We start from the raw sequence: 111,949 nt of genomic DNA on the forward strand, positions 1-111,949 counted from the left end.
GAGCGGTGGTCTGGTAATGCGCCTGGCTGTTGAGCGGGTTGAAGCACTGATCGGGGCGGAATGAGCCGGGGATCTGGCGTTGCAGCCTGTTGGCGAGCGTGATCCGTGTCTTGTGGTACGAACCGGAGTCATCGGGCTCGTCGACGAGGATGATTTCCGCCCCGTACGCCTCCAGCAGGCCACGGTTGGTAGGAGTGAGTTTAGGATCGACGATGGCGATCACTCGATAGCCGTGTGAGGCGCCGATCATCGCGAGTGCGATGGAGAAATTTCCTGATGACGACTCGATGATCGTGCCACCGGTGGAGAGCAGTCCCGTCCGCTCGGCTTGTTCGATGATGTACCAGGCCGGCCGATCCTTCAGGCTGCCTGCCGGGTTCGCGCTTTCCAGCTTGACGATGAGCTGGGCCTCATTATGGGTCGTCAGGTTGCGAAGACGTACCACGGGAGTGGACCCGATGACGTCCAGGAGTTCTGGGACACAAGTGCGCCTTGTCTGCATGGGTGATGCTCCTGATCAGTCGTACGGCGTGACCGTTGGCCTTCCGCGCCGGTACGGCGTCCGGCGCACGCCACTGATCAGGATCGAAAAACGCACAGCACGGCCAGGGAGGTCGCCCTTGTAAGGCGTACCTCCGGGTGACTTGCGGGTGATGGCGCGGGTGGTGACCGCTCCCGTCCGCTCTCCTCAGCGCTCACCCACCCGATCATCGGCAGGATGTGCGAAATGGATGGAGCGAGCTGGGACAAAACTGTCGCTATTGTCCGACTGCTAGAGGTCGAGCCCATTGGCAGCTCGTCGTGGCATCTATCCCCGCCGTTGCCGCAGTCGCCGTGTTCGAACTCGGCGGCAATCGAATGAAGGGAAGAGGTGATGACAGAATCAACGTGAGAGTCGCCGTGAAAATGCCCTACAGGGACGCAGGCGCACCCGTACGCCATGAACGCGAATAGTGACAACAAGCCCCGCGCCAGCATGGCGGTGCGGTCTCGACCTAATACGCTGATTCTGGCGAACTCCACCACGTTGACAACCCTAGGTGGGAGCTTGCTATGCCCGCCTAAGGCGAAGGTGGAGACTCATTAATGGTTTGGTGGATCGAAGGATAATTCTGCCGCCGGCGGAGCTGCCGGCCGGTCAGTAGATGTCGCGGACGTAGCGTTTTTCGGTGAAGAGGCGTTTGAGGTAGGCGGCGGTCGCCTGTTGGGTGAGACCGCCATGAGTGGTGATGATGTCACGGAGGGCCCTATCGACGTCCTTGGCCATGCGAGAGGCGTCGCCGCAGACGTAGAGGTGGGCACCGTTCTGCAGCCAGGTCCAGAGGAGGCGGCCGTGTTCGTGCATGCGGTCCTGGACGTAGATCTTGTTGCGTTGGTCGCGAGAGAAGGCGGTGTCGAGGCGGTCGAGGGTTCCGTCCGCGTGGAGGGCGGTGAGCTCGTCCTGGTGGTAGAAGTCGGTGGCCTGACGCTGTTCGCCGAAGAACAGCCAGTTGGGGGCGGGGTGGTCCAGGGCGCGGCGGTCGTGGAGGAAGCCGATGAAGGGGGCGACACCCGTTCCGGGGCCGATCATGATCATGGGGGTGGCGGGGTCGGCGGGCGGTCGGAAGTGGGGGGAGGACCGGACGTGGACGGGCATCTGGGTGCCGGGTTCGGCGTCGGCGAGGAAGGCGGAGCAGACGCCTTTGCGGGCGCGGCCGAGAGGGCTCTCATAGCGGACGACGGAGACGGTGAGGGAGACCTTGGTGGGGTCTGTGCGCGGGCTTGAGGAGACGGAGTAGAGGCGGTTCTGGAGTCGTTTGAGGACGTTGGCCCATTCCTGGGCGGTCGCATGGACGGGGTGTTCGGCGAGGGCGTCTGCGGCTTGGCGTCCCCAGGACCACTGGGCGAGTTCGCATTCGTTGCCTCCGCGGAGCAGTTTGAGCAGGAGGCGGTCCTCGGTGCGTTCGGCGAGGAACTTCAGCAGGTCTGGTGTGATCTTCGTGATGTCGAGGTGCCGGTGGAGCGCCTCGTCGAAGGGGACGGTTCCAAGGTCGTCGAGGTCGACGGGGGCCTGGCCGTCGATACCGGTGAGGCTGAGCCATTCGGCGACGAGGTCGAGGTCGTTGACGGGCCGGACGCTGAGGGCGTCGCCGACCTCGTACGCGAGCGGGTTCCCGCTGAGGTCGAAGGTGAACTGCCGGACCTCCTTGCTCGCTCCGGTACGGCTGAGGAGCCGGTTCTCCACTAGCGGGGCCATCACTGACGCGGATGCGCCGCTACGGGCCGGGGTGAGAGGCGGCGGAGCAACGACCGTGAAGGAGGTAGCGGTGGCTGCGGTGGCGGAGTCGGTGAGCGACGCGAGGACCTGGTCGAGCCAGGCGGTGGCGGCGGCCTCGAAGTCGGGCTCGCAGTCGGTGCGCGGAGACAGGCGAGTGGCGCCGAGTTCTTCGAGACGCTGATCGAGCCGGCGGCCGTGGCCGCAGAAGTCGTCGTAGGAGGAGTCGCCGAAGGCCAGAACGGAGTAACGGAGGTGGTCCAGGCGGGTGGTCGTGGCGGCGAGGGCGTCCCAGAAGCCGCTGCCATTGTCGGGCGCCTCGCCGTCACCGAAGGTGCTGGTGATGAGGAGGGCATCGGAGGCGGGCAGGTCAGCGGGGTCGGCGTCGTCCATGCCGAGGAGGGTGACGTGGTACCCGGCGGCGGTGAGCTGCCCCGCCGTGGCGGCGGCGAACTCCTCGGCGTTGCCGGTCTGTGACGCCCACAAGACGGCGATCGGGCGGCCCAGGTCCGGTGCCTGCTCGCCGTTGGCGGTCTGTTCGGACGGCGTGCCTGAGGAGGGAGGCGGAAGCCGGGAGAACCGGCCGGCCAGGAGGCCGTCCACCCAGAGCGCCTGTTCCGGTCGCAGCGGGGCGGTGGCCGGCAGGACCGGGAGGCCGGGCGTGCCGGATGAGAGTCCGGCGAGGAACCCGGCCAGGTAGTGCCGTTCGCGCTCGTCGAAGGCCGGCGGCAGGAGGTCGTGGACGCCGAGCAGGCTCGCGAGCGTCGCCCGCTCGTCGACCGCAGCTCCGGTGGTGGCGGGTACCGCCTGCGCCGCGGGTGTGGTCTCGGTGAGACCGATCTTGGGTGGGGTGATGACGACGGGTACGGCGGCCTTGGTGAGAGACACCGCGCAGACCTTGAATTCCGGCTGGAAGGACAGGGGGTCGACGGCGTCGTTGGTCACGGCGTTGACGCTCAGGTACTCGCCGAACAGGTCGTTCCAGTGGAACGGGGCGAAGCAGCATCCGGGCCGGACCCGGTCGGTGACGACGGCGGGCAGGACGGCTCTGCCTCGGCGGGAGGCGACTTCGACGGGGTCGCCGTCGTCGATGCCGAGGGCGCGGGCGTCGTCGGGGTGGACCTCGATGAACGGGCCCGGATTGAGCCTGTTGAGCTTGTCGACCTTGCCGGTCTTGGTGAGGGTGTGCCATTGGTGCTGGAGACGTCCGGTGTTGAGGGCGAACGGGTAGTCATCGTCCGGCATCTCCCGGGCGGGCAGGTGCGGTCGTGGAAAGAAGGCCGCGCGTCCGGTCGCGGTCGGGAACTTCGGCCGCCCGTCCTCGTCCAGATAGCGGATCGGGTTGCGGTCGGGTCCGCCGGGCGCGGCCGGCCACTGGACGGGTGTCTCACGGAGGCGTTGGTAGGTGACGCCGCGCAAGTCGTAGCCCGTCTTCGGGTTGTGGGCGCGTTTGATCTCCTCAAAGATCTCCTCGGCTGAGGAGTAGCCGAAGTCGTCGGCGTACCCCATGGCGCACGCGACCCGGGCGATGATCTGCCAGTCGGCGGTCGCCTCGCCAGGCGGGTCGGCGGCAGGCTGGGCGAGGGTGAGGTTCCGCTCGCTGTTGATCAGGATGCCCTCGGCCTCGGTCCACAGGGCGCCTGGCAGCACGATGTCGGCGTAGCCGTTGGTCTCGGTGTCGGCGAAGACGTCCTGGGTGACGACCAGGTCGGCGTTCTCGAGTCCCTCGATCACCGTCTTGCGGTTGGCGACCGAGGCGACCGGGTTCGTGCAGATGATCCAGCAGGCTTTGATGTGGCCCTGGGCCATCCGCTCGAACATCTCGATCGTGCCCTTGCCGACGCCGTCCTCCCGGAGGGTTCCGGGCCGAAGGCCCCAAAGATCCTCGATGAAGGCGCGGTCCTCGGGCACCAGGACGGAGCGCTGGCCGGGCAGCCCGGGGCCCATGTAGCCCATCTCGCGGCCGCCCATCGCGTTCGGCTGCCCGGTCAGGGAGAACGGGCCGCTGCCCGGGCGGCAGATCGCACCGGTGGCCAGGTGCAGGTTGATGAGCGCGTTGGTGTTCCACGTGCCGTGGGTGCTCTGGTTGAGTCCCATCGTCCAGCACGACATCCACTCTCCGGCCTCACCGATCCATCGCGCGGCCGTCCTGATGTCCTCTTCCGCGATGCCGGTGAGCTCGGCGACCGTGGCGGGCGGGTAGCCGGCGAGGAACTCCGGCATCGCCTCCCAGCCCTCGGTGTGAGCATCAATGAAGTCCGGGCCGGTATGACCGTTCTCGACTAGGAGGTGCAGCAGCCCGTTCAGCAGCGCCAGGTCCGTACCCGGCTTGATCGGCAGGAAGAGATCGGCCTTGTCCGCGGTCGCGCTGCACCGGGGGTCGACCACGATCAGCTTCGCCCCCGCCTTGACGCGTTCCATCAGGCGCAGGAACAGGATCGGATGGCAGTCGGCCATGTTCGAGCCGATGACGAAGAACAGATCGGCCTTCTCGAAGTCCTGGTAGGAGCCGGGCGGCCCGTCCACGCCGAGAGACAACTTGTAGCCGGTGCCCGCGCTGGCCATGCACAGCCGCGAGTTCGACTCGATCTGGTTGGTGTGGATGAACCCCTTGGCCAGCTTGTTCGCCAGGTACTGGGCCTCAAGGCTCATCTGGCCCGACACGTACAGGGCGAAGGCGTCCGGGCCGTGCTCGTCGATGACGGCGCGGAACCGGTGGGCGGCCTCGGCGATCGCCTGGTCGAGACCGGTGGGGGCCGGTTCGCCTCCCCGCTCGGCCCGGATCAGCGCCGTCGTCAGGCGGCCTGGGGCCGACAGCATGTCCGCGGTCGTCGCGCCCTTGGTGCACAGCCGCCCGAAGTTCGCCGGATGCTCCTTGTCACCCGACGCCTTACGTACGGTACGCCGACCGTCCGAACCGGCTGCGATGTCGAGGATCATCCCGCAGCCCACGCCACAGTAGGAGCAGACCGTGCGGACCTGGGACCGCTTCGGCTGCGCGTTCCCGGCTGTCACAACGCCCCCCACCAGAGATCGGCGTTGACCGTATGAAACGCCCGTAACGCGGGCGTGACGTCGAGCAGCACCCGATGTTTCACCTCCCGCACAACGCGACCGACGGGAAGTTGCCATCGCAAACGCGGTAGAGAACGGCTGACCAGCCTGGCATCTGAGGGATCCTTTACCGGCTCGGGGTCGTGGTCACGCGCCCCTCTATGGTTGGCGCATGGCTGGGTGTCGGCGGCGAGCGCGTGGTCCTGGGTCGTGAAGGCGGTCAACGCGCTGTGCCGGGGTGGGCCGTTCGACGGCGCACTGGTCCAGGTGGATCAGGAGGTGGGGGTGGTCGACGTGGCGGATCCGGCGGGAGGCGCTGTCCGGGCTCGGTATGTGATCACACGGGGTCGGGTGCGGCATCCGTCCAGCGAGACGCCTTTTGTCGTGCTGACGTGGGTCGAGGGGAGCTGACCGTCGGTGAGGTCGTCACACGATGGCCGTTGACCTCTCGGCCGTCAGGGCCAAGGCGCTGTGGGACGCGGAGTTCCCGGAAGCGATCGTCTCGAGGATTCGGGGGACCAGCGCCGCGGCCTGGGCACGGATCTCGGGAATCGCCGTCGTCTCATACCGTACGCCGCGCAGCGGCGGCCCAAGTGCGAAGATCCGGTCATGTGGCCGTCCTGCGGCGTCCAGGACCGCCCCGGCCTCCGCGGCGTCCAGGCCGAGCCGCAGCGGGTCCGGCCGGGCCAGACCCGAGTCGATGAGGCTGCGCAGGAAGGGGTCCCCGGTGACTTCGGCGGCCGGGCCGGTGCCGTTGATCAGCCAGCCGACACGGAGTTCGCGGCCGACGCCGTCGCTGTCGAAGCGGACCCTCATCTCGTCACGGCCCGCCGTCGCGGTGACGAGGCGCCCGCGCAGCACCGTGAGACGGCCGGTTGCCTGAAGCCGCGCGATCTGGGTGGCCGTGGCCGGCGGAATCCGATGCCGGTGAACCTCCCAGTACCTGGCGACCGAGGTCAGGAAACGTCGCCGGTCATCGATGCCGAGTCGCGCCCACAGGTCAGGGACGTGGGGGCGTAGGCCGTCGATGACCCCTTGCCAGTCACCGCCATTGCTCTTGATCGCGGCGCGGACCATCCCCAGCAGCTCGGCGAGGCGGAGCTCACCGCCGGGCGGGGACATCTCGACCGTAGGCGAGGGAGGACATCGGTGTCGGCGCGGCAGTAGACCGTGCCGGGAGATCGCGTACACGACCGTGTCCTTGTTCGCCCGGGTCGTGGTGGTCGCCAGGTCCACCATCGTCAAACCGGTGCCGACCACCAGGACGGGGCTGCCGTCGCAGATCTCGGTCAGCGCGCCAGGACCCCATGGATCCGCGACATAACGCGGCCCGGCCTCGATTTGAGGCCATCCCGCAGGCGGACGATTACCGGTGGCCAGCACCACGGCGTCCGCGTCGATCCCGTCCCCGTTCGACAGCCCGAGCCGCAGCGGCCGCCCCGACGCCGCCGCGGTGAGGGAGGTCACGGTCCCCGTGAGCTGCGTGATACGCCCGCTGTTCGGCATCTGGCGTGCGCAGCCGTCGAGGAGCTCACGCAGATAACGCCCGTACGTGCGGCGCGGAAGGAAGTCAGAACCGGCGAGACCCAGGCCCTCTCCGCGCGCCCAGCGCAGCAAGTGGTCCGGATCATCGGCCAGGGCGCTCATCTTCGCGGCACAGACATTGAGAAGGTGGTGCGGATCGGTCGTCGCGTACGCCTGCCCCAACCCGTGACGCCCATCCCGATCGACCAGCACGACCTGCAGCGATCTGTCACGCGCCTGCGCGCCGCGAAGCAGATGCACCGCGGTCAACGTGCCGCTCGCACCACCCCCGACGATCACGACCACCGGTGCATCGTCACGTCGAGCCGAAGAGTCACTCACCCTTGCGAGGGTAGCCGGTAATCCCGATGGATTTAATTGGCTATTGCGTGTGGCTCTGGATGCAGTGGGCCTCGGCCGTAGGTTGGCGGCCTGGCGGGAGGAGACTGCGGCCCGCGATGCCGGCGTTCCTCGACGACCCGCTGACCCCGCGCCGCTCGGGAAGCGGCGCGGGGGCACGGTTCACAGCTGGGTGGTGACGGCCTTGACCTCGGTGTAGTTGTTGAGGACCTCGTGGCCCATCTCCCGGCCCCAGCCGGACTGCTTGTAGCCGCCGAACGGCAGTGCGGCGTCGAAGACGTTGTAGCAGTTGATCCAGACGGTGCCCGCCCGGATCTTCTTGGCCAGAGCGTGGGCCTTGGAGATGTCCTTGGTCCAGATGCCGGCGCCGAGCCCGTACTCGGTGTCGTTGGCCTGGGCGGCGATCTCGTCCAGGTCGCTGAACGGTTCGGCGACGACGACCGGTCCGAAGATCTCTTCACGGACGATCTTCATGTCGTTGCGGGCGTTGGTGATGACGGTCGGTTCGACGAAGTAGCCGCGGTCGCCGTGCCGGTTCCCGCCGACGACGGTCGTGGCTCCCTCGGTGCGGCCGGAGTCGAGGTAGCCGGTGACGCGGGTCAGCTGCTCTTCGGAGACCAGCGGACCCATCTGGGTGTCGGCGTCCATGCCCGGCCCGAGCTTGATCGACTTGGCGATCTCGGCGACGCCCTCGACGACCTCGTCGAAGCGGCTGTGGTGGACGAACAGGCGGGAGCCGGCCACGCAGCACTGCCCGTGGTTGAAGAAGATCGCGTTCGCGGCGCCGGCCACGGCCTCGGGTTCGGCGTCCTCGAAGACGATGTTGGGGCTCTTGCCGCCCAGCTCCAGCGACACCTTCTTCAGGTTCCCGGCGGCGGCCTGCACGATCAGCCGGCCGACCTCGGTCGAACCGGTGAAGGCGACCTTGTCCACGCCGGGGTGGGCGGCCAGCCGGGCGCCGGCGGTCTCGCCGTACCCGGGAACGACGTTGACCACGCCGTCGGGGAAGCCCGCCTCGGCGATGAGCTCGGCGAGGCGCAGTGCGCTCAGCGGCGTCTGCTCGGCGGGTTTGAGGATCACGCAGTTGCCCGTGGCCAGAGCGGGACCGAGTTTCCACGCCGCCATCAGCAAGGGGAAGTTCCACGGGATGATCTGTCCGACGACGCCGACGGGCTCGCGCAGGGTGTAGGAGTGGAAGTTCGCGCCGGGCATGTACGGCACGGAGATGTCGATGGTGTTGCCCTCGATCTTCGTGGCCCAGCCCGCCATGTAGTGGAACAGGTCGGCTGCCAGTGGGACGTCGGCCGCCAGCGCGACCGCGTACGGCTTGCCGTTGTCGCGCGTCTCGAGCTGAGCCAACTCCTCGGCGTTCTCCAGGATCAGGTCGCCGATCTTCCAGATCAGCCGGCCGCGGTCCGAGGCGGTCATTCTCGACCATGGGCCCTGTTCGAACGCGGTGCGCGCGGCCTGGACGGCGCGGTCGATGTCGGCCTCGTCGCCTTCGGCGACGTAGGCGAGTGTCTCCCCGGTCGACGGATCGGGGGTGGCGAACGTCTTGCCCGACACCGCCGCGGTCCACTGCCCGCCGATGAACATCCGGCGTGGGTTCGCCACGAAGCTGTTGACCCTGTCATGCGCTGTTGTGATCGACACCTGCGTCCATCTCCAATACGGATTCGCCTGGGGTACAGAGCCCGGCGGCTCTGCCGTGTCGGCCTTCCGGGAGGCATGTAGTCCCCATGAGATGACCGGAAACGACGGGGTGCAAGATCCCGGGCCGGGTTGGTTCAGTGGCGGCGAGGTGATGCGATCATGAGTTCTCCCGCGAGGCGCAGATCCGAGGGCTCATCGCGGATCCATCTCGTAGCTGCTGCATTGATCGTACTTTTCGCCTGGATTGTGCGGGCATAGGGTGACCGCTGTGACGATGTTCCGGATCGGCGAGGTCGCCAGTGTGCTGGGCGTCAGCGCGGACACCGTGCGCCGCCTCGTCGACGCCGGGCGGCTGCCCGCCACGCGTGATGGGGGCGGACGACGCCGCGTGGACGGCGCGGACCTGGCCGAATTCGTCCGTGGCCAGACTCCGAACACCCACGGCAAGCCGACATCCTCGGCGCGCAACCGGTTGTGGGGAATCGTCACCGAAGTGGTCCGCGACACCGTGATGGCCCACGTCGAGATCACGGCGGGCCCGTACCGCGTGGTCTCACTCGTGAGCCGCGAAGCAGCCGACGAACTGGGCCTCCAGGTCGGCGTGCTCGCGGTCGCCGTGATCAAGTCCACCAACGTCGTCGTGGAGATCCCCTAACCCCCGGGGGAAGCTGAAAAGGAGAACCAGGTGATCGAACGTCTGCCTCGGCTCGGCCGCGTACTGCTCGCCACCGCGTTGGGAGCGAGCCTGACCGTGTCGGCCGCGTGCGGCAGCACCGACGACAAGAAAGCCTCCGGATCGGGGAAGAGCGGCGGCAAGACCCTGTTCGTGTTCGCGGCGGCGTCGCTGACCGGAACCTTCACGACGCTCGGGAAGACCTTCGAAGCCTCCCACCCGGGGGTGACGGTGAAGTTCAACTTCGGCGGCAGCTCCACGCTGGCCCAGCAGATCACGCAAGGCTCCCCGGCTGATGTGTTCGCCGCCGCGAGCCCGGCCACGATGAAGACCGTGACCGACGCCAAGGCCGCCGCGGGAGAGCCGAAGGTGTTCGTCCGCAACCGCCTGGAGATCGCCGTGCCGCCGAGCAACCCCGGCAAGGTGAAAACACTCAAGGACCTGACCAACCCCAAGCTCAAGGTCGTCGAGTGCGCGCCGGAGGTGCCGTGCGGCGCGGCCGCGAACAAGGCCCTGGCCGCCGCGAAGCTCAAGGTCAAGCCCGTCTCGCAGGAGCAGGACGTCAAGGCGGCGCTCAGCAAGGTCCAGCTGAACGAGGCCGACGCCGCGCTCGTCTACCGCACCGACGTCAAGGCCGCGGCCGGGAAGGTGACCGGCATCGACTTCCCCGAAGCCGCCCAGGCCATCAACGACTACCCGATCGCCGCCCTCGCCAAGGCACCGCAGCCCGCACTCGCTGGGGAGTTCGTCCAGCTGATCCTGTCCGACCAGGGCAAGAGTGTCTTGACCCAGGCCGGATTCGAATCCCCCTGACCGCTTCTCTCGGGAGGGACGGCACACGTCCCTCCCGAGACCGCTAGCCAGAATCCACCGCGATCTGGTTTGAACCCGGCCACAGACGCGGAATCGTTTGATTCGACGGCCCGGTGCGAGCTTCCACCGACGAGATCACCGCCGGTCCGGGACAGGCGGACGGCTCGATCGAGGGGTAGGTGTTTTGTCGTTCAGGTCTGTCTGGCGGAGGGGCCGTCGTGATGTGCTCGCCCGGTCTGAGCAGGTGAAGCTCAATCCTGAAGGGCTTCCGGCGTCGCGTCGACCGGGCGAGCGGGAAAGGGCGTGGGCTGATCAGCGGCTGCCATGGTGGGCGAGTTCGCGGTGCGGGTCCTCGCCATGGACGGTGTGGTCGGTGTGGACGGTGGCGGCGGTGAGCCGGGGTACGGCGTGGATGAGGGCGTGCTCGGCGGCGACGGCGAGCTCGTGGGCTTCGACGACGGTCAGGTGCGGGTCGACGACGATGTCGGCCTCGGCGCGCAGGGCATGGCCGATCCAGCGCATCCGCACCTGCCCGACGCCGCGCACGCCGTCGATGTCCGTCAACGCGGTCTCGGCGGACTCCACCAGGTCCGGGTCCACCGAGTCCATCAGCCGCCGGTAGACCTCACGGGCGGCGTCCTTGAGCACCAAGAGGATCGCGACCGTAATGAGCAGACCCACGATGGGATCGGCGGCGCGCCAGCCGAGCGCCGCTCCGCCGGCCCCCAGCAATACCGCCAGGGAGGTGAAGCCGTCGGTGCGGGCGTGCAGACCATCGGCGATCAAGGCGGCCGAACCGATGCGGCGTCCGGTGCGGATGCGGTAGCGGGCGACCCATTCGTTGCCGATGAACCCGATCAACGCGGCGATGGCCACCGCCCACAGGTGACCGATGTCGCGCGGGTTCAGTAGGCGGTTGATGGCCTCGTAGGCGGCGAGTGCCGAAGACGCGGCGATCGTCACCACGATCGCGATTCCGGCCAGGTCCTCGGCGCGGCCGTAGCCGTAGGTATAGCGGCGGTTGGCCGCCCTGCGGCCGAGCACGAAGGCGATGCCGAGGGGAACCGCGGTCAGTGCGTCGGCCGCGTTGTGGATGGTGTCGCCGAGCAGGGCCACCGATCCCGAAAGCGCGACGATCGCCGCCTGAATGACCGTGGTGAGCCCGAGGATGCCCAGCGACAGCCACAGCGTGCGCATGCCTTCGCGGGAGGTCTCCATCGCCGCGTCGACCTTGTCCATGGCCTCGTGGCTGTGCGGAGTGACAAAGTGCGCGAGCTGGTGGCGGATCCGCGCCCACCGGCCACCGCCATGATCGTGGTCATGGTCGTGCTCGTGGCCATGACCATGACCGTGGTGGTGCTCGTCATGGGTATGAGTGTGGTGGTCGTGGGGTTCGTGCGTGTCGGTCTGCTGGCTCACGGGCGACTGCACCTTTCGCGGCTCGTGGCGGGGGATGGGATTGGACTTCGGGTCGCGACATCCCCATTATGTGCATATGAACGCACGCATGCATCTATCAGGTGCACACGGCTCGCAGGAACCAGACGATGGCGAGCGGATAACGGTGGCCGTCGAGGTGCTCGGACTACTCGCCGACCGCACCCGACTGACGCTGCTACGGCGACTGGGCGAAGGTGAAGCCGACGTGACGACGCTGGCAGAGTCGTGCGCCGCGACGCGTACCTCGGTCAGCCAGCACCTCGCCCGGCTGCGACTCGCAGGACTGGTGACCACGCGAAAAGAGGGACGCCGCGTGATCTACCGGCTGGAACACGGGCATCTGCGGCGACTGGTCGAAGAGGCGCTGAGCGTGGCCGACCACCAGATCGGTCACCTGCCGGCCCATGACTGAATCACCGGAGGCATGCGATCAGCGCGGGTGGGCCCCGGCGGTGACAGATATGCGGCGGATCGGCCTACCGGCACGGCACGTTGACCGGGTACTCGATGGGACGGTGCCGGTGTGGTCATTGCCGCGGCGCCTACGCCCGCTACCGGGCGATGCGCCGCGCGGCCGGTAGAGACCAGGCGCGTTCTCGGCGCGTGCTGGACACCGATGGGCACATCCAGCGCGATTGGTTTCGCAAGCAGGTATGGGATCCGGCGGTCCAGGCGGCCGGTATCGGTCGGCGGGTGCGGGATCTGCGGCACGCGCACGCGTCGTGGGGTGCTGGCCGGGGGAGCGGACCTGTAGATCGTCCGGCAACGACTCGGCCATGCCAGCCTGCGGGCCACCGAGCGTTACCTGCACGCTCTGCCCGATGCCGACGACACTGCCCTGGCCGCCTTCGCGCGGACCCGGACCGGCGCCCGCCCGGCCGCCGCGTCGTGACGTCGACCACGGTCAAATGACGGTCGAACGATCAAAAGCCCGGCCACCCCTGCGGGTGTCCGGGCCGGTGACCAGGGCAAACCTGGTGGGCGATACTGGGATTGAACCAGTGACCTCTACCGTGTCAAGGTAGCGCTCTCCCACTGAGCTAATCGCCCTCGCGAAGCAGAGTGTGCTTCAGAGGTGGAGACGGGATTTGAACCCGTGTACACGGCTTTGCAGGCCGTTGCCTCGCCTCTCGGCCACTCCACCGAGTGAGGCCTTTGGGAGACCTCTCCGAGCGGACGACGGGATTCGAACCCGCGACCCTCACCTTGGCAAGGTGATGCTCTACCAACTGAGCCACGTCCGCGTGTCGGTGGGGCGTCCCCCCTCCGGCAACGGGCTAAACATTAGCGGATACTCGGCCCAACCCCCAACTCGATTGCCCGGCGGCGTCGGCGCGCCGATCCTTCGACGGTCGTCGAAGCGTGCCGGGCGTACCGTCGAATCATGCGAGCACCGTACGACTCCGACATCGCGCCGGTGGCGGCCCTGCTGGCGGACCGGACCCGCGCCTCGATGCTGACGGCCCTCCTCGACGGGCGTCCGCTGTCCGCGGGGGAGCTGGCGCGGACGGCGGGGGTCAGCGCGGCGACGGCGAGCTCTCACCTGGCCAAACTGCTCGACGGTGAGCTCGTCACCGTCGTACGGCAGGGGCGGCACCGCTACTACCGCCTGAAGGGCGCCGAGGTGGCCGCCGTCATCGAGGCGATCAGCCGGATCAGCCCCGACGTCGAGGTCCGCAGTCTCCGTCAGTCGCGGCAGGCGCGCGCCCTGCAGGAGGCCCGTACGTGTTACGACCACCTGGCCGGTCGGGCCGGTTCCGCGCTGTTCGAGGCGATGCTCAGCAGAGATCTCCTCGAGGTCGTCGATTCGTCGTACGACGATCCGGCGCACTCCGAGTACGAGGTGACCGACAAGGGGGAGCGGCAGCTCGAGTCGATCGGCGTCGACGTGGCCGCGGTCCGCCGGGCGCGCCGGAGGTTCGCGGGGCACTGCCTCGACTGGACCGAGCGCCGCCCGCATCTGAACGGCGCGCTCGGCGCGGCGCTCACCGCCCGGATGATCGAGGACGGCTGGTTCGAGCGCGGGTCGGCGCGGCGGGCCCTGTTCGTGACGGAGAAGGGGCGTGGCCGCCTGGCCGACGTGTTCGGGTGCGTCCTCGGCTGAGCCGGCCGCCGCAGCCGGGTCCGCACCGGCTGGGGTCGCGCCGGCCGCCGACCCGGTTTCTCTCTCGGCCCGCTGAGCGCGGCGTTCGACGGCATGGCGCACGCGGCGTTCAGGGCGAGGCGTACGCGGCGTTCAAGGCATCGCGTACGCGGCGTTCAGGGCATCGCGTACGCGAGTATCCGCGGGAACGGTTGAACCACTGGTCACGTGGCTGCGTCCGATATCTGGCACTCACGATGTTTGAGAGGGCTGGACACATTAAGGTGTCGCATGCGCCCTAGCGACGTATGGGCGCGGAGAGGTGACAAAGCGGTGAGCGGGGAGCGTAGGTTCTTCCGTCGTGATCGGCTGACCGGCCTGATCGCGATCGGTGCGGTCGGGGCGCTGTGCGTTGCCGCCGTCGTGTTCGGTGTAGGGATGGCCAGTGCCAAGTACCACCTCGCCGACGTGGGGGGTTGGCTGACGTCGTCGAAGAAGGGCGAGGTCGTCCACGTCAACGGTCTGTCGGGCAAGGTCGACGGCAAGGTGACGTTGTCGGGTACGGCGGGCCACAAGATGAAGGTGGTCCAGCAGGGCGGCGTCGTCCTGATCATCGACGAGACGACCGGCGTCGTCAGCCGCGTCGACCCGGCGCACCTCAACGTCGTCCAGGGCGTCGCCTACCGGGGCGCGGCCGGCATGCAGGTGGTGTCGGGGTCCGGGTCGGCGTACGCGCTTGATCAGAAGGGCAGCGTTCAGCGCCTGGATCCGATGACGCTGGCCACCCAGGGCGATCCGGTCAGCCTGGCCGGGCCGCTGGGCGCGGCCGCCATCGACGCCAAGGCGACCCTGTGGGTGCCGACGACCGTCAACGGGCAGGCGGCGAACGTCCAGGGTGGCCGTCCAGGGCAGCCCGTTCCCGTCGGCCGGGCCAATGATGACCTGCAGCTCACCGTCGCGGGCGGAACCGCCGTCGTCACCGACTTCACCACGGCCGAGAGCCTCATCCTCGGCGCGAACGGCGTGCAGGTGAAGGTGAAGCTGCCGTCCGTCGTGTCCCAGGTGGGCAAGTACAAGGTGTACGCGCCGACGAGCACGGACGGGCAGCTGGTGCCCCTGCTGGCCGGCAAGTCCCTGATCGTGCTCAACTCGGGCAACGGCTCGCTCAGCAGCGTCGCGCTTCAGCTGCCGAACCACCAGCTGCAGACGCCCCAGGTGCTGGGTCAGAAGGTCTACATCCCGGACGCCAGCGCGGGCAACCTCCTCGTGTACGACGCCGCGACCAACCGGATGGACCCCCAGGTCCCGGTCACCGGCAAGCCCGGCCCGATGGACGCGTTCGTCAAGGACGGCCTGCTGTGGGTGAACAACCCGAACAGCCCGAAGGCGGTCGTCGTCGACGGCTCCGGCGGCCACAAGCCGATCCAGAAGTACACCGGCGACGTGCCCGGCGGCTCCGAGAACCCGATCCCGAAGGCCGGTGGCGGGGACCAGGGCCTGCCGACGCCTAAGCTGCCCGTGCACCCGAGGCTGCCGAAGCTGCCGATCACGCCGCCGAAGCACAAGCCGGACCCGCCGAAGGTGACGCCGCCGAACCCGCCGACCAACCTGCGGGCGGCGGCGCAGCCCGACGGGAGCATCAAGGTCGACTTCCAGCCCGGCGGCGGCGGGGCGGCGACCGGTTACCGGCTCGTCACGCCGGCGGGCCTGAAGGCAACGCCGGCGCGGCTCTCCGCGGACGGGCCGGACTACACGTTCACCGCCAAGGGCGGCACCTGCGGCCAGGAGTACGAGTTCGCGGTGGCGGCGCAGTACAAGAACGGCGACCACCAGTCGGAGATCCAGTCCGAGTACACCGACCCGACCTTGTCCTGCACGCAGCCGGACGCGCCGAGCGGCATCACGGGCACCGGCACCGCGCAGGGCGCGAACGTGAGCTGGCAGGCCCCGCCGAACGCCAAGGGCGTCACCTACAAGGTCCAGGTGACCGGCCCGAAGAGCTTCACCAATAACAACGTCTCCGGCACGTCGCTGACGATCCCGAGCATCTGGACGAACGGCTCGTACACCATCAACGTGACCGCCTCGAACGGCGCCGGCGGCAAGTCCGCCAGCGTGAACCAGACGCTGACGGGCCCGGCACAGCACTACCCCGGCCAGAACGCGGGCAACACGGGGGACAAGAGCTTCCTGCACAAGGGCCCGGCCAATGACAGCGACCAGAGCAACTGGATCACCGGCTTCAACGGTCAGAGCATCACCGTCGACTGCCAGAAGATCGGCGGGCAGTTCACCCACAGCAACGGGAAGGCGTACTTCTCCGGAAAGCTTTGGGACTACATCCACTACGGCGGTCACCAGGGCTACATCATCGGCTACCTGGTCACGACGCCGCGGCAGCCCGACTGGCAGAACTACAACGGGCTTCCGCTCTGGGAGTGTGCCGGCTGATGTCGGTAGAGGCGTACGGGGCGCCTGACGCGGAGGCACTGGCAGGGCGGTTCGCGCAGCTGTTCGGCGCGCTCGCGGGCAACATCGAGCGCGTCATCCGCGGCAAGCGGGAGAACGTCGAGCTCGCCCTGCTGTGCCTGCTCAGCGAGGGTCACCTGCTGCTGGAGGACGTGCCGGGGGTCGGTAAGACGACCCTCGCACGCACTCTGGCGGCCAGTGTGGACGCGCGCTGGACGCGGATCCAGTTCACGCCCGACCTGCTGCCGTCGGACGTGACCGGTGTCTCGATCTTCAATCAGTCCAACAGCCAGTTCGAGTTCCACCCCGGCCCGATCTTCGCGAACCTCGTCGTCGCCGACGAGATCAACCGTGGCTCGCCGAAGACCCAGTCGGCGCTGCTGGAGGTCATGGAGGAGCGGCGGGTGACCGTGGACGGGCGGCCGCATCCGGTGCCGCGGCCGTTCATGGTGATCGCGACGCAGAACCCGGTCGACATGGATGGCACGTATCCGCTGCCGGAGGCGCAGCTCGACCGGTTCCTCATGAAGATCTCGATGGGGTACCCCGACCACGCCTCGGAGGTCGCCGTGCTGGCCGGGACGCCGACCGGGCCGCTGATCGACCAGCTGCCGAAGGTCGCCGGCCGCGACGACGTCAAGAACATGATCGACTTCGCGTCCCGGATCCACGTCGCGCAGCAGCTGTACGACTATCTCGTGCAGATCGTCGCGACGACCCGTCACCACCCCGACATCCGCCTCGGCGCCAGCCCCCGGGCGAGCCTGGCGCTGCTGCGCGCCGTACGCGTGCGGGCGGCGGCCGCCGGCCGGTCCTTCGTGGTCCCTGAGGACGTCAAGACCCTCGCCGCCCACGTGATCGCGCACCGGCTCATGCTCACGCCCGAGGCCGAGCTGCGCGGCCGTACCGCGCCGGAGCTGGTCGCCGAGGTCCTGTCCCGGGTCCCGGTGCCGCAGTCCGCCGGGGTCTGAGGGTGCTCACGCCGGTCGGCTGGGGGGTCGCCGCGGCGTCGGCGGTGCTGTACGCCGGCGGCGCCCTCCTCGGCTACCCGGAACCGGTCGCTCTCGCGGTCGGCGGCCTCCTCGCCGTCGTGGCGGCGCTGCTGTGGACGCTCCCGCAGCCGAGGCTCACCGTCGAGCGGGAGATCACGCCGCTGCGGGTGGCGCGCGGCGAGCCGGCCGACGGCGTCCTGCACGTCACCAACACCGGCCGGGCGCGCCGGGCGGGGATGCGGGCGTACGACGCGTGCGGCGACGGGCGGATCGAGGTACGGGTGCCGGTGCTGCGGCCCGGCGCGACCGAGACGGTCGACTATCGGCTGCCCACGGAGCGGCGCGGGGAGATCCCGGTGGGGCCGCTGCGGCTGGTCCGGGCCGACCCGTTCGGGCTCGCCCGCCGGGTCCGGGAGTACGGGGAGCCGCGGACGCTCCTGGTCCGCCCGAAGACGATCCCGCTGCCGCTCCTGCCCTCCGGGCGCAACCACCACCTGGAAGGGCCCACGTCGGACACCGCGCCGGCGGGCACGGTCACCTTCCACGCGCTGCGCGAGTACGTCGTCGGCGACGACCTGCGCCACATCCACTGGCGCTCCAGCGCCCGTACCGGCACGCTGATGGTCCGCCAGCTCGTCGACGCGAGCATGCCGCAGACGACGATCGTCGTCGACACCGGCGCCGCCGCCTACGCCGAGCCGGACGACTTCGAGCTCGCCATCGACGCGGCGGCGTCCGTCGCGGCCGGCGCGGCCCGCATGAACTTCCCGGTCCGCGTCCTCACCGGCGAGGGGCCGCTCGTGGAGACCCGTGGCGGCGCCCACGACGTCGAGGCCATCCTCGATCGGCTGGCGCGCCTGTCCCGTACGGACGTGGCGCACGCCGCGGTCGAGGTGGCTCGTCGCGTACGGGCGGGCGGGGCGCTGGTGCTCGTCACCGGCGGCCGAGGGGAGATCTCCGGAGCGGCGGCGCTGCGGCGCCGGTTCGACCGCGTGGTGTGCGTCCGGATCCGCCCCGAGGCGCCCGGTCCGGGCCTGCCCGGCGTCGCGCTCATCGAGATCTCCGACCTGGAGGAGCTGCGCGCGGCGTGGAAGGGCGCCGCGCGATGACGACGACGGCCCCCGCGCAACCGCGGACCGACGAGCCGCCCACGCCGAGGCCGGGCCCCGGCCTGCGGGTACGGCTCATCACCGCGCTCCTCATCGTCGTGGCCCTCTCCGCGACCGGCGGGCTGGCGTTCCACCGGGTCTTCGCGCTCGGCGACCTGGTGCCCGTCATCACGGTCGCGGCCGTCACGCCCGTCCTGCTCGCCGCGCTGGCGTCCTGGCCGCGCCGCCGGACCTGGCCGCTGTGGATCTCGATCGTGACCACCGCCGCGGCCTGGACGCTCGTGGCCGGCCTCACGCTCTTCCACGGCGACTTCACGGTGATCGGCGGCGCGCTCCGCGACTCGTGGAAGGGCACGCTCACCTCGCTGCTGCCCGCCCCCGGGCGGCCCGAGCTCCTCGTCCTGCCGCACGTGCTCGTCTGGCTCGCGGGCTTCGCGGGCGCCGAGCTCACCCTCCGCTCGGAGACCAAGGCCGCGCCCGCGCTGCCCTCGGTCGCCGTCTTCTGCGTCGCCCTCCTGCTCGGCGTGAACGGCCCGGGCTCCAACCTCCCCGTCACCGCCGCCCTCGTCGGGCTCGTCGGCGCGCTCACGATCGTACGGAGCGGCGGACGGCCGCTGTGGCTGCTCACCGGAGTCCCGGCGGCGGCCGCCCTGGGCCTGCTGGCCGCGGCGGTCGGACCGTACCTCCCCATGAAGGGCGAGGCGTACGATCCGCGGGAGACCGTCAAGGCCCCGCCGCCGCAGCAGCGCGACAGCATCAGCCCCCTCGACCGGGTGTCGGCCTGGCTGCAGACCCCGGACCAGCAGATGTTCACCGTCCACGCCGACGCGCCCGAGGACTGGCGGCTCGCCGTCCTCGACCGCTTCGACGGCGTCACCTGGACCTCGGGCGCGCGGTTCGTCCCCGCCGGCAGCCGCATCCCGGACGACGACCACGTCCGCCGTACGCGCGTCGTCCAGCGCTTCGCCATCCAGGACCTGCCGGGCGTGTGGGTGCCCGCCGCCGACCGCCCCCGGTCCATCCAGGGCCTCGGCGTGACGACCGACCCCCTCAGCGGAGTGCTGACCGCGGGACAGCCGCTGCGCTCCGGCCAGGCGTACACGGTGACCTCGATGGTGCGCGACTACGACCCCGACCGCCTCGCCGCGGCCGAACCCGCCCGGGACGCCGAGGCCCAGGCCGCCACCGCCCTGCCCGAGTCGGCCGGGACCACCGCGAAGACCGCCCAGGTGCCGGAGTTCCGCAAGCTCGCCGAGCGGGTCACCAAGGACCAGGACACGGCGTTCCAGCGCGCCGCGGGGCTCGCGGACTACCTGCGGACCGCGGCGAAGTACGACGTGACCGGCCTGCCCGGCCACACGTACGCGCAGCTGCGCTACTTCCTCGCCCGGTCCAAGCGCGGCACCTCCGAGCAGTTCGCCACCGCGTACGCGGTCCTGGCGCGCTCGATCGGGCTGCCGACCAGGATCGTCGTCGGCTTCCGGCCCGGTATCGGCGGCAACGGATCCTGGCAGGTCCGCTCCGGCGACGTGCTCGTCTGGCCCGAGGTGGACTTCACCGGCCTCGGCTGGGTGCCGTTCTTCCCCACGCCCGAACAGGCCGGTACCTCGGGCAAGTCCGACGGCGTGCCGGCGGGGGAGACGCAGCAGAAGCTCGAGGCGGCGCAGAAGAACGCCGCGGCCCGGAAGAAGAACGGCGGATCCGGCAACGGCCCGGGCGCGTCCCCGCCCAAGACGCCGCCCCGGCGCGCGCCCGCGGCCGCGTCGACGCCGTGGTGGGTGTACGTCCTCGCCGCGAGCCCGGCGCTGCCGGCGCTGTACGTCCTCGGCGTGCTGATCATCCCGGTGCTCCGCCGACGCCGCAGACGCGGCGGTGACACCCCCGCCGAGCGGATCACCGGCGCCTGGGAACAGACCCGCGAGGAACTGCACGCCGTCGGCCTGCCCGCCACGTCGACGCTGGCCGCCCACGAGATCGCCGAGTACGGTGCCGAACGGGTCGCCGGCGCCGAACCCCACCTGCGCCCCCTCGCCGACCTGGTCAACCGGTCCGAGTACGCCGCGGCCCCGCCCGCGCCCGGCGCCGCCCAGGCCGCCTGGGAGCATGCCAACGAGATCACCCGCCTGGTCCGGCGCACCGTCGGCCCGCTCCGACGCCTCGGCCGCCGACTGCACCCCCGCTCCCTGAACCCGCGCTGAACCCGGCCGGCGGCGCCTTGCGCCCGTGCCGAGAGAGGTCGACTTCGGGGAGGTCGTGGTCCGGCCGGCCGGGGAGGACGTCAAGTGCCGGGTTCACCGATCGGCGGCCAGCACTGCCGCGAGGCCTTCTTGCAGATCCTTGACGAAATACTCGGGAACCTCCAGCGACGGGAAATGTCCCCCGGTTTCGGGCGACCTCCATCGGACGATCTGCCGGTACCGCTCCTGTGCCCAGGCGCGCGGACACTTCTCGATGTCGCGGGGATACACGCTGATTGCTGACGGGACGTCGACCCGAAGTTCGGCGTCGAGCGAGAGGTGGCTTTCGTAGTAAATACGGGCTGACGATGCGCCGGTCCGCGTCAGCCAATACAGGGTGACGTTGTCAAGAATGCTGTCTCTGGAAATCGTCTCGAACGGGCTATCTTCGGTATCTGTCCACTCAGCGAACTTGTCAAGGATCCAGGCGAGAAGCCCGACTGGTGAGTCGACGAGCGAGTAACCGATGGTCTGCGGCCGGGTCGCCTGCTGCTTCGCGAACGCCGCGTGGTGGCGCCAGAAATCGCGGGTTTCCTCGGTCCACTTGCGCTCGGCCGCCGTCAGCCCGTCCGTTGTCAACCCGGGCGGTGCCTGCGCGGTCGTTGTGTGGATGCCGAGAACGTGCGCCGGGAACCTGCCGCCGAGGACCGTGGTGATCGGACCTCCCCAGTCGCCGCCGTGGGCTACGAACCTGCCGTAGCCGAGCCTTCCCATCAGTTCCACCCATGCGGCCGCGATCTTTTCGATTCCCCACCCGGTGGTGGCCGGCTTGTCGCTGTAACCAAAGCCTGGCAACGACGGGACCACGACGTGGAACGCGGGCGCGTCCGCATCTTTCGGATCTGCCAGCTCGTCTACCACATCAATGAACTCGGCAATGCTGCCTGGCCAGCCGTGCGTCAAGATCAGAGGAATGGCGTCTGCGCGCGCGGATCGGCGGTGTAGGAAGTGGATTCCCAGATCATCGATGGTCGTGCGGAACTGGCCGATCCGGTTAAGGCGCGCTTCGAACGACCGCCAGTCGTACCCGGTGCGCCAGTAGTTCACGACATCGACGAGGTCGGCGAGAGGAACGCCCTGTTCCCATCGGCGAGGGTCGGGCGCTGCGCGATGGACCGTCTCAGCTTCTGGCAGCCGCGCCGCGGCCAGTCGCGCGCGCAGGTCGTCGAGGTCGGCGTCGGTCGCGTGGGCTTCAAATGCTTGCACGTCGCTGGTTGGACGGGGCATGAGACCTCCTGGCCATCGCGGAACCGGCTACCACCTCTCACGAACCGGCTAAGGCGGTTCTAACATGTCTCGATGTCGGCGTGCAACCGGCTAAGGTGGTTCCATGCGTGCTGGGTTCCCTGACTTCCGTCTCGGTAAGGTGCTGGCGACCAGCTTCACGGGGACTCTGACGGAGCGTCGTGGCAACGCTGTGGAACGCATTCCCACGCCGCAGCGACTCGTCGACTGGCTGGCAGTGAATGGCCTCGCCGTGGAGTCCTGCACCACCGCCCAGCTCGAACGCGCTCGGGAACTGAGGGAATCAATTCACGCCGCCGTGACAGCGGCCGCGATCCAAGACGCTCTCCCTGCGTCTGCTGTCCAGGTCATCAATGACTGCAGTGCTCAAGGTCGGGCCGCGGCCATCCTGACGCCCGAGGGCAATCGTCAATGGCGACTCAGCTCGGCTTCCTGCGTGGAGGATGCCCTAAGCATTATCGCCGCCGACGCGATCAGCATCATCGCAGGCGAACGAGACGGAAAATTGGCCTTGTGCGCGTCGCCAACCTGCCAAGCCGCCTTCTTCGACACCAGTCAAAGTCGCACCCGCAAATGGTGTGACATGAACACGTGCGGGAATCGTCAGAAGAAGGCGCGCTTCACTGCCAACCAGCGCAAAAATCCCACATCAGCAAAGTAATCATTACCCTCGATACGCAGCCAGCGTCGCAGGGTGCGGTTAAGACTCACGAACAAGCGTGGTCAGTTCCCACGAACGAAACCAGCCGCGCCTGCGTGCAGCGTCGCGCGCCGTCACGGCATGTCAGGGCCGGTGGTCGGCCGTCACTGCGCGGTGGCGTTGCGGATGCACTTCGGAGCGGACCAGGCAATCGTCGCAGATTGCCCGTCGCTCTGCCCGATGGCGACCAGCGCGCCGACCGTGAAGCAGTACCCCTTCCGGGCGTCGAGGCCGGACAACGTCACGGTCGTCGCATGCGGCGCCAACGCCTGTGGGGCGGACTTCTGCGCCGAGCCGTCGGCCTGCTGGACCCAGATCGGGTAGTCGTTGCCCTTGGCGAGCTTCCAGCGCAGCACGACGATCTGGCCCTTGTCGACGGCACGCAGGTCACGTGGCTTCGCCGCGCGCATCACCTGGGGCGGAACCGGGACCGGGGCGGACGAACCGCCCGTCGGCGGAGAGGTCGAGTTCGCCACCGGCGACGGTGTGTCGTGCTTCTTCTTCTCGCCACCGGCGCTGCCGAGCAGCAGGAACCCGCCGATGCCGACACCCGCCCCCATGACCACGGCGGCGAGCACCCCGGCGACGACGGCGCCCTGCCGGCCCTTCCGATCCTCCGTGCGGGGAGGGAACGGATCGGGATGTTCGGTGGTCTTCGGCAGCGTCTGGGGAGTGGCCTCGCGAAAGTGCGGCCCGGGCATCGGCGAACCCGCCGACGGTCGTGGCGCCGGTCCCCGGGCCGGACCGGAGCTCGCGGTCTGAGCCGGACCGGGGCTCGGGGCCCGAGGCGGAGCGGGCTTCGACGTGGCCGGGGGCGGCGAGGTCGCCGCGGGCGGCGGGGACGCCGCGGTGCCAGGTCGGCCCGATCCGGCGGCAGGTGCCGAGGTGCCCGGTGCCGGGGCGTCCGGATGCACGGCCGGCAGGTGCGGCGGACCGTACTGCTGCGCCAGCAGTTCGAAGCCGGGTCCGGTCAGGCCGGAGTGATCCGTCTCCGGGATGTACGTGGCGGGCGGGGGCGGCGGTCCCGTGACCGAGTCGCTGCCGGCCAGCTCCGTCACCGGCAACCCGAGCTCGGCCTGCAACTGCTGCAACCGCGTCGCGAAGGCGACCGCGTCGGCGTAGCGCTGGGCCGGGGTCTTGGCCATCGCCTTGGCGATGACGTCATAGGCCTGGTGCGGGACGTCCGTACGGGCGATCGGGGGCGGCGGATCATTGAGGATCCGCATCATCAGTGCGCCGATCCCGTTGGGCGAGCCCGCCTTGAAGGCCGGGCTGCCCGCGAGGAGCTGGTACATCGTCGAGGCCAGCGAGTAGACGTCCGCGGTCTCGCCCGGCTGCTCGCCGTTGACGACCTCCGGCGCGGCGTGGTGGGGAGTGAACGCGGTGGTGTGCGTGGCCTCCGACGAGCCGGTCAGCCGGGCGATCCCGAAGTCGGCGAGCGCGGGCTCGCCGTACTTGGACACGAGGATGTTCTGCGGCTTGACGTCACGGTGCAGCACACCCGACTCGTGCGTCGCAGCCAGCGCGCCGGCGATCTTCACGCCCGCCCGCAGGACGTCCTGCAGGGGGAGTGGACCCTCTCGTGACAGCCGGTCCCGCAGGGACCCGCGCTGGAAGTAGTCCATCGCGATGAACGGCCGTCCGCCGCTCGTCATCCCGGTGTCCAGGACGGTGACGACGTTGGGGTGGCCGGTGAGCCGCCCGGTGATCTGACATTCCCGCTCGAACCGGCGCATCGTGTCGGCGTCGACGGCGTCCACGGACAGCACCTTCAGGGCGACGACGCGATCCAGGCGCTCCTGCTGGGCACGGTAGACGACACTGAACCCGCCTTCACCGACCCGCTCCAGGATGCGGTAGCCGGGCACCTGGTCGATCATTCGGTCTCTTCTTCGTCGGGGCGATTGGGGCTGCGGGGAAGTCTCGTGTCGATGGTAATGCCTGTTTCCGTCCGCTCATCGAGTGAGCCGTGCTCACTTCCGAGGTCTTCCGGCGGCAACGGGCCGTACCGCCGTGACCATCGACGTCTGGATGCCCGCAGGCGTTCCCGGTTCCCCCGTCTTAGTACGAACCCGTGTCTTCCGGCCCATGCCGGGCGACGGCGGGTATTGACTCGAACCGCGCACCGGCGAGTCGTAGTGTGGGGCCATCGGCCGGGGCCGCCGGCCCCGGTGGCGCAGGGATGACCGGGCCAGGGCCCGGCCTGGAGAGGTGGCTTTCACAGTGGTCGAGATCAACTCGCAGACCGGGAACGTCCCGGTCTGGATCAATGGAGAACTGTACGCCCCGGAGAACGCGCGGGTGTCAGTGTTCGATCACGGCATCCTCGTCGGCGACGGCGTGTTCGAGACGGTCAAGGCCGTACGGGGTCAGGCGTTCGCGCTGACCCGTCATCTCCGCAGGCTCGCCGTCTCGGCGGCCGGCCTCGGGCTGCCCGAGCCCGACCTCGACGCCATCCGCCAGGGCACGCTCGCCCTGCTCGCCACCGCGCCGTCCTGGGACCTCGCCCGGATCCGGATCACGTACACCAGCGGCGTCGGCCCCCTCGGCTCCGACCGCGGCTCGGAGGGCGCCACCGCAATCGTCGCCGTCGCCGAGCAGAAGCCGTTCCCGTCGACCGCCGACGTCTCCGTCGTGCCGTGGCCCCGCAACGAGCGCGGCGCCCTGTCCGGCCTCAAGACGACCTCGTACGGCGACAACGCCAAGGCCCTCGACTACGCGCACCAGCGCGGCGGGGCAGAGGCGATCTTCGGCAACCTGGCCGGGAACCTCTGCGAGGGCACCGGCTCCAACGTCTTCCTCGTCCGCGGGGGACGCCTGACCACGCCGCCGCTGTCCTCCGGCTGCCTCGCCGGGGTGACCCGGGCGCTCGTGCTCGAATGGTACGGCGGCGAGGAGGAAGATCTTCCGCTGGAGGAGTTCACCGCCGCGGACGAGGCGTTCCTGACCTCCACCACCCGCGACATCCAGCCGATCCGCGCCGTCGACGGCAAAGTCTTCCCCGCCGCGCCCGGACCGGTCACCCGCAAGGCCATCGAGGTCTTCGCCGAGCGCGGCGCCGCCGACCTCGACCCGTGACAGGCGTACGGCCCCGCGCCATGGGTGTGGGCCAGCGCTGGGAGGCGCCTGGTGCGGGGCCGTACGGTCCGTGCGGGGGGTGTTCAGGTGTGCCAGAGGAGGTCGTCGAGCTCCGCTTCGATGTCGATGAAGTCAGCTTCACGGCCGGCCGGAACGATCTCATAGGTCCGGTCCAGGAAGCCCGTGAGGGGGGTCAGCGGAACCTCGAAGTGCGCCCGGCCGAACGGCGACGACAACGTCAAGTTCAAGATTCGTTCGCCGTCCTTGTCCGCCGGCCACACCCGTACGTCACCCCTGCCGACCTTGCGCACAATTCCGACGGTCAACAGCTCACGAGCAAAGATCCACTCCACCGGTGCGTCGTTTCCAACATGAAACGCCACACGGACGGCATAAGGATCGTCAGCGGAGTAGTCCCAGGTCGCGAGCAATGGGATGATCGTTTTATCCGGGACGATGAGCCGAAGGCCGACCTCGGCGGAGGCAGTGGTGCTGCTGTTCATCGGTCATCCTTCAGGCGTCAGTCCCGCGTCGCGGGTTTCTCGGTGAGGACGTCGCTCCCTCCAACGGGTGTCCCCCTGGCTCTGTGACGGGTAACTGCCAAAAGTCCTAAGAACATTCCGCCCCCCGTACGTCATGTGACCTACCTCACCGGAGTCATACCCGCTCTGACCTGCGCGGAAGCGAGGTGATCTATGGTCGATCGCATGAAGGACACGCTGAAGGCATGGCGCGAGCGCATCCGCGAACGCCGGCTCCTCAACAACGTGTGGCGTCTGGCCGTGTTCACCGTGGGGGTCTCGGTCCTCGCGGCCGGCGTCGCCATGCTCGTACTGCCGGGACCGGGATGGGCGGCGATCTTCGTAGGCTTTGCCATCCTGGCGACCGAGTTCGCCTGGGCGCAACGTGCCCTCACCTCCGCGAAGCAAACCGCGAGCAAAGCGAAGGAGAAGGCCCTCGACCCCAGAGTCCGACGCCGGAACCAGCTCCTGGCCATCTGCGCCGGCGTCATCATCGCCGCCGTGATCGTGGCCTACCTCCAGGTCTTCGGTCTAAACCTGCCGTGGCGGGTCTGATCGTCGATGCGCGAAGAGGGGGAGGGATGCGCTAATCTGTGCTGGCAGCGGTTGAGCCGCCTGGGGCGATTAGCTCAGTGGGAGAGCGCTTCGTTCACACCGAAGAGGTCACTGGTTCGAACCCAGTATCGCCCACCCCAGTTTTCCCACGTCAGACCCGGTTTTCTCCGGGTCTTTCTCATTTCGTGCCAGAGCTGTGCCAGATGGCAGCATGCCGTTGCGCGAACTACAGCCATGTGATTACGCTCGTTGCCACAACTGGACACCGGAAGCTAGCCGAGCTGGAAACCGGAGTCTCGCGGGCGAGCGCAGTCCTGGCACTGGACGCGCCCCGTTGAGCCGGTAGATCAGGTCTCGCCCTCCTGGCACTGGAGGGCCCCGGCGAACGGCGATCCTGGCACTGGACGTCGAGCGACACACCACCTTCGGACAGGTGGGATGTGTGCTCGGTGTCGTGCTTCCAAAGGACGACCGTTCATGTCTCGCGCAAACAGTGCCACCCCCCGGCGCCTCACATCCGTTGCAGCCGCCGCCGAGTACGCAGACCTGTCGACTCGCACCATTCGCCGGTACATCGCCGAAGGACGGCTCACCGGTTACCGCGTCGGCCCCCGCCTGGTCAAGGTCGACCTCGATGACCTTGACCGCCTCGCCCGCCCGATCCCCACGGCTGGGGGCACGGCGCGATGACCTCCACCAACGAGAGAGGCCGCCCCGGGCGGGAGGCGGCCCCTGATGACGAGCGACGCGGCGACGGCTACGTCCTGACCGTTACGGTACCCCGCCAGCCGACTGCGTGCCCGTGCGGCTGCATGACCAAGCCGGGATACGTCGACGACGACCGATGCATCCGGCATCAGCCGCTGACGATCGATCCACATCTCTACGACGAGCCCGCGGGGGCGGCCGCGTGACCGGCGAGACCTGCCCAAGCGGTCACCTGCTCGACCCGGACGGCTCGTGCTTTGCGTGCGGGCCGTCCGGGCGGCCGGTCACGGAGGACGGGCGCGGTGCCGAGCTGCTCGACGACGTGCGGGCCGCGCTCGCCCGGTACGTCATCATGCCGTCGCAGGAGGCGGGCGATGCGGTCACGCTGTGGATCGCCGCGACCCACGCACAACCTGCGTGGCAGCACGCAACCCGCCTCGTGATCACCGCACCGGAGAAGCGGTGCGGCAAGTCGAGGCTGCTCGACATCATCGAGGCCGCGTCTCACGACCCGCTGATCGCGGTGAACATCTCCCCGGCCGCGCTGGTGCGCTCGATCGGCGATGAGCCGCCGACGATCCTCCTCGACGAGGCGGACACGGTGTTCGGGAAGAAGGCCGCGGACAACCACGAGGATCTGCGCGGCATCCTCAATGCCGGGCACCAGCGGAACCGCCCCTACGTCCGGTGGGACGCCAACCAGCGGCGGCCCGAGCACTGCCCGACCTTCTCCATGGCCGCGCTCGCCGGTATCGGCTCGATGCCCGACACCATCGAGGACCGCGCTGTCATGGTCCGGATGCGCCGGCGCGCGCCGGGGGAGACGGTCAAGCCGTTCCGGTCGCGTCGCGACGGGCCGCCCCTGCAGAGCCTCCGGGAACGGCTCACCGCGTGGATTCGCCGCCATGTCGACCAGTTGGGCGAGGCCGAGCCGGACATGCCGGTGGAGGACCGGGCCGCCGACAACTGGGAATCCCTCGTCGCCGTCGCCGACCTGGCGGGCGGCACGTGGCCCGAGCGGGCCCGCCAGGCGTGCCGGAAGCTCACCGACGCTGCCGACGAGGACACCACGGTCGGCGTGCGGCTGCTCGTCGACCTGCGGACCGTGTTCGAGGACGCCGACGCGTTGCACGGGGCGACGATCCTCGAACGGCTGCACAAGCTGGATGAGTCGCCGTGGTCGGACTGGTACGGCCGGCCGCTGAACGCGCGGGACCTGGCCAAGCTGCTCAAGCCGTACGGCGTCACCTCCGTCGACGTCAAGGCGGACGGGACCAACCGCAAGGGCTACCGCCGTGATCATCTTCACGATGCGTGGTCACGCTACCTCCCGAGGCAGGCAGGTGCCGCTACCTCCGCTACCGGCGCTACTGCCCAGGTCAACGGCGTAGGCGAGGTAGCGGGTAGCGGACACCAAGCGCTACCCGCTACCGGCCCCATACCCGTGACCAGCGGTGTAGCGGAGGTAGCGCACGTAGCGGATACCTCCCACCGTCCCCCATGCAGTGCGTGCGGGGAACCCATGATCATCACCCAACGTGACCAGACCACTCACCCGACCTGCGGGGGCAACCGATGATGACCGATGACGAGATGATCGCGATGTTCGAGGCCATCGGCCTGATCCCCGGCGAACACTGGCGACTGGTCAAGGTCGACGGCAAACCTGAGATCGCCGTCACCCTGCCCGCGCTGCGCATCCTCGCCAAGCACGCGCCGGATCAGGAGAACGCCCGTGCGCTGCTGGCCGCCGTCGAGGAACGGTTCCCGGGCCATTGACCCGGCCACGGACGATGAGCAGCACCGCCCCGCACGGCGGCGACGGCGTCCCGTGCGGGGCGTGCGGGCGGGTGCTACCCCTCGATGACTTCTACCCGGGCAACGCGACGACGTGCCGGCGGTGTGTGAAGCTGCGGGCCGCCGCGCGTCGCCGCGGTGATCCGGCCGCACAGCGGGAAGCCAACCGGCGGTGGCGGCAACGCGAACGCGACCGGCAAGCGCTCCTCGAACACGTCCTACGCCTCGTCGCGGTCCGCCTGCCGGATATCTTCTGCGACGCCGTACGCGACGCCGAGGACGCCCTCGCGCTGCCGCCCGGAACCGCCCTCGAGCTGTTCGCCCGCCGGAAACCTCGGGAGTTCTCGTCAGGGTGAGGAGGTGCCGGATGGCAACCACACTGGACGACATCGCGAAGGCTGAGGACGCGGTGGCCGACGCCGAGCAGGAGCTTCGCGAGTTCCGCAACAACCCCAAGCAGTGGTCGGGGTTCGAATCCCTGACGCGCGAAGGCCGCAAAGAACTCAACGTGTTCGAGTCGGCGATGGACGAGGGAGCGCAGCTACAGCGGCGTGTCGAGGTCGCCCACCAGCAGCTGGCCGCGGCCAAGCGGGCATGGATGACGGGGGTGTGAGATGCAGACACTCAGCGACCTTGGTCTGTGCGGCACGACCCCGGCCCGGCCATCGGGCGAGGACGCTGCGCTGTGGGTTAGGGCCCGCACGATCGCCGCGGACTACCGGGCGCGTCTCGACGCTGAGGCCGCCATCATCGCCGCGCCGGTCCTCGCTGTCGAGCAGACCGTACGCACCGCGCCGGCCGTCGACCGTGGGGACGTCGTCGAGGTGGCGCCCGGCGAGTACATCCAGCGTCGGCCTGACGGCAGCATTGAGTGCAACGGGTTCGCCGCCGTCGCCCTGAACCTGCGACGCCGCAAGCTCGCCTACGCCGACGCGCTCGACGCCTCCACGCGGGAGGTCCGGTGAGCCCCTTCACGCCCCGCGAGGCGGCACACCGGATGTATCAGCGAGCCATGGGCGCACCCCGGCGCGTATTCGGCCGACCGCTTGAGGAGGTCACCGCCGAACGCCTCGACCTCCTGCACCAGGCTGAGGAGCACATCGCCGCCGCTCTGGACGGGCCGCCCCGCCGGTTCGTGGCCGAGCCGAACGACGAGACACTCACGGCCTACGCCGCCGTCGTCCGCGCCGAACTCGACGCTGCCACCACTACCCACACCTGATGAGACGTGCCGGAGCTCGCCTGCCTGCTCCGGCGCCGGTCCACGGTGGCACGCGGGGCGTGCCGGTCCGCGTGCCACCTTGGGCCACCACTACGGCGAGAATGCATCGCCGCAGGTCAGAGGCATGATTTTTTTGAGACGATCATCGGCTTCCAGACCGCGCGGTCCGCATTTCTGTCTGTGCGAGCTGAAACCATTCGGAAAGTGGGCGAATCCGAGCGATGAGCATCCCGAAAGCTCCGAACGGCGCTGGTACGGCCGGCAAGCGGCTGTGGCGTGCCGTCCTGGAGGCGTACGAGCTCGACGAGCATGAGCTGTCGCTATTGCGCCAGGCCGTACGGTCCGCCGACCTGTGCGACGAGCTGCAGGCCGTCGTCGACGAGGAGGGGCCGATGGTCACGACGCGTCTCGGCGAGGTCAAGGCACACCCGGCGATCGTCGAGCTCCGGAACCAGCGGATCACCCTCGCCCGGCTGATCGTCGCGCTACGGGTGCCGCTCGGCGAGCAGGACGAGGACCGCCAGCAGAGGCGCGGTATCCGGGGGGTGTACGGGGCCGCATGAGACGGCGTCAGACGGCCGGAGAGCCGGTACCGGAACGGTTGGCCCGCTACGTCCCGTCGGAGTGGCCCGGCGGCGTACGGGAGTGGAAGGCCGCGGCCCTGGCGTGGCTGGGGGCCAACCCCGGCCGGCGGCTGCCGTTCGGCGAGCACGGGGACGAGGTCGACGTACTGCGCGAAGCGGCACGGCACGTACGTACCGATAGGCCGTGATGAAAGGCCACAGCCCCGGGCTTCCCGCGAATGGGCCCGGGGCCGTGGCGTCTGGGGGCCGTCAGGCGGCGCGATTCTCCGTCACGCCGCCGATGCGCCGGCGCCTGGACCAGCTGACGCCGCCGCGCGGCGCGAACATCCGCCGGCGCCTGGTCGTCCGCTGAGGGACGGTGCCGTCGTCTCGCTGATCGATGTGCGCGGCCATGGCCCGGGCCGCGATAGCCGCGTCGTACTGGCCGACGAGGGCAGCGAACTCGGGCGGGCAGAACACGGCGAGCCATCGCCAGGCCGTCAGGCCAGCGGTATCAGGGGTATTCACAGAGTTCCTCTCGATGCGATCTCTTCCATGCCGCAGCCCCGAGCGTCCGTGACACGTCGGGGCCGTGGGTCTGCGGAGCGGACCGCCGAGAGGTCGCTACGTCCCGAATGCCCCTCTCGGCGGCCCGTCCTGGGGACCGCCGGGCCCGTGGGATTCCCAGTGCCCCGCGCCCGGCGGCCCGTCCGAACCCGTACAGCCGTCGTCAGGGGGCTGCGACGGCCGTACGGGGGTGTGGTGGGCGCGCTCAGCTATCCGGTGGTCGGGCCGGATCCGCTTCGTCGAGGAGCGCGCCCACGTCTACGCCCCGGCGTCGCGACGGGCGAGGATCGCCCGCGCCTCTTCGGGGAAGAGGTTGATGAGCCGCTCGAGGATGGCTAGCTGAGCCTCGCGGTTCGGCTGCCCAACGACGGACACCTCATCGAGCAGGCGCCGGAACTCGCTGATCTGATCACCGAGGCTCATGCGATCACCGCCTGACCGTGTGCCACGGCGTACTGGACTTCCCGGCATCGCTGCATCAGGCGCGCGGGGTCCGGCTCGTCGAGGATGAGCGGGCCCGCGGTGAACGTGGCGAACGCCGTGTACGCGCGCCGCCAGCGCGACCACATCACCGCCCAGCCTCGACATGCCGCCTGAACCGCGGCGAGATCCTGGGGGCTCGGGTCTGGGGCGACCATGCGCCGGGCGGGAGGCCGCACCGGCCCGGCAAGCCGGATGCCCGCGCTCACTGCTCGGCCCCGGCAGTCTCGGCGACGTGGAGGACGTTCGCGAGACGGCGGGCCGCCTCGTCGACGTCCTCGACGGGCACCATCGGTTCGTACTCCGGCGGCGCGTCACGGGCCGGCCCGGACCACTGCCAGTGCCACCACGGGCCGCCCTGGTGTTCGCGTACGACGATCGGCTGTGTCATCCGCGTGTCACCAGGGTTCCGGACCTCGACGACGCCGTCAGAGCGGACCGCGACGTTCAGACCGGCCCTGATGAGCAGCGGCGCAAGCTTGAGTGCGTGCGCCTTGACGGTGTCGGCCGGCGGCGTGGAACTGACTTGCTGTGCGTGCATCTGTCGCTCCCTGATTAACGCCGTGTCGACGTGGTGAGCACGCTATGAGTGCTGGTGTCCGCACTGAAGCGACAGCGTGTCCTAGCTTTGTAACGCAGAGTCCCTATTGGAGTAGGACGGCACGTCCTACTCTGGGGGCATGGGCGACGGGCTCACCATCGGTGAACGGGTAGCGAAGCTACGCCGGCAACGACATCTCACCCAATCCGAACTCGCCGAACGGGCCGGCGTCAGCGTCGACCTGATCCGCAAGCTTGAGCAGAACCAGCGCCGGGATACGAGACTTGCCAGCTTGCAAGCGATCGCCGGGGCACTCGACGTTCAGGTGTCGGCGCTGCTGGATGGGCCGACCGCGAACGACGCGAGGAACACCGGCGCGGGGATCAGCGAGCTACGCCGCGCGCTCACCCCCGCCGGCCGTTCCCGTCTCGTCGAGCTCCCGACCGAGGATGAGGTACGGCTCAGCGCTGATGAGGCATGGCGGCTACACCAACAGGGCGACTACGTCATGTTGGCGCGGGTTCTGCCCGGCCTGATCGACGGTGCTCGGATCCGCGCCCAAGAGGAGCCCGGAGACGACGCGTACCGGCTGCTCGCTGAGGCGTATCAGCTCGCGGCGATGCTGCTGCTCGGGATCCGCTCCGAAGACCTCGCGTGCGTGGCCGCGGACCGGTTGCAAGCCACCACGGGCAACGTGGGCGACCCTGAGACCGTCGCTCGTGCCGCTGACACGTGGGCGTGGATCTACAGCCGTCAGGGCCGCCACGATGACGCCCAGGACGTCACGCTCAAAGCCGCGGACGAAGTCGAGCCCGCCCGGTTCGCTGCCGCGTCGCCGGCAGAACTGTCGGTGTGGTGTGGGCTGCTACAGCGCGGGGTTATGGTCGCTTCCCGCAAGGACGACGCGCCCATGGTCGATGACCTGATCAGCCTCGCCAGCGCGGTCGGCCGCCGGATCGGTGAAGACCGCATTGATCAATGGACGGTGTCCGGGCCGACGAACGTCGCGATGCACGCGGTGCGGTCGGCGATGGAGCTCGGTGACCCGCGTAAGGCGCTCAGGCTCGCTGAGGACGTGCCGCGTTCGGCGTCGCTGCCCGCCGCATGGTGGAACCGGCATCTCCTCGACGTCGCGCACGCCCAGTACGCCGTCAAGCGGGACGAGGAAGCCGTGGCGACGCTGCTGCGGATCGACCGCCGTGAGCCCGGATGGTTGCCCTATCAGGGCATGGCGCGGGAGATCGTCACGGGGATGCGGCGCCGGGAACCGCCGTCGAGGATTCGAGGTCTGCGGCAACTCGTCGAGGCGATCGGCGTTGAGGAGTAGGAGCGACAGGTTAGGTTTCTCCTGCGTGCATCACGACGCCCCGCCAGGTCCAACCCGGCGGGGCGTCTCTGTGCTGTCGTACGGGCTACTCGTCGCGGGCGACGAGCCGCAGGTGTCGGCCGGTGCCCGTCAACTCCTGATGGCGGTCGCGCTCGGCCTTGTCGTCGGTGATCCGCTCGAACAGGTCGACGAGGCTCCGCATCAGGATGAGGTGCGCCTGCTGACTCCGTTCGATCTCCGCCAGGCGCTCGTCGAGACGATCGAGGCGCGCGCGGTCGGCGCCGTTCACTCGCCCCACCGCGCATACCCTTCGGCGGGCATCTCGGCGAGCCGCTCGCGGAGGTAGGCAACGTGCCACGCCACGTCCGCGTCGTCGCGGTCGAGGATGTTCCGCAGCGTCACGAGGGTCTGCATGAGTCGCCGGTCGAGGATCTCCTTGTAGATCTCCTCGTCGCCCACCATGCGGGCATACGGGATGTCCAGCGCTTCCCGCACGGCGACGAGGGCGTCTCGCCAGTCCGGGCGCGCGGGGATGGGGTTGATCGTAGGATCGGTGGACATGGGGGTGACCTCCAGACAGGTCGTCTCCTAGGCCCCGGCCGGTGGTGGAGTCACCGCGTCCGGGGCCGCTTCGTTATGCCGTGCGCTCCTTCCGCTTCTTCGCGGTCTCTTCCGTGGGCAGCGGCAACACGGTGCCGCTCGCCAGCTTGGACAGGGCGTCGGCGATCGCCCGATCGCGGTCTTGGGCCGCGTGCTGGTACCGCAGCGCGGCCCCGGCCGTCGTGTGGCCGAGGCGCGCCATCAGCTCGGCCAGCGTCGCGCCGGTGGCCGCCGCCAGTACGGCCCCGGTGTGGCGCAAGTCGTGGAACCGAAGATCCGGCCGCCCGGCCGCGTCTCGCGCTGGGTAGAACACGCGGTAGAGCGTCGAGGGGGCCATGTGTGCGCCCGGATCGGACGCTGCCGGGAACAGCAGCGCCTCGCCGCCGACGGCAACGTGGTCGCGCAGGTGCGCTTTGAGCATCGGCATCAGGTGGGGTGGGATCGCAACGTCCCGCTTGCCCGCGTCACTCTTCGGGCCCTTGATCTTCCGGCCGCTCCGCTTCGTACGGGTGACACCGCGCCGAACCCGGATGACGCCGTTCTTCACGTCGACGTCGGATCGGCGCAGCTCGGCCAGCTCACCGAACCGCAGCGCGCACCAGGCCGCGAACAGCGCCATGAGCCGGTACCGGGCAGGGAGCGCCTTGACGAGCGTCTCCAGCTCGGCGAGCGTCGCCGGCCGGATGTTCTTCGCCCGCTTCGACTGCCCGGCCCCGCGGACACGGCATGGGTTCGCTGAGATCACATCATCGGCCACGGCCGTGTTCATGATCGTGCGGAGCAGGCCGTAGGCGTGCGCGCGCTGTGTCGGCCCCGTCTTGGTCTTCAGGGCCGCGTTCCATTCCCGAACGGCGGCCGGTGTGACGCTCGTGACCGGCGCGCCGCCGAACGTCGGGTAGATGTGGTCCCGTAGGAGCTGTTCGTAGTGGTCCGCCGTGGTGTCTTCCAGATCGCGCCCGGCAAGCCACGCATCGGCGTAGACGCGCAGGAGGACCGGGGCCGCCTTGGGCTCGGCAGACGGAAGCCACGCGCCCCGCAGGACCTCCGACTGCCGCAGCGTAAGCCACGCCTCGGCGTCGCCCTGCGTGTCGAACGTCAGCGGCTTGCCCTCCGGGGTCTTGGCGGTGTACGTCTGCCCGTCCGGTCCGGTGTACCGGGCCTGATACCGGCCGGAGGGAAGCCGCCGGACGCTTCCGAAGTACCGCTTGCCGTTCCGCTTGGCCATGCCCGCCGTCCTCCGTGCCAGATGTCCCGTGCCAGCCACGTGCCAGATTGAGCGTACATCCGTGGCCATTCGTGTCAACATGTGGCACGCGATAGATAATCGAGAATCGCCAGGTCAGACGGCATTTTCGGAGGTCACAATCAGTATCGCGCGACGCCAGGCGATACTGGTTCGAACCCAGTATCGCCCACCAGATCAGAGGCCCTGTACCGATCCGGTACAGGGCCTCTTCCTATGCTGGGCCGCCTATCGGCTCTGGCTAGCCCGTCTTCGCACCGAACGCCTTCCCGATGATCTCGGCTCCCTCCGTGATGACCGGGCGCAGCTCGTGGCGGTACACCGCCTCTGTCACCACCGTGCTCCTGTGGCCGACCAGGCGTGAGATCAGCTCGATGGAGGCGCCGTTGGCCGACATGAGCGAGACGAAGCTATGCCGCAGCTCCCGAGGCGTCCACTCGATCGGTAGGCCAGCGATCCGGAGAGCGATGGCCAGCGTCCGCCGCACGGTCTGTGCAGTCAAAGGTGTGCCGTAGCGGACGTGGCCTGCGCTCGCTCAGGCGACCCGCGCGGCCACCAGGGTCTCGAAGGTATAGGGCCGCAGCCCATCGGTGCGGCCGGCGAAGTACCGCTGCTGGAGGTCTGCACGTGCCGGATGGTCCACGACCGTTAGCCCGCACCGGCTGATTAGCCTCTCGATCTCGGATACCGGCCAGCCGGGCTGAAGAGGCTCGCCGACAGAAGCCGCGATCGGCGTGTAGATACGGGCGTATTCCGTCCCCGCGTCGTCGAGCGCACAGTCCTCGGCCAGGTAGGAGAACACCACCTCAGACCCCGGAGCAGCCGCCGTGATCGTGCGCAACGTCGACTCGATCGCCTGTGCCGTCAGATAGGGAGCGACGCCCGTCCAGCAGAACATCGCCGGCTGCGCCCAGTCGAACCCGGCCGCGCCCAGAACATCCTGAACCGGTTCGGCCTCGAAATCAACCGGCACGAATACCTGCGAGTCGCTGAGCGGCAGGCCGAGCTCCCTGACCCGGTCGAGCTTCCAGGCCTGGGAGGCAGGGTGATCAACCTCGAACACCGTCAGCGAGCCGAGCAGATCCGGCCGCCGCCACGCGAACGAGTCAAGCCCCGCGCCAAGAATCACGTACTGCCCGAAGGCGCCAGCAGCCAGCCGGTCCTCGGCGTACCGGCTGCGGGTGCAGACAGCCGCGCGGGCCTCGCGACGGACCGGGCCGGGGAACAGCGGATCGAACTGGTCTCGCAGTTGCTGCCATACCGGGCCGACGAGCACCAGGGCCAGCACATCGTCCAGTACCCACGGCGACGCCGTCTCCAGGCGAAACAGTCCACGCGACACGGCCGCGAACATCGCCGTCCTGCTCGGCGCGCTTTCCATTCATTCCTCCTCGCCGGCCAGAACCCAGCAGGCTGGCCACGCACGCCCACTCTGCGCACTTCACAGGATGCGCCTGAAGCGCCCTGACGGCCACAGCCAGATCGCCCCGCAGCCACGATCTGCTCGTCATCGGGATCCTCCAAAACGGCCGGGCACGCCAGCACAACAGCCGCCTGCACGCACCACGCCCGGGACGCCACCAGGACCCCCGAGACCCGACCCACCCAGCATGAATAAAACGGACATAACGTGACTATGCCGAGGCCTTGGGAGGCTCCCATGGGCGCAGAGCGCCATCGGCGCCCAGGGTCAGGCGCGGCACGTTCCTCTATGCGGCCGGCGGGCGATCCGGACCGATGCGGTCCCCTAAGTCTGCGGTCCACCACGAACGTCCGCGATCTTCGGTGGGGTGCTCAGCGCCGGTCACAGCGGGCGCACGCAGGTCGCGGGAGGCTCGGGATTCCTTCACACCGAAGAGGTCACTGGTTCGAACCCAGTATCGCCCGCCAAAGCTTTACCTGGTCAGTGGCCGGTTCCGATCTTTCGGAACCGGCCTTTCCGCGTCTCATCACCACGCGTTCCGGCAATGTCTGACTAACTGCCTGACTAGGCTTCTGGGCTCTGCTTGGGGAAGAGCGGTTCATCGCCACCGCGCAACTCTGAATGGCGGGCCGGATCTCCTCGCGGTAGACCTTTTCGGCGACGGCCGAACCTCCCTGGTGACCGACCAGGCGGGAGATCTCCTCCAGGGCGACGCCGTGGGCTGACAGCGCCGAGACGAAGCTGCGGCGCATCTCCCGCGGCGTCCAGTCGGCGCCGACCAGGCCCGTGCGAGCGACCACACGCCGGAACTCGCGGCGGACGTTGCCGGCGCTGAGCGGTCCGCCGGTCCGTGTCGCGAACATCAGGTCGAGGCCGGGTCCGCAGGGTGAACCGCGTGGTGCCGCAGGAGATGGTGACGGTGGCACCGTCGGCGGGCCGGTCGGGCAGCCGCGCGGACAGCTCGGCGAACGGCCAGGTGACCGTGCACGTTTGGTCACTGGACGTTTGGCGGGGGTGGGTTACGTTCGTAAAAGATGTGCCGCTGCGCACCATTGGCGAGGAGCTGCGGTGACGGTTTACATGCCGGTGTTGCAGGCCCGACAGGGCGAGCTGATCGCGTTGGGCAAGCTGGATTCGGCGGCGGTGCCGTTGGTGCAGCCGGTGCTGGAGGCGGTGTGCTACAAGGCCGGTGAGCCGCTGTGGCGTGCGGCGATGCGCCTGGCGGACCTGGCGGCCCGTGAAGTGCTGAAGGGCACCGTTGTGTCGGTGGATTGCGTTCACCTGGACCGCCACTACGGAGCGGCCGATCAGGATGGGCAAACGCCGATGGATGCGGTGGCCGGGGCTTTGAAGCAGATGCTCATCCCGATGCGCCCGGTTCTTCGCTTCGCGGCGACCGGCGGTCCCAGTCCGCAAGCGTGTGAGGTAGCGGGTGAACTCGCCGACGCGCACGGACAGGGCGCGTGCGTGCGAGCCGTGCTGAGGGGCTGGGGTGAGGCGGGTGCGGTATTGGCCGACCAGGTCGCCGTGGCCGTCGATCGGCTCGGATGCGGACCTGAGCGGCTGGATTTGCTGCTGGATCTGGGGCCGGTGACGGAACGCTCGCAGATCCCCTACGCGGTCCGGGCGGCCGGCCGCGCGGTCAGCGCGCTGGCCGGCCTGCCATGGCGGCGGACCGCGGTCGCTGCGGCGGCGTTCCCGGACTCGATCACATCGGTACCGCTCGGCGGCTCTGTGCCGTTCGCGCGGCTGGACGCCGATATCTGGCGGCAACTCAAAGCCGGTGAGCAGACGTGGGCGGGCGCGTTGTCCTTCGGCGACTATGGCGTCGCCGGTACCCGCCTGCCCAAACCCGGTGTGTTCCGGCCGGCACCCAACCTTCGGTACACCGCCCCCGTGTGCTGGCATACCTACCGCTACCCCACAGACGCGGGCGGCAGGTTCTCCACGTTCTATGACTTGTGCCGTGAGGTGACCGGCAAGTTGTGGTGGGCTGGAGAGGCGTACTCCTGGGGTGATGCTCAGATCGCGCTGCGCGCCAAGGGCAACGGCGGCCCCGGCGGCGCTTCGCAGTGGCGGGCGTTCTCGTTGTCGCACCACCTGGCGGTGGTCTTAGAAGAACTCGGCGGGGTCGCCTGCTGAAGACCGCCCCCGTACCGGACGTCACGTTTCAGCGAGCAGCCCTCTGCCGGCCGGGGTGGTCAGCCGTCCTGTGAGACCTGGTCTGCGGCTTCCTCCCGGGCTTGGCCATCGGCCAGGTCACGCGCCAGCAGTGCCTCCATCCAGCCGATGGTGGTGGCGCCGACCTGGATCAGGTGCTCATAGAGGCGTTTGCCGGCCTCCCCGCGGCTCTGGCCGCCCCCGGTGGTGATCTCGCGTGCCACCACACCGAGCTGTTCGACCAGCATCGCCAGCCGTACCGGATCAGCCAGGTACGGGCCGGCGGCCGTCAGCGGCTGGTCGGCGTGGCGCTGACGGTCCAGCTCGGCGGCGATGTCACCGGCCGCGCCGGCGAAACGGCGGCCGGCCGCCTCGGCCCGCACGGCGGTGGCAACGAACTCCGCTACCCGCTGGGGATACTCGGCGGTGACGTCGAGAAAGACATCGGCCTCCTCCCCATCCCCGGCGACCACGGCCCACGCGCCGAGCTCGTCACCGGACGGGTTGTTCTGCGCGGGCACCGCCCGCCACGTCTGAACATCGCTGGTACCAACCTGAGTGATGTCAGGGATCACCAGAACCCTCCTCCAGCTCGTGATCGGATACAGGACGGGGAAGGGCCGGCGCCGGGCAGTCAGAGACCAGCGGCGCCATGCGCCCTTCACCCTCTCAGCAGGACCGGTGATCACGTCCACCGGTCCCCGGAAAACCGTCGGTCTCACTTACGTCACGCCCGTGACCAAGAACCCATGCGCGACGCTGATCGGATGCCGGGAGCGAAATCCCGGCATCAGTCCTGGCTCTCAGGTGAGTACTTCCAGGAGCCGCTTACCGATCCATTGGGCGACGCCGGCGGGGATCGAGGCCGTAACCGGGTCGGGCGGCTGCTGGAGTTGATCCGCGCCGAACTGGTAGCCGAACGGGCCGGGCTGGTGCTGACCGGAACAGTGGATCTGAGTACACCCTCCTGGCGGTAGCCAGCCGTATTGGGGGTACGACCCGGGATCCGTAGCGTCCGGGGCATGACTGATCGCCACCTTGGAAACCCCACCCTGACCCGCCGGAGCGTGCTCGGCGGTGCCGTCGCGCTCGGCGCGGGAGGCGTCCTGGCCACCGGCATCCCAGCTCAAGCGGCTGAGTCGATCGGGATTGAAGGTCAGATCGACGCCCTCGCCGGACGGCTCGATGCCGACCTGATCGCCCTGCGCCGCGACATCCACCGCCACCCCGAACTGGCGGGCGGCGAGGTCCACACCGCCGCGCTGGTCGCGGACCGGCTGCGCGCCGCCGGCCTGGAGGTGACCACGGGCGTGGGCGGCCACGGGGTCGTCGGCGTCCTGCGGGGCAAGGGACGCGGCCGGACGGTCGCCTACCGGGCGGACATGGACGCCGTGCCGCCGGACTCGCAGATCAACGGTGGTCCGGATCCCGCGCACGTGTGCGGCCACGACCTGCACACCACGATCGGCGTCGGGGTCGCCGAAGTGCTGGCGCGCCTGCGGACCCGGCTCCACGGCCGGGTGGTGTTCCTCTTCCAGCCGGGGGAGGAGGCCCTCGCCGGGGCGCAGGCGATGATCTCCGACGGCGTGCTGGAGCGGACGAGGCCGGACGAGATCCACGCCCTGCACTGCGGTCCCTTCCCGGTCGGAACGTTCGCGGTCACGCCAGGCACCGGGCTGCCGGGCCTGGACCACGGCAGCATCACGCTGACCGGGCCCGGTGCGTCCGACCGGGCCGAGCAGCTCGTCGCCGACATCAGCGCGCTGTCGACGGTCGCGTATCCGCAGACGTCCGCCGACCTCGAACGGCTCGTCCAGGAGCTGGAGACGCCGCACGGGCCGCTGGCCCGGTTCGTCTGGATGAGGGCCGGCGCGCGTCCCGCCGCCAACGGCGACGTCGAGGTGCGCGTGATGTACCGGTGCTGGCCGCAGGAGCGCGTCCCGGAGATCCGTGACCGGTTGCGTCGCCTGACCGGCCGGTACCCGGACGCCCACATCGAGTTCCCCACCGACGCGTTCCCGGCGATGGTGTGCCCGCCGCGTCCGGGACGGGAGGTCCGCGACTACCTGGCGCGCAGACTCGGCCGTCCGGCCGTCACGACCATGCACGCGGCGATCCCGTTCAGCGGCGAGGACTTCGCGCTGTTCCTCCGCCGTGTCCCGGGGACGTTCAGCTTCCTGGGTGTCCGGCGGCCCGGCGCGGACATCACCACCGCGTACCCGCACTTCGGCGCCTTCGACCCGGATGAGCGCGCCATCGGCGTCGGCGTCCGCGCGATGGCCGGCTGGCTCGCCCACCGCACCGGGACCGGGGACTCTATGTCCTAACAAGGTTTCTCACCGAAGCCTGAATGAGGGCGCCCCGTCCCGAGGCGCCGGGTGATCAGGGACGGGGCGCGTAGCCGGTGGCTTGGAGGGTGAAGAGGCGGGCGTATTCGCCGTTCAGGGCCATCAGGGCGTCGTGGGAGCCGCGTTCGGTGATCTTGCCGTCGGCCAGGACGACGATGAGGTCGGCTTCGCGGACGGAGCCGAGGCGGTGGGAGATGAGGACGCTTGTTCGGCCTTGGCGGTGGCGGCGGAGGGACGCGTGAACGGCGTGTTCGGCGTCCGCGTCCAGGCCCGAACTCGGTTCGTCCAGCAGGAGCAGATCGCGGCTCTGGCGCAGGAACGCGCGGGCCAGCGCCAGGCGCTGCCACTGGCCGCCCGACAGGGCGACGCCGGCGCCATCGTCGCGGCCGCCGAAGATCTTGCTGAGCATCGTGTCGTAGCCGCGCGGCAGTGCCTCGACCGCCTCGTGGACACCGGCCCGACGCGCCGCCTCCCGGATCCGGTGCGTGTCGCCCTCGCTGCTCAGGTCGCCGAGCATGATGTTCTCGGACGCCGTCAGGTCGTACTCCATGAAGTCCTGGAAGACGACGCCGATGTGCTCGCGGAGTTCGGTGGGGGCCATGTCGCGGAGGTCCACGCCGTCCCAGTGGATGGAGCCCTTGTCCGGGTCGTACAGGCGGCACAGGAGTTTGACCAGCGTGCTCTTGCCCGCGCCGTTCACCCCCACCAGGGCGACGCTATGGCCGTGCGGGATGTCCAGGTCGACGCCGCGCAGGATCCACGGGTGTTTCTCGCTGTAGCGGAACCACACGTCGCGCAGCTCGATCCCGTGCCGCAGCGGCGGGACGGGACGCCGGCCGGGACGCGGGGGCATGTCGGGTTCGGCTTCCACGATGGCGGCGAAGTGGCCGAAGAGCAGCAGGGCGTTGTGCGCGTCCGCCCACCGGTCGATGACGGACGTCAGCGATGCCTGGACCCCGGCGACGGCGGCGATGAACACCGTCACGTCGCCGGCCGTGAGGTCGCCCGACGCGGCGGCCAGCACCGCCCACACCAGGCCCCCGCCCGCGACGGCGCTGCCGACCAGGGCCAGCAGTCCCTGCCTGCGCAAGGTTTTGAGGTCGACCCGCCGTTCGACCTCGTTGGCCGAGCGGATCTCGTTGAGCATCCGGGCGCGGAAGAAGCCGCCCAGCCCGAACAGCCGCGCCTCTTTGGCCGCCTCCGGCCTGGTCAGCAGCTCACCGTAGAAGATCTCGCGCCGCATCGCGGGGCTGACCGTCCACATCGTGCGGGCCCGTTCCCGGCTCAGCCCGAGCTGGATCCAGAGCGCGGGCAGCGCCGCCAGGAAGATCACCAGGACCAGCGCCGGATTGATCACCAGCAGGGTGGCGACGAAACCCGACATCGTGATGATCGCCTGCGCGATGGACAGGCTGCCGAGAATCAGCCGGTCCGGTGCCCGCTGGCTGGACTCGTGTGCCAGCCGCAGCGTGTCCTGGAAGGCGGGGTCCTCCAGCCGGCGCAGCCCCGCGTGCGAGTCGACGGCGGCGAACAGGCGGTCGACGACCAGGGCTCGCACCGCCCGGCGCAGCTGGGCCTGCGCGTAGGTGGTGGCGTGCGGCAGCACGATGACGCACAGCCCGCTCGCGGCGAGTCCGGTGGCGAGGGCCGGCAGGACGTCCCGGTTTCCGCCTCCGGCGAGCGCGTCCAGGACGAGTTTCGTGAGCCAGGCCGTCGCGACCGGCGCGAGCCCGGTGAGTACGGCGAGCAGCATCGACACGGCCGTCGCGCCGCGGTGCGCCCGCCATGCCAGCGCGGCGACGACGAGGGGCCGCCGCCCAGCCGTGCGGGGCGGCTCGGTCATGCGCGGGCCGATACCGGCAGCCCGGACGGCGAGAGGAGCGAAGCCGTCACCATGGTGCCCTCGTCCACGACGTAGAAGCTGGGGAACGCCGGATGCCCGAACGCGCGCGCCGCGTGCTCGCGCAGCCGTCGGACGATCGCCAGGGTCAGGATCAAGTCGAACGCGCACAGGAGGCCGACGAATACGACCGCCGCGACGAGATATGGCAACAAAGGTTCCTTGTGGCCTGGGCGGACCGCCTCATCGCGGAGCGTGCGCGGACGGCGCGATCAGCAGGTCGGCCAGTTCGGTGAAGAAGATGAACACCAGAGTGAGGACGGACGCGGCGATGACCGCGCCGACGGGATGCGCCGGCCTTGGAGCCGTCAGGTGCGCGGCGAGACCGCCCCAGGCGACTGCGGTGCGGGCGAGGTCGCGCACGACGTGCACGCGGCCGATGGGGGCCGGGCCCGTACCGAAACAGCGTCAGGTCGCACTCCGGCCGGTGCGGAGCGCGCGGTGGACGCCTCCGGCGAACGCGAGCAGGACGGCGCCGGTCGGCACGAGGCCGACGGGCGCCGTCCGTTCGAACGCCAGGAGTACGACGGCGGCCGAGAAGACCAGTCCCGGTGTGCGGCGGACAGCCGGCGTGACGTACTCCATGACGATTCGGCCGGCGTCAGTGGCAGTAGGTCTTACCGGCGTAGATGCAGCAGTAGGAGCCCCATTGGTCCCACCAGCAGGCCTCGGCGCGGGCGGTCGTGCTCGGCAGAATCCTGCCGAGCATCCGGTCGCTCAGGCGGTTGAGTGCACGGATCACGAGGATCTCCTCACAGGTCGAGCTGGAACGTTCCTAGCTGCGGATACCGAGGATCACGCCTTTCGGGATGATCAGCGCGGCTGACCCAGAAGCTAAATGTTGTTGATCATCGTCGGCAAGAGGCGATGTCCCCGGCGGCGCGCTGTTGTGGACTGTGCGATCAAACGCGTCGTGATCTTGGTGATTCTTGCCGTCGGGACGGCTATTGACTCTGGGGCGGAGTGACGATCAGTCGTCGCACCACCACGCCCAGTAGTCGGTCGCCGGAGAACAGGCCGCGCTGGCGGGAGTCGATGCTGTCCGGATTGTCGCCGAAGACCGCGAGCGTTCCGGGCGGCACGGTGTCGCCGTCCCCTGGGACGCCGGGCGGCAGCAGGTCCCCGGGGAGCGCGGCGGCGCGCTTGACGTTCCATATCCGGCCGTCGGGACCCGCGGGGCCCGGCAGGTAGGGGCCGTCCAGCGGCGGTTCCAGGACGACGACGTCCCCGCGGCGCACCCGGGGGAGGGACGTGCGCCGCACCAGGACGCGGTCGCCATCGCGCAACGTGGGTTCCATGCTCGTCCCGCTGACGGCGACGACGACCAGGTTCTTGCGCGCCCATGCGAGCGCCACCAGCGCACCCACTGCAGCCAGGCACGTCCCGCCCAGCGGCCATCCTTGTGAAATCGACATCTGGCCCATGGCCGACCGATGGTAGTCCCGTTGATCAGGCTCAGTTCTCGAGCAGTGCTCGGCCGTAGTTGGCCATGGAGCGGTTGTAGCGCGGGAGGTGCTTGGCCAGGGCGACGAGGGTGAGGGACAGGCCCTCGCTCTCTCGGCCGAGGGTGGCCAGGCAGAGCGCGGTCACGCAGGTCAGGGCGTCGTCGAGGTGGTCGGAGCCGTGGGCGCGTTCGGCCTCGAGCATCGTGAGCGCGGTCTGCGCCTCGCCGATATTGCGCAGGGAGCTGGCCATCTGGATCACGGCGCGGCGGCGGTTCTCGCCGGTCAGGCCGCCGCGCTCGAGGGCCTCGCGGTACAGCGGGACGGCCAGGTCCGAGTGGCCCCAGGTGTCACGGGCGCAGGCCCGGTGGAACAGGCCGTCGGCGTCGCCGGCGGGCAGTTGCGCCGCGAGCGCGTCGATCTCGGCGAAGAAGGCGTCCTCCTGCTCGTAGTCGTCGACGACCGCGAACAGGGCGGCGGCGCGGCGGTTGACGTCGGCGTGCAGGTCGGCGAGTTCGGTGACGTCGTGCATGATCATGGTCCTTCTCATCGTCAGGGGGAGTCGGCCGGCGTGGGCCGACGTGAACGATCGTGGCCGGGGGTTAGGATCGCCACCAGTCATTCGGGCGGGGCCGAATCATCCGCGCCCGGCGAGGTGTCGAGGAGCTCAGGAACGCAAGGAGGCGGCCATGGCCATCAGTCTCGGCTTCGGCCCGGCCGACCTGGCGCGTTGTCGGTTCGCGTACTCCCCGGTGTTCGAGACGCTCGCCGCCGTGCGTGTCGCCACCGGTCCGGACGGTCCGGGGCAGCATCACCGGCGCTGGCTGGAGGACGTTCGCTCGCGTCAAAGGACGCTCGACCTGCGGCCGCTCACCCTGCTCCAACCGCGCCGCGGCTACACGCCCGACTTCCTCGCCCCGCCGCCGCTCGCCCCGTCCTCGGACATCGAGGCCGAACTCACCCGGATCGCCGCGACGCCCGCGCCGGTGGTGCGCGCGGAGATCGAGATGTCGCTGCGCGAGACACCGGGCGCGGAGGCGAGCGACTTGGGGAGGCTACTCCTCGGCGACCCGGCCGACGTGCTCAGCTTCCTGACCAATCTCGTACGGGCCGCGTGGCGGGCGCTCGTCGAGCCGGTGTGGCCGCGGGTGCGGGCCTTGCTGGAGGCCGACATCGCGTATCGCTCGCGGCGCCTGGCCGAGGGCGGCCTGGATCACTTGTTCGCCGATCTGAACCAGACGCTGCGGTGGACCGGCGACACCCTCGTGCGTGACCCCGGCGGCGACGAGCACGTTGAGCTCGCCGGACGCGGCGTGCTGCTGATGCCCAGCGTGTTCAAGTGGGAGGAGGCGATCGTGATCACGCAGCCGCCGTGGCAGCCGACCGTCTCCTACCCGGCGCGCGGCCTCGGTGGTCTCTGGCAGCCGACGCACGGATCCCCGGCCGCGGCGCTCGAGCGGCTCCTCGGCCGGACCCGGGCCACACTGCTCGCTGCGCTTCAGGAGCCCACGTCGACGACGTGGCTCGCGCACCGGCACGCGCTGGCACCGAGCACGGTGTCCGAGCACATCAAGGTGCTGCGCGAGGCGGGTCTCGTCGTGGGGGAGCGGCACCGCCACGAGATCCGGTACCGACGCACGCGCACCGGCTCAGCCCTCGTACGCGGCGGCGACTAAGGGACCCTTTCCTTGTTGTCAGTCGCCGCGCTGCGCCCCTGAGCATCGCGCTGCACGCGGTGTGTCTCGTGCCGGCCGGCTCCATCCCCGCTAGGCGCGCGATACATCCGATGTAATTCGGCATCGATTGCCTGTGGGCTGCGAAGATGACCTGTTATCTGAGAACCTCCGGGCCGATACATCGGGTGTATGCCTTGACGGCCGGTGATGGTGGATGTAAAACCGTGCCGAATCCGGCTCCCCCAAGGCCGAATCCGGCTCCCCCAAGGCGGTCCTCATGGCATTGAACCGGCATGCGGCGGTCATCACCGCGCTGATCCTGATCGGGGCGGTCGCCGCCCCGGCCGAACGTACGGCGGGCGCGGCGCCCGCGCCCACGAAAGTCGTCTCGGTCTCGTCCGTGGCCGCGCTGCAGAGCGCGGTCAAGCAGGCGCAGCCGGGTGACCGGATCGAGCTCGCCGACGGCTCGTACTCCACCTCGTCGGCGATCGCGCTGACCCGGTCGGGCACGGCGTCGGCACCGATCACGATCGCCGCGCAGCACACCGGCAAGGCGGAGATCAAGGGTACGGACGGGTTCTCATTCGGCTCGATCCACTACGTGACCGTCGAGGGCTTTCGGCTCACCCACGGGAGCGCCATCAGCCTTCCGACCGGCGCCGACCACGTACGGCTGACGCGCAACGTGATCCAGCTGTCGAACAGCGCGACCAAGAACTGGGTCACGGTCGCCTGCGACGACTGTCAGGTCGACCACAACACGTTCCAGCACAAGAGCTCGCTCGGCGTGTTCCTGCAGATCTCCGGGCCCGGGAGCTCGGGAATGGCAGAGCGGGTCTGGATTCACCATAACTACTTCTACGACCACTCCTACAGCGGCTCGAACGGCGGGGAGTCCATTCGCCTCGGCCTCAGCTCCCGGCAGCACGCGGCGGCCCACGCGACCGTCGAGTACAACCTCTTCGAGAAGGCCAACGGCGACTCCGAGGCGATCTCGGTGAAGTCCTCGGACAACATCGTTCGCTACAACACGCTGCGCAACAGCCGGGGCCAGATCTGCCTGCGCCACGGAAGCTGGACCCTCGTCGAGGGCAACATCATCCTCGGCGGCACCTCCGGGATCCGCTTCTTCGGCAACGACCACGTCATCATCAACAACCTGATCCAGAACATCGGCGGCATGCCGATCGAGGTCGGCGCCGGGAACATCCGGGACGACACGAACAGCACGACGGACCACGAGGCGGCCGACCGGGGACTCGTGGCGTTCAACACGGTCGTGAGCACGAAGACGAACCTCATCGGCATCGGCACGGAGGACCACCAGTACAAGCCGGACCACACGACCGTGGCCGACAACGTCCTCGTCGGCGGCTCCGGAAATCTCGTGACGGTCGACGGGGCCACGAACACGAAGTGGGAAGGCAACATCGTATGGGGCGGGTCGCGCGGCGACATGCCCGCCGACGGCGGCCGGTCGGTCAACCCGGCCCTGGTCGTGGACTCCGGTGGCCTGGACCGGCTCGCCGCGGGCAGCCCGGCCATCGACACCGCGACCGGCAGCTACTCCCAGGTGACCCAGGACATGGACCTGCAGGCCCGGTCGGGCGCCAAGGACGTCGGCGCGGACGAGTACGTCGCCGGCGGCACGCAGCGCCGCGCGCTGACCACCGCGGACGTGGGTCCCTCCGCTCCCTGAGCGCATGACGGCCTCCTCGCCTCGTGGGCGAGGAGGCCGGTGCGATGCCGTGTCAGACGATGGTGAAGGCGTTCCAGCCGGTGCCGATCCGGGCCTTGCCGCTGAGGACGTGGTCGGTGACGGCCTGGCCACTGGAGGGGTACAGCCACAACTGACCCGAGGTGTCCTGCGCGATGACGTCGCTCTTGCCATCGCCGGTGACGTCGCCGTTCGTCAGGAGGAGGGGGAAGGCCCAGCCGGTGCCGATGCGGACCGAGCCGCTGAGGACGTGGTCGGTGACGGCCTGCCCCGTCGACGGGTACAGCCACAGTTGGCCCTTGCCGTCGAGGGCGACGATGTCGGCCTTGTGGTCACCGGTGAGGTCGGAGACGTGGAGCTGCGCGAAACCGCCCCACCCGGTGCCGATGCGGACCGAGCCGCTGAGGACGTGGTCGGTCACGGCCTGCCCCGTCGACGGGTACAGCCATAGCTGGCCCTTGTTGTCGAGCGTGACGATGTCGGCCTTGCCGTCGCCGGTGATGTCGGAGAGGTACAGCTGGCTGAAGCCGCCCCACCCGGTGCCGATGCGGACCGAGCCGCTGAGGACGTGGTCGGTGACGGCCTGGCCGCTGGAGGGGTACAGCCACAGTTGGCCCTTGTTGTCGAGGGCGACGATGTCGGCCTTGCCGTCACCGGTCACATCGGCGGTGAAGAGCCGGTTGAAGCCGCCCCACCCGGTGCCGATTCGCACCGAGCCGCCTACGACGTGATCGGTGACGGCCTGCCCGGTGGAGGGGTACAGCCACAGTTGGCCCTTGTTGTCGAGCGCGACGATGTCGGCCTTGCCGTTGCCGGTGATGTCGGAGAGGTACAGCTGGCTGAAGCCGCCCCACCCGGTGCCGATGCGGACGGCGCCGCTGAGGACATGGTCGTTCACCGCCTGGCCGCTGGAGGGGTAGAGCCATAGCTGGCCCTTGTTGTCGAGGGCGACGATGTCCGCCTTGCCGTCACCGTTCACGTCCGCCGGTGAGCTCACCCATCTCGTGGGCGCGGGCGCGTCGTCGACGATGTTCTTGTAACGGTAGGCCTGGTAGTCGCCGGTCGGCCAGCCCGCCAGCGTGCCGTCGTTGAAGGACGCGTGGGTGACGTGCTCGATGGGAGTGGCGCCGAAGCTGTAGTACGAGAAGTGCACGTGGTCGGATTCCCACGCCTCGAACAGGATCGCGTGCTCATCGGTGTAGTCCAGCATGTCGCCGGGTTTGAGATCGCTCCGGCTGATCGCGACCGAGACGCTGGGCAAGGTCCAGGTGTTCAGGCCGCCTGAGGAGCCCGGCACGAGGTGCCACGCCATGGACACATAGCCGGAGCAGTCGGGACCGTATCGATGGGCTCCGTCGACGTCCGCGACCAGCGTGTCCGAAGCGCGCGACGAGTCGTAGACGAGCGCCGGCCTTCGGTTGTACCAGTCACGGGCCCGAGCGAGGACCTCCGAGCGGGAGATCGCACCTCCGGCGGTGGACGCGGCATGCGCGGGACGCGGCGCGATGAGGGTCACCAGCGCGGCCGCGAGCCCGACGCATACGGCGAGCGCGATCGTACGGCGCAGGCCCACGATCCGGGAAAGAGTCGAAGTCATGTTTCCTCTGTTTCTGGGGCGGCATCGCCCGACGGGAGAACTGCGGCCACCTCTCCGGGGCCGCTAGATGATGGAGAAGGCGTTCCAGCCGGTGCCGATGCGGACCGAGCCGCCGAGGACGTGGTCGGTGACGGCCTGCCCGGTCGACGGGTACAGCCACAGCCGGCCGTCGCCGTCCTCGGCGACGATGTCGACCTTCTTGTCGCCGTTGACGTCGCCGTTCGTCAGGAGAAGGGGGAAGGCCCAGCCGGTGCCGATCCGTACCTTGCCGCTGAGGACGTGGTCGGTGACGGTCTGGCCGCTGGAGGGGTAGAGCCATAGCTGGCCTGCGGAGTCGAGCGTCACGACGTCGGCCTTGCCGTCGCCGGTGATGTCGGTGACGTACAGCTGCTGGAAGGCGCCCCATCCGGTGCCGATGCGGACCGAGCCGCCGAGGACGTGGTCGGTGACGGCCTGCCCCGTCGACGGGTACAGCCACAGCTGACCCGAGGAGTCGAGCGTCACCATGTCGGCCTTGCCATCGCCGTTCACATCAGCGGCGATGAGCCGGTTGAAGCCGCCCCATCCGGTGCCGATGCGCACCGAGCCGCTGAGGACGTGGTCGGTGACGGCCTGCCCGCTGGAGGGGTAGAGCCACAGCTGGCCCTTGCCGTCGAGGGCGACGATGTCGGCTTTGCCGTCGCCGGTCACATCGGCGGTGATCAGCCGGTTGAAGCCGCCCCATCCCGTGCCGATCCGTACCTTGCCGCCCACGACGTGGTCGGTGGTGGCCTGCCCGGTGGAGGGGTAGAGCCACAGCTGACCCGAGGAGTCGAGGGCGACGATGTCGGCCTTGCCGTCGCCGGTGATGTCGGTGACGTACAGCTGCTGGAAGGCGCCCCATCCGGTGCCGATGCGGACCGAGCCGCCGAGGACGTGGTCGGTCACGGCCTGCCCCGTCGACGGGTACAGCCACAGCTGACCCGAGGAGTCGAGCGCGATGATGTCGGCCTTGCCGTCACCGTTCACGTCGACCGGTGAGCTCACCCACGAGGAGCCGAGACCGGCGAGTTGGTCGAGCTTGGCCTCGCCGCCGTTGAAGACGTCGAGGGTGACGTTCTGGGTCGGCACGCCGGGGACCGACCCGACGTCGGCGTACTGCCACATCAGCCAGTCGGACCAGCCGGGCGGCACGGCCGGGGTCGTGTGGCCGCTGGTGTAGTCGGCGACTTGGAGCAGGTACGAGCCGAACGCGGTGGTGCTGCCGAGGCAACCCGTCATGAACCCGCGGGCCGTGTAGATCATCGGCTTGACGCCGAAGGCCGCCTGGACCTTGCTCAGCCACGTCTGCACCTGGGCGACCGTCGTGTACGGCGGGCAGGAACTGTTGCCGTCGTCGGTCCACTCCAGGTCGAGGATGGGCGGCAGTTCGCCCCGCCGGTGACCGGTGTAGCCGGCCGACTTCAGCGCACTGATGAAGTAGTCGGCCTGGGCGCTCGCGGTGTTCGGGTCGTACCCGATCAGGAAGTGGTACGGAGCGGTGGCGATGCCTTGAGCGAGAGCGGCGGAGAGGTCGCTCTTGAAATACGGGTTGACGATGTTGGTGCCGCGGGTGGCCTTCAGCGTCGCGAACCGTACGCCCGAGGAACGCACCTGCGACCAGTTGACGGCGGCGCCGCCAGGGTGCTGGTACTCGGTGATGTCCACGCCCTTGACCGGATACTTCCCGGCCGGCGGACTGGCCGACGAAGCGTGCGCAGCCCCCGCGTACGGTCCGGCGAGCCCCGCGAGAATGCTCGCCGTCGCCGCCGCGACACGAATTCCGTTACGGCCGTGATGTTTTCGCCAGAACAACGATTCACTCCTTTGTCGCAATCGGTGGGGTACTCCCGGCGGCCGGTGCCGCCGTCACGGCCTCGCGATCGTCAGTGCCGCGGTCAGCAGACCGGTTCTCGGCATGCGAATGCGAAGTCCTCCCGCGAGATGGGATGCGCCTTCGTGAAGCCCCCGTGGTCCTCGGCGCGGCTCTCAATATCGCCACGTCGGACGGCGTTCGGTACTCGGTGGGATGAACCTGGGATGCCTGAAATGTCGGGATGGGCGTGGGACCACGCCGTACACTTATGGCGGGAAAAGCGGGGGCGGTCATAGGTGGGACAGCCTGGGATGGGACGCGCGTCGGACGACTCGGTCAGTCTGGAACGGTCGGATGCGGACGGGTGTACCGCCGCTGCGCGGCTCGGTGTCGAGTTGCGGGCTCTGCGGACGCGTACCGGCAAGAGCCTCAAGAATCTCGAAGAGCTGGTGCACGTCAGTGACTCATCGATGTCCCGCTACCTGTCCGGCCGCATCGTTCCGCCGTGGCCGGTCATCGAGCGGCTCTCCCGGCTGGCGGGTGAAGATCCGTACAGTCTCCGGCCGCTCTGGGAGCACCTCGACGGCGATCGTCACCGGCAGGGCCGATGCGCGCCGGAGCCGTCGGAGACCGTCACCGTCTTACCAACCCCGCTCGACGTTCCGGAGAAGGCGGCCGAACCGCTGCGGTGGCATCGGCGCCGTCCTCGTACAGCTGTCGCGGCGCTGGTCGCGACGACGGCCGTCGTCTTCGGCGGGCTCGGCCTCGTGACGGGCCTGGAACTGGCGCCCGGGCCGCGCGTCATGCCGGCCGCGGCGCAGGACGACGCCTGCACGAACTGGCCCTGGCCCGCCGGGACGGCCGGCCGGGCCGCCATCCCGCCGGCGACCGTGCACGGCCAGGGTCACGCGCCCGTCGTGCGGCTGCTCACCGGTACCGTCGGCGGTCGGCAGATGGCCTGGGCCCAGATCACCGGCGCCCGCTACGGAGATCGGGTCTGGCTGGACTGGAGCCGGAACAACGGCCAGAACTGGATCCAGTGCGGGCCGTTCACGACGACCACGGCGACGTTCGCGAGCCGAGCCCACGAGATCGGCGCGGGGTGGCGGTTCCGGGCGTGCGGCGACACCCCGCGCGCCGCCGTGAACGCTTCCCGGGACGCCTGCACCGGCTTCTGGTAACGAGGGGAGCCTCGGCCCGCCCTGCCCACGCCCGGACACCGATCCGTTTCGAAATGTTTCATCTCTGGACCGCGCTTTCATCGGGTTTTCACGCGCCTGCTTGATCGTCAGACGTGCCGTTACGGCATTTCAACGGGCAAATCTAGCGGTGAATGGCTCCCAGACTGGTCGAAAAGTTTCGATACATATCGTTGACGCCGCCCCTCGTCGGGCGCATGCTCGCTCCATCGATCGGCGCTTCTCGCCGCCAGAGCCGTCGCTCGCCGGTGGTTCTCGTCCAGGAGGAGGAAGCATGCACAGGAACGACGCCCCCGCCACCCCGATCGGCCGCAGAGGCCTCATCGGCCGGGTCGGCGCGGTGGCGCTGGTCGCGTCCGCGATGATGCTGCCCGGCACGGCCAACGCCGACACGACCATCACCACGAATCAGACCGGCACCAATAACGGCTACTACTATTCGTTCTGGACCAACGGCGGCGGATCGGTCTCCATGACCCTGTCGTCCGGCGGAAATTACCGCACGTCCTGGACCAACTGCGGGAATTTCGTCGCCGGCAAGGGCTGGAGTAACGGCGGACGCCGGAGCGTGAACTACTCGGGCAGCTTCAACCCCTCCGGCAACGGATATCTGTCGCTCTATGGGTGGACGTCGAACCCGCTCGTCGAGTACTACATCGTCGACAACTGGGGCTCGTACCGGCCCACGGGCACGTACAAGGGCACGGTCACCAGCGACGGCGGCACCTACGATGTCTACGAGACGACGCGGTACAACGCCCCGTCCGTCGAAGGCACTCGAACCTTTAACCAGTACTGGAGCGTCCGCCGGACGAAGCGAACGGGCGGCACCATAACCACCGGCAACCACTTCGACGCGTGGGCCCGTTATGGAATGAATCTCGGCAGCTTCAAGTACTACATGATCCTCGCAACCGAGGGATATCAGAGCAGCGGAAACTCCAACATAACCGTTGGCTGATAACGCCCTTTCCCCGAGAAGTGAGGAAGGATCACCCCGCATGCGGAACACGCTGAAACGCTCCCCGGTCACGGGCCTGGCCGTCGCCGCGCTGGCCGTGGCGAGCACCGTCGCCTTCACGGCCAACGCCACCCCGTCGCACGCCGCGACCTGTAACGGGTACGTCGGGCTCACCTTCGACGACGGCCCGTCCAACGCCCACACCCCGAGCCTGCTCAATGCGCTCAGGCAGAACGGGCTGCGGGCGACGGTGTTCAACGAGGGCCAGTACGCCGCCGCCTACCCGTCCCAGGTCCGGGCTGAGGCCGCCGCGGGCATGTGGATCGGCAATCACAGCTACACCCACCCGCACCTGACCCAGGAGAGCCAGGCGCAGATCGACTCGGAGATCTCCCGGACGCAGCAGGCCATCGCCAACGCGGGTGGCGGCACGCCGAAGCTGTTCCGCCCGCCCTATGGCGAGACCAACGCGACGGTGCAGTCGGTCGAGGCCAAGTACGGCCTGAAGCAGATCATCTGGGACGTCGACTCCCAGGACTGGAACGGCGCCAGCACGGACGCGATCGTGCAGGCCAACGCCCGGCTCACCAACGGCCAGATCATTCTCATGCACGAGTGGCCCGCGAACACGCTCGCCGCGATCCCGCGCATCGCGCAGGTGCTGGCGGGTCGCGGCCTGTGCGCCGGGATGATCTCCCCGCAGACGGGCCGCGCCGTGGCACCGAGCTGAACACCGCGACTGTGGCGCGGCGGCCATGGGCCGCCGCGCCACAGCTGCCGCCGGTCAGCCGCCCTGGACGCCGTACGAGGGCGTGAAGCGCACCGGGAGCGCCGACAGGCCGCGCAGATGGAACGCCGGCCGCCACTCGAGCTCGTCCTCCGGAACCGCGAGCCGCAGGTCCGGGAGGCGGTCGAGCAGCACCTCGATGGCCGTTTGCGCCATGACCTCGGCGAGCTCCGGCGCCGGGTGCGGGCATCCGTGGTCGCCGGTGCCGAACGCGAGGTGGGCGTGGTTGCCGCGCGAGTCCCCGTGGTCGGCGGGCCGTACCCACGGGTCGGCGTTGGCGCCGGCCAGCCCGACGACGATCACGTCACCGGATCGGATGGTGCGGCCGCCGAGCTGGGTGTCCCGGGTCGCCCAGCGGCCCGGGACGGCCTTCACGGGCGTGTCCTTCCACAGCACCTCGTTCAGTGCCTGGCCGACGCTGTGGCGGCCGCCCGAGAGGGTCACCGCGAAGCGGTCGTCGGTCAGCATGAGCCGCAGCGCGTTGCCGATCCAGTTGGCGGTGTTCTCCTGGCTGCCGGAGATCACGACGAGGATGTCGTGGATCAGCTCGTCGTCGGTGACGCCGGTCCCGTACGCGAGCATGCGGGACGTGACGTCCGGCCCGGGCCACTCGCGCTTGCCCTCGATGTGCCCCCTCATCGTCGCGACGAACCGGCCGTACGCGTCGATGGCGTCCTCCCGGCCGTCGCTCATCGTCTTCATGTCCTGGGCGACGGCCATCAGCTCGGAGTCGGGCAGCCCGAACATGCCGCCCATGACGAGCACCGGAATCCGGTAGGCGTACCGCTCCATGAGCTCGACCTCGCCGGCGGTGGTGAACGCGTCGATCAGCCGGTCGGCGAACCGCTCGCAGTCGGTCCGCAGCTGGAACTGGTCCACCTCGCCGAGTGCGGCGCCGACCGCGCCGACGCGCTGCGTGTGCACGTCCCCGTCCAGGAACATCAGCATGCCCGGCGTGTAGCCCACGGCCTGCGGTGGCACGTAGTCCGGGCCGTGGCAGCGGTACGGGTCGCGGGCGAACAGCTGCCCGTCGGAGAGGACGCGGTGCGCCTCGCGGTAGCCGATGACCAGCCACGCGGGGTCGCCGCCCTCGAGCAGCACCGGCACGACCGGCCCGTGGTCGCGCCGCATCTCGCCGAACAGCTCCTCGGTGTTCCCGGCGAAACGCGGGCCGTACAGCGGCACCGCCTCGGAATGCGCGCCTTCGATCTGCGGATCCAGTGCGGTCACGAGGCGCTCCTTTCGGCTGCGGACGACGGCGGGTTCGTCATCGCGTGCGCTCGGCGAACCGCATGACCGACGCTTTCCGCTGCTGCATGGTGCATCACCCGTGATACCGATCGACTCGAGGCGGGACCGCCGCCCGTAGGACGGGGATCATAAGCCTGAGTCAGGCGCATCGGCCATACTCTCCGACATTGACCGTCGTTTTTACGGAATGTTCGGACGGATGCATATCCAAACGTCGTGTCCACATCCGGCCGCGGTCACATGCCGGTACCGCATCGGTCACTGGGCGCGGTGCGGGTCGGTGACCGATGATGTCTTTCATGACGGGGCGTGTACTGAAATGGGGCGGCGGTCTGATCGCGGTGGCGGCCCTGGTGGCGCTGGGCGCTTATTTCGTGGCGGTCGGTCTGGACAAGGCCGACAAACTGGCCAGCGTGATCGGAGTGTTCGTCGCGGTGGTCGGCCTGGCCGTATCGGTTTACGGGATGGCCGCCGACCGGCGAGCGGCCGGTGGCGGTCAGGCGACCGGTGGCGGCCAGGCGGCCGGACAGGCCACCGCGTCGGGGGAGAGGTCGATCGCGATCGGCGGTGACAACACCGGGATCGCCTCGACCGGGGACGGTGCGATCAACGTGCGGCAGCAGGCGACGGCATCGGGGAACGGCCGGATATACCAGTCGGGCCGTGACATGACCATCAATGACAAATGAGCCGGTAGCCCTGCCTCAGGGCGAACGGCCGCCGGACGATCCGCCGGATCAGTCCTTCTGGTTCAGGCGGTAGAGGATCTCGCCGGCGTCCGGGACGACCAGGACGTCGGGGTCGGGGTCGTCGGTCCAGCGGCCGACGTCGATGGTGGCCGGGTCGCGGTAGCCGAGGCCGTGGGCCGCGCAGACGTCCTCGGGGATGCCGGTGGCGAGGGTGACGCCGATCCGCGGCCGTTCCACGCCCGCCTCGTACGTGCCCTTCCCGCGCAGGTGGGTGCTGTGCGCCAGGACGCCGAGCGGGCGGTCGCGGAACCGGTCCCACTGGGCGAGGAAGTAGTCGCGGGTGTGGTAGCCGATCTCGGCGAGGACGGCTCCGTGGGTCACGCTGAAACGGTCGATGTGGGGCGCGTAGAGGATCACCTCGCCGCCATCCGCGACCACCGGCTCGACCTTGTACATCCCCTTGGCCGCCGTCCACATGTCGGCGTACCGTCGGGGCATGATCGACAGCACGGTCTTGTACGGCCGGTCGACGTAGCGGACGTGCACCCGGGAGGACAGGTCCGCGGCCGCGGCCCACGCCTCCTCGGGGGTCGCGGCGTACAGACCGTTCAGGTCGGTGCCGCCCGGCCGCACCACCATGGCCAGGCACAGCCTCGGCGTGGGGATCATCGCGGCGGCGCGGTTGATGATCGCCCGGACCGGCGTGATCCCGCGGGTGCCGATGATGTCGTGGCTGGTGATCAGGGCGCCGAGCCAGTGGGAGAGGTCGATGACCTCCGGGCCGCTGACGCCCGGGAAGAAGTACTTGTTGCCGCCGGAGAAGCCGACGACCTCGTGGGGGAACACCGGCCCGCAGACGATCACGAGGTCGGCGTCCACGACGAGGCGGTTGATCCGTACGTCGACGGGGCCGTCGAGCCGTCCGCCGCTCAGCTCGCGGACCTCCTCCGCGGTGATCGTGCCGAGGGTCGCGTACGTCGCCGGATCGGACCAGGCGTGGTTGACCACGGTCATCGCCGGGAGCAGGTGCTCCCGGCCGATCCCGGTGGCGCCGACGAGGGCGTCGAGCGCGGCGTCGTCCATCGGCTGATGGGTGCCGAGCGCGACCAGGACGTCGACCCGGCGGGCCCGGCCGGCCATGGCGTCGTGCAGGAGGCGCAGCATCAGCGGCATCGGCGCCGAGCGGGTGCCGTCCGGGATGATCACCACGACGTGCCGGCCGTCGAGATCGTGCCCGGTCAGCGAGTCCGCGACGATCCTTCGGATCTCGTCCTCGGTGAGCGTGCGCTCCGGGCTGCCCGTCCCTAGTACCACGGCGCGATCTCCCTCTCCTCGGTCGACGTCGGCTCCCGGTTTCTTCAGGACACCATCTCACCACCGTGTCCCGGATCAAAGAACCCGGTTACATACAGCGGAACGATCGCCTCCGTTCGAGGGTCCAGAGGGGAGGTGTCGGGGCGGGCTAGCTGGGGGTACCTGGTCGCAAAGCAGGTATCGGAACGGGGAGTTCCCCCGTTCCGGGAGTCGGGGGCGCAGAGGCAGGCTCGTCGAAATTCCCCCTGACGAAGCACGACCAAGGCACAACATGACCCCACAATTCCCCCCTCACCGCCGTCCACGGATGGGCGGTGCGAAGTCCCCCGGTGGTGGTGCCGCGTGACCGCTTATGACGACCTCACCGCCGGATTCGGCGACATCGTCGCCCCCAGCCGCCAGGCCAGAGCACTGGCGAGGGCGCTCCGGCTCGGATGGCGGCCCATGGCCGACCGGCTGAACGGACGATTCGTCTCCCTGACGGTCCTCCGTACGGCCCTGGAGCACGGCACCCGCCTGTTGCGCCCCGACCCCGGGGTACACGTCGAGGAGCTGACCGGCGCGGACGCGGCGGGCGTCCCGATCGCCGGCGAATGGGTCCGTCCCCCCGAGCCCCGCGACGGGGCGATCCTCTACCTGCACGGCGGAGGCTACGCGTTCTGCTCGCCGCGCACGCACCGGACGCTGACGAGCCGGCTGGCGGCGGACACCGGACTGCCCGTCCTGGTGCCGGGCTACCGCCTGGCCCCCGAGCATCCGTTCCCCGCGGCGCTCGAGGACGCCCTGGAGGCGTACCGGTGGCTCCTCACCGACCTGCCGGCCTCCCGGATCGTGATCGCCGGAGACTCCTCCGGAGGGCACCTCGCCGCAGCCCTCGTCGGCGAGGCCTGCCGGGTCGGCCTTCCGTCCCCCGGAGGCGTCGTGCTGTTCTCGCCGTGGGTCGACCTGAGCTGCGAACTGTCCGTGCTCAGCGACCGCGAGTACCACGACCCCTTCATCAGCCCGGCCCTGGCGCGTCACTTCGGCCGGCTCTACGTCGGCGACCATGACGACTGGTCCGACCCGCGCCTGTCCCTGCTGGACTGCGCCGGGCTCGACCTGCCGCCCTTCCTCATCCAGGTCGCGGAGCAGGAGGTCCTGCGCGGCGAGGCCGAGCGGCTCGCCGAGGCCCTCACCGAGTCCGGGAACCGCTGCGAGCTGCAGGTCTGGCCGGGCCAGATCCACGTCTTCCAGCTGTTCAACCGGTTGTTCCCCGAAGCGCGGGCGGCCGTACGGGAAGCGGCCGACTTCATCCGCGCCGTCATCCCGGACGACGCGGCCGGAGAGGCGGCCTGACCGCACGCCGGCTTCCGGGTTCCGCGTTGCTCCGTTCGTGTGCCGCCGGGGTGTTCCTCGGCTACGCCGCGCTCACGTTCGACTGTCACCAACGTCCCCGGACAGCACACCTAGCGGCTCCGCCGGCTCGACTCGGAGGCGGCGGCGACGTCGTCCGCCTCCTGTTCCCGGCGCTCCGTCAGCTCCCGCGTGAGCGCCTGGACGGCATGGGTGAGCAGGGCGACCTCGGTCTCCAGCCGGCGGATGCGGTCCTCGAGCAGGGAGATCGACGGGTTCGAGAACCCGGTGGCGATCTGCCGTGGCATCGGCTCTCCTTTCCCCGCCCGGTGAACGCGCTGTGGTGACGACGGCGACGCCGGTCAGCTCGGCGGGATCACGCTGCCCCGTGGATGACCGGCCGGCAGCACGGGCTCGATGCGGTAGAGCGCCGGGGTCGGGACGTGCCCGGATCGGGCGGGCCGGCGGACGCCGGCGGCCAGGGCGATCAGGTCCCGGGCGGTGAACAGACCCGCCAGCCGCCCGTCCTCCTCGAGCACCGGGAGGAAGTCGGTCCCCGCCGCGAGCATCTCCCGCGCGGCCGTCGCGACGGAGTCCGCGGGGCGGACGTGGGGCAGCGGGCGGTGGCCGACGAGGGCGCCGACCGGTTTGCGCATCCGGTCCGGGCCTCCGCTGTCCCAGGCGGCGGCCAGGGTCTCGGCGTCCAGGACGTCGATGAAGCATCCGTCGGCGCTGAGCACCGGTACGTGGTGGTAGCCGCCCTGCCGCATCAGTTCCCAGGCCAGCAGGGCGGATTCGGTGTCCGTGACGGTGAGCAGGTCGGTCGACATCGCCTCGCCCACCGGCCGCTCCTCGAGCGTCCCCGTCATGGTCTCGCCTCCAGCATGGTCGGATGGATCCGCCGTCCGCTGACGACGTCGCTCCGGATTCGGATGAAGTGGTCGTGCCGGCCCGGTGTCCAGGGCCGCAGCGGCAACCGGGACAGTCCGTCGATCTCCCGGGAGTCGCGCACCGCACGCGCCTCGCCGATGATCGTCACGGACCAGCCGGCCTTGTCGCCGGTGTCGAAGGCGTCCACCTCGAACGCGACGATCGCCCTGCGCGTGGCCGCGGCCAGCTTCGATCCCGACGCCGTCGCGATGATCACATCGTCGCCGTCCAGGAGGAAGCTGACCGGCTGTATCGCCGGTAGCGCCCGGTCGGTGAAGACCACCCGGCCGACCGGGACCGATCGCACAAGGGCGAGACACTCCTCACGGTCGAGAATCTCCAGCCCGTTCCCGTCGAACCGCATATTTCGATGTTGTTCCGTCTCAGGCGGCCAGGGCAGGGGCGAACGTCCCACGTCCGGTGGCCCTTCTCCGGCCGGAGCGGCCTCGATCCGGGACCTTCGTACCCGGCGTCACCTGCCCGGGCGCGGCGTCCGTACGCTGGTCGTGACGGCAGGGGGCCTCGAGATCGCGGCGGTGCCCCGGCGGGTGCTGAGGGCCGTGTGTCCGCAGTGCCGGGCGGGGTGGCGACGCCGAGTGACGAGACGTTCCATACTGTAATCATCGGGCCAGGCAGCCTGAGGGGGAGGTCCGAGCTGCCCATGCCTCCAGACAGCCGGCCGGGCCAGGACCGGTCCGGTCTTCTGCCGCAGCTGCGGTTCGACGATCTGCTCACCGAGCTGCAGACGCGGCTGGCCGCCGTGCTCACCACCCGTGACCGGGTCCACGCCCTGCTGGAGGCGGTGGTGACCATCGAGGCCGACCTCGACCTCGACAGCGTCCTGCTGCGGATCGTGGAGGCGTCGGCGACCCTGGTCGACGCCCGCCGCGGCGCGTTGCGGGTGCTCGAGAGGGAGGACGGGTACGAGCGGCTCGTGACGGTCGGCGGCTTCGACGACGAACCGCCGCCACGTGATTGTCTCGAAGTGCCGGTGTACGTCCGCGAGCAGGCGTTCGGCACCCTCTACCTGGCCGACAAGGAAGGCGGCGGAGAGTTCGACGAGAACGACGAGAACGTCATCGCCGCCCTCGCTGTCGCGGCCGGTGTGGCCATCGAGAACGCCCGGCTGTACGAGGAGGTCCGGTTGCGGGAGCGGTGGCTCAAGGCGTCGGCCGAGGTGTCGGCGTCCCTGCTGTCCGGCACCGATCCTTACGAGGAACTGGTGCTGGTCGCCGAACGCGCCCGGGAGATCTGTGATGCCGCGACCGCCAGCGTCCTGCTCGCGGACGGGGACGAGTTCGTCTTCGAGGCCACTGACGGCCTGAACGCCGACGTCATCCGGGGCATGCGGTTCCCCATCGACGAGGTGACGGGGGAGGTCTACCGGAGCGGCCGATCCTTCGACACGGCCGACGTGACGGGCGATCTCCGCCGGGTCGGCCGCTCCCTGCCGGTCCCGGTCGGGCCTGGGCTGATCGTCTCCCTCGGCAGGGCAGGAGCCGCCCGCGGTGTCCTGGCCGTGACGAACCCGCCGGGCGGGGCGACCTTCGGGGAATCCGCCCGCCGCCTGCTGGAGGCGTTCGCCGTCCAGGCCGCGGTCGCGCTCGAACTGGCGGACCGGCGACAGGACACGGAGCGGCTCTCGCTGCTGGAGGAGCGGGGCCGGATCGCCAAGGACCTGCACGACACCGTGATCCAGCAGCTGTTCGCGACGGCCATCACGCTGATGAGCGCGATCAAGGTCACCGAGAAGCCCGACGTCGCGCTGCGCGTGCGGCGGGCGGTCGACGATCTCGACGACACGATCCAGCAGATCCGTTCGACGATCTTCGCGTTGCAGATGTCGCCCGGCGAGCACGGCCTGCGAGCGTGCGTCCAGCCCGTGATCGACATGGCGGCGGAGATCCTCGGCTTCCCACCGGAGACCCGGCTGGACGACACCCTGGACGTGACGGTCGACGACGAGGTCGCCGTGCAGGTGCCGGCCGTGCTCGTGGAGGCCCTGTCCAATGTCGCACGGCACGCGCGAGCCGGCCGGGCGAGCCTCACGGTGAGCGTGGGGGACGACGTGGTGGTGCGGGTCACCGACGACGGCATCGGAATCCGGCCGGGCGGACGCCGGAGCGGCCTGCGCAATCTGGCCGAACGCGCCGAGCGGCTCGGCGGGTCGTTCCGGATCCGGCCCGGGGAGAGCGGCGGCACGGTGCTGGAATGGCGGGTCCCCACCCACCGCCCGGAGCGGGACGGAGCCTGACGCTCCCGCCGCCGACGATGAGCGGCCCTCCGCCGGCCTGAGCGGCCGGTGATCAGCGGTCGGTGCGTGGGGTCGCCCCGCCGCGATGAACGTCTCCGCCGGTCACTGAGGACGAGCGGCAGGCGATCGGGGGACCTTCGTCCCTAACGGTCCCCGGCGCGGGTGACGACTCTGGAGAGGACGTACGAGCCCCCGTGCGGATCCCGTCACCTCCGTGATCCGGCGCTGCGCGAGGTCTCCCCTTGAGCAGAGGAGAAGATCGTGATGGAGCCGATCGTCGTCGGCACCGACGGCTCGCCACGCGCCGATGTCGCGGTCGAATGGGCCGCGGAGGAGGCGGGGCGTACGGGACGGCCTCTGCACATTCTCAACGCGACCGAGCACTGGTCCTGCGACCTGCCCTTCCACTCGGCACCCGGCTTGTCCGAGTCCCTCACCGAGACCGGCGATCGGATCCTCACCGCGGCCGTCGAGCGGGCGCTGAAGACCCGGCCCGGCATCGACGTCACCACCGAACTCGTCCACGAGGCCCCGGCCGATGCGCTCCGGGGAGCGGCCGCACGCGCCTATGAGCTCGTGCTCGGCCACCGCGGTCTCGGCGGCGTCGGTGCGCTGCTGCTCGGGTCAACGGGCCTGAAGGTCGCCGGTCACGCGCCCGGACCGGTGATCATCGTGCGCGGCGGAACGGAGGAGACCCGGGGCGAGGTCGTCGTCGGCGTCGACCGCTCCGGAGAGTCCGCCCTCGCCCTTCGGTACGCCTTCGAGGCGGCGGCGATCCGCGGCGCGTGGGTCCGCGCCGTCCACGTCTGGGAGATGCCGTCGCCCACGGTCACCGGGGCCTACCCGGAGGCCATCCGCCAGGGCGCCGCGGCGGCCGCGGAACGGCTGGCCGGCGTGGTCGCCCCCTGGCGGCAGCGGTACCCCGACGTCAGGGTCATCGAGCAGGCGCCGTCCGGGCACCTGGTCGGCGAGCTCGTCGCGCGCTCCGCCGCCGCGGACCTGCTGGTCGTCGGCGCGCGAGCCAACTGCAACGGCCGGTACGGCCTCCACCTGGGCTCGGTGAGCCACGGCGTGATCCACCACTCGCACTGCCCCGTCGCCGTCGTACGCGCCCGGGCCTGACCGGATCACCGGGGCGCCGGCTCCCGTGGCCTCGATTCCGCCGCCCCGGCAGGGAGCCGGATCCGGACGCACGTGCGTCCCGGCTCGCTGATGAGATCGGCGGACCCGCCGTGAGCCTGGACGACGGCGGACACGATCGCCAGGCCCAGGCCACTGCTGCCGGCCTTGCGCGACCGGGAGCCGTCACCGCGTACGAACCGCTCGAAGACGTCGTCGCGCAGGGCGGCGGGGACTCCCGGGCCGTCGTCGATCACCTCGAGCACGACCGTCCCGGCCGCGTCGGCCTCGGCGACGCGCACGGTGACGTTCGTGCCGGGCGGGGTGTGGGTGCGCGCGTTGGTCAGCAGATTCCCGATGACCTGATGCAGCCGGAACTCGTCGCCGTGGATCACGACCGGATCCTCCGGCAGGTCGAGGGCCCAGCGATGGTCGGGCCCGGCCGCCCGGGCGTCGCTGGCGATGTCGATGGCCAGCCGGGTCAGGTCGACCGGTTCGTGGGCGAGGGGCCGCCCGGCGTCCAGCCGCGCCAGCAGAAGGAGGTCGTCCACGAGGTGCCCCATCCGCGTCGCCTCGGCCTCGATGCGGCGCAGCGCGTGATCGGCCCGGGGACCGGTCTCACCGGGGTCCCGGCGGGCCAGCTCGGCGTGGCTGCGGATGCCGGCGAGAGGGGTGCGCAGCTCGTGGCTGGCGTCGGCGATGAACCGGCGCAGCCGATCCTCGCTCGCGTGCCGCTGCGCGAGCGCCGACTCGACGTGCTCGAGCATGTGATTGAACGCGGTGCTGACCTGACCGACCTCGGAGGCGGGGTCGGTGTCCGGCACCCGGGCGGGCAGCGCGACCTCTCCGCTGGCCAGGGGCAACTCGGAGACGTGCATGGCGGTCGTGGCGACGCGGCGCAGCGGGCGCAGGGCGAGCCCGACCAAGACGGTGCCGGCGGCGCCGGCGGCGACGAGGACGACGCCGAACACCGCGACCTCGACCATCTCGAGCCGGGCGACCGTGTCGTCGACGCCGTGCATGGGGAGCCCGGTGATCAGGACGTCGCGGTCCTCGCCGGGGTTCGCCATGATCCGGTATTTGCCGAGGGACTCGAGCCGGACGGTCCGCGCCCGGCCGTCGGCGGGCAGCGTCTTCAGCCGCGCCTGGTCCGCCGCGGACAGGTCGAGCTGCCCGCGGGGGTCCCGCACGTCCCGGACGACGCCGCACTGCGTGACCCGGCCGCCGGCCAGGCGGGCGCCGAACGTGCCGACGGACTGTCCGTTGACCTTGTCGAAGTCCTGGTGCTCCACGGCGTGCTCGAGGCCGATGGCGTACCGGTTCTTGGCGTCGTAGAGCTGCTGGTCGAGCCGGCCGATGAAGAAGCGCTGCAGGGAGACGGTCGTGGCGACGCCGACGATGCCGCAGGCGATGGTGAACAGCAGGAGCGACCCGACGATCAGCCTGCCGCGCAGCGTACGGACCCGGAGTCGTCTGCGGAGGGCGCGGTGCCAGGTCATGAGGCGGGCGGTCGCAGCACGTAACCGACGCCGCGGACCGTGTGGATCATGGGCTCGCGCCCGGCGTCGATCTTCTTGCGCAGATAGCTGACGTAGAGCTCGACCACGTGCGCCTGGCCGCCGAAGTCGTAGTTCCAGACCCGGTCGAGGATCTGCGGCTTGGACAGCACCCGGCGGGGGTTGCGCATGAAGTAGCGCAGCAGTTCGAACTCGGTGGCGGTCAGCTCGACCAGGTCGCCGTTCCGGTGCACCTCCCGGGCCTCCTCGTCCATCGTGAGGTCGCCGACGGCGAGGACCTCGCCGCTCTGGGCGCGGGCCCGCCCGGACCGCCGGAGCAGGCCGCGCAGCCGGGCCAGCACCTCCTCCAGGCTGAACGGCTTGGTGACGTAGTCGTCGCCGCCGGCGGTGATCCCGGCGATGCGGTCCTCGACGGCGTCCCGCGCGGTCAGGAAGAGCACGCACACGTCGGGGTTGTCCGCCCGCAGCCTGCGGAGCACCTCCAGGCCGTCGAAGTCCGGGAGCATCACGTCCAGGAGGACGGCGTCGGGCCGGAACTCCCGGCCCGCGCTGACCGCCTCGGCGCCGCCGCCCGCGGTCATCACCTCCCACCCCTCGAAGCGCAGGACGCTGGCGAGGACCTCCGCGAGGCTCGCCTCGTCGTCCACGACCAGCACGCGCACGGGCGAGCCGTCGGGACGGGTCATGAGGGGATGCCGGGCCGCCGGGGACTCGGGGGATCGGGGGTCGTTCATCGCCGCCTACGCTGCTCGCCGCACCTGTGACCTGGGTGAGAAGTTCCTGAGAATACCCTCTGAACGCTCATATCCATGCAGGTCAGCGCGGTCTTAGCAGGGAAGCACAAGCCGTTCAGAAGGAACTCTCAGGTTCTCGACCCAAAGTAGGGGATCCGAACGACCCAAAAGCATACGGGGAGACAAAGGTGACGACGCTGGACGAACGGGCCGCCGTACGCCGGCCGCGCACCCACCGGCAACCGGTGCGGGCCCGGCCCGAGCACGTGCTGATCCCGATCGCCCTCGGAGTGATCGCGGTGCTCGCGCTCTGGTGGCACGACACGCCGGCCGTCACCGGCTTCGGGGACTGGCTCACCAACGCGGGACGCATCACCGGCCTGCTCGCGGGTTTCGCGGCCGTCGTCCTGGTGGCCCTGATGGCGCGGATCCCGGCGCTCGAACGCGGTGTCGGAACGGACCGTCTCGCCCGATGGCACGCGATGGGCGGCCGGTACATGGTCGGGCTCGTCGTGGCGCACGCGTTGCTGATCATCTGGGGGTACGCGGTCACCGCGCACACCGACGTGGTCCACCAGACGGGGACGCTGCTGGTGAGCTATCCGGACGTGCTGATGGCGACCGTCGCCGCCTTCCTCTTCGTCGGCGTCGGCATCGTGTCCGCCCGCGCGGCACGCCGCCGCATGCGCTACGAGACGTGGTACTACCTGCACCTCTACACCTATCTGGCGATCGCGCTGGCGTTCGCCCACCAGTTCGCGACCGGCGCGGACTTCATGACCGACCTGCCCGCCCGCGTCCTGTGGGCCGGGCTGTACATCGCCGTCGGCGCCCTGCTGGTCTGGTACCGGTTCGTGATGCCGCTGCGGGCGGCGTTCCGGTACCGGATGCGCGTCGAGGGCGTGTACCGGGAGGCGCCCGGCGTCGTCTCGGTGTGGGTCCGGGGACGGCACCTGGACGAACTGCGGGCCGAGGCGGGCCAGTTCTTCCGCTGGCGATTCCTCACCCGTGACCTGTGGTCGGCCTCCAACCCGTACTCGCTGTCGGCGCCGCCACGATCGGACATGCTCCGCATCACGGTCAAGACCTTCGGAGAGCACAGCGGCGCGCTGTCGCGGCTGCGGCCCGGCACCCGGGTCTTCGCCGAGGGCCCGTACGGGGCCTTCACCGCCGGTCGTCGCCGGCGGCGCAAGGTGCTGCTGCTGGCCGGCGGGGTCGGCATCACCCCGATCCGCGCCCTGTTCGAGACCCTTCCGGCGGCTCCCGGCGATCTGACGCTCGTGTACCGGGCCACCGACTGGTCCGACGTGGTCTTCCAGGAGGAGCTCCGCCAGGTCGCGGAGATCCGGGGCGCGGCGCTGCACTACCTGGTCGGCTCGCGCCGGGACCTCGGCGGCGACCCGCTGTCCCCGGCGGTCCTGACGCGGATCCTCCCGGACCTGACCGCCCACGACGTCTACCTCTGCGGGCCGGACGGCATGGTGAACGCCGCCAAGGCGTCCCTCCGCCAGGCGGGCGTGCCGCGCCGCCACATCCACCACGAGTCCTTCGAGTTCTAGAAGAGAGAGCACCTGATGAAGAGGGCGATCCTCGCCATCGTCGGCACCGCCGCCGGGCTGGTCCTCCTGCTGAGCTTCAAGACGCACCCGGCGTCCAGCAGCGGCACCGCCGCGGGAACCGGTACAGGCACGGGCAACGGCGGCGACACGGCCGCCCCGGCGCCGAGCGCGAGCTCCAGCGGGAGCGCCGGCACGGGCTCGGGTTCCAAGAAGAGCAGCGGGTCCACGACGCGCACCGTCACCGGCGACAGCATCGACACCCGCTGGGGACCGGTCCAGGTGCGCGTCACGCTCACGAGCGGCAAGATCACCAAGGTCGAGACCGTCCAGGTACCGGACGGCAACCCCCGTGACCAGGAGATCAACAGCTTCGCCGTCCCGCAGCTGAAGCAGGAGACCCTCGCCGCGCAGAGCGCGCAGATCGACACGGTCTCCGGCGCCACCGTCACCAGCGAGGGCTACAAGCACTCCCTGCAGAGCGCCATCGACAAGGCGGGCAAATGACGGCGCGCAAGCACGTCGAGCACTGCATGGGGACGGTCTTCTCCTTCGACCTGCGGGAGCCGTACCCCGAGGACGGCGCCCTGGAGGAGGCCGTCCACCGGCTGCACCGGGTCGACGCGACCTTCTCGACGTACCGGCCGGACAGCGACATCAGCCGCCTGGCGCGCGGCGAGGTCACGGTCGGCGACTGCGCCCCCGAGGTGGGGGAGATCCTCGCCCTCTGCGAGCGGCTCACCGAGGAGACCGGCGGCTGCTTCAGCGCCTACCCCGGCGGCACCCTCGACCCGTCCGGCGCCGTCAAGGGCTGGGCGATCGAACGCGCCGACGGCATCCTCCGCGCCGCCGGATCCCTCAACCACCACATCAACGGGGGCGGCGACATCCGGCTGGCCGGCGGCCCCGAGCCGGGCCGCCCCTGGCGGGTGGGCATCGCCGACCCGCTGCGCCCCGGCGCGGTGGCCACGGTCATCGCCGGACGCGACATGGCCGTGGCGACCTCGGGCACCGCCGAGCGCGGAGCGCACATCCTCGACCCGCGCACCGGCCGGCCCGCGGCGGGCGGCCTCGCCTCCGTCACCGTGGTCGGGCCGAGCCTCACGCTCGCCGACGCCTACGCGACCGCGGCCTTCGTCATGGGGGAGGCCGCCCACGACTGGATCGAGGGCCTTCCGGGGTACGAGGCGTACGCGATCGGGCTCGACGGGCGAACCTGGACCACCCCCGGCCTGCGCGCCGACGACCCGGCTCGGCCTTCGACCGGGTCCGCCCGCCCGGCGCGGTCCTCGGCCGCGTCCGGTGGTTCGTCTCGGTCCTCGGCCGGGGCCAGGGGCCCGTCTCGGTCTTCGGCCGGGTCCGGGGGGCCGGCTCAGCCTTCGGCCAGGTCCGGCAGGTCGACCATGTCCACCAGCTCGGCGATGGACTCGGCCACCCGCTGGGGACGGAACGGGTAGCGCGCGATCTCCTTCTCGGTGGTCACGCCCGTCAGCACGAGGATCGTGTACAGGCCCGCCTCCATGCCGGAGACCACGTCGGTGTCCATGCGATCACCGATCATCGCGGTGCTCTCGCTGTGCCCGCCGACGGTGTTGAGGGCGTTCCGCATCATCAGCGGGTTCGGCTTGCCGACGAAGTACGGCTCCACCCCGGTGGCCTTGGTGATCAGCGCGGCGACCGAGCCGGTGGCCGGCAGCGCGCCCTCGGTGGACGGGCCGATCGGGTCGGGGTTGGTGGCGATGAACCGCGCCCCGTTGTTGATCAGCCGGATCGCGCGCGTGATGGCAGTGAAGCTGTACGTCCGCGTCTCCCCCAGGACCACGTAGTCGGGGTCGATGTCGGTCAGGATGTACCCGATCTCGTGCAGGGCGGTCGTCAGGCCCGCCTCGCCCAGGACGTACGCCGAGCCGTGCGGGCGCTGATCGTCGAGGAACTGCGCGGTGGCCAGCGCGGACGTGTAGATGGACTCGACCGGTACGTCGAGTCCGGCCGCCCGCAGCCGGACGTGCAGGTCCCTCGGCGTGTAGATCGAGTTGTTGGTCAGCACCAGGAACGGCTTGCCGGCCCGTTTCAGCCGGCCCAGGAAGTCCTCGGCCCCCGGCACGGGCTGGCCCTCGTGGACCAGTACCCCGTCCATGTCGGTCAACCAGCAGTCGATCGGCTTACGCTCGCTCATGCGACCAAATATCCCTCATTGCCGTGACCTTTACACAGCCGGGATGCGCCCGGCGCGTGAGCCGCTGCCATCGTCTCGGTGACCGGACGGGCCGATCGTGGCCGGACCCCCGCGCCGTCGTCGCGCGGAGGCGGGCGATCCCTCGGTCGTGACCTGATCGCATCGGTGCAGTCATCGGCGGAGGCGGTTGATCACTCGGTCGAGGCCGGTCGGCGGCGGACGCCGGAACGGCGCGGCCAGTTGCGTCCGGGCCGTACGGCCGCGCAGCGTCACGGCGCTGCCGAGTCGCCAGTGCGCCGCCTCCGCCCGGTCGGCGCCGGACACGACCGTGCCCGACGCGAGCAGCCGGTCGGGCGTCGTCTTGGCGAGGTCGCTGAGGCGGGCGGCCTCGTTGACCGGGTCGCCGATCACCGTGTACTCGAGGCGCTGCTCCGCGCCGATGTGCCCGGCGACGACCTGGCCGGCCGACACGCCGATCCCGGCGATCAGCTCGGACAGCTCCGCCTGCAGCCGCCGGGTCAGCTCCCGTGCGGCGGCGAGCGCCTGCCCCGCCGGGTCGTCGAGCGGCTCGGGCGCGCCGAAAATGGCCAGGGCCGCGTCGCCCTGGAACTTGTTGATCAGGCCGCCGTGCCGCGAGACGACGTCGACGACGATCCCGAAGTACGCGTTGAGCAGGGCGACGACCTCGCCGGGCGGCCGGGTCGCGGCGAGAGTGGTCGAGCCCTTCAGGTCGACGAAGACGACCGCGGCCTCACAGGTCTCGCCGCCCAGGACGACCCCGTGTTCCAGGGCGTGACGGGCGACGTCCTCCCCGACGTGCCGGCCGAACAGGTCGCGCAGCCGCTCGTTCTCCCGCAGCCCCGTCGCCATGGTGTTGAACCCGGCCTGCAGCCGGCCGAGCTCGCTCGCGTCGTAGACCGGGACCGACGCCTGGAGGTCGCCGTGTTCGATCCGCGCCAGCCCCTCCCGTACGGAACGGACGGGATCGGCGATCGCCCGGGCGGCGATGTAGGTCACCTGGAATCCCACGTACAGGGCGACGCCGCCCAGCGCCAGGATGGTGACGGCCAGCTGGGTGAGGGACATGCCGTCGACGACCAGGGCCGCCACCGCGGCCGCGATGAGACCGAGGAGCGGCACCGCGCTGCCGAGCGCCCACGCGAGCATGGTCCGCGGCGTGATGCCGAACCAGTCGTCGTACGCCGCCGGGCCGGAGGCCATCACGACCGCCGCGATGGGCCGCAGCAGGCGCTCGGCGAGCAGGTAGACGATCGCGCAGGTGGTGATCCCGCCGAGCGCCGTGATCATGCTGACCTTCAGGGCGAGCAGCTCGGAGTACGACACGTCGATGACGGCCCAGCCGACGGCGCCCAGGCCCCACAGTGTGCCCTGCATCGCCATGAGCCGCAGCGGCCCGCGCAGCACGGCACGGCGCTCCTTGTCGCTCGGGTCGTGCTGGTGCCCGGCGAGGGTGTGCACCGGCCGGAACAGCCACATCCCCCACACCACGCCGATCGGCGCGCCGAGGCCGAGATAGGCGCAGAAGACGATCAGGTTGACCAGCCGGACGTGGGCGGGGTCGGCGATGCCCGGCGGATCCGGCATCACGAACGTCGAGAACATCAGGACGAACAGCGCGCCGGCGAGGTTCGCGCCGCCGACCGCGACGATGAGCAGCCACCGCGATCGGCGTACCAGCGCGGCGCGGGTGGCATCGGGCGGCCCGTCCAGCCAGCCGCGGAGGCCCTTCGTCGGCGTTCCGGCGGTCACCGCGTACCCCCTCCTGCCGCGCGTCCGTGGAGAACCAGTGTGACGGATCAGGGTGAATCGCCCGAACGGGCAGGTCAGGGAACCGTGCGCGACGGGGAGAGGACGAGGGCGGCGGTCTCACTCGCGTCGACCGGAGTGAGGGCCACGAGCCGCTGCCGGGAGTCCCCGGCCAGGTCGAAGTTCTCGTAACTGACCGTGAGCGTGCCGAGAGAGGGGTGCCGGAGGCTCTTGACGCCGTGCGTGCGCACGCCCACGTCGCCGCCGGCCCACAGCCGGCGGAAGACGTCACTGCCGGCGTGCAGCTCCCGGACGAGGGCCGACAGCTCCGCGTCGCCGGGGTGCCGGCCCGCGGCGACCCGGAGCTGCCCCACCGTCGTCGCCGCGACTTCGTCCCACTCGACGTAGAAATCCCGGCCCTCGGGGGTCAGGAACAGGAAACGGGCCAGGTTCACCCCGCCCGTCGGCGGCCCGGCGGCCGGCATGAAGATCCGCTCGGCGGCCGGGTTGAGCGCCAGCACGTCGAACCGGTCGTTGATGACCAGCGCGGGCACGCTCATGAGCCGCAGCAGCCGTCGCAGCTCCGGACGGACGGGTCCGGCCGGCGCCGCCTTCCCGGTTCGCCGGACGGGCCGGGCCAGGACGCGCAGGTGCTCCCGCTCCACCGGGTCCAGGCGGAGGACCTCGGCGAGGGCGTTCAGCACCTCGTCCGACGGCCGGGTGGCGCGGCCCTGCTCGAGCCGCTGGTAGTACTCCACGCTGATCCCGGCCAGCTGCGCCAGCTCCTCCCGGCGCAGTCCGGGAACGCGGCGCCGGGATCCACCGCGCAGCCCGGCGCTCTCCGGCGTCACACGGGCCCGGCGCGTCCGCAGGAACCGTCCCAGCTCCCGGTGATCCTCCATACCCGCCAGTATGCCCGCGCCCCGCCGGCTCGCCGCCGTCCTCCCGATCGGCTTCGCACCGCCCGCATGCTCACCGGCGTCCTCCCGGTCGGCTCCGCATCCGCCCGGTCCGTACGGTTTCGCGGGCCGCTCGGCCCGTTCGGTGCCTGCCGCCCGGCTCGTACGGCGAGGGTGGCCCTGCGGGTACCCGTAACAGCCGGGGCCTGGGTGGCACGGTCGCCGCACGGCAGGCTGCGGCACATCCCCAGCAGACGGAGAACGGAGATCACCTCATGTGTCACAGCGTCGACGCCCTGCCGCCCGCCGCTCCGGTCGTCACCGGAGACGTGGCCGAACACGAACGCCTGGAGCTCACGGCGGCGGATGGCAACCGGTTCCGCGCCTACCGCGCCGTGCCGGCCGTCCCGAACGGCCGGAACGTGCTCCTGCTGCCCGACTTCCGAGGCTTGCACCCCTTCTACGAGGCGCTGGCCCACCGCTTCGCCGAGGCGGGCTTTCACACGCTGGCCGTCGATCACTACGGGCGCAGCGCCGGCACGGGAGCCCGCGACGGCGACTTCGACGGGATGGCGCACCTGGCGCTGCTCGAGCCGGCCCACGTGGAGGCCGACGCCGCCGCGGCCGTCGCGGCGATCCGCGAGCGGGGGAGCGGCCCGGTGTTCAGCATCGGGTTCTGTCTCGGCGGCGCCTACTCCTGGCGGCTGGCCGCGGCCGGGCTCGGGCTGGCCGGGGCGGTCGGCTTCTACGGCCCGCCGCGCTTCTTCGGCGACGTGACGCCGCGTCTGTCGGCGCCGCTGCTCATGCTGCTCGCCGGGGACGACGTCGCCACGCCGCAGGAGGAGTTCGACGCGCTGACGGCGGGGTTCGACGCGGCCGGCAAGGAGTACGAGAGGCATGTCTACGACAAGGCCCCGCACTCCTTCTTCGACGCGTCCTACGCTGAGTGGCAGGAAGAGTGCACGGACGTCTGGCACCGAATCCTCGCCTTCACCAAGCGGCACGGCGTGGCGGGGATTTCGTGAGCCGGTCTGATCGACTTCGCCGGTCCGCACCGTACGGGCGCTGAACGTGGTGCGGGTACCGAGACTGCTGTCGTTCGAGATGCCCATCGGGGTGTTCGCGGATCGGTCGGATCCTGGGCACATCGACTGGCGGGACCTCGTGGTGGCTCTGCCGGTAGGCCCTCGACGCTCTGACGCGCCGACCTCGATCGAGTTTTCGAATAACCACCCCCACCAGCCGAAGAGACGCTCCGGGGCGTCGCGCGACGCCTACGCCGAGGACCGGTCCGCCGTCGGCTGGGACGAGGCGCTGCTGGTCGCCTGAGGACCATGCCGCGGGCTCTCCGTGACACGGTGGGGAGATGACTGTCATCGCGAGGATGGGACTGGGCCTGGCCGCTCTCGGGCGGCCGGCGTACATCAACCTCGGTCGCGACGGGGCGCTGCCCGCCGACCGGACCGTCGAGGCGATGCGGGAGGCCGCCTGGCGGGTGCTCGACGCGGCGTACGCGGCGGGGGTCCGCCGGGTCGACGCCGCCCGGTCGTACGGGCTCGCCGAGGAGTTCCTGGCCGGCTGGCTGGACGAGCGCGGGCACCGCGACGTCACCGTCTCCAGCAAGTGGGGGTACGCCTACGTCGGTGACTGGCGCATGGACGCGGACGTGCACGAGGTCAAGGAGCACTCCCTGCCGAGGTTCCGGGATCAGCTGGCGCAGACGCGGAGGCTGCTCGGCGACCGGCTGGCGGTCTATCAGGTCCACTCCCTGATGGCGGACGGTCCGCTGTTCGCCGACGCCGGGCTGTTGCGGGCCCTCGCCGGCCTGGCCGCCGAGGGCGTTCGCGTCGGCTTCTCCACGTCCGGGCCGGCCCAGGCCGAGACGGTACGGCGCGCGCTCGACGTGGAGGTGGACGGGCGGCCGTTGTTCACGGTGGTGCAGTCGACGTGGAACGTCCTGGAGCCCTCGGCGGGCGGCGCGCTCGCCGAGGCCCACGCGCGGGGCGCTCGGGTCCTGGTGAAGGAGGGTCTGGCCAACGGCCGGCTGGCGGTGGACCCGCCTCCGGCGGTGCGGAAGGTGGCGGAGCGGCACGGCGTGGGCCCGGACGCGGTGGCGCTGGCGGCCGTGCTCGCGCAGCCCTGGGCGGACACGGTGCTGAGCGGCGCGGCGAGCGTACGTCAGCTGACGTCCAATCTCGCGGCCACGACCGTCGTGCTGGGCGAGGAGGAGCTGGCCGAGCTGGGTGCGCTGGCGACGCCGCCGGGGGAGTACTGGGACCGCCGCGCCACCCTCCCGTGGAACTAATCCGGTAATCATCGAAACACTGCGCGAAATCCCCGTATATCGGCGAACATGACTTGACTCGATGATCGCTATCCGCGACAGTCGTGGCACTTGGAGCGATGATCACGTAGCGGGACGACGGGACGAAAGGCTCGGTGCATGGGCGGATCCGACATCAGAGGCGCGATCCTGGCGCTGATGGCGACCCTCATCTACTACCTGGGCTTCATCGTCTTCCGGGTCTCCGCGAACCGCATGCCCGAGCTCCGCGGCACCCGGCCGTTCAGCCTGATCCGGTACACCTACACCAACTGGCTGTGGCTGTCCGGCCTGGTGATCGTGCTGGCCGGCGTGACCACCCAGGTCAAGGCGCTGACGATGCTCCCGCTGAGCCTCGCCCAGCCGATCTTCGCCGCCAGCCTCATCTTCGTTCTCTTCTACGCCGGCGTCTTCTTCGGCGAGCGGCTCTCCGGCCGAGAGTGGGCGTGCGTCGGCCTGTTCGGCCTGGCGACCGTGATGGTCGGCGGGTCCAACGGCAGCCGCGAGGTGATGACCAGCTCGGTCGCGGGACCGGTGGTCCTGTTCGCCATCGTGATCCCGGGCATCCTGGTGGGCGTGGCGGTGCTGGTCGGCGGTGACATCCGCACGTTCGGCCGGCACGCCCGGCCCCTGGCCGGCATCGCGTACGGCATCGGGTGCGGCGTCAGCCTCGGCGTCTCCGAACTCGCGCTCAAGGGCGTGGCCGCCATCTACAACGCGCACGGGCTCGCGGCCGCGCTCTACGGCACGCCGTACCCGTACGTCGCGGTCGGGATGGCGGCGCTCGGCCTGGCCCAGCTGCAGATCGGCCTGCAGCGCTGCCGCATGTCGATCGTCGTGTCCGTGCTCACCGTGACCGCCAAAACCCAGCTGGTGATCCTTGGCACGGTCCTTTACAAGGAGCCGTGGCCGTCCGACCGGCTGCTGCTCGCGCTGCGGATCGGCGCGTTCGTCCTGGCCGGCGCGGCGCTGGTGCTGTTCCCCCGGCACGAGGCCGTGGAGGAGCGTTCCGGCGCCGCGCTGGCCTCACCCGCGCGCGAGCGCGCGTAGGTCGCGTCCGGCGGACACGCCCTAGAATCGCGCTCCCGCCAGCTCGCCGTGCGGGTCGAGGACGTACTTGTGGGCGGCGCCCCGGTCGAACTCCTCGTAGCCGTGCGGCGCCTGGTCCAGCGGGATGACGGTGGCGTTGACGTTGCGCGCGATCTGGACGCGGTCGTGCAGGATCGCCATCATCAGCTGCCGGTTGTAGCGCATGACCGGGCACTGCCCGGTCGTGAGGACGTGCGACTTGGCCCAGCCGAGACCGATGCGGATGCCGAGCGTGCCCTCCTTGGCCTTCTCGTCGGCGGCCCCCGGGTCGCCGGTGACGTACAGGCCCGGGATGCCGATCCGGCCGGCGGCACGGGTGGCGTCCATCAGGGAGTTCAGGACCGTGGCGGGCTGTTCGCTGGTCGAGCCCTCCGGTCCGTGGCCCCGCGCCTCGAAGCCCACGCAGTCGACCGCGGCGTCGACCTCGGGCCGGCCGAGGACGTGCTCGATCTCCTCGGCGACGTTGCCGTGGGCCGACAGGTCGACGATCTCGCAGCCGAAGCTGCTCGCCTGCGCGAGCCGGTCCTTGTTCATGTCACCGACGATCACGACGGCGGCGCCCAGGAGGAAGCACGACGTGGCGCAGGCCAGTCCCACGGGGCCGGCGCCCGCGACGTACACCGTCGATCCGGTGGTGACGCCCGCGGTGTACGCGCCGTGGTAGCCGGTGGGGAAGATGTCCGACAGCATGGCCAGGTCGAGCAGCTTGGCCATCACGGTGTCCCGGTCCGCCGGGATCTTCAGCAGGTTCCAGTCGGCGTACGGGACGACGACGTACCTGGCCTGGCCGCCGTGCCAGCCGCCCATGTCGACGTAGCCGTACGCCGCGCCGGCCCGGGCGGGGTTGACGTTCTCACAGACGCCGGTATGACCCTCCTTGCAGTTGCGGCAGCGGCCGCAGGCGATGTTGAACGGGACGCTGACGATGTCGCCCACCTTGATGAACTCGACGTCCTCACCGGTCTCGATCACCTCGCCGGTGATCTCGTGGCCGAGGGTGAGCCCGGCGGGAGCGGTGGTGCGTCCGCGCACCATGTGCTGGTCGGAGCCGCAGATGTTGGTGGCCAGCACCTTGAGGATGGCTCCGTGCTGGAGCCTCCGGTTGTTCTGTTCTTCCAGGACGAGCATCGGATACGGCAGGTCCTCGACCGATACCCTGCCGGGTTCGACGTAGACGACGCCTCGATTGGTATCCGCCACGACTGATCCCCCCAAGCGGATGTCCGCGCTTGGCGCCGGGGCGGCGGCAAGACACCGCCCCCCTGCGGCGCCTTGTGATCAAAGTCTACGCCTGTGGCGATTCGCGGTAAACGTCCAGGTAGAGCCGTGACCTGGGTTGATTCTTGACTTTCAGCGTCAAATGCCGTGATTGTCATCCGATGCACTTCGGCGTGCGTCTAAGGGGACAGAGACCCGCGCGGCACGCCCGCGCGACCGATCGATGAGGTGGAATGGCCGACAACGACGCTGACGACGTGACGCCGGAGAACGCGTCCCCGAAGGCGCCGGACTCCGACGGTCCGGCGGACGACACGCCGGCCGCGGGCGAGAGCGAAGAGCCGGGCGACGAGGCGAAGAGCGCCGAGAAGGCCGAAGGCTCGGACGGGGCGAATACTCCCGACGGAGCCGGCGAGCCCGACGCGACCGGCCGCGCGGACGCGACTGGCCGCCCAGACGTGACCGGCAGCCCGGGCGGGGCGAATACTCCCGACGGAGCCGACGAGTCCGACGCGACTGGCAGGCCGGACGCGACCGGCAGCCCGGACGGGGCCGGTGACTCCGGTGGTGAGGGCGTACCCGTACCCGTACCCGTACCCGTGCCCGCGCCCGGGTCCGGGCGCCGTCGCGGGCGGCGCGTCGTGCGCTGGGTCGCCGCCGGCGTCGCGGTGGCGCTCGTCCTGGCCGGCGGCACGGCCTTCGGGCTGTACGAGCAGCTGCAGGGCAACATCCACAAGGAGCACGTCGACCAGCAGCAACTGGGCACCAACCGCCCGCCGAAGCTGAACAAGTCGATGAACATCCTGCTGCTCGGCTCGGACTCCCGGGACGGGGAGAACCATGAGTACTGGTCGCCCGACATCAGCGGGGAGCGCTCGGACACGACGATCCTCCTGCACCTGTCGCCGAACCGGGACCGCGCGGTGGCGGTCAGCTTCCCCCGCGACTCGATGGTCCACGTCCCCGACTGCAAGAAGAAGCGCGGCGGGACGGTCCCCGCGTTCTTCGGGATGCTCAACGCCGCCTTCGCCTACGCCGGGGCGACCTGCACCTGGAAGATGATCGAGTCGGACACCGACATCCACATCGACCACTACGTGAAGATCGACTTCGCCGGGTTCAAACGGGTCGTCGACGCGCTCGGCGGGGTGGAGATCTGCGTGCCGCAGGCGGTCAACGACCCACGCGCGAACCTCTCCCTCAAGGCCGGCCGCCAGGTCGTCAAGGGCAATGACGCGCTGGGATACGTCCGCACGCGCTACGGGCTCGGCGACGGCTCCGACCTCGAGCGGATCCAGCGGCAGCAGAAGTTCATGGCCTCGGTGGTCAAGAAGGCCACGAGCCAGGACATGCTGACCGACCCGACCCGGGCGTACAAGTTCCTGAACGCCGCCACCAAGTCGATCGCCACCGACGACGAGTTCAGCGTGTCCGCGATGAGGAAGCTCGCCACGAGCCTCAGGGGCATCAGCGCGGGCACCGTGCGGTTCGTCACCGTGCCGACGCAGACCTACCCCAAGGACCCCAACCGCGTGCAGTGGGACATGGCCCAGGCCGGTCCGCTGTTCGAGGCGATCCGCAAGGACGACGGCCTGCCCGCGCCGAAGCCGGAGCCGTCCAAGCCGGCGGCGCCGAAGCCGCAGGAGGTCAAGGTCACCGCGGTCAACGCGCCGAAGAAGGCCGTGAAGGACCTGAAGGCCCAGGGGTTCCAGGTGACGGCGGCGAAGGGCCCGGCCCAGCCGCAGACCAGGATCCTGTACGGGCCTGGGGCGGAGCGCTTCGCCGACGCTCTCGCGGTCGCCGTCCCGGGCGTCGTCATCGCCGCCGACAACACCGTCGCGCCGGGCACCGTCTCCCTGGCGGTCGGCCCGGAGGGCGTCCAGGTGAAGAACCCGGACATCCCCAAGGTCAACGGCGAGATCAACGCGGCCCAGAACCCCTGCAAGTGAGCAGCGCGATCAAGCCCTGTCCGTGAGCACGGCCTCATTGGGCCGGGGACCGGAGCGGACGCCCGCCCACAGTCCCCGGCCCAGCGAGCGGGCCAGGTCCGCCCGGTCCGCCGAGCCCGCGAGCGTACGGGCCCAGCGGCGCGCCGTCGCGCCGGCGTAGAGCAGGCGTTCACCGGGGCCGAGGCAGCGGCTGCGGGTGAACAGCCACACCTTGTTGCGGACCTCGTAGAAGAACCGCCGGCCCGGGTCGAAGTCGGGGGAGGCCGTCTTGTGCACGGCGACGCTGTCCGCGCACAGCAGGCCGGTGCGCCCGCGCAGCAGCCGCAGCGTGAACTCGAAGTCGTCGTTCCACAGGAAGTAATCGGCGATGGGCAGCCCCCGCTCCCGTACGGCGTCGGCGTCGACCAGCACCGACACGAACGACGCGGACCGGATGCGGGCGCACCCGGGGACGGCCGACGGCCTGGACCGGGGGGTGTTCATCGGGTGGTCGCGGCCGTCGGTCCACACGACGCGGCTCGCGACCAGCGCCGGCGGCCGCCCGGCGCCGTCCCGTCCGCGGTCGCGCGCCGCCAGCAGGGCGGCCAGCGCGCCGGGCTCGGGCACGGTGTCGTCGTCCAGCAGCCAGAGCGCGTCCGCGCCGAGTTCCAGGGCGCGGGCGATGCCCGCGGCGAATCCGCCGGCGCCGCCGGTGTTGCGGGAGAGCTCCAGCAGGCGGACGGCGGGGAAGCGCTCGCGGACCAGCCGCGCGGTGCCGTCGGTGGAGGCGTTGTCGACGACCACGACCGTGTCCGGCGGCCTGGTCTGGCCGTCGAGGGCGGTCAGCGCCTCGGTCAGCAGATCCCGCCGGTCGTATGTGACAACCACGGCGGCGATTTGGGCGTCTTTCAGCTGACACCTCACGTATCGCCGAGTTAGTGGGAGTAAGACGCGCGGATGAAGTTCGCAAAGGCAGCATAAGATGCATTCCGCCCCGCCGGCCTCATCCCCTCCGTACCGGGGGGTGGTGGGGCGAAGCCACGGGGGTGGCGAACAGGACGGACGCATGGCCGAACCCTTCGCGTTGCTCCTCACCGTCTACGGCGGGGACCGGGCGGACCACGTGCGAGAGGCGTTCCGCAGCGCCGTCGACGGCCAGACGCGCCGCCCCGACCAGGTGATCCTCGTCCAGGACGGGCCGGTCTCGGCCGAGCTCGCCGACCGCCTGGCCGAACTCACGAAGGAGAGCCCGGTCCCCGTGACGTTCCTGCCGCTGGAGCACAACGGCGGCCTGGGCCTGGCCCTCGACGCGGGGCTGGCGGCCAGCCGGTACGACGTCGTCGCCCGCATGGACGCCGACGACATCGCGATGCCGAACCGGTTCGCGGTCCAGCTGCCGGTGATCGAGCGGGGTGCCGACCTGGTCGGCGCGGGAATGCTGGAGTTCGGGACGGCCCGGGACGACATCGTGGGGAGCCGGACGCCGGTCTCCGACCCGGACCACATCGCCCGGTACGCGCGGCTGCACGACCCGTTCAACCACCCGACGATCGTCTACCGGCGCACCGCCGTCCTGGCCGCGGGCGGCTACGGCGACATGCCGCTCATGGAGGACTACTGGCTGTTCGCCCGCATGATCGCCAGCGGGGCCACGGTCGTCAACCTTCCCGAGCCGCTCGTGTACTACCGCGTCGGCGAGGGCGCCTATGAACGCCGCGGCGGCCTGGTGCTGCTGCGCGCGGAACTGCGCCTGCAGCGCGAACTGCTGCGCAGCGGCTTCACCACCCCCGCGCAGTACCTGCGCAACGTGAGCGTCCGCGGCGGGTACCGCCTGACGCCCGCCTGGATCCGCCGGCCCCTGTATCGGCGCTTCGTCGCCCCGCGCGGCGAACAGCGGCCGTCCGCGGGGGAGCGGACGTCGCCCGTGGAGGAGACGAGTGAACGCTGACCTGGTCGTCGCGGGCGCCGGGCTGTTCGGGCTGACCGTCGCCGAGCGCTGCGCCCGCGACCTCGGCCTGCGGGTCCTGATCGTCGAGCGCCGCGACCACATCGGCGGGAACGCCTACAGTGAGACTGAGCCGGCCACCGGCATCGAGGTCCACCGGTACGGCGCGCACCTCTTCCACACCTCCAACGAGCGTGTCTGGGAGTACGTCAACCGGTTCACCGCCTTCACCGACTACCGGCACCGGGTCTTCACGATCTTCAAGGGCCGCGTCTACCCGATGCCGATCAACCTGGGCACGATCTGCGAGTACTTCGGCCGGGCCATGTCCCCGGACGAGGCCCGCGCCCTGGTCGCCGGGCAGGCCGCCGAGATCACCGACCCGGCGAACCTCGAGGAGAAGGCGATCTCCCTCATCGGGCGGCCGCTGTACGAGGCGTTCATCCGGGGCTACACCGCCAAGCAGTGGCAGACCGACCCCCGCGAACTGCCCGCGGAGATCATCACCCGGCTGCCGGTCCGCTACACCTTCGACAACCGCTACTTCGCCGACCGGTACGAGGGCCTGCCCATAGACGGCTACACGGCCTGGCTGGAGCGCATGGCCGACCACCCGAGGATCGAGGTCCGGCTCGGCACGGACTTCTTCGACCTCGACGCCGCCGGCAACGTCCCGGTCGTCTACACCGGCCCCCTCGACCGCTACTTCGGCCACCGCGAGGGCGAACTCGGCTGGCGCACCCTCGACTTCGAGCGGGAGGTCCTGCCGACCGGCGACTTCCAGGGCACCCCGGTGATGAACTACGCCGACGAGGACGTCCCGTACACGCGCATCCACGAATTCCGGCATTTCCACCCCGAACGGGACTACCCGGGTGACAAAACCGTGATCATGCGTGAGTACTCTCGCTTCGCCGGACCCGGCGACGAGCCGTACTACCCGATCGACACGCCCGCCGACCGCGCGCGGCTGAACCGGTACCGCGAACTGGCCCGCGCGGAGAAGGGCGTGCTGTTCGGCGGCCGCCTCGGCACGTACAAGTACCTGGACATGCACATGGCCATCGCCTCCGCGCTGACCATGTACGACAACCGGCTTCGGCCGCACTTCACCGGAGGCACGGAATGAGGGTGCTGCAGCGCGTCGTGCTGCCCGTCCAACGCGATCCGGACGTGGTCGGGCTGTACGTCGACGCACCGGTCGTGTGGGGCCGGGGCAGGACCGAGGCGGACGGCCCCGCCACACGACGGTCCACGACGCGGACCGGGACCGAGGTCAGGATCACCGGGCGGCGCGGCGTGGTCGTGCCCGCCGGCCGGCGCGTGTCCTTCTGCACCTATTTCAACGCCTTCCCGGCGAGCTACTGGCGGCGCTGGAGCGTCGTCGACCGCATCACGCTGCGGCTGCGGCTGCGCGGCGACGCCATCGTCAGCGTCCACCGATCCACCGGCAAGGGCCTCACCCAGCGCGTCACCCAGCTCGACGTGGACACCCGCACCACCGTCGTCCGCGAGGTCGACCTGCCGCTGGAGCCGTTCATCGACGGCGGCTGGTACTGGTTCGACGTCGTCGGCGGCGATCGCGACGCCGTGCTGGACGGCGCGGACTGGTGCGCCGACGTCGACCGGCCGCAAGGCAGCGCCAGCATCGGCATCACGACGTTCAACCGGCCGAACTTCTGCGTCGAGCAACTCACCGCGATGGGCGAGGCGAGCGACGTGCTCGAGGTCGTGGACGAGATCTACGTCGTGGACCAGGGCACGAACCGGGTCGAGGACCACCCGGACTTCCCGGCCGCCGCGAAGGCGCTGGGCGACCGGCTCCGCCTCATCGACCAGGGCAACATCGGCGGCTCCGGTGGGTTCTCCCGGGCGATGAGCGAGACCCTCGACGCCGGGCGCAGCGACTACGTGCTGCTCCTCGACGACGACGTGACCGTCGAACCCGAGGGCATCCTGCGCGCGGTGACCTTCGCCGACCTCGCCCGGACCCCGACCATCGTCGGCGGCCACATGCTGGACATCTTCCACCGGTCGGTGCTGCACGTCTTCGGGGAGACGATCGCCCGGTACCGCTGGTGGATGACCCCCGCCGCGCACACCTTCCTGGGACACGACCTGGCCGAGCACCCGCTGCGCCGCACGCCGTGGCTGCACCGGAGGGTCGACGTCGACTACAACGCCTGGTGGATGTGCCTCATCCCCGTCGACGTCGTCCGCAAGGTCGGGCTGTCGCTGCCGTTCTTCATCAAGTGGGACGACATCGAATACGGCATCCGCGCCCAGAAGGCGGGGTTCCCCACGGTGTCGCTCCCGGGGGCGGCGGTCTGGCACGTGCCGTGGCATTCCAAGGACGACACGCTCGACTGGCAGGCCTACTTCACCGAGCGGAACCGCGTCATCACCGCGCTCATGTACTCGCCCTACAAGCGCGGCGGCAACATGCTCAAGGAGAGCCTGTTCATCACGACCAAGCACGCGCTGGCGATGCAGTACTCCACCGTCGAGCTGATGCTCCGCGCGCTTGAGGACGTGCTGCTCGGCCCCGAGCACCTGCACGAGTCGATGACGACGAAGCTGGCCGAGCTCCGGGCCCTGCGCGCCGAGTTCCCCGACGCGCTGGCCAAGCCGGACATCGACGAGTTCCCGACCGTCAAGCGGCGCAGGCCGCCCAAGCGCGGACGCGAGCCGGTCGCTCCGGAAGGGCGGAAGGCGATGGTCAAGACCGCCCTCAGCGGCGTGCTCCGGCACGTCCGGCCGGTCGACTCCTTCCCCCAGAGGCATCCCGAGGTCACCGTGCCGCACGTCGACCAGACCTGGTGGCTGCTGTCGCGATTCGACAGCGCACTGGTGACCTCGGCCGACGGCACCAAGGCCGCCTGGTACCAGCGGGACCCGGCGCGGTTCCGCGCGCTGCTCCAGCGCGCCACGGCGCTGCACGCACGTCTCGCGTACGAGTGGCCGGAGCTGAGCCGCCGCTACCGCGCGGCCATCCCCGAGCTCGTCTCGCCCGAGCGCTGGCGCGAGACGTTCGAGGCGGCCGAGGGGGAGCGATGACGGCACCGTTCCTACAGACTGAGCATGAGTTCGGTGTGCTCAGCCGGACGCTCCGAACGATGTTGAGCGTCCTGGTCCCCCGCGTTCGCTCCGCAGCCGGGCGGCACGGCTCGTGGTCGTGGTCCCAGGGTGCGGGGGCGGGGTTCCTCACGCCCTGGGGCGTCCGGTCGGGCCTGGACGGTCCGATGCCCCTGCTCATCGCTCTGGTGAGCAGGGGGCGGTGCCGTCCGTCGCCGGATCGGGTGTCCCAGGGCGCGTCGTCCGATCGCCACCGCCGCCGCCTCATGGCGGGTGGCCTTTCTGTTTTTGCTAGTGAGGGGTTTTTGCCAGTGCTGGGCCCCCCACTTGCTGGTGTAGGCAGGGTCGACGGCGACGATGGTGATGTCGAGTTCGGCGGCCATCGCCACCAGCCGATTTCGCAGTTTGGCGACGGGCATGCCGGAGATCAGGTTACGGAACCGCTTGCGGCGCCCGTGTTTTTCGCGGGTCGTCTCCGCCTGGAAGTCCAGGTCTTCGATCGCGATGGCCAGGTTGTGCCGTGCGGCCCAGTGCAGGAGGCGGGTGAGGGCGTGGCGGACTTGGGCGTCGCGGTGGGTGGTGGTGCCGGTCAGGTCGTAGTCGAATCGGCGGGGTTCGCTGATGGGATTGCCGTGGGTGTCGAGGCACCAGGCGGCCAGGTGGTCGGCGTTGGTGTCAACCCCGATCACACCACCTGCCCGGACCGCCTCCAAGGGGACGGCCTTGACCGGCGGGATCGTCCAGGACGCTGTCACGTACCAGCGCCCGCGCTGGATGTCTTCGCAGATACGGTAGGCCACGGCCCGGTTGCCACTGATGCGGTCGCGCCATTGGTCGCCGCGGTGTGGGAACGACACCTTCGAGGTGAGGATGTAGCGGCCGTGTGCGGTGTTGGCCAGGTGCGCCAACGGCGTCGGCAGCTTGATGGAGACCTCACCCTCGGGGCTGATGCGGATGGTCTCGTTCCCGTACCGCTTGCCGGATTCGCCATCAGCGGCCAGGAATCGGCGCTCGGCCCGCCAGCGTTCACGCCAATCGGCCTTGGTGAGGTCGGCGGCTTCCAGGTTGTGTCGAGTGCGCAGCAGTCGCTTGCCGCCGCGCACCACGCGAACGCGCCCGGCCTGGTGGTCGGCCCGCTGGTGTTCGAGCCGGTCCTGGAGCAGGCGCAGCCGCCGGGTCTTGGCGAACCACTCCTCCGCGTCGCGGTACCCGCCCGGTGCTTTCTTCGTGCCCTTCTCCCCGACCGGCAAGGACAGCCGGTGGGTGATCGTGGCGATCCCGGCTTCGAGGCTGCGGATGTGGGCGAGTTGGGCACGGCGTGCCAGCGCCCACTGGTCGTGGGTGGCCTTAGTGATCGCACCGGCCCACCGCGAGGACGACTCGGCGGTCAGGGCCCGTTTGCGGTCCGCCCACTGCCCGGTGTCGTGATCCAGCCCCGCCGCACATCGTGCCTTCAGGTCGCTGGAGGCGAGCGAACCCAGGTGGTCACCCACCAGCCGCAGCACCTTCACATCGGCCGGCGTCAGGCCTTTGAGCCGGTCGCGGATCGAGACCCCAGACGGCCCCAGCGCAACGAACGGTGCATCGATGGAACGCAGCTCAGCCATGTGACCCCTTTGCGCTCCGCCTGCTCCGTCAAATTCACATCGTAACCATAGCGTCACTCAAAGACACATGATGCACACTCCCGCATACTCACATTCCAGCAGTTCAGCACCCCCGCTGACCGCCCCGGGACGCGGTGGCGGTCTGCTCGAGGTCGCCCGGCGGCGATACCTGCTCCGTCTCCTGGTCCGCCGGGAGCTGCGGAGCCGCTACCAGGGATCCCTGCTCGGACTGGGCTGGTCGTACGTCCGCCCCGCCGTCAACTTCGCGGTCTACTTCTTCGTCGTCGGCATCTTCCTGAAGATGAGCAAGGCGATCCCCGGTTACCCGGTGTTCCTGTTCTCCGGGATGGTGGTGATCAGCTTTTTCACCGAGACGCTGATCACCAGCACCTGGTCCGTCATCGGGAACGCGCCGCTCGTCCAGAAGATCTATCTGCCGCGCGAGATGTTCCCCGCCTCGTCGGCGCTCGTGTCGATGGTGCACATGCTGCCCGGCCTGGCCATCCTGTGGGGCGGCGCGCTGCTCGGCGGCTGGACGCCGTCCGCGCTCGGGTTCGGGTCGATGGCGCTCGGCTTCGCGATCGTGGCCGTGCTCGGCCTGGCGTTCGGTCTGCTGTTCGCCGGGATCAACGTGTTCTTCCGCGACTTCGGCCAGGTCGTCGACATCCTCAACATCGTCATCCCGTGGACCGTCCCGATGATCTACCCGTGGACGACGGTGCAGGAGTCGACCGGGAACGGCCTCGGCCTGCAGCTCTACCTCGCCAACCCGCTCGGGACGGCCACGTTGCTGTTCCAGCGGGCGTTCTGGTGGCCCGCCAACCCCCGCCAGGCCCACCTGCCCGACGGCACGCCGACGTTCCCCGACGGCAGGCACGCCTTCCCCGACCACCTGACCGTACGAGGCCTGGGAAGCCTGCTGGCCGCCGTCGTGCTGCTGGGGCTGGCGCAGATGGTCTTCTTCCGCCTGCAGCGGCGGTTCGCCCAGGAGCTCTAGAGATGGAATCGATCGTCGTCGACGGCGTGACCAAGCGCTTCACACTGCGCCACGCGCACTCGATCAAGGAGATGACCGTACGGGCCGCGCGGCGCCAGAGCCTGTCCGAGCGGTTCACGGCGCTCGACGAGGTGTCCGTGACCGTCGAGCAGGGTGAGTCGCTCGCCCTCATGGGCCTCAACGGATCGGGCAAGAGCACGCTCCTCAAGCTCATCTCCGGCGTGATGCAGCCCGACGGCGGGTCGGTGGGCGTCCGCGGCCGGGTCGCGGGCCTGATCGAGGTCGGCGCCGGTCTGCACCCCGACCTGACCGGCCGGGAGAACATCTTCCTCAACGCCGCGATCCTCGGCATGAGCAAGGCGGAGACCGAGGCGAAGTACGACGCGATCGTCGCGTTCTCCGAGATCGAGAAGTTCCTCGACACCCAGGTGAAGTTCTACTCCTCCGGCATGTTCATGCGGCTCGGCTTCTCCGTCGCCGTGCACACCGAGCCGGACGTCTTCCTCGTCGACGAGGTCCTGTCCGTCGGCGACCCGCCTTTCCAGAAGAAGTGCCTGGAGCGCATCGAGGAGCTCCACGACGAGGGACGCACACTCGTAATCGTCTCCCACGACATGGGCACCCTGGAGAAGGTCAGCGGGCGCGGCGTCGTGCTGCGGGAGGGCCGGGTGGCGTTCGAGGGCGACATCACCGACGCCGTCGACTTCCTCGCCCCGCCGGACGGCCCCCTCGACGCCGCGCGCCGCCAGCGGGCTCGCGAGGAGGCCAAGCTCGCCGCCGCCACGCTCAAGCAGGAAAAGGCCGCGGCCGCCGAGACCGCCGAGCTGATCGAGGAGATCATGCCCGACGCGCCGGCGTTCCCCGACCCGCAGGCGACGCTCGAGCACGCCCTGTCACTCGCCGAGGGCCAGGAGGGCATGGCGCTGGAGTTCGGCGTCTTCTCCGGCCGTACGCTGCGGACCATCACCGCCGCCCGCGACGGCAAGAACGTCTTCGGCTTCGACTCCTTCCAGGGGCTCCCCGAGGACTGGCGGGAGGGCTTCCCGGCGGGCACCTTCGCCGTCGACGAGCCGCCCGAGGTGCTCGGCGCCGAACTCGTCGTCGGGCTGTTCGAGGACACGCTGCCCGGCTTCCTCGACGAGCACCCCGAACCGGTCGCCTTCCTCCACGTCGACGCCGACCTGTACTCCTCGACACGGACCGTCCTGCGCCACGCCGGCCCCCGCCTGCGGCCCGGCAGCGTCATCGTCTTCGACGAGTTCTTCGGCTATCCCGGCTGGCGCGAGCACGAGTACCACGCCTGGACGGAGTACGTCGCGGAGACCGGCCTGCGGTTCCGCTACGAGGGATACACGCGCGACAACGAGCAGGTCATCGTACGGATAACGGAGCAATGACCCCCATGGACAAGGGCTCCGCGAACGGCGCCGTACCCGAGGCCGCCGCGAGCGTTGAGCGGAAACGGCCGGCAGGGCGGCTCCGCGAGCTCGACCTGCTGCGTTTCGTGGCCGCGGCCGCCGTGATGCTGCACCATTTCACGGGCGTTCCCGCGCCGGAGTGGCCCGGCGGGAACGCCCGTACGATCTTCCCCGGTCTCGGCCAGGTGACGCGCTGGGGCTTCCTCGGGGTCGAGCTGTTCTTCCTGATCAGCGGGTTCGTCATCCTGATGAGCGCCTGGGACCGCCGCGTCGGCGACTTCGCCGTGTCCCGCGTCGTGCGGCTGTTCCCGGCCTACTGGGTGAGCGTCGTGCTCTCGCTCGCCGCGTACCTCGCGTTCCACTCCTACGTTCCCTTCGGCCCGGGTACCGACGGGCCGATCAGGCGGTTCCTGCCCAACCTGACGATGCTGCAGGAAGGCGTCGGATCACAGCGCATGGAGGTCGTCTACTGGACCCTCTACGTCGAACTGCACTTCTACGCGCTCATCGCGCTCTTCGTCTGGCGGGGCATCACCTACAGCCGGTGCGTCGCGTTCATGACCGGCTGGCTCCTGCTCAGCGTGTTCGCCATGGAGGCCGACTTCGGTTTCCTCAAGGTCGTGCTCCTCTGGCGGTACGCGCCGTTCTTCGTCGCCGGAATGGGGTTCTTCCTCATCTACCGGTTCGGCGGCAACCTCATCGTGTGGCTGCTCATCGCGGCGAGCTGGGCACTCGGCTGCTACTACGACGTCAAGTACAACTTCCCCGACTTCATCGTTCCGGGGGTCTCGGAGTACGTCATTCCGGCCGGCGTCACCCTGGTCTTCGTGATCATGGCGCTCGTCGCCACGCATCGGCTGGCGTGGCTGCGCTGGCGCGGTCTCACGCTCCTTGGGATGCTGACCTACCCGCTGTACCTGGTCCACCAGACGGTCTCACGGACGCTCGTCCCGCGGCTCTACCCGCACATGAGCCGATGGGCGGTGCTCGGCGTGCTGATCGCCGTCGCGCTCGTGTCGGCGTACCTGATCCACCGGCTCGTCGAAGTGCCCGCGCAGCGCGTCCTCCGTGGTCGGCTGAAGGCGGCGCTGGCGCAGATCCGGCGGGGCGGTCTTCCCGAAACGGACGGCACGCGTCGCGAAGAGCCGGTGCCGGCGGAGCGGCCTCCGGCGGACGGCGCGGAGCTCACGTCCTCCTGAGCGGCGTCATCGGACGGGTGCCAGATCGATCGCGTCGATCTCCGCGCTGCAGGTGTCCCGGCTGAACCGTACGGTGTTCCGGCCCGCGTTCAGTGACACGTCGACGGCGGTGATGGTCCACTGGTCCCAGCCGTACGGGCGGTAGACCAGCCGCCCCTGCGGCCGGCCGTTGACCGAGAGCGACTGGTCGCAGGGGGTGCTCATGCCGTCGGCGGCGCGCACGTACATCCGGTACCGGCCACCGCTCGGCAGCGGGAGCGCGAACTCCAGATAGCTCCCCGGCGCGGCGAGATAGCCGGCCTTGCCGTTGCCCGACGCCCGCGGCGTCGTCAGTCGTTCCCCGTTGCCGATCGTCGCGTACGCCGGCGTCTCCGCCTCCCACCGTGTCATCGGAGTACCGGTCAACGCGGTGTACCAGCGCGCCGCCATCTTCGAGTAGCCGCCGTCGCTCGGATGAACACCGTCGGCGGACAGGTCGGTCTTCGTGAGCGCCGCGTGCATGTCGACGAGATGGACGTGCCGGCCGCGAGCGACCCGCGCCGCGACGATCCCCGGGATCGCCGCGTTGTACCGCCGGGCCAGACCGTCACCCACCGGATCGGCCAGCGGCACGATCGTCGCCACGTACACCTGCGCGTTCGGCAGCGTCCCGGTGATGAGGTCCACCAGCGCGGCGAGCCGCGCCGGAGCCTGCGGCAGCGCACTGCGCTGGATCACGTCGTTCGTGCCGATGTGCAGCAGCACGACGTCGGGGCGGTAGGTCCGCAGCCACGCTCGTACGTGCACGGCGAGCTGGTGGATCCGCCACCCGGGGTGGCCCTCCTCGGCGCGGTCGCCCAGCTGCGCGGGACCGTTCGACCGCGACCCGACGAAGTCGACCGACATCCCGTCGGCGGTCATGTACTGCCACAGGTCGCTGCGGTAGCCGCCGAGCGTCTGCAGGCCATCGGTGATGGAGTCCCCGAGCGGCATCACCCGGAGCGGCGGTCTGGACGGCGCGATCGTGACGGAACGCCGGGGATCCGTCGTGGCCCGCGACCTCGCCTCCACGCACGCCGTGGCCGTGACGAGCAGGCATGCGCTCGTCACGGCTGCCAGGGCGGCCTGGAGCCGGCCGCTCACGACCGTGCGACCTCGTGCGGGACCCTCATGGCAACGGCCTCCGCCACAGCGTCGGCTGCTCACCGCGGTGATCCGCGCTCACCCCGACGGCGAGGAGGTCGGCGCCCAGCGGAGTCATCCCGGTGAGCCACTGGTCACCCCGGCCGGACAGACCGGTTCCCTGGGGTGTCTCCGCGGTCCAGGAGCGTCCGTCCCGGGACGTCCACAGGACGACGTCGGAGCGCCCCAGCCGCCCGGCGGCGCCGGTGACGACGAATCCCCGGGGCGTGGCGGTCGCGGCGGTGACGAGGGAGTTCCGGTCGCTCGAGTCGGGACCCGCCGGGCCGGCGGCCGGCAACCGGACCTCCTGCCACGATGACCCGCCGTCGGCCGACACGAACGCGAAGGCCACCCGGCCGGAGTTCGTCGCGGCGGACCCCGCGGCGACGATCACGTTGCCGACGGCGGCGACCTTGTCGAACCACCCCTCGATCGAGCCGGAGGGAAGCGGTATCCGGTGGAGCGTCCACTTCTTGCCGTCGGGCGAGGTCCAGGCGGCCGGCCGGCCCGACGGGGCGTCCTTCACCGACGGATCGCTGAGGCCACCGACCGCGACGTATCCGAACGAACCGCCGACCACGCCGCGCATCCAGCGATTGGCGTTCTGACCGCCTTGAAGATCCGCGCCGCCGCCGCGATCCCATGCCTTCAGATCCGACGAATGCCACGTCGCCGCGGAGAGACCGGACTCACCGACGACCACGTAACCCGCCGGGCCGACCGTCGCCGCGTACGTGGCCACGTGATCGACGCCCTTCACCGCGAACGCGCCTCCGCCATCGGCGGCCCGCCAGGTCGTGCCGTCGTCGGAGGCGACGACGAGCGGACGGGCCGCGTCGAATCCGACGGCGAGCCAGCCCGCGTTCCCGGAGACGACGCTGATGAGACGCTGCCGGCCCGGCCGGGCGAACACCTGCCCCTGGGCGCGGCTCCATCTCCTACCGTCGGCGGACGTCCAGACCGCGGCGTCACCGTTCGTGCTGCCCGCGACGACGCTGAGCCGCGACCCCGTCGCGACCGACGTCAACGCCTGGTCGTTCTGGACCGCTCCGGCGATCCGGGTGGGATCGACGGCGATCTCCTGCCCACCGGAATCGCGCACCGCGAGCACCGCGTTGGCGTCCTCGGTGTCGTTGTTCTCGCGGCCGGCGACGATCGTCGCGCCGGCGGTCACGGCCATACCCTGGATCGCGACGCTCGACGGCGCCGGCACCTCACCGGCGTTCTGCCAGGACCGCCCGTCCGCGCTGCGCGCCAGCAGCACCTTCTTGTCACCGCCGATGAGGGCGGCCACGCCACGGTCGGATCCGGCCAGCCGCTGGAGACCGCCATAGCCGGGCAGGTGGATCTCTCCGGCGGTCTGCCACTGCCTGCCGTCGGCGGACGTCATCACCACGCCGTACCGCTCCGACTTGCCGCTCGCGTTACGACCGGCGACGAAACCGGACGGGGTGGCCGCGATGGCGACGCCCGGACCGGCCGTGCCCTTCGGATGCGGCACGTCGACCGGCTCCCAGGACCGTCCTCCGTCGGCGGACCGCCACACGGCGTCCTTGACGACCTCGCCCTTGCCGTCGGTCGTCCAGCCGTAGGCGAGCGCGGTGTTGCCCACCGCCGCAACGTCGACCAGGGTCAGCGGCCCGCCGGACAGCGACATCTTGAGCTGGTCATTGCCGAGCCGCTCCCAGTTCCGGCCGTCCGACGACAGCCAGACGACGGGCACCGCGTCGCTGTAGTCGCCCTTCTGCGAGGTGTCGCCGATGGCGACGAATCCACTCGCCGTCCTCGCGACCTTGGCGATCCGATCACGGCCGAACGCCGCACCCGCCACATCGGGCTGCCGGACCCAGGCGCTCCCGTCACGGCTGGTCCAAACCGCCGTCCCGGTGTGAGAGCTTCCGAGGGCGACCCAGGCACCGCCCGAACCGGCGATCACCCGCGGGACGTCACCGTACGCGGGTTCCGCCCCGTCGGCCGTCTTCAAGCCGCCGAGCCGGAAGGTACGCCCGCCGTCGGTGGAGACGAGGAACTCCGCCCGATAATCCGCCGTGTCGGCCTCTCCGCCGATGGCGACCACGATCGAGCCCGACGACGCGACCCCGAGCAGCTCCTGGTCCCGCCCATCGGTCCTGGCCTGCGGATCGGCGGCGAACAGCCGGGCCGCCGGCTGGGCGGCCGGCATCTTCGGCGAGGTCTTCTCGTCACCGGTGAGCACGTACACCCCGCCGGCGACCAGACCGGCGACCACGACGCCCGCGACGCCGATGAGGATCGGCCGCAGGGGCACCCGGCGACCCGACCGGCGGGGTGTCTCCGTACGCCACGGTTCGTCGAACCGGACGGTGGTCTCACCCGAGGTCCGCGGGTCGCGTCCGGGAGGGACGGGCGGCCGCGGGGTGGACCGCGGGGCCATCGCGGACGGCGGCAGGTCCAGGGCGGTCGGTTGGTCCGCCCCGCCCGCGTCGTACGCCGGGAAACGTGGCGGCTCCTGCTCGCCCGGGCCGTACGAGGGCGGAGGCACGGACGGGGAGGGCTCCACCGTCGGGTCCCAGACCGGCTGTGGTGGGATCCGCCACGGGTCGGCCTGCGGTTGCGGAGCCCACTCCTGGGTCTCCGGCGGCTCCTGCCATCCCGCGTCGCGCGGCGCCGGCCCCTCGGTCTCCTGGGGCGGTGGGCCAGAGGGAGGCGGTGGGCCGTAGGGCGGGGGAGCCGGGGCACCCTCCGGCGGCGGTCCGTACGGCGGCGAACCGGGCAGGCCCGGCGGCGCGGCGCCGTACGACGGCGGGACGGGAATGGTCCAGGGAGGCAGCGGCGGCTGAGCCGGATCCGGCCCCCAGCTCGGAGGCGGCGGGGGAGGAGACGACCACTCGTCGTCGGCCGGAGGCTCCGTGTTCGGATCGTCGTCCGGCGTCTTCTGCCCGGCCACGCGTACCCTCCCCGTCCATCGCCGCGAGGGCGACCCCCAACCCGACCTCCACGCGGAGCGTCGTTGGGCGAATCTTATCGGGACAAAGCGGTCATGTGGGCGCACTCGACGCCGGTTTCCTCCGCCGGCATCCGGACGGGTTGTAGAGCGGCCGCCCTTCGGTTGAATCGGCCGCGCGATTCGTTTCCAAAGGCCGTTGCTCTTCGTAGTTGGAAGAGGGCTTTATGTGCTGCTTCGGTAACTCTCGATGTGGCCACACTCGGTCGTGCGAGGCCTTCTTGGGAGTGGCTGCGCGGATAACTGCAGATCAGCGGCCGTGCCAGTTAACGGTGAAAATCCGAGTGTGATTTACGTAACATCGCACTGGCTATTCATGTGATCTTGTCGGTGTTAGGTTCCGTCCGGGCTTTTGCTTTTTATTTACGTTCAATTTCAGGGGGTCTCGCGCGTGATGAAGACGGCAACGGGCGTGCTCGGGTTTGTCCTGGCAATGTCGCTGCTGTCGGTCGCGAACGGTGGAACCGCCGACGCGGCGGCTACCACTAGGCCGAGCGGTGTGCGCATGTCCGCGCCGGAGTCGGCGCCAAGTGTCACGTCCAACCTGAAGGATGTCGACTCGGGAGCGAGCAACGACGCGATCGGACGAACGGCGACGTTCACATTCGCCCCGAACGGCGCCACCGGCGTGACCAGGTACCAATACGCGTGGGGCGACGAGACGGCGGCCGGAGCCGCGGGCGCGCCGTCCGTGGCGGCCGACACCGACGGCACGGCGAAGGTAACTCTTACCGTGCCCTTCACTCAGGATTTCATCTACCGCTTGTACGTATTCAGCTACGACCAGGCGAACAACCAAAGCGTCAACCCCGGAATCTTCGAATTCCGCCTCGCTTCACCCGCAGGCCCGGTGAGCCACTGGAAACTCGACGAGTCGCGTGGCACGGATTTGGTCGATTCTGCTGGCCACAACACCGCGACGCTGTTCGGCGGCACGCCGGGCGTTCCCGGAAGGGTCGATCAGGCGCTCGATCTGAACGGCAACGGTGACCACGCGGCCGCGGCGTCGCCGGCGGTGCACACGGACAAGAGTTTCACCGTTTCCGTCTGGGCGCGGTTGGGCGACGCGACGCACTATTCGACAGCGGTGAGCCAGGCGGGCAGTAAGTTCAGTGGGTTCCAGATCTATTACTCGCCGTCCTATAAGACCTGGGTGTTCGGTCGGCACTCGACCGACGCCGACGGCGCGGTCGAGGTGCCTGTGGTCGCGGACGCGCCCGCCCGGCTGAACAGGTGGACCCACCTCGCCGGGGTTTACGACGCGCCGAGCCGGCAGCTGTCTTTCTATGTCGACGGCGCTCCGCAATCCGGTCGGGCGTCGGTCACCTCGCCGTGGGACGCGACGGGACCGTTGCAGATCGGGAGGGCCCTGGAAAAGAGCGCTTTCCGCAACCCCTTCCACGGCGATCTCGACGACGTCCGAATCTACGACCGTGTCGTGTTTGGAACCGAGCCCGACGGCATCGGGGGCTCGACCGGCGGCATCGCGGACCTGGCGAACCGGCCGGTCGTACGGGAGGGGTACTGGCCCGCCGACGGCGGCTCTGGAACCACCGTGACGGACTCCAGCGGACGCGCCCACGACGCCACGCTCAACGCTGCCGACGCCTGGACCGCCGACGGAAAGGCCGGCGGTGCGCTCGACCTCAACGACGCGAAGAAGGAACACGCCGTGACGACCGGCCCGGTTCTTCGGACGGACAGCGGCTTCACGGTCGCGGCGTGGGTTCGGCTCACCAAGGCTCCCAGCGGCAATGCGACCGCGCTGGCGCAGAACGGCTCGCGTCGCAGCGCATTCCGACTCGGCTATCGGGTGGTCGACGGTACCGGCTATTGGTCGTTCGGAATCTCGGCGGCCGACACCGACGGCGCGACGTCCACTGACACGTACAGCGTGAATCCGGCCATGGTCGACGGGCAGTGGCATCACCTCGCGGGCGTCTACGACCCGGCGGCGAAAAAGGTCCGTCTGTACGTGGACGGCGATCGCGTGGCGCAGACCTTCATCGCAGCGCCGTGGAACGCGGGCGGCCGATTCGACATCGGCGCGGCGAAGGCCAACGGTGCCGCAACCGACTTCTGGCCCGGTGGGATCGATGACGTTCAGGCGTTCACCGGCGTCCTCACCAACGACGAGATCAACGCGATGGGTACCTGAGACCACCGACGCGGAATCAGGCGATCCACCGGGCAGTGGGCTAGGTTTCGCGGTGCCAGGCGCTGTCCAGAACATCCATCGGCCGTGCCGAAGACGGGCAGCCATACCGGTGGCGCGCTAGCGATCGATGGCGAGCCAGGAGGCGAGTGAGCGCAGGTCGTCGGTTGGGCGCGGCTCGGAGTGGGCGATGGCGTGCACGGTCTCTCGGACGAGTGGGTGGTAGCGGACCTGCTGAGGAGCGATCCGCCGAGCGCTCTGCAGCGTGCTGAGAGCGCGACGGCGGTCGCCGTGGTAGAGCCACGCGCGGGCGAGTTCGATGCGGTAGTGGCCGAGGCGGACCGGAGGAAGAAGCGTAGTCAATCCGGTCCGTTCGGCCCGCTCGGCTCGTTCGATGGCGAGCGTGCCCTCCGAGCCTTCGATGGCGGCCGATACCTCATGGATCCCGACGTTGGCAGGTCCGAATTCCATGCCGTAGTGGTTGGCGTCCGGGCGCACGAGTGTGGCGATGCCGCGAGCCTCGGCGAGGTGGTCATCGGCGGTGCGGCGTCGATTCGCCCGTGCCGCGAGGATCGCCGAGCGTAGATGCAACGAGCCGTAGACGCTCAACGTCGCCTCGTCCATCCGGCCTGCGTCGTCGCCGAGGTCGCGGCGGGTGCGCTCCATCAGGGCCAGTCCCTGGTCGTAAGCGCCGACACCGAGCAGAGACGCTCCGCGAGACCAGTTCGTCCGAGCAACCCGGAGATGATCCTGAGACTGCCGTGCTGCCCATTCGATGCGGTCGAGCGTTAGCACCCGCAGGTCGAGGTGGCCGAGCAACTGGCCCAGTGCGGAGACTCCGCCGTACGCCTCGGCGAGCAGGGCGTACAGGCCCGGACGGCTGCGGTCGTCGGCTTCGGCGATGGCGGCGGACAGCTCGTCGAGGAGGGCGGGCAGTGTCTTTCCGAGCTCGAGATAACGTGCTCGACGGCCGAGCAGTGAGACATGCGCGACCTCCCGTCGGAGATCCTCGACTGGCCGAGGTAGCGCGTCGAGGTCGGCCGGCAGGTCGTACGTGAGCAGCGCGCGGCGAAGCGGGTGGATTGTCGCCTGCAACTGATCCGCACGACTCTGAGGGTCGTCGTACGGCTGGCCGGTGATCCGGGTGATCTCGACTCCGAGCGCCCGCGCGACCGCCGCGATGAACGCAGGTGATGCGGCGACATGGCCGGCTTCGACTTTTGTCAGCAAGCTGTAGGAAATATGGGCATTATGTGCGAGCCGACGGCCGGTAATCCCTCGCATTTTTCGGAGGGCAGCGACTCTGCTTCCGACGCGGTCATCGTCCTGCATGGTGCGGCCTTCATTCCGGAACGATTTCAAAGGTCTTTGAAACTACGGACCAGTGCTCTTGTCACAAGCTTGCTCACCGACGGCGACGCCCGGCAACCGATTCGGGGGATCGTCCCAGGGCAGATGTGGAGGAGCACGGACGAATGGCGGCAGTGATCATTGGAACCCTGGAGGTTCCGGCCATGGCCCGGGAAGTGCGGAACGTACGACGCTGGCTGCGTGACGTCCTTCCCAGCGAGTACCGGGCGCTCGCGGACGACATCGTCCTGCTGGGTGTCGAACTCGTCACCAACGCCCTCAGGCACTCGGACTCGGCCGTACTCGACTCCGCCGGACACCCGGGGCGCATCACGGTCGCCGTGTTAACTCAGCGTCAGGCGCTCCGCGTGACGGTGTCGGACGCGGGGTCGTCGTGCGGCGTCCCGAGAATGATCGATCGCGGACCAGGGGCGGAGACCGGCCGGGGGCTCCGAATGCTGGATGTTCTCACCGGAGGTCGGTGGGGGGTGTCCGGCGATCAACGCGGCCGTACGGTGTGGTTCGAGGTCTCACTCCCGTAGACGCGGAGTACGGCATTTCACGGTTCCGTATGTGGCGGGGTTACGGGCGCTGAAGGTCTTGCTCCATCTGTCACCGATCACCTGGTGGCGGATTCGCGTTCTTCTGGCATGCTTGTCCGCATGATCGAGAGAATCGAGTCCACCGTCCGCCGGTGAGCGAGACGGCCGGGCGTGGACCGCTCGGAGACCAGCTGAGCCTGTACGACCATGCGCTACGGCTCCATCATTTGAATCCCGAGGCTCCACTGCCTCGTGACGGCGAGCCGTACCCCGACGACGAACAGCATCGACGAAAGTCGCCTTCCTGCGATGACCCGCGTCGGCGAGGCATGGATGCTGCGGCCACCCTGGATGCTTACTTCGCACGCGCGGAGGCCGGCCCCGGCGAGCTGACCTGGGCCTTCCACGAGATAGACGTCCCGATTCACCGCAATGAGCACATCGCCGCGGCGGCGCTGCGGGCCGACCGTGAGAGGGTTCAGGAGACGGGGCGATGGTTGGTTCGGAACAGCCCTGATCGCTGCTCTGTCCTGATCGGACTGGCGCTGCTGGCCACCGGCTGGGCGGATGACGACATCGAGCTGATCCGGATCATCGGCCTGCTCACCGACAAGTTCAGCCCGCTCGCCGCCGATGCGTTGAAACGTCGCAGAGACGGCACAGACGCATTGCTCTGGCTCGCCCAACGAGCCGCGGGCTGGGGACGGGTCTATCTCGTCGAAGCACTCTGTACGGCGGGCGTTCGCCGAGCCCGGTCCTGGCTGCTGCGGCAGGCGTGCGACGGCGACTACCTCAACGGCTACTTCGCGGGCAAGGTCGCGACGGCGGCTCATCTCCACGAAGCGATCACTTCGCCCGACGCGGACGACGAATTGATCGATCACTCCGGCCGCCTGCTCGGAATCATGGCTGACTGTGGCGGGATGGGGATGACCTGGGAGGGCTACCCTCCGATCCGCATCGTTCTGAATGCCTATGTCGGTCACCTCGTCGGCCAGACACCGAATCTGGATCGCTATCTCGCTGCCGCAGGCATCGCCGACCATCTTGCCCAGGCATCGCCCGATCGCCTTGCCATGACTCCAGACCATCGAGAACGGCTGGTCGACCGATACCTCGCCGTACTGCGACGCGCCGAATGGAGCGAAGCCGCACAGGCCGGGTTCGACCCCGCCAATGATTTCTTCGCCTGGTTCGCTCGAACGGTCGGATACCGACTCCGGTTGCCTGTTTTCCGCGAATCGGATGTCGACGAGTGATCCAACGAGTTCGGCGAGGAACTACTTGAGCCACTGGGCGGTGGGCCAGGTTTCGCGGCGCCAGGCGCTGTCCCAGAACATCCACTCGTACTCGGTGGCGCGGAAGAAGGCGCGGGCCATGCCCTCTCGCGTGGCCGCGTCGGTCGTCGCCGCCAGGCGGTCGGTGATGGCCTTCGCGCGTTCGGTCGATTCGGCGAAGGCCGGGTCGGAGTAGGTCGCGATCCAGGCGCGGTAGGGGTGGTTCTCGACACCGGCCGTGTTCTCGAGCAGGGCCGTGCCGACGTCCTGGTAGACCCAGAAGCACGGCAGCACGGCCGCCGCGAGCACCGGGTACGGGTCGGCGAGGGCCGTCGCCTGCAGGAACGACGAGTAACCGAGGCAGGTCGGGGAGGTGTCGATGCCCGCCAGGTCGTCGGCGGTCAGGCCGAACTCCTCGATGTAGCCGGCGTGCAGCGTACGCTCCGCCGCCAGCGCGGCGTGCGCGCTCTCGGCGAAGAAGACCGCGTCGTCGGTGTCGGTGGCCCGCGCGGACGCGACCGCGAGTGCCCGGGAGAACGCCTCCAGATAGCGGGCGTCTTGCACGATGTAGAATGCGAACCGTTCACGGTCGAGCGTGCCGGCGCTGAGTGCGGTGTTGAACGGGTGCTCGTGGATCGCGCGGATCAGGCGGGCCGAGCGCTTCCACACGTCGTCGCAGAACATCGGGTCCTCTCAGCGGTCACCGGACGGCGAGGCGAGGACGTTCGAGCAACACCAGGAAGCTCTGGTCACTGGTGACGTCCCTTCGCTAGTCCTAGCTAGATCAGGTTCGACGGGTGTGATCTCAGCCCGGATTCGCCCCGGGCACCCCGCGTCACCGCCGACCGTAACAACAACCGGCTGGACATGACCACCCGCCGCTGCCACCTTGCGGGTCGGGCGTCACACGGATAGCGCCCGAGGGCGGTCGTCCTCAGAGGGCCTTCCTGTACCAGTCGTCACCGTCCGCGACTGCCCGGCGCTCGAGGTAGTCCTGCAGCGATCGGGCGGCCCATAGGCGTTCGTCGGTCTCGTGGTCCCACACGAACAGGTCGTCGGGTCGTCCCGCCGGGACCCGGACGTACGCGAACCGATCTCCGCCGCCGTTGTCCCCTATGAACATGAGCTGGTCGAACGACATGTACAGCTGGGCGAAGTCGGCGCTCTCCCGGAATTCGGTGTTCTGCTCGATGATCTCCTGCACCGACCACACCAGGCAGGACCCGTAGTCGGCCCGCACACCGTCGGTCTCCCGCAGCAGCCGTCGCAGCTCCTCCGGAGCCGGCTGCCCCAGCCGCCGCTCGATCTGATCGATGCCCGCGTCGGACGCGGGATCGGCGAACTCGGCATCGTCGTACAGCCGCTCGATCAGGTCTCGCCACATCCCAGGCTCTCTCGCCGTCTGCAGGAATCGGAGCCTAGCGCGGCAGGTCGATCCGGTACTGGATGAAGCCGCGGTTCTCCGCCACCTTGTCGTACAGGCGCCGCGCCGTGGCGTTCGACTCGTGGGTGTGCCAGTACACGCGGGCGCAGTCGTGGGCCTTGGCCCAGTCGGTCACGGCCGCGATCAGGGCACGTCCCACGCCCATTCCCCGGGCCTCCGGCGCGGTGAACAGGTCCTGCAGGTAGCAGACGTCGGCGTCGGGAATCGACGTGCTGGCGTGAGGGAGGAAGTGCACGATGCCGATGAGCCGGCCGTCCAGCGTCGCGCCGAGGGCGTGCATGCGCGTGTCCGCCAGGAACTCGCGCCACGCCTGCTCGTACATCTCGGCGGGTTCCACGCGCTCGTAGAAGTCGATGTAGCCGCGGAACAGGTCCTCCCAGGCGGCCCTGTCGGACGGAACGAGTTTGCGGATGGTGATCATCGGTCTCCTGTCAGGTCGAGCGGGCCGGAGGTCGACGGACGCTTCCCGCGTACGGCCGGCGACGCGGACAGGCCCAGGCGTCCGAGCGTAAGGACGAGCGGTCTGCCGGAACACGGCCACTTCACGACGAAAGAGAAGAACCAATATTGCCGGTGCGGCGGACGGCGAGGGCGATCGCGCCGAGAAGTTCGGCGTGGTTCTCCAGGGCCCCGGTTGTCACGGTCACCGCCCGCGCCACCCCCGGCTGGGCGTAGCGCGTGATCATTTCGCGGATGCCGTCGGCGAGCACGCCGTTCGGCAGGCCGAGTTCGCCGCCGACGATGATCACCTCGGGGTTGAGCACGTTGCACATGTCGGCCAGCGTCCGGCCGATGGTGCGTCCTGCGTCGCCGACGACGCGGACGGCTCCCGAGTCTCCCGCCTCCAGCAGCCGGATCACGTCGGCGATGGTGAGCGGATCCGCGTGCATCGGCTGGAGGGCGGCGATGATGTTCGGCGTCGAGACCAGGGTCTCCAGGCAGCCGCGGCTGCCGCACCGGCACAGCAGACCGTTCGCCTCGACCTGCACGTGGCCCAGTTCGCCCGCGTAGCCGCTGACGCCCCGGTACAGGCGTCCATCGAAGATCAGCCCGGCGCCGACGCCGGTCGAGACCTTGACGAACACCAGGTCGCGTACGCCGGCGCCCGCTCCGTAGGTCAGCTCGCCGATGGCGCCGAGGTTGACGGCGTTCTCCGTGAACACCGGCCGATGGACACGCTCTTCGAGGCCGGCTGCGGGATCCAGGTCGACCCATCCGGGCAGGATGTTGTTGACCAGCACGCGGCCGGTGCGCCGGTCGAGCGGGGCGGGCAGGCCGAGGACGACGTTGTCGATGTCCTCTCTCGGATGGCCGATTTCGCGCAATATTCCGCTCAATTCACTGGCAGCGGTGTCGAGGGCCGCGCCCACGGAGATGTCCACCGCGAGCCGTACGTGGCGCTCGGCGGCGACGTCGCCCGACAACGTGGCCACCGCGACCCGGAGGTCGCCGTGCCCGAAGGCCATGCCGGCGACGAGGCCCGCCGACTCGGTCAGCGCCAGCCGGGCGGGCGGCCGGCCCGGACCCGTCCCGGCTTTCTCGGCTGCGGGCAACTCGCGCAGGACGCCGTCGTCGATGAGCCGCGCGACCAGCACGGCCACGGTCGCGCGCGACAGCTCGGTCATCCGCTCGAGATCCGCCCGGGTGACCGATCCGCGCTCACGCACCGCCGCGACTACGCGGTCGAGGTTGTAGGCGCGGTGCGATCGAGACCTGGCTGCGCTCATGGCGCCCCCTACACATGCGGGTTCACCAATTCTGTCACTTACTCAGCATAATAAGGCCGAATGTGGCGCTTATCAGTCTGTTGACACGGCAGAAATCGCGTTTTAACTTCACAAAAACCCCCATATGCGCGCAGCCGAGGGGCCCCTGGACCCGACGGAGAGCCATGAGTAAGCCAGTACGGAGATCTCTTCGGCGTACCGCGATCGCCTGCGCGCTCGCGGTCACCCTCCCGGTGAGCCTGGCGCTCGCCACAGAACCCGCCGGCGCCGCCACGCCCACGGCGGGCGCCACGGCGACGGTGCACGCCGACGGCGGTTACACCATCGACACCAGCGCACCGCGCTACCACTTCGGTGGTTCGGTCGGCGCCTCCGCGAGCAACATCAAGACCGTCCGCGGCCGGGACGGCGTGGGCGCCTACCACGAGACCGACTTCGACTACACGGCCGGCGGCGCGGCGCGGAGCAGCGGCATCCGGACCTACGACAACAGACCGGTGGTGCTCTTCAGCACCACGTACCGGCAGGCGGCGGCCAACGCCGATCCGTTCCCCGCGCTGTCGTCGCGGCCCTCGCTGCCGCACAACGAGAGCTTCAACGGCTGCTTCGCGGGACACCGACTCGACGCCTCGGGCGACCCGGGCTTCAGCCCGTACCTGGCGTTCGACGCCTCCCACAGCGGCTACATGCTCTCTCCCGCCTCGAACTTCACAACCGGGGTCGTGAAGTTCGTGAACGGCGCGCTGACCAGCACCGTCTCCTCGGGGGTCGGTAGCCTGCCGGCCGGGTTCACCCAGAAGAGCATCCTGGCGTACGGCACCAGTATCAACGGCGTGTACGACACCTGGGGCAACACCCTGACCGGCCTGTCCGGCAAGCACCGGCCGGCGCAGAGCTCCACGAACACCCTCGCCAAGCTCGGCTACTGGACCGACAACGGCGCCTCCTATTACTACAAGTACGACTCCAACCTCGGTTACGAGGGCACGCTGCGGGCGGTCCAGAACGACTGGAAGAGCAAGGGCCTGCCCATGGGGAACCTGCAACTGGACAGTTGGTGGTACCCGAAGGGCCCGAACGCCGGCTGGAACGACAAGCCGGACGGTGAGTACCGCTATGAGGCGGAACACACTCTGTTCCCGAACGGCCTCGCCTCGTTCCAGAAGAGCGTCGGCGTACCCATGATCACCCATGCCCGGTGGATCGACCCGTCCAGCCCGTACCGGAGCCAGTACACGATGTCCGGGAACGTGATCACCGACCCGGCGTACTGGAACGACCGGATGAGCTACCTCAAGTCGTCCGGGGTCGACACCTACGAGCAGGACTGGCTGTGCGCGGGCGCGCAGCCCGACTTCAACCTCACCGACCGCGCAGCGTTCCTCGGCAACATGGCCAAGGCCGCGGCGGCCAACGGCCTCGACATCCAGTACTGCATGGCACTGGCGCAGGACTACCTGCAGAGCACGCTGTACGGCAACGTGACCAACGCCCGGGTCTCCAACGACCGGTTCGAGCGGTCCAAGTGGGATGAGTTCCTCTACACGTCACGCCTGGCCGGCGCCCTCGGCGTGTGGCCCTTCACGGACGTGATGATGAGCACGGAGACCCGGAACCTCCTGCTGTCCAACCTGTCCGCCGGCCCGGTCGGTGTCGGCGACCCGATCGGCCAGGAGAGCGCCGCCAACCTGAACAAGGTGGCGGAAGCGGACGGCACGATCGTCAAGCCGGACACCCCGATCGTCCCCGATGACGCCACCTACGTCCGCGACGCCTCCGGATCGTCCGGCCCGATGGTGGCGACGACCGGCAGCCGGCACGGCTCGCTGTCCGCCGGCTACGTCTACGCCTACGCCCGCACCGTCCCGGCACCCAAGCCGGACACGACCTACGAGGCCGAGGACGCCACCCTGTCCGGGCCCGTAGTGGGCACCGACCACTCCGGCTACACCGGCCGTGGGTTCGCCGACTACCAGCACGACTCCGGCGACTACGTGGAGTGGACCGTCAACGCGCCGTCCAGCGGCACGTACACGCTGATGTTCCGGTACGCCAACGGCGGCGGCGCCGACCGGCCGCTCGCGGTCTCGGTGGACGGCGGCGCGGCCTCCACCCAGGCGTTCGCCCCGTCCGGCAGCTGGGACACCTGGGCGGTACAGCCGGTCGTGGTCGAACTTTCCGCCGGTCGGCACACCGTACGGGCCACCACGACGGGAGCCAACGGCCCGAACATCGACAACCTCGGCGTCAGCGCCGGTACGGTCAGCCTCCCGACGACCGACGACGCCTCCTTCCGGCCCGCCGACCTCGGCGTCACCGGCAAGGCGTACGTGTACGACTACTTCGCCGGCAACGGTGCGCTGGTCGACGGCAACGCCCCCTACACGGCCCAGGTGACCCGCGACGGGTCCTACCTCCAGGTGGTCCCGGTGGGCAGGTCGGGCATCGCCTTCCTCGGCGACGCGGGCAAGTTCGTGTCCCTGGGCAAGCAGCGGATCCGGTCGCTGTCCGACAACGGCAGGGTCCACGTCACGGTCGCGTTCGCCGCGGGAGACGGCCCGGTGACGCTGCACGGGTACTCCCCAGGCCCGGTGTCGGCGACCGCCTCCGGCGGCAGCGTCGGTCAGGTCGGCTACGACAGCGGCTCACACCTCTTCTCGGTACGCGTCAGCCCTGGCCACGGATCCACCGTCCCAGTGACCTTGACCCGGCGGTGACGCCACGGCCGGTCTGCCTTCCTCTCCTCCGCTCGGCCAGAGAGGAGGGCAGACCGGCCACGGCCGTCGTCGTCGCGGGCGTGGGGGCACCGCGTCAAACGACCATTCTGTTCGTCGCCGGACCTGGGGCTGTCCGGACCGGCAGACCGGGGGCTGGCGGCAGTGCCCCGGGTGCCGGTGCGGTCGTAGCGTGGGCCGCCGAAGAGAGATCGGGAGCCGTCGCGGCCGCGTCCACGCCGCCGACGAGATGACCGGGTGATGCGGGGACGGAACAGGCCGGAGTGTCGATGCACGGATTCGGACTCGTCCGAGCGGCGAACGCGGTGTCGTATCTGCGCGGGTTCGTCCTCTCCGGGATCGCCACCGTGCTCGTCACCCGGGCGTGCCTGGCGCAGGCCGGCTATCCCAAGGTCGGCAGCGGGAACCTGCACATCGCCCACGCCCTGTGGGGTGGCCTGCTGATGGCGGCGGGCGTGGTCATCGCCGTCGCCTTCCTCGGCCGGTCGGCGCGAATATGGGCCACGGTGGTCGGCGGCGTGGGCTTCGGCCTGTTCATCGACGAGATCGGCAAGCTGGTCAACAAGACCGGCTACTTCTACCGGCCGGCCGCCGGGCTCATCTACCTCACCTTCGCCGCGCTCGTCCTCCTCACCCAGTGGACCGGCGGACGGACACTTCTCAGCCCACGCGAGCGTACGGTCAACGCCGCCTCTGTCGCGCTGGCCGGGATCACGTCGGGCCTGACGCCGCAGGAGCGCCGCGCGGCGGTCCGCCTGATCGAGGAGGTGGACGGCGAGGCCCAGGCCGCGCTGCTGCACCTGCTCACGGCGGCACCCGACCGGCGGCCCGCCGCCCCGCGCCCGGTACGCGCGGCGGTGGCCCGGGCCCGCACCGCCGCCGGTCGGCTCGTCGCACACCGCGCCGTTCTCCGCGTCGCCGTCTACTACCTCGTCGCCCGGGGGACGCTGACCCTCGCCGGGGTGATCGCTGACGAGTTCATCACCACGCGCGCCGGAGAACAGGAGACAGGCGCGGTCGCGGCCGTCGTCTGCTGCGCGGTCGTCTCGACGGTTCTGGGCGTGTACGGCCTGGCGCGGCTGCGCCGCGACCGCATGGCGGCCTTCCGGGTGTTCAACGCCGCGGTGCTGCTCGACATCCTCGCCGGGCAGTTCTTCAAGTTCACGATCAACCAGTTCGCGGCGCTGTCCGGCCTGGCCATCGACCTCCTCGTGGCCTGGATCATCGCGACGGAATTCCGCCGCCTCAAGCCCGGCTCTCCGGACCGCGAGCCTGCCACAGATCGTGGATCTCCCGCGCGCGGCTGAACTCCGCGGCCACGCCAGGAGTGCTCGCCACGGCGGACGCGGCCTCCAGCAAACGCACCACGGCCGGGCAATCGATCCAGCCTTCCAGCACGCGATACCACTCGCCGTCGGCCGCCGAACCGACCGCGAAGTCCTGGATCAGCCAGGCCAGGTGACGCGCCGCCGCCTCGCTGCGCCGTGTCTCCCAGTGAGCGAGGTACGGCGCGATCGGCACCTCCAGCGCCCCGATGAGCTCCAGGACGTCCAGCACGCTCCACCGGCGCGGGTACGCGCTCAGCGTCGCCCGCCACCAGGCCTCGGTGAACGTATGGATCGCGGCGCGCTCATCAAGCGGCCAGTCCCGCAAGATCCTCCCGATCTTGTTGAGGAAAGTCCAGGCCACCGCGCATTCGTCGATCTCCTCGCGGGCGATCAGCTCCAAGGCGCGGGGGAGGAAATGCTTGAGTTCCGCCTCGTCTCCCCACGTCGACAGCGCGCGCGATATGACGGGATAAAGGTCGTCGGCGCTAAGTCGGCGCAGTGGCCTCGCCCGTGTCGCCGCGACCTCCGCGGTGGTCACGCAGTGGGTGCAGACATCCGGCGTCGGCGGAAGCGGATATCGGGCGAACGCCGAGTGCAACCGTTGGGATGCCTCTTCCAAGTCCAGCGGTTCACTCACGGTTGAAGACGATACGGATCGCGGCGCCGTGACGGGTCAGCCGTCGGGAGTCGGTGACCAGAGGCCGGCGGCGGTGCCGTCGTCGACGTGCCGGCGGTAGACCATGACCTTGTCGTGGATGACCTCGAGGCTCGCAGTCAGCCCGGCGATCTTGGCGTGGACGGTCCGCTCGTGCTCCTCGAGCAGGGCGAGCCGCTCTGGCTCGTTGCCGGGACCCGAGCGTACGAGTTCGGCGAATCGCGTCATCGTGGCGATCGACATGCCGGAGTCGCGGAGCCGGTTGCACAGGAGGAGCCACTCGACGTCGGCGGGGTCATAGACCCGCTGGCCGCCCGCCGAGCGGCGGATCGGGCGCAGGAAGAGACCTTCGCGTTCGAAGAACCGGAGGGCGTGGACGCTGAGCCCGGTCTTGTCCGCGACCTGCCCGATCGACAGCCCTTCCGCATGCCTCGTCACGGCATCGAGCGTACAGCTTGACCTAGAGAACACTCTAGGTTTTAGCGTTCTGGGCCATGACGGCGAAACAGCAGAAGATCGGTAGTGGATTCGGCGCTCAGAGCACGGCGGAGGAGGTGCTCACCGGGATCGACCTGTCGGGCCGGACGGCCCTGGTCACCGGCGGATACTCCGGGCTGGGGCTGGAGACGACGCGGGCTCTCACCCGGGCGGGGGCATACGTCATCGTCCCCGCTCGCCGGCGAGCCGCCGCGGAGGAGGCCCTCGGCGAGGTCCCCGGCACGGAGGTCCACGAACTCGATCTTGCGGACCTGGAGAGCGTTCGGGTGTTCTCCGAGCGGATCCTGGAGGCGGGCCGCACGCTCGACGTCGTCATCGCCGGCGCGGGCATCATGGCCTGCCCGGAGACGCGCGTCGGCCCGGGATGGGAAGCGCACTTCGCGACCAACCACCTCGGCCACTTCGCCCTGGTCAACCGGCTCCGCCCGGCGCTGACCCCCGGCCGGGCGCGGGTCGTCTCGGTGGCCTCGTCGGGGCACTTCCTGTCGCCCATCCGCTGGGACGACCTCCACTCCCGCACGGGCTACGACGGATGGCTGGCGTACGCGCAGTCGAAGACCGCGAACGCCCTGTTCGCCGTGCACCTCGACGCGCTCGGGGCGGGTGACGGGCTGCGGGCCTTCGCAGTGCACCCGGGCAGCATCCTGACTCCGCTGCAGCGGCACGTCCCGCGTGCGGAGCAGATCGCTCAGGGGTGGATCGACGCGGAGGGCCGGCCGGTGGCCGGGTTCAAGACCCCGGTACAGGGCGCCGCGACGGCCGTGTGGGCGGCGACGTCGCCGCTGCTCGACGCCCACGGCGGGGCGTACTGCCAGGACTGTGACATCGCCGAGCCCGCCACCACGGACGACATGCTCATCGGTGGTGTCAAACCCTGGGCGGTCGACCCGGGCGAGGCCGCCCGGCTCTGGGACCTGTCCGGCGAGCTCACCGGTGTCGACGCCTTCCGCTGAGGGCGGTGTGGTTCACTGCGCGGGTGATCGAGTACGACGTACTGCGGGTGTTCTGCGGGCCCGACGGCCGGCACGGCAACGAGCTCGGGGTCGTCCGCGATGGCGCCGCCGTCCGTACGGAGGCCGAGCGCCAGGCGTTCGCGCGGGAGCTGGGGTTCAGCGAGACGGTGTTCGTCGACGACTCCGAACGCGGGGTCATCGACATCTTCACGCCGACGCTGCGGCTGCCGTTCGCGGGGCATCCGTGTGTCGGGACGGCGTGGCTGCTCGGCCTGCCTGCGCTGATCACCCCGGCCGGGCGGGTCCGGGCTCGCCGTGACGGTGAGTGGGCCTGGATCGAGGCGCGGGCGGAGTGGGCGCCGCCGCGTACGCTCCGGCGGTACGGTTCGGTCGCCGAGGTCGACGCGCTGCCCGTGCCACCGCCGGGGGAGTGGATCTATGCGTGGGCGTGGCAGGACGAGGCGGCCGGACGGGTGAGGGCGCGTGCCTTTCCCGGACGCGACGACGGCATCGATGAGGACGAGGCGACCGGCGCGGCGGCACTGCTGCTGACCGCGCACCTCGGCCGCGCCCTGACCATCACGCAGGGACACGGCTCCCAGATCCAGACGAGACCGAGGCCGGACGGCCTGATCGAGGTGGGCGGCCGCGTCCGCGCCACCATCACCGCCGCGTCCGAGCCGGCATCTCCGCGCCGACAAATCGATTGACCGTGTGAATCACGGAAATCTACGCTGGCGCCATTGTTCGAACGGCTTAACGGCCATATCAGAAGAGGAATTCCGATGGGCTTGGCCGACCTGCAGACCATCGATGTCGTCGCCACGGAGGACGACGGGACCGAGGGGCTGCATATCGTCGCCGGAAACGGGTGGCCGCCGGAGCGTGAGGCGCTTCACCATGTGCAGCTGCTCGTCAAACTGACCGGGATGCTCCACTACGCCGAGACGAGCGGGAAGCGCTGCTCCGTCACCGTGCACAGCGCGGACGAGCCGCCCGCCGGCGTGCTGGAGTTCCTGAATGCCGCGAGTGTACGGGCCGTGGTCGGCCTCGGGGAGAGGGAGCGCCCGGCCGTCGGCCGCCCGCCCCGGTTCCCGAACCTGCCCGACGGGAGTCCCGACCTGGACGCCCTGCAGGCCGCGAACGCCGCCGACTTCGCCGGGCGGCACGGCTTGGACGGCACCGTCGAGTCCCTGCGCCGGCTCGACGAGGTGCTGGAGGCGCGCCGCCGGGAGGAGGGGCTCGGGCCGGACGACACCGACGAGGAGTTCGCCGACGGCGACCTGATCGTGCTGGGCGGCGCGTACGCGGGCGAGGTGCTGCGGTCGGCCGCCGGCGGGCGCTGGGTGCTCGGACGAGAACCGATGATCGGGCCACTGCACGTCGCCGTCGGCCCTCCCCGCGGCGAAATGGCGGTCAATGTGCTTGGAAAGGTTCGCAAGTATCTGCGATACGGCTCCGAGGATTCGGTGCGCAGTATGGTCTCGATGGTGCTGGCGCGACTGAATGGAGGCATGCCCTCTTCGTGGTAGCGACAGCGAAGGCCGTGTCGGGAAACGGGCCCCGCGGTATTAGAGTCGGTACCTGTGATCGACACCGCCGGACCACTCGAGGGCTCCTTCCACTACGAGGACGGGGTCGCGGTCTCGCTCACGGCGCCTGGAGCGGGCCTGACCGCGCTCCCGTCCTCGATCGGCGACCTCACCGGGCTGCGCCACATCGACCTGGACGGCAACGCCCTGACGGCCCTTCCCACGGAGATCGCGCGGCTCCCGCGGCTGGAGACCCTCCTGCTCTACAAGAATCGGCTCGCCGCGCTCCCGCCCGAGCTCGGCGACGCGACGTCGCTGCGGCACCTGAGCGTCGGCGGCAACCTGCTGTCCTCGGCGCCCGAGACGCTCTGGAGCCTCACCGGGCTGCGTTCGCTCAACCTGGCGGAGAACGCCTTCACGGAGATCCCCGAGGCCGTCGGCCGGCTCACCGGGCTGCGGATGTTCGACCTCGGGCACAACCGGCTCCGCCGGATCCCGGAGAGCATCGGCGACCTGGCCGGGCTCACCGACTACCTCTACCTCCACGACAACGAACTCACGTCCGTGCCCGCCTCACTGGGGCGGCTCGACCGGCTCGGCTACCTCAACCTCGCCGGGAACCTCCTCACCACGCTGCCGGACTCGATCGGCGGGGTGGCCGCGCTGCACGAGCTGCGGCTCCAGGACAACCGGCTGACCGGGCTGCCCGTGTCGGTGGGCCGGCTCGTACGGCTCCGGGAGCTGCACCTGTGCGGCAACCGCATCACCGAACTACCCGAGTCGGTCGGAGCCATGAGCGACCTGCGGCTGCTCGACCTGCGGAACAACCCGCTGGCCCGCCTACCGGGCTCGATCGTACGGCTGACGAGGCTTACGCACCTGGACTTGCGGGCCACCCGGCTGTGGGAGTTGCCGGACGGACTCGGTGACCTGCCCCGGCTGGAGAAGCTCGATCTGCGCTGGACCAAGCTCGACCGGTTCCCCGGCTGGGTCGAACGGCTCCGGTCGCGTGGCTGCGTCGTTCTGCTCTAGTGCGTGTTGGGCAATCGATGCCCTTCGAACTCATCGCGCGCTGACCAGCGGGCCCTCAGCGGGGACCCGGCTCCTGGTCCGCTACCCATGCCACGATGCCCACGCGAGAGGTCAAGTCGAGCTTCGTCAAGATATGTTCCACGTGAGCTTCGGCGGTCCGTTGAGCGATGACAAGAACGTCGGCGATCTCTTTGTTGCTCATGCCATTGCTGATCAACCTTGCAACCTGCCGCTCCCTGGCTGTCAGCGGATTCGGAGGTGAGGCATCCGCCGGTGCCGCGACCGAGGCCGTCTCTACGACGTCCTCGCCGACCGCGTAAGCGAAAGCACAATCGAAGTCAAATTTCGTGCCACATTGGAAGCCCGCCGCGAAATCTTCGTTTCCGATCGCGTATCGCAGTTCTGCTTCGCACCGCTCATGAGCGTGGGCGAACGGCAGCATCTCCAAAAGGGATACGCCACTCGTCTTTCGAAGGCCCTGTGCGATCCCAAGAAGGCGAACTGCGCGTTCGTGTTGTCCGGAGGACGCTGCGGTCCAGGCGAGTACCTCGATATTCCACGTCGACCCCCATCGATCATCGAGTGCTCGTTGACGGCGAAGGCTCTCTTGAAGCATCGCGGTGCCGCTCGGCATGTCTCCGCTCCGCCATTGTTCGAGGCCGCTGATCCACATTCCCCAGGTCATCGACCACTCGGCGCCGGCGCTCTCGGCCAGCTCCTGGCATCTGGCGCCGTAAGAGGAGGTGCGACGATCGCCGGCGAATATGTCGGCCAACGCCAAGAAGAACATGCACATGAAGGTGATCAGCAAGGCGTTTCTGGAGTGCGCGCCAGCGTCGCCGCGATAAGTGGCCAGGACCTTTTCCAGCAGTGAGATCCCCTCTTGTGGGTCACCCCCAGAGACGGCGGCCACGCCTTGGGCGAGCCAAAGATGTGCGAGTGCATCAGTGTCATTGAGTCGGTGCGCGACGGCGTAGCCTTCATTGAGGGCTCGCCGTGCGGCCGGCATATCGCCCTGCATGACGGCGAGATGGGCGTTTACCGCCAATGCCTTGACTCTTGCGGTGTCGCGTCGATTCTCTTTCTTGAGGGCCTGGGCAAGCCAGTCTCGACCTTCACCGATGCGCCCGAAGAACGTCCAGCACTCCCATAGCGCGGTGATGATTTCTATTCCGGCATGCGCCCCATCGGGATCACTCATGCAAGAGTGCAATACGATCCGTAGATTATCCCACTCCGGCTCAATCCATTCGATCCATTCCTTCTGGTGTCGACCGAGCCATTCGCACTCCAGGTGTTGGCTTTTTCTTGTATAGTAACCGCGGAGTGAGCGGCGCGTGGCTGCTATTTGTCCGGCTTCCACCAAGCGCATGTGTCCATATTGGCGG

At 69.9% G+C, this 111,949-nt stretch carries 107 protein-coding genes, 4 tRNA genes, 1 pseudogene and 1 riboswitch (2 of these 113 only partly in view); of the genes and pseudogenes, 58 read left to right on the forward strand and 54 right to left on the reverse strand.

Annotated features, from left to right (window positions below; genetic code table 11):
- The 4 genes from ACQP2O_RS21060 to ACQP2O_RS21075 all read right to left on the reverse strand — a co-directional run.
- Window positions 1–502: the 5' portion of a PLP-dependent cysteine synthase family protein gene (locus ACQP2O_RS21060; RefSeq protein WP_433187676.1), read on the reverse strand. Its footprint begins 626 nt before the window's first position; only the first 502 of its 1,128 coding nucleotides appear in the window; the start codon lies at window positions 500–502; the stop codon falls past the left edge of the window.
- A gap of 636 nt (window positions 503–1,138) precedes the next feature.
- Window positions 1,139–5,269 (reverse strand): molybdopterin-dependent oxidoreductase, encoded by a 4,131-nt coding sequence (locus tag ACQP2O_RS21065; RefSeq protein WP_433187679.1) that lies wholly within the window; start codon window positions 5,267–5,269, stop codon window positions 1,139–1,141.
- Window positions 5,270–5,734: 465 nt separating this feature from the next.
- Window positions 5,735–7,174, reverse strand: coding sequence for an FAD/NAD(P)-binding protein (locus ACQP2O_RS21070; RefSeq protein WP_433187682.1), 1,440 nt, complete (start codon window positions 7,172–7,174; stop codon window positions 5,735–5,737).
- A 180-nt stretch (window positions 7,175–7,354) separates the two neighbouring features.
- Window positions 7,355–8,845: an aldehyde dehydrogenase family protein gene (locus tag ACQP2O_RS21075; RefSeq protein WP_433187685.1), complete on the reverse strand. Its 1,491-nt coding sequence runs from the start codon at window positions 8,843–8,845 to the stop codon at window positions 7,355–7,357.
- Between the two features lie 268 nt (window positions 8,846–9,113).
- Between ACQP2O_RS21075 and ACQP2O_RS21080 the strand changes: the two genes are divergently transcribed.
- On the forward strand, window positions 9,114–9,500 hold the full coding sequence (locus ACQP2O_RS21080) for a TOBE domain-containing protein (RefSeq protein ID WP_433187687.1): 387 nt from the start codon (window positions 9,114–9,116) through the stop codon (window positions 9,498–9,500).
- Window positions 9,501–9,533: 33 nt separating this feature from the next.
- Window positions 9,534–10,331: a molybdate ABC transporter substrate-binding protein gene (gene modA / locus ACQP2O_RS21085; RefSeq protein ID WP_433191100.1), complete on the forward strand. Its 798-nt coding sequence runs from the start codon at window positions 9,534–9,536 to the stop codon at window positions 10,329–10,331.
- Window positions 10,332–10,643: 312 nt separating this feature from the next.
- Here modA and ACQP2O_RS21090 read toward each other — a convergent pair whose 3' ends face one another.
- The gene (locus ACQP2O_RS21090) at window positions 10,644–11,750 is read right to left on the reverse strand and encodes a cation diffusion facilitator family transporter (protein ID WP_433187690.1); all 1,107 of its coding nucleotides are present in this window, start codon (window positions 11,748–11,750) and stop codon (window positions 10,644–10,646) included.
- Between the two features lie 88 nt (window positions 11,751–11,838).
- On the opposite strand from ACQP2O_RS21090, the gene ACQP2O_RS21095 reads away from it, so the two are divergent.
- Complete coding sequence (locus ACQP2O_RS21095) at window positions 11,839–12,183, forward strand: ArsR/SmtB family transcription factor (RefSeq protein ID WP_433187693.1); 345 nt, start codon at window positions 11,839–11,841, stop codon at window positions 12,181–12,183.
- Between the two features lie 563 nt (window positions 12,184–12,746).
- On the opposite strand, the gene ACQP2O_RS21100 is transcribed toward ACQP2O_RS21095, so the two are convergent.
- The 3 genes from ACQP2O_RS21100 to ACQP2O_RS21110 form a co-directional block, all read right to left on the reverse strand.
- Window positions 12,747–12,821 (reverse strand) — tRNA-Val (locus ACQP2O_RS21100).
- Window positions 12,822–12,844: 23 nt separating this feature from the next.
- Window positions 12,845–12,915 (reverse strand) — tRNA-Cys (locus ACQP2O_RS21105).
- Window positions 12,916–12,942: 27 nt separating this feature from the next.
- A tRNA-Gly gene (locus tag ACQP2O_RS21110) sits at window positions 12,943–13,015 on the reverse strand.
- 140 nt (window positions 13,016–13,155) lie between these two features.
- Between ACQP2O_RS21110 and ACQP2O_RS21115 the strand changes: the two genes are divergently transcribed.
- From ACQP2O_RS21115 to ACQP2O_RS21135, 5 genes are all read left to right on the forward strand, one after another.
- Window positions 13,156–13,875, forward strand: a complete 720-nt coding sequence (locus ACQP2O_RS21115) for an ArsR/SmtB family transcription factor (RefSeq protein ID WP_433187696.1) — start codon at window positions 13,156–13,158, stop codon at window positions 13,873–13,875.
- Between the two features lie 312 nt (window positions 13,876–14,187).
- Window positions 14,188–16,305: a fibronectin type III domain-containing protein gene (locus tag ACQP2O_RS21120; RefSeq protein WP_433187699.1), complete on the forward strand. Its 2,118-nt coding sequence runs from the start codon at window positions 14,188–14,190 to the stop codon at window positions 16,303–16,305.
- Complete coding sequence (locus ACQP2O_RS21125) at window positions 16,305–17,294, forward strand: AAA family ATPase (RefSeq protein WP_433187701.1); 990 nt, start codon at window positions 16,305–16,307, stop codon at window positions 17,292–17,294. The genes ACQP2O_RS21120 and ACQP2O_RS21125 overlap by 1 nt, the downstream gene beginning before the upstream one ends.
- A gap of 2 nt (window positions 17,295–17,296) precedes the next feature.
- Window positions 17,297–18,424, forward strand: a complete 1,128-nt coding sequence (locus ACQP2O_RS21130; protein WP_433187704.1) for a DUF58 domain-containing protein — start codon at window positions 17,297–17,299, stop codon at window positions 18,422–18,424.
- The gene (locus ACQP2O_RS21135; protein ID WP_433187707.1) at window positions 18,421–20,622 is read left to right on the forward strand and encodes a DUF3488 and transglutaminase-like domain-containing protein; all 2,202 of its coding nucleotides are present in this window, start codon (window positions 18,421–18,423) and stop codon (window positions 20,620–20,622) included. Before ACQP2O_RS21130 ends, ACQP2O_RS21135 begins: the two co-directional genes overlap by 4 nt.
- A gap of 93 nt (window positions 20,623–20,715) precedes the next feature.
- Here ACQP2O_RS21135 and ACQP2O_RS21140 read toward each other — a convergent pair whose 3' ends face one another.
- A complete protein-coding gene (locus tag ACQP2O_RS21140) occupies window positions 20,716–21,888 on the reverse strand; it encodes an epoxide hydrolase family protein (RefSeq protein WP_433187710.1) in 1,173 nt (390 codons plus the stop codon).
- A 103-nt stretch (window positions 21,889–21,991) separates the two neighbouring features.
- Between ACQP2O_RS21140 and ACQP2O_RS21145 the strand changes: the two genes are divergently transcribed.
- The gene (locus tag ACQP2O_RS21145; protein WP_433187713.1) at window positions 21,992–22,567 is read left to right on the forward strand and encodes a CGNR zinc finger domain-containing protein; all 576 of its coding nucleotides are present in this window, start codon (window positions 21,992–21,994) and stop codon (window positions 22,565–22,567) included.
- Window positions 22,568–22,710: 143 nt separating this feature from the next.
- On the opposite strand, the gene ACQP2O_RS21150 is transcribed toward ACQP2O_RS21145, so the two are convergent.
- Window positions 22,711–24,486 carry a protein kinase domain-containing protein gene (locus tag ACQP2O_RS21150; RefSeq protein ID WP_433187716.1) on the reverse strand — a complete coding sequence of 592 codons (1,776 nt, stop codon included), beginning with the start codon at window positions 24,484–24,486 and terminating at the stop codon, window positions 22,711–22,713.
- A 331-nt stretch (window positions 24,487–24,817) separates the two neighbouring features.
- Here ACQP2O_RS21150 and ACQP2O_RS21155 point away from each other — a divergent pair, with 331 nt between their 5' ends.
- Complete coding sequence (locus ACQP2O_RS21155) at window positions 24,818–25,684, forward strand: aminotransferase class IV (RefSeq protein WP_433187719.1); 867 nt, start codon at window positions 24,818–24,820, stop codon at window positions 25,682–25,684.
- Between the two features lie 83 nt (window positions 25,685–25,767).
- Here ACQP2O_RS21155 and ACQP2O_RS21160 read toward each other — a convergent pair whose 3' ends face one another.
- The gene (locus ACQP2O_RS21160; protein ID WP_433187722.1) at window positions 25,768–26,187 is read right to left on the reverse strand and encodes an SsgA family sporulation/cell division regulator; all 420 of its coding nucleotides are present in this window, start codon (window positions 26,185–26,187) and stop codon (window positions 25,768–25,770) included.
- A gap of 204 nt (window positions 26,188–26,391) precedes the next feature.
- On the opposite strand from ACQP2O_RS21160, the gene ACQP2O_RS21165 reads away from it, so the two are divergent.
- From ACQP2O_RS21165 to ACQP2O_RS21215, 11 genes are all read left to right on the forward strand, one after another.
- Window positions 26,392–26,760 carry a TIGR02611 family protein gene (locus tag ACQP2O_RS21165; protein ID WP_433187725.1) on the forward strand — a complete coding sequence of 123 codons (369 nt, stop codon included), beginning with the start codon at window positions 26,392–26,394 and terminating at the stop codon, window positions 26,758–26,760.
- Between the two features lie 63 nt (window positions 26,761–26,823).
- Window positions 26,824–26,895: transfer RNA gene (locus tag ACQP2O_RS21170), tRNA-Val, on the forward strand.
- Between the two features lie 342 nt (window positions 26,896–27,237).
- The gene (locus ACQP2O_RS21175; RefSeq protein WP_433187728.1) at window positions 27,238–27,450 is read left to right on the forward strand and encodes a helix-turn-helix domain-containing protein; all 213 of its coding nucleotides are present in this window, start codon (window positions 27,238–27,240) and stop codon (window positions 27,448–27,450) included.
- 220 nt (window positions 27,451–27,670) lie between these two features.
- A complete protein-coding gene (locus ACQP2O_RS21180; protein ID WP_433187731.1) occupies window positions 27,671–29,047 on the forward strand; it encodes a DUF3631 domain-containing protein in 1,377 nt (458 codons plus the stop codon).
- A complete protein-coding gene (locus ACQP2O_RS21185) occupies window positions 29,044–29,247 on the forward strand; it encodes a hypothetical protein (protein ID WP_433187734.1) in 204 nt (67 codons plus the stop codon). Before ACQP2O_RS21180 ends, ACQP2O_RS21185 begins: the two co-directional genes overlap by 4 nt.
- 14 nt (window positions 29,248–29,261) lie before the next feature.
- The gene (locus tag ACQP2O_RS21190; RefSeq protein ID WP_433187737.1) at window positions 29,262–29,621 is read left to right on the forward strand and encodes a hypothetical protein; all 360 of its coding nucleotides are present in this window, start codon (window positions 29,262–29,264) and stop codon (window positions 29,619–29,621) included.
- 11 nt (window positions 29,622–29,632) lie between these two features.
- Window positions 29,633–29,878 carry a hypothetical protein gene (locus ACQP2O_RS21195; RefSeq protein WP_433187740.1) on the forward strand — a complete coding sequence of 82 codons (246 nt, stop codon included), beginning with the start codon at window positions 29,633–29,635 and terminating at the stop codon, window positions 29,876–29,878.
- A 1-nt stretch (window position 29,879) separates the two neighbouring features.
- Window positions 29,880–30,230, forward strand: coding sequence for a hypothetical protein (locus ACQP2O_RS21200; protein WP_433187743.1), 351 nt, complete (start codon window positions 29,880–29,882; stop codon window positions 30,228–30,230).
- Window positions 30,227–30,487 carry a hypothetical protein gene (locus tag ACQP2O_RS21205; RefSeq protein WP_433187745.1) on the forward strand — a complete coding sequence of 87 codons (261 nt, stop codon included), beginning with the start codon at window positions 30,227–30,229 and terminating at the stop codon, window positions 30,485–30,487. Before ACQP2O_RS21200 ends, ACQP2O_RS21205 begins: the two co-directional genes overlap by 4 nt.
- A gap of 221 nt (window positions 30,488–30,708) precedes the next feature.
- Window positions 30,709–31,050: a hypothetical protein gene (locus ACQP2O_RS21210; protein ID WP_433187748.1), complete on the forward strand. Its 342-nt coding sequence runs from the start codon at window positions 30,709–30,711 to the stop codon at window positions 31,048–31,050.
- Window positions 31,047–31,259: a hypothetical protein gene (locus ACQP2O_RS21215; protein ID WP_433187750.1), complete on the forward strand. Its 213-nt coding sequence runs from the start codon at window positions 31,047–31,049 to the stop codon at window positions 31,257–31,259. The genes ACQP2O_RS21210 and ACQP2O_RS21215 overlap by 4 nt, the downstream gene beginning before the upstream one ends.
- A 61-nt stretch (window positions 31,260–31,320) precedes the next feature.
- Here the strand turns inward: ACQP2O_RS21215 and ACQP2O_RS21220 are convergent, their stop codons facing one another.
- From ACQP2O_RS21220 to ACQP2O_RS21235, 4 genes are all read right to left on the reverse strand, one after another.
- Entirely contained in the window at window positions 31,321–31,578 is a 258-nt protein-coding gene (locus ACQP2O_RS21220) for a hypothetical protein (protein ID WP_433187754.1), read from the reverse strand.
- A 297-nt stretch (window positions 31,579–31,875) separates the two neighbouring features.
- Entirely contained in the window at window positions 31,876–32,040 is a 165-nt protein-coding gene (locus ACQP2O_RS21225) for a hypothetical protein (RefSeq protein WP_433187757.1), read from the reverse strand.
- On the reverse strand, window positions 32,037–32,306 hold the full coding sequence (locus tag ACQP2O_RS21230; protein ID WP_433187760.1) for a hypothetical protein: 270 nt from the start codon (window positions 32,304–32,306) through the stop codon (window positions 32,037–32,039). Before ACQP2O_RS21230 ends, ACQP2O_RS21225 begins: the two co-directional genes overlap by 4 nt.
- Complete coding sequence (locus ACQP2O_RS21235) at window positions 32,303–32,638, reverse strand: hypothetical protein (protein WP_433187763.1); 336 nt, start codon at window positions 32,636–32,638, stop codon at window positions 32,303–32,305. The genes ACQP2O_RS21230 and ACQP2O_RS21235 overlap by 4 nt, the downstream gene beginning before the upstream one ends.
- A gap of 139 nt (window positions 32,639–32,777) precedes the next feature.
- Between ACQP2O_RS21235 and ACQP2O_RS21240 the strand changes: the two genes are divergently transcribed.
- Complete coding sequence (locus ACQP2O_RS21240; RefSeq protein ID WP_433187766.1) at window positions 32,778–33,965, forward strand: helix-turn-helix domain-containing protein; 1,188 nt, start codon at window positions 32,778–32,780, stop codon at window positions 33,963–33,965.
- Between the two features lie 85 nt (window positions 33,966–34,050).
- Here ACQP2O_RS21240 and ACQP2O_RS21245 read toward each other — a convergent pair whose 3' ends face one another.
- The 6 genes from ACQP2O_RS21245 to ACQP2O_RS21270 all read right to left on the reverse strand — a co-directional run bounded on the left by ACQP2O_RS21245 (window position 34,051) and on the right by ACQP2O_RS21270 (window position 38,094).
- On the reverse strand, window positions 34,051–34,263 hold the full coding sequence (locus ACQP2O_RS21245) for a hypothetical protein (RefSeq protein ID WP_433187769.1): 213 nt from the start codon (window positions 34,261–34,263) through the stop codon (window positions 34,051–34,053).
- Window positions 34,251–34,526, reverse strand: coding sequence for a hypothetical protein (locus ACQP2O_RS21250; protein WP_433187772.1), 276 nt, complete (start codon window positions 34,524–34,526; stop codon window positions 34,251–34,253). The genes ACQP2O_RS21245 and ACQP2O_RS21250 overlap by 13 nt, the downstream gene beginning before the upstream one ends.
- Window positions 34,527–34,599: 73 nt before the next feature.
- The gene (locus ACQP2O_RS21255; protein ID WP_433187775.1) at window positions 34,600–35,790 is read right to left on the reverse strand and encodes a tyrosine-type recombinase/integrase; all 1,191 of its coding nucleotides are present in this window, start codon (window positions 35,788–35,790) and stop codon (window positions 34,600–34,602) included.
- Between the two features lie 259 nt (window positions 35,791–36,049).
- On the reverse strand, window positions 36,050–36,310 hold the full coding sequence (locus ACQP2O_RS21260) for a tyrosine-type recombinase/integrase (RefSeq protein ID WP_433187778.1): 261 nt from the start codon (window positions 36,308–36,310) through the stop codon (window positions 36,050–36,052).
- 33 nt (window positions 36,311–36,343) lie between these two features.
- On the reverse strand, window positions 36,344–37,189 hold the full coding sequence (locus ACQP2O_RS21265) for a class I SAM-dependent methyltransferase (RefSeq protein WP_433187781.1): 846 nt from the start codon (window positions 37,187–37,189) through the stop codon (window positions 36,344–36,346).
- 479 nt (window positions 37,190–37,668) lie between these two features.
- Entirely contained in the window at window positions 37,669–38,094 is a 426-nt protein-coding gene (locus tag ACQP2O_RS21270; RefSeq protein WP_433187783.1) for a tyrosine-type recombinase/integrase, read from the reverse strand.
- A gap of 32 nt (window positions 38,095–38,126) precedes the next feature.
- On the opposite strand from ACQP2O_RS21270, the gene ACQP2O_RS21275 reads away from it, so the two are divergent.
- Window positions 38,127–38,303, forward strand: a complete 177-nt coding sequence (locus ACQP2O_RS21275; protein WP_433187786.1) for a hypothetical protein — start codon at window positions 38,127–38,129, stop codon at window positions 38,301–38,303.
- Entirely contained in the window at window positions 38,300–39,373 is a 1,074-nt protein-coding gene (locus ACQP2O_RS21280) for a beta family protein (protein ID WP_433187789.1), read from the forward strand. The genes ACQP2O_RS21275 and ACQP2O_RS21280 overlap by 4 nt, the downstream gene beginning before the upstream one ends.
- 59 nt (window positions 39,374–39,432) lie before the next feature.
- Here the strand turns inward: ACQP2O_RS21280 and ACQP2O_RS21285 are convergent, their stop codons facing one another.
- The gene (locus ACQP2O_RS21285) at window positions 39,433–40,086 is read right to left on the reverse strand and encodes a hypothetical protein (protein WP_433187792.1); all 654 of its coding nucleotides are present in this window, start codon (window positions 40,084–40,086) and stop codon (window positions 39,433–39,435) included.
- Between the two features lie 54 nt (window positions 40,087–40,140).
- On the opposite strand from ACQP2O_RS21285, the gene ACQP2O_RS21290 reads away from it, so the two are divergent.
- Together ACQP2O_RS21290 and ACQP2O_RS21295 are read left to right on the forward strand one after the other, a co-directional pair.
- Entirely contained in the window at window positions 40,141–40,368 is a 228-nt protein-coding gene (locus ACQP2O_RS21290; RefSeq protein ID WP_433187795.1) for a hypothetical protein, read from the forward strand.
- 45 nt (window positions 40,369–40,413) lie between these two features.
- Complete coding sequence (locus ACQP2O_RS21295) at window positions 40,414–41,718, forward strand: M20 metallopeptidase family protein (protein WP_433187798.1); 1,305 nt, start codon at window positions 40,414–40,416, stop codon at window positions 41,716–41,718.
- A 55-nt stretch (window positions 41,719–41,773) separates the two neighbouring features.
- Here the strand turns inward: ACQP2O_RS21295 and ACQP2O_RS21300 are convergent, their stop codons facing one another.
- From ACQP2O_RS21300 to ACQP2O_RS21330, 7 genes are all read right to left on the reverse strand, one after another.
- Window positions 41,774–43,582 (reverse strand): ABC transporter ATP-binding protein, encoded by a 1,809-nt coding sequence (locus ACQP2O_RS21300; RefSeq protein WP_433187801.1) that lies wholly within the window; start codon window positions 43,580–43,582, stop codon window positions 41,774–41,776.
- Window positions 43,579–43,791 carry a hypothetical protein gene (locus ACQP2O_RS21305; protein ID WP_433187804.1) on the reverse strand — a complete coding sequence of 71 codons (213 nt, stop codon included), beginning with the start codon at window positions 43,789–43,791 and terminating at the stop codon, window positions 43,579–43,581. Before ACQP2O_RS21305 ends, ACQP2O_RS21300 begins: the two co-directional genes overlap by 4 nt.
- 31 nt (window positions 43,792–43,822) lie before the next feature.
- Window positions 43,823–44,011, reverse strand: coding sequence for a hypothetical protein (locus tag ACQP2O_RS21310; RefSeq protein WP_433187807.1), 189 nt, complete (start codon window positions 44,009–44,011; stop codon window positions 43,823–43,825).
- 36 nt (window positions 44,012–44,047) lie between these two features.
- Complete coding sequence (locus ACQP2O_RS21315) at window positions 44,048–44,224, reverse strand: hypothetical protein (protein WP_433187810.1); 177 nt, start codon at window positions 44,222–44,224, stop codon at window positions 44,048–44,050.
- A gap of 16 nt (window positions 44,225–44,240) precedes the next feature.
- A complete protein-coding gene (locus ACQP2O_RS21320; RefSeq protein WP_433187813.1) occupies window positions 44,241–44,381 on the reverse strand; it encodes a hypothetical protein in 141 nt (46 codons plus the stop codon).
- A gap of 202 nt (window positions 44,382–44,583) precedes the next feature.
- Window positions 44,584–44,994 carry a S26 family signal peptidase gene (locus ACQP2O_RS21325; RefSeq protein WP_433187816.1) on the reverse strand — a complete coding sequence of 137 codons (411 nt, stop codon included), beginning with the start codon at window positions 44,992–44,994 and terminating at the stop codon, window positions 44,584–44,586.
- Between the two features lie 100 nt (window positions 44,995–45,094).
- Window positions 45,095–45,613, reverse strand: a complete 519-nt coding sequence (locus ACQP2O_RS21330) for a tetratricopeptide repeat protein (RefSeq protein WP_433187819.1) — start codon at window positions 45,611–45,613, stop codon at window positions 45,095–45,097.
- Window positions 45,614–45,770: 157 nt separating this feature from the next.
- Here ACQP2O_RS21330 and ACQP2O_RS21335 point away from each other — a divergent pair, with 157 nt between their 5' ends.
- Both ACQP2O_RS21335 and ACQP2O_RS21340 read left to right on the forward strand, forming a co-directional pair.
- Window positions 45,771–46,757, forward strand: a complete 987-nt coding sequence (locus ACQP2O_RS21335; RefSeq protein ID WP_433187821.1) for a DUF5937 family protein — start codon at window positions 45,771–45,773, stop codon at window positions 46,755–46,757.
- A 277-nt stretch (window positions 46,758–47,034) separates the two neighbouring features.
- The gene (locus ACQP2O_RS21340; RefSeq protein ID WP_433187824.1) at window positions 47,035–48,456 is read left to right on the forward strand and encodes a polysaccharide lyase 6 family protein; all 1,422 of its coding nucleotides are present in this window, start codon (window positions 47,035–47,037) and stop codon (window positions 48,454–48,456) included.
- 52 nt (window positions 48,457–48,508) lie between these two features.
- On the opposite strand, the gene ACQP2O_RS21345 is transcribed toward ACQP2O_RS21340, so the two are convergent.
- Both ACQP2O_RS21345 and ACQP2O_RS21350 read right to left on the reverse strand, forming a co-directional pair.
- Entirely contained in the window at window positions 48,509–50,071 is a 1,563-nt protein-coding gene (locus tag ACQP2O_RS21345) for an FG-GAP-like repeat-containing protein (protein WP_433187826.1), read from the reverse strand.
- A gap of 63 nt (window positions 50,072–50,134) precedes the next feature.
- Window positions 50,135–51,757, reverse strand: a complete 1,623-nt coding sequence (locus tag ACQP2O_RS21350; RefSeq protein WP_433187829.1) for a GH25 family lysozyme — start codon at window positions 51,755–51,757, stop codon at window positions 50,135–50,137.
- Between the two features lie 459 nt (window positions 51,758–52,216).
- Here ACQP2O_RS21350 and ACQP2O_RS21355 point away from each other — a divergent pair, with 459 nt between their 5' ends.
- From ACQP2O_RS21355 to ACQP2O_RS21365, 3 genes and pseudogenes are all read left to right on the forward strand, one after another.
- Entirely contained in the window at window positions 52,217–53,086 is an 870-nt protein-coding gene (locus ACQP2O_RS21355; protein WP_433187832.1) for a helix-turn-helix domain-containing protein, read from the forward strand.
- 292 nt (window positions 53,087–53,378) lie between these two features.
- Window positions 53,379–54,062: pseudogene (locus tag ACQP2O_RS21360) on the forward strand (glycoside hydrolase family 11 protein); the annotation flags it as partial.
- Window positions 54,063–54,105: 43 nt separating this feature from the next.
- Window positions 54,106–54,795, forward strand: a complete 690-nt coding sequence (locus tag ACQP2O_RS21365) for a polysaccharide deacetylase family protein (RefSeq protein WP_433187835.1) — start codon at window positions 54,106–54,108, stop codon at window positions 54,793–54,795.
- 54 nt (window positions 54,796–54,849) lie between these two features.
- On the opposite strand, the gene ACQP2O_RS21370 is transcribed toward ACQP2O_RS21365, so the two are convergent.
- The gene (locus ACQP2O_RS21370; RefSeq protein ID WP_433187838.1) at window positions 54,850–56,082 is read right to left on the reverse strand and encodes a cytochrome P450; all 1,233 of its coding nucleotides are present in this window, start codon (window positions 56,080–56,082) and stop codon (window positions 54,850–54,852) included.
- Between the two features lie 320 nt (window positions 56,083–56,402).
- Between ACQP2O_RS21370 and ACQP2O_RS21375 the strand changes: the two genes are divergently transcribed.
- The gene (locus ACQP2O_RS21375; protein WP_433187841.1) at window positions 56,403–56,792 is read left to right on the forward strand and encodes a hypothetical protein; all 390 of its coding nucleotides are present in this window, start codon (window positions 56,403–56,405) and stop codon (window positions 56,790–56,792) included.
- Between the two features lie 48 nt (window positions 56,793–56,840).
- On the opposite strand, the gene ACQP2O_RS21380 is transcribed toward ACQP2O_RS21375, so the two are convergent.
- A complete protein-coding gene (locus tag ACQP2O_RS21380; protein WP_433187844.1) occupies window positions 56,841–58,106 on the reverse strand; it encodes a lactate racemase domain-containing protein in 1,266 nt (421 codons plus the stop codon).
- A gap of 342 nt (window positions 58,107–58,448) precedes the next feature.
- Between ACQP2O_RS21380 and ACQP2O_RS21385 the strand changes: the two genes are divergently transcribed.
- Window positions 58,449–59,441, forward strand: coding sequence for an alpha/beta hydrolase (locus ACQP2O_RS21385; protein ID WP_433187847.1), 993 nt, complete (start codon window positions 58,449–58,451; stop codon window positions 59,439–59,441).
- A 110-nt stretch (window positions 59,442–59,551) separates the two neighbouring features.
- On the opposite strand, the gene ACQP2O_RS21390 is transcribed toward ACQP2O_RS21385, so the two are convergent.
- Genes ACQP2O_RS21390 through ACQP2O_RS21400 form a run of 3 tightly spaced genes read right to left on the reverse strand, consistent with a single transcriptional unit; the run spans window position 59,552 to window position 60,732 of the window.
- Window positions 59,552–59,746 (reverse strand): hypothetical protein, encoded by a 195-nt coding sequence (locus tag ACQP2O_RS21390; RefSeq protein ID WP_433187850.1) that lies wholly within the window; start codon window positions 59,744–59,746, stop codon window positions 59,552–59,554.
- Between the two features lie 54 nt (window positions 59,747–59,800).
- Complete coding sequence (locus tag ACQP2O_RS21395) at window positions 59,801–60,307, reverse strand: CBS domain-containing protein (protein ID WP_433187852.1); 507 nt, start codon at window positions 60,305–60,307, stop codon at window positions 59,801–59,803.
- On the reverse strand, window positions 60,304–60,732 hold the full coding sequence (locus ACQP2O_RS21400) for a pyridoxamine 5'-phosphate oxidase family protein (RefSeq protein ID WP_433187855.1): 429 nt from the start codon (window positions 60,730–60,732) through the stop codon (window positions 60,304–60,306). The genes ACQP2O_RS21395 and ACQP2O_RS21400 overlap by 4 nt, the downstream gene beginning before the upstream one ends.
- A 297-nt stretch (window positions 60,733–61,029) precedes the next feature.
- Here ACQP2O_RS21400 and ACQP2O_RS21405 point away from each other — a divergent pair, with 297 nt between their 5' ends.
- Both ACQP2O_RS21405 and ACQP2O_RS21410 read left to right on the forward strand, forming a co-directional pair.
- Window positions 61,030–62,622, forward strand: coding sequence for a GAF domain-containing protein (locus ACQP2O_RS21405; protein ID WP_433187858.1), 1,593 nt, complete (start codon window positions 61,030–61,032; stop codon window positions 62,620–62,622).
- A 264-nt stretch (window positions 62,623–62,886) separates the two neighbouring features.
- Window positions 62,887–63,744 (forward strand): universal stress protein, encoded by an 858-nt coding sequence (locus tag ACQP2O_RS21410; protein ID WP_433191102.1) that lies wholly within the window; start codon window positions 62,887–62,889, stop codon window positions 63,742–63,744.
- 5 nt (window positions 63,745–63,749) lie between these two features.
- Here ACQP2O_RS21410 and ACQP2O_RS21415 read toward each other — a convergent pair whose 3' ends face one another.
- Both ACQP2O_RS21415 and ACQP2O_RS21420 read right to left on the reverse strand, forming a co-directional pair.
- Complete coding sequence (locus tag ACQP2O_RS21415) at window positions 63,750–65,240, reverse strand: sensor histidine kinase (protein ID WP_433187860.1); 1,491 nt, start codon at window positions 65,238–65,240, stop codon at window positions 63,750–63,752.
- Window positions 65,237–65,992, reverse strand: coding sequence for a response regulator transcription factor (locus ACQP2O_RS21420; RefSeq protein WP_433187863.1), 756 nt, complete (start codon window positions 65,990–65,992; stop codon window positions 65,237–65,239). Before ACQP2O_RS21420 ends, ACQP2O_RS21415 begins: the two co-directional genes overlap by 4 nt.
- Window positions 65,993–66,180: 188 nt before the next feature.
- On the opposite strand from ACQP2O_RS21420, the gene ACQP2O_RS21425 reads away from it, so the two are divergent.
- Genes ACQP2O_RS21425 through ACQP2O_RS21435 form a run of 3 tightly spaced genes read left to right on the forward strand, consistent with a single transcriptional unit; the run spans window position 66,181 to window position 69,005 of the window.
- Window positions 66,181–67,551 carry a ferredoxin reductase family protein gene (locus ACQP2O_RS21425; RefSeq protein ID WP_433187866.1) on the forward strand — a complete coding sequence of 457 codons (1,371 nt, stop codon included), beginning with the start codon at window positions 66,181–66,183 and terminating at the stop codon, window positions 67,549–67,551.
- A 15-nt stretch (window positions 67,552–67,566) separates the two neighbouring features.
- Window positions 67,567–68,055, forward strand: a complete 489-nt coding sequence (locus ACQP2O_RS21430; RefSeq protein WP_433187868.1) for an FMN-binding protein — start codon at window positions 67,567–67,569, stop codon at window positions 68,053–68,055.
- Complete coding sequence (locus ACQP2O_RS21435) at window positions 68,052–69,005, forward strand: FAD:protein FMN transferase (RefSeq protein ID WP_433187871.1); 954 nt, start codon at window positions 68,052–68,054, stop codon at window positions 69,003–69,005. The genes ACQP2O_RS21430 and ACQP2O_RS21435 overlap by 4 nt, the downstream gene beginning before the upstream one ends.
- Here the strand turns inward: ACQP2O_RS21435 and ACQP2O_RS21440 are convergent.
- The 3 genes from ACQP2O_RS21440 to ACQP2O_RS21450 all read right to left on the reverse strand — a co-directional run bounded on the left by ACQP2O_RS21440 (window position 68,921) and on the right by ACQP2O_RS21450 (window position 72,393).
- Window positions 68,921–69,724 carry an HAD-IIA family hydrolase gene (locus ACQP2O_RS21440; RefSeq protein WP_433187873.1) on the reverse strand — a complete coding sequence of 268 codons (804 nt, stop codon included), beginning with the start codon at window positions 69,722–69,724 and terminating at the stop codon, window positions 68,921–68,923. The two genes, ACQP2O_RS21435 and ACQP2O_RS21440, sit on opposite strands and share 85 nt — an antisense overlap.
- A 171-nt stretch (window positions 69,725–69,895) precedes the next feature.
- The gene (locus ACQP2O_RS21445; protein WP_433187875.1) at window positions 69,896–71,494 is read right to left on the reverse strand and encodes an adenylate/guanylate cyclase domain-containing protein; all 1,599 of its coding nucleotides are present in this window, start codon (window positions 71,492–71,494) and stop codon (window positions 69,896–69,898) included.
- Between the two features lie 74 nt (window positions 71,495–71,568).
- On the reverse strand, window positions 71,569–72,393 hold the full coding sequence (locus ACQP2O_RS21450; RefSeq protein ID WP_433187878.1) for a helix-turn-helix transcriptional regulator: 825 nt from the start codon (window positions 72,391–72,393) through the stop codon (window positions 71,569–71,571).
- A 272-nt stretch (window positions 72,394–72,665) separates the two neighbouring features.
- Here ACQP2O_RS21450 and ACQP2O_RS21455 point away from each other — a divergent pair, with 272 nt between their 5' ends.
- The 4 genes from ACQP2O_RS21455 (at window position 72,666) to ACQP2O_RS21470 (ending at window position 75,763) form a co-directional block, all read left to right on the forward strand.
- On the forward strand, window positions 72,666–73,415 hold the full coding sequence (locus ACQP2O_RS21455) for a dienelactone hydrolase family protein (RefSeq protein ID WP_433187881.1): 750 nt from the start codon (window positions 72,666–72,668) through the stop codon (window positions 73,413–73,415).
- Window positions 73,416–73,461: 46 nt separating this feature from the next.
- The gene (locus ACQP2O_RS21460; RefSeq protein WP_433187884.1) at window positions 73,462–73,719 is read left to right on the forward strand and encodes a hypothetical protein; all 258 of its coding nucleotides are present in this window, start codon (window positions 73,462–73,464) and stop codon (window positions 73,717–73,719) included.
- A 37-nt stretch (window positions 73,720–73,756) separates the two neighbouring features.
- Entirely contained in the window at window positions 73,757–74,695 is a 939-nt protein-coding gene (locus tag ACQP2O_RS21465; RefSeq protein ID WP_433187887.1) for an aldo/keto reductase, read from the forward strand.
- A 138-nt stretch (window positions 74,696–74,833) separates the two neighbouring features.
- Window positions 74,834–75,763, forward strand: coding sequence for a hypothetical protein (locus tag ACQP2O_RS21470; protein WP_433187890.1), 930 nt, complete (start codon window positions 74,834–74,836; stop codon window positions 75,761–75,763).
- A 21-nt stretch (window positions 75,764–75,784) separates the two neighbouring features.
- On the opposite strand, the gene fdhA is transcribed toward ACQP2O_RS21470, so the two are convergent.
- Entirely contained in the window at window positions 75,785–77,002 is a 1,218-nt protein-coding gene (gene fdhA, locus ACQP2O_RS21475; protein WP_433187893.1) for a formaldehyde dehydrogenase, glutathione-independent, read from the reverse strand.
- A 251-nt stretch (window positions 77,003–77,253) separates the two neighbouring features.
- Between fdhA and ACQP2O_RS21480 the strand changes: the two genes are divergently transcribed.
- On the forward strand, window positions 77,254–78,969 hold the full coding sequence (locus ACQP2O_RS21480) for an LCP family protein (RefSeq protein ID WP_433187896.1): 1,716 nt from the start codon (window positions 77,254–77,256) through the stop codon (window positions 78,967–78,969).
- A 9-nt stretch (window positions 78,970–78,978) separates the two neighbouring features.
- Here ACQP2O_RS21480 and ACQP2O_RS21485 read toward each other — a convergent pair whose 3' ends face one another.
- Window positions 78,979–79,836: a glycosyltransferase gene (locus tag ACQP2O_RS21485; RefSeq protein WP_433187898.1), complete on the reverse strand. Its 858-nt coding sequence runs from the start codon at window positions 79,834–79,836 to the stop codon at window positions 78,979–78,981.
- A gap of 178 nt (window positions 79,837–80,014) precedes the next feature.
- Between ACQP2O_RS21485 and ACQP2O_RS21490 the strand changes: the two genes are divergently transcribed.
- From ACQP2O_RS21490 to ACQP2O_RS21500, 3 genes are read left to right on the forward strand one after another with little or no spacing between them, the layout of a single operon-like run.
- Window positions 80,015–80,896, forward strand: coding sequence for a glycosyltransferase (locus ACQP2O_RS21490; RefSeq protein WP_433187900.1), 882 nt, complete (start codon window positions 80,015–80,017; stop codon window positions 80,894–80,896).
- Window positions 80,886–82,022, forward strand: coding sequence for a UDP-galactopyranose mutase (gene glf, locus ACQP2O_RS21495; RefSeq protein WP_433187903.1), 1,137 nt, complete (start codon window positions 80,886–80,888; stop codon window positions 82,020–82,022). Before ACQP2O_RS21490 ends, glf begins: the two co-directional genes overlap by 11 nt.
- Complete coding sequence (locus ACQP2O_RS21500) at window positions 82,019–83,950, forward strand: glycosyltransferase (RefSeq protein ID WP_433187906.1); 1,932 nt, start codon at window positions 82,019–82,021, stop codon at window positions 83,948–83,950. Before glf ends, ACQP2O_RS21500 begins: the two co-directional genes overlap by 4 nt.
- Before the next feature lie 11 nt (window positions 83,951–83,961).
- Here the strand turns inward: ACQP2O_RS21500 and ACQP2O_RS21505 are convergent, their stop codons facing one another.
- Window positions 83,962–85,575: an IS200/IS605 family accessory protein TnpB-related protein gene (locus tag ACQP2O_RS21505; protein ID WP_433187909.1), complete on the reverse strand. Its 1,614-nt coding sequence runs from the start codon at window positions 85,573–85,575 to the stop codon at window positions 83,962–83,964.
- A gap of 70 nt (window positions 85,576–85,645) precedes the next feature.
- Between ACQP2O_RS21505 and ACQP2O_RS21510 the strand changes: the two genes are divergently transcribed.
- From ACQP2O_RS21510 to ACQP2O_RS21520, 3 genes are read left to right on the forward strand one after another with little or no spacing between them, the layout of a single operon-like run.
- Window positions 85,646–86,572 carry an ABC transporter permease gene (locus ACQP2O_RS21510; protein ID WP_433187911.1) on the forward strand — a complete coding sequence of 309 codons (927 nt, stop codon included), beginning with the start codon at window positions 85,646–85,648 and terminating at the stop codon, window positions 86,570–86,572.
- 2 nt (window positions 86,573–86,574) lie between these two features.
- Window positions 86,575–87,969 (forward strand): ATP-binding cassette domain-containing protein, encoded by a 1,395-nt coding sequence (locus tag ACQP2O_RS21515; RefSeq protein ID WP_433187914.1) that lies wholly within the window; start codon window positions 86,575–86,577, stop codon window positions 87,967–87,969.
- Complete coding sequence (locus ACQP2O_RS21520) at window positions 87,966–89,189, forward strand: acyltransferase family protein (protein ID WP_433187918.1); 1,224 nt, start codon at window positions 87,966–87,968, stop codon at window positions 89,187–89,189. The genes ACQP2O_RS21515 and ACQP2O_RS21520 overlap by 4 nt, the downstream gene beginning before the upstream one ends.
- A 6-nt stretch (window positions 89,190–89,195) precedes the next feature.
- On the opposite strand, the gene ACQP2O_RS21525 is transcribed toward ACQP2O_RS21520, so the two are convergent.
- Window positions 89,196–90,311 (reverse strand): GDSL-type esterase/lipase family protein, encoded by a 1,116-nt coding sequence (locus ACQP2O_RS21525; RefSeq protein ID WP_433187921.1) that lies wholly within the window; start codon window positions 90,309–90,311, stop codon window positions 89,196–89,198.
- 25 nt (window positions 90,312–90,336) lie between these two features.
- Window positions 90,337–93,276, reverse strand: a complete 2,940-nt coding sequence (locus tag ACQP2O_RS21530) for a hypothetical protein (protein WP_433187924.1) — start codon at window positions 93,274–93,276, stop codon at window positions 90,337–90,339.
- Between the two features lie 451 nt (window positions 93,277–93,727).
- Here ACQP2O_RS21530 and ACQP2O_RS21535 point away from each other — a divergent pair, with 451 nt between their 5' ends.
- Entirely contained in the window at window positions 93,728–95,491 is a 1,764-nt protein-coding gene (locus tag ACQP2O_RS21535) for a LamG domain-containing protein (RefSeq protein WP_433191104.1), read from the forward strand.
- A 117-nt stretch (window positions 95,492–95,608) separates the two neighbouring features.
- Here ACQP2O_RS21535 and ACQP2O_RS21540 read toward each other — a convergent pair whose 3' ends face one another.
- Entirely contained in the window at window positions 95,609–96,820 is a 1,212-nt protein-coding gene (locus ACQP2O_RS21540; protein ID WP_433187927.1) for a helix-turn-helix domain-containing protein, read from the reverse strand.
- A gap of 143 nt (window positions 96,821–96,963) precedes the next feature.
- Here ACQP2O_RS21540 and ACQP2O_RS21545 point away from each other — a divergent pair, with 143 nt between their 5' ends.
- Window positions 96,964–97,380 carry an ATP-binding protein gene (locus ACQP2O_RS21545; RefSeq protein ID WP_433187930.1) on the forward strand — a complete coding sequence of 139 codons (417 nt, stop codon included), beginning with the start codon at window positions 96,964–96,966 and terminating at the stop codon, window positions 97,378–97,380.
- Between the two features lie 152 nt (window positions 97,381–97,532).
- Window positions 97,533–98,639, forward strand: coding sequence for a hypothetical protein (locus tag ACQP2O_RS21550; protein WP_433187932.1), 1,107 nt, complete (start codon window positions 97,533–97,535; stop codon window positions 98,637–98,639).
- 21 nt (window positions 98,640–98,660) lie between these two features.
- Here ACQP2O_RS21550 and ACQP2O_RS21555 read toward each other — a convergent pair whose 3' ends face one another.
- The 4 genes from ACQP2O_RS21555 to ACQP2O_RS21570 all read right to left on the reverse strand — a co-directional run bounded on the left by ACQP2O_RS21555 (window position 98,661) and on the right by ACQP2O_RS21570 (window position 101,828).
- The gene (locus ACQP2O_RS21555; protein WP_433187935.1) at window positions 98,661–99,341 is read right to left on the reverse strand and encodes a TenA family protein; all 681 of its coding nucleotides are present in this window, start codon (window positions 99,339–99,341) and stop codon (window positions 98,661–98,663) included.
- Window positions 99,342–99,401: 60 nt separating this feature from the next.
- Window positions 99,402–99,500: riboswitch (TPP riboswitch) on the reverse strand.
- 91 nt (window positions 99,501–99,591) lie between these two features.
- A complete protein-coding gene (locus ACQP2O_RS21560) occupies window positions 99,592–100,041 on the reverse strand; it encodes an SMI1/KNR4 family protein (protein WP_433187938.1) in 450 nt (149 codons plus the stop codon).
- Between the two features lie 34 nt (window positions 100,042–100,075).
- Complete coding sequence (locus ACQP2O_RS21565; protein WP_433187941.1) at window positions 100,076–100,522, reverse strand: N-acetyltransferase family protein; 447 nt, start codon at window positions 100,520–100,522, stop codon at window positions 100,076–100,078.
- 121 nt (window positions 100,523–100,643) lie between these two features.
- Complete coding sequence (locus ACQP2O_RS21570; RefSeq protein ID WP_433187944.1) at window positions 100,644–101,828, reverse strand: ROK family protein; 1,185 nt, start codon at window positions 101,826–101,828, stop codon at window positions 100,644–100,646.
- Window positions 101,829–101,992: 164 nt separating this feature from the next.
- Between ACQP2O_RS21570 and ACQP2O_RS21575 the strand changes: the two genes are divergently transcribed.
- Together ACQP2O_RS21575 and ACQP2O_RS21580 are read left to right on the forward strand one after the other, a co-directional pair.
- Window positions 101,993–104,545 (forward strand): carbohydrate-binding protein, encoded by a 2,553-nt coding sequence (locus ACQP2O_RS21575; RefSeq protein ID WP_433187946.1) that lies wholly within the window; start codon window positions 101,993–101,995, stop codon window positions 104,543–104,545.
- A gap of 287 nt (window positions 104,546–104,832) precedes the next feature.
- Window positions 104,833–105,870: a hypothetical protein gene (locus tag ACQP2O_RS21580; RefSeq protein ID WP_433187949.1), complete on the forward strand. Its 1,038-nt coding sequence runs from the start codon at window positions 104,833–104,835 to the stop codon at window positions 105,868–105,870.
- On the opposite strand, the gene ACQP2O_RS21585 is transcribed toward ACQP2O_RS21580, so the two are convergent.
- Both ACQP2O_RS21585 and ACQP2O_RS21590 read right to left on the reverse strand, forming a co-directional pair.
- Window positions 105,809–106,429 (reverse strand): hypothetical protein, encoded by a 621-nt coding sequence (locus tag ACQP2O_RS21585; protein WP_433187952.1) that lies wholly within the window; start codon window positions 106,427–106,429, stop codon window positions 105,809–105,811. The genes ACQP2O_RS21580 and ACQP2O_RS21585 overlap by 62 nt on opposite strands.
- Window positions 106,430–106,564: 135 nt before the next feature.
- Window positions 106,565–106,984, reverse strand: coding sequence for a MerR family transcriptional regulator (locus ACQP2O_RS21590; protein ID WP_433187955.1), 420 nt, complete (start codon window positions 106,982–106,984; stop codon window positions 106,565–106,567).
- A 56-nt stretch (window positions 106,985–107,040) separates the two neighbouring features.
- On the opposite strand from ACQP2O_RS21590, the gene ACQP2O_RS21595 reads away from it, so the two are divergent.
- The 4 genes from ACQP2O_RS21595 (at window position 107,041) to ACQP2O_RS21610 (ending at window position 110,561) form a co-directional block, all read left to right on the forward strand.
- Window positions 107,041–107,997, forward strand: coding sequence for an SDR family NAD(P)-dependent oxidoreductase (locus ACQP2O_RS21595; protein ID WP_433187957.1), 957 nt, complete (start codon window positions 107,041–107,043; stop codon window positions 107,995–107,997).
- A gap of 5 nt (window positions 107,998–108,002) precedes the next feature.
- A complete protein-coding gene (locus ACQP2O_RS21600; protein WP_433187960.1) occupies window positions 108,003–108,707 on the forward strand; it encodes a PhzF family phenazine biosynthesis protein in 705 nt (234 codons plus the stop codon).
- Window positions 108,708–108,782: 75 nt separating this feature from the next.
- Window positions 108,783–109,529 carry a hypothetical protein gene (locus tag ACQP2O_RS21605; RefSeq protein WP_433187962.1) on the forward strand — a complete coding sequence of 249 codons (747 nt, stop codon included), beginning with the start codon at window positions 108,783–108,785 and terminating at the stop codon, window positions 109,527–109,529.
- 54 nt (window positions 109,530–109,583) lie between these two features.
- The gene (locus ACQP2O_RS21610) at window positions 109,584–110,561 is read left to right on the forward strand and encodes a leucine-rich repeat domain-containing protein (protein ID WP_433187965.1); all 978 of its coding nucleotides are present in this window, start codon (window positions 109,584–109,586) and stop codon (window positions 110,559–110,561) included.
- A 55-nt stretch (window positions 110,562–110,616) separates the two neighbouring features.
- Here ACQP2O_RS21610 and ACQP2O_RS21615 read toward each other — a convergent pair whose 3' ends face one another.
- A protein-coding gene (locus ACQP2O_RS21615) for an ATP-binding protein (RefSeq protein WP_433187968.1) crosses the window boundary here: on the reverse strand, window positions 110,617–111,949 show its 3' portion. Its footprint extends 1,016 nt past the window's final position; only the last 1,333 of its 2,349 coding nucleotides appear in the window; its start codon lies off the right edge, out of view; it ends in the stop codon at window positions 110,617–110,619.

Origin of the sequence: Actinoallomurus sp. CA-150999, from assembly GCF_050942425.1 — a bacterium.
GTDB lineage: Bacteria > Actinomycetota > Actinomycetes > Streptosporangiales > Streptosporangiaceae > Actinoallomurus.

What these genes read in the sequence shown, in the direction of transcription:
- ACQP2O_RS21095 (WP_433187693.1), top strand. Translation starts at nt 11,839, where the DNA reads ATGCATCTATCAGGTGCACACGGCTCGCAGGAACCAGACGATGGCGAG.
- ACQP2O_RS21115 (WP_433187696.1), top strand. Translation starts at nt 13,156, where the DNA reads ATGCGAGCACCGTACGACTCCGACATCGCGCCGGTGGCGGCCCTGCTG.
- ACQP2O_RS21125 (WP_433187701.1), top strand. Translation starts at nt 16,305, where the DNA reads ATGTCGGTAGAGGCGTACGGGGCGCCTGACGCGGAGGCACTGGCAGGG.
- ACQP2O_RS21135 (WP_433187707.1), top strand. Translation starts at nt 18,421, where the DNA reads ATGACGACGACGGCCCCCGCGCAACCGCGGACCGACGAGCCGCCCACG.
- ACQP2O_RS21140 (WP_433187710.1), bottom strand. Translation starts at nt 21,888, where the DNA reads ATGCCCCGTCCAACCAGCGACGTGCAAGCATTTGAAGCCCACGCGACC.
- ACQP2O_RS21145 (WP_433187713.1), top strand. Translation starts at nt 21,992, where the DNA reads ATGCGTGCTGGGTTCCCTGACTTCCGTCTCGGTAAGGTGCTGGCGACC.
- ACQP2O_RS21150 (WP_433187716.1), bottom strand. Translation starts at nt 24,486, where the DNA reads ATGATCGACCAGGTGCCCGGCTACCGCATCCTGGAGCGGGTCGGTGAA.
- ACQP2O_RS21160 (WP_433187722.1), bottom strand. Translation starts at nt 26,187, where the DNA reads ATGAACAGCAGCACCACTGCCTCCGCCGAGGTCGGCCTTCGGCTCATC.
- ACQP2O_RS21165 (WP_433187725.1), top strand. Translation starts at nt 26,392, where the DNA reads ATGAAGGACACGCTGAAGGCATGGCGCGAGCGCATCCGCGAACGCCGG.
- ACQP2O_RS21175 (WP_433187728.1), top strand. Translation starts at nt 27,238, where the DNA reads ATGTCTCGCGCAAACAGTGCCACCCCCCGGCGCCTCACATCCGTTGCA.
- ACQP2O_RS21185 (WP_433187734.1), top strand. Translation starts at nt 29,044, where the DNA reads ATGATGACCGATGACGAGATGATCGCGATGTTCGAGGCCATCGGCCTG.
- ACQP2O_RS21190 (WP_433187737.1), top strand. Translation starts at nt 29,262, where the DNA reads ATGAGCAGCACCGCCCCGCACGGCGGCGACGGCGTCCCGTGCGGGGCG.
- ACQP2O_RS21195 (WP_433187740.1), top strand. Translation starts at nt 29,633, where the DNA reads ATGGCAACCACACTGGACGACATCGCGAAGGCTGAGGACGCGGTGGCC.
- ACQP2O_RS21200 (WP_433187743.1), top strand. Translation starts at nt 29,880, where the DNA reads ATGCAGACACTCAGCGACCTTGGTCTGTGCGGCACGACCCCGGCCCGG.
- ACQP2O_RS21210 (WP_433187748.1), top strand. Translation starts at nt 30,709, where the DNA reads ATGAGCATCCCGAAAGCTCCGAACGGCGCTGGTACGGCCGGCAAGCGG.
- ACQP2O_RS21215 (WP_433187750.1), top strand. Translation starts at nt 31,047, where the DNA reads ATGAGACGGCGTCAGACGGCCGGAGAGCCGGTACCGGAACGGTTGGCC.
- ACQP2O_RS21225 (WP_433187757.1), bottom strand. Translation starts at nt 32,040, where the DNA reads ATGAGCCTCGGTGATCAGATCAGCGAGTTCCGGCGCCTGCTCGATGAG.
- ACQP2O_RS21235 (WP_433187763.1), bottom strand. Translation starts at nt 32,638, where the DNA reads ATGCACGCACAGCAAGTCAGTTCCACGCCGCCGGCCGACACCGTCAAG.
- ACQP2O_RS21240 (WP_433187766.1), top strand. Translation starts at nt 32,778, where the DNA reads ATGGGCGACGGGCTCACCATCGGTGAACGGGTAGCGAAGCTACGCCGG.
- ACQP2O_RS21250 (WP_433187772.1), bottom strand. Translation starts at nt 34,526, where the DNA reads ATGTCCACCGATCCTACGATCAACCCCATCCCCGCGCGCCCGGACTGG.
- ACQP2O_RS21255 (WP_433187775.1), bottom strand. Translation starts at nt 35,790, where the DNA reads ATGGCCAAGCGGAACGGCAAGCGGTACTTCGGAAGCGTCCGGCGGCTT.
- ACQP2O_RS21265 (WP_433187781.1), bottom strand. Translation starts at nt 37,189, where the DNA reads ATGGAAAGCGCGCCGAGCAGGACGGCGATGTTCGCGGCCGTGTCGCGT.
- ACQP2O_RS21270 (WP_433187783.1), bottom strand. Translation starts at nt 38,094, where the DNA reads ATGTTCGCGACACGGACCGGCGGACCGCTCAGCGCCGGCAACGTCCGC.
- ACQP2O_RS21290 (WP_433187795.1), top strand. Translation starts at nt 40,141, where the DNA reads ATGCGCGACGCTGATCGGATGCCGGGAGCGAAATCCCGGCATCAGTCC.
- ACQP2O_RS21295 (WP_433187798.1), top strand. Translation starts at nt 40,414, where the DNA reads ATGACTGATCGCCACCTTGGAAACCCCACCCTGACCCGCCGGAGCGTG.
- ACQP2O_RS21300 (WP_433187801.1), bottom strand. Translation starts at nt 43,582, where the DNA reads ATGACCGAGCCGCCCCGCACGGCTGGGCGGCGGCCCCTCGTCGTCGCC.
- ACQP2O_RS21315 (WP_433187810.1), bottom strand. Translation starts at nt 44,224, where the DNA reads ATGGAGTACGTCACGCCGGCTGTCCGCCGCACACCGGGACTGGTCTTC.
- ACQP2O_RS21330 (WP_433187819.1), bottom strand. Translation starts at nt 45,613, where the DNA reads ATGCACGACGTCACCGAACTCGCCGACCTGCACGCCGACGTCAACCGC.
- ACQP2O_RS21335 (WP_433187821.1), top strand. Translation starts at nt 45,771, where the DNA reads ATGGCCATCAGTCTCGGCTTCGGCCCGGCCGACCTGGCGCGTTGTCGG.
- ACQP2O_RS21340 (WP_433187824.1), top strand. Translation starts at nt 47,035, where the DNA reads ATGGCATTGAACCGGCATGCGGCGGTCATCACCGCGCTGATCCTGATC.
- ACQP2O_RS21345 (WP_433187826.1), bottom strand. Translation starts at nt 50,071, where the DNA reads ATGACTTCGACTCTTTCCCGGATCGTGGGCCTGCGCCGTACGATCGCG.
- ACQP2O_RS21355 (WP_433187832.1), top strand. Translation starts at nt 52,217, where the DNA reads ATGGGACGCGCGTCGGACGACTCGGTCAGTCTGGAACGGTCGGATGCG.
- ACQP2O_RS21365 (WP_433187835.1), top strand. Translation starts at nt 54,106, where the DNA reads ATGCGGAACACGCTGAAACGCTCCCCGGTCACGGGCCTGGCCGTCGCC.
- ACQP2O_RS21375 (WP_433187841.1), top strand. Translation starts at nt 56,403, where the DNA reads ATGACGGGGCGTGTACTGAAATGGGGCGGCGGTCTGATCGCGGTGGCG.
- ACQP2O_RS21390 (WP_433187850.1), bottom strand. Translation starts at nt 59,746, where the DNA reads ATGCCACGGCAGATCGCCACCGGGTTCTCGAACCCGTCGATCTCCCTG.
- ACQP2O_RS21395 (WP_433187852.1), bottom strand. Translation starts at nt 60,307, where the DNA reads ATGACGGGGACGCTCGAGGAGCGGCCGGTGGGCGAGGCGATGTCGACC.
- ACQP2O_RS21400 (WP_433187855.1), bottom strand. Translation starts at nt 60,732, where the DNA reads ATGCGGTTCGACGGGAACGGGCTGGAGATTCTCGACCGTGAGGAGTGT.
- ACQP2O_RS21405 (WP_433187858.1), top strand. Translation starts at nt 61,030, where the DNA reads ATGCCTCCAGACAGCCGGCCGGGCCAGGACCGGTCCGGTCTTCTGCCG.
- ACQP2O_RS21410 (WP_433191102.1), top strand. Translation starts at nt 62,887, where the DNA reads ATGGAGCCGATCGTCGTCGGCACCGACGGCTCGCCACGCGCCGATGTC.
- ACQP2O_RS21415 (WP_433187860.1), bottom strand. Translation starts at nt 65,240, where the DNA reads ATGACCTGGCACCGCGCCCTCCGCAGACGACTCCGGGTCCGTACGCTG.
- ACQP2O_RS21420 (WP_433187863.1), bottom strand. Translation starts at nt 65,992, where the DNA reads ATGAACGACCCCCGATCCCCCGAGTCCCCGGCGGCCCGGCATCCCCTC.
- ACQP2O_RS21430 (WP_433187868.1), top strand. Translation starts at nt 67,567, where the DNA reads ATGAAGAGGGCGATCCTCGCCATCGTCGGCACCGCCGCCGGGCTGGTC.
- ACQP2O_RS21435 (WP_433187871.1), top strand. Translation starts at nt 68,052, where the DNA reads ATGACGGCGCGCAAGCACGTCGAGCACTGCATGGGGACGGTCTTCTCC.
- ACQP2O_RS21440 (WP_433187873.1), bottom strand. Translation starts at nt 69,724, where the DNA reads ATGAGCGAGCGTAAGCCGATCGACTGCTGGTTGACCGACATGGACGGG.
- ACQP2O_RS21450 (WP_433187878.1), bottom strand. Translation starts at nt 72,393, where the DNA reads ATGGAGGATCACCGGGAGCTGGGACGGTTCCTGCGGACGCGCCGGGCC.
- ACQP2O_RS21455 (WP_433187881.1), top strand. Translation starts at nt 72,666, where the DNA reads ATGTGTCACAGCGTCGACGCCCTGCCGCCCGCCGCTCCGGTCGTCACC.
- ACQP2O_RS21465 (WP_433187887.1), top strand. Translation starts at nt 73,757, where the DNA reads ATGACTGTCATCGCGAGGATGGGACTGGGCCTGGCCGCTCTCGGGCGG.
- ACQP2O_RS21470 (WP_433187890.1), top strand. Translation starts at nt 74,834, where the DNA reads ATGGGCGGATCCGACATCAGAGGCGCGATCCTGGCGCTGATGGCGACC.
- ACQP2O_RS21480 (WP_433187896.1), top strand. Translation starts at nt 77,254, where the DNA reads ATGGCCGACAACGACGCTGACGACGTGACGCCGGAGAACGCGTCCCCG.
- ACQP2O_RS21490 (WP_433187900.1), top strand. Translation starts at nt 80,015, where the DNA reads ATGGCCGAACCCTTCGCGTTGCTCCTCACCGTCTACGGCGGGGACCGG.
- ACQP2O_RS21500 (WP_433187906.1), top strand. Translation starts at nt 82,019, where the DNA reads ATGAGGGTGCTGCAGCGCGTCGTGCTGCCCGTCCAACGCGATCCGGAC.
- ACQP2O_RS21505 (WP_433187909.1), bottom strand. Translation starts at nt 85,575, where the DNA reads ATGGCTGAGCTGCGTTCCATCGATGCACCGTTCGTTGCGCTGGGGCCG.
- ACQP2O_RS21510 (WP_433187911.1), top strand. Translation starts at nt 85,646, where the DNA reads ATGCACACTCCCGCATACTCACATTCCAGCAGTTCAGCACCCCCGCTG.
- ACQP2O_RS21515 (WP_433187914.1), top strand. Translation starts at nt 86,575, where the DNA reads ATGGAATCGATCGTCGTCGACGGCGTGACCAAGCGCTTCACACTGCGC.
- ACQP2O_RS21520 (WP_433187918.1), top strand. Translation starts at nt 87,966, where the DNA reads ATGACCCCCATGGACAAGGGCTCCGCGAACGGCGCCGTACCCGAGGCC.
- ACQP2O_RS21535 (WP_433191104.1), top strand. Translation starts at nt 93,728, where the DNA reads ATGAAGACGGCAACGGGCGTGCTCGGGTTTGTCCTGGCAATGTCGCTG.
- ACQP2O_RS21540 (WP_433187927.1), bottom strand. Translation starts at nt 96,820, where the DNA reads ATGCAGGACGATGACCGCGTCGGAAGCAGAGTCGCTGCCCTCCGAAAA.
- ACQP2O_RS21545 (WP_433187930.1), top strand. Translation starts at nt 96,964, where the DNA reads ATGGCGGCAGTGATCATTGGAACCCTGGAGGTTCCGGCCATGGCCCGG.
- ACQP2O_RS21555 (WP_433187935.1), bottom strand. Translation starts at nt 99,341, where the DNA reads ATGTTCTGCGACGACGTGTGGAAGCGCTCGGCCCGCCTGATCCGCGCG.
- ACQP2O_RS21560 (WP_433187938.1), bottom strand. Translation starts at nt 100,041, where the DNA reads ATGTGGCGAGACCTGATCGAGCGGCTGTACGACGATGCCGAGTTCGCC.
- ACQP2O_RS21565 (WP_433187941.1), bottom strand. Translation starts at nt 100,522, where the DNA reads ATGATCACCATCCGCAAACTCGTTCCGTCCGACAGGGCCGCCTGGGAG.
- ACQP2O_RS21570 (WP_433187944.1), bottom strand. Translation starts at nt 101,828, where the DNA reads ATGAGCGCAGCCAGGTCTCGATCGCACCGCGCCTACAACCTCGACCGC.
- ACQP2O_RS21575 (WP_433187946.1), top strand. Translation starts at nt 101,993, where the DNA reads ATGAGTAAGCCAGTACGGAGATCTCTTCGGCGTACCGCGATCGCCTGC.
- ACQP2O_RS21580 (WP_433187949.1), top strand. Translation starts at nt 104,833, where the DNA reads ATGCACGGATTCGGACTCGTCCGAGCGGCGAACGCGGTGTCGTATCTG.
- ACQP2O_RS21595 (WP_433187957.1), top strand. Translation starts at nt 107,041, where the DNA reads ATGACGGCGAAACAGCAGAAGATCGGTAGTGGATTCGGCGCTCAGAGC.
- ACQP2O_RS21605 (WP_433187962.1), top strand. Translation starts at nt 108,783, where the DNA reads ATGGGCTTGGCCGACCTGCAGACCATCGATGTCGTCGCCACGGAGGAC.